Source organism: Mesorhizobium sp. LNHC221B00, from assembly GCF_000502935.1.
GTDB lineage: Bacteria > Pseudomonadota > Alphaproteobacteria > Rhizobiales > Rhizobiaceae > Mesorhizobium > Mesorhizobium opportunistum.
Genome location: NZ_AYWR01000007.1, coordinates 1 through 114841, shown reverse-complemented (window position 1 = coordinate 114841; position 114841 = coordinate 1). Strand labels below are relative to the sequence as shown.

At 63.6% G+C, this 114841-nt stretch carries 105 protein-coding genes, 2 tRNA genes and 2 pseudogenes; 45 read left to right on the top strand and 64 right to left on the bottom strand.

Features of this window, described 5'->3' with window-relative positions:
* Positions 1-103 precede the first annotated feature (103 nt).
* Both X741_RS154850 and X741_RS0134480 read left to right on the top strand, forming a co-directional pair.
* A tRNA-Ser gene (locus X741_RS154850) sits at positions 104-193 on the top strand.
* A 1275-nt stretch (positions 194-1468) separates the two neighbouring features.
* On the top strand, positions 1469-1669 hold the full coding sequence (locus X741_RS0134480; protein ID WP_031249984.1) for a hypothetical protein: 201 nt from the start codon (positions 1469-1471) through the stop codon (positions 1667-1669).
* A 1791-nt stretch (positions 1670-3460) separates the two neighbouring features.
* Here the strand turns inward: X741_RS0134480 and X741_RS154870 are convergent.
* The 5 genes from X741_RS154870 to recQ form a co-directional block, all read right to left on the bottom strand.
* Positions 3461-3676 carry a hypothetical protein gene (locus tag X741_RS154870; RefSeq protein ID WP_031249982.1) on the bottom strand — a complete coding sequence of 72 codons (216 nt, stop codon included), beginning with the start codon at positions 3674-3676 and terminating at the stop codon, positions 3461-3463.
* Positions 3673-4899 carry an integrase arm-type DNA-binding domain-containing protein gene (locus X741_RS154875; protein WP_023777592.1) on the bottom strand — a complete coding sequence of 409 codons (1227 nt, stop codon included), beginning with the start codon at positions 4897-4899 and terminating at the stop codon, positions 3673-3675. Before X741_RS154875 ends, X741_RS154870 begins: the two co-directional genes overlap by 4 nt.
* Positions 4900-5085: 186 nt before the next feature.
* Positions 5086-5712, bottom strand: coding sequence for a LysE family translocator (locus tag X741_RS154880; RefSeq protein WP_198023954.1), 627 nt, complete (start codon positions 5710-5712; stop codon positions 5086-5088).
* Between the two features lie 144 nt (positions 5713-5856).
* Positions 5857-6045 (bottom strand): hypothetical protein, encoded by a 189-nt coding sequence (locus X741_RS154885; protein WP_023777590.1) that lies wholly within the window; start codon positions 6043-6045, stop codon positions 5857-5859.
* Between the two features lie 742 nt (positions 6046-6787).
* On the bottom strand, positions 6788-8623 hold the full coding sequence (gene recQ / locus X741_RS154890; protein ID WP_023777589.1) for a DNA helicase RecQ: 1836 nt from the start codon (positions 8621-8623) through the stop codon (positions 6788-6790).
* A gap of 214 nt (positions 8624-8837) precedes the next feature.
* Between recQ and X741_RS1000000170845 the strand changes: the two genes are divergently transcribed.
* Both X741_RS1000000170845 and X741_RS1000000171450 read left to right on the top strand, forming a co-directional pair.
* Complete coding sequence (locus X741_RS1000000170845) at positions 8838-9122, top strand: hypothetical protein (protein WP_245272693.1); 285 nt, start codon at positions 8838-8840, stop codon at positions 9120-9122.
* 44 nt (positions 9123-9166) lie between these two features.
* The gene (locus X741_RS1000000171450) at positions 9167-9289 is read left to right on the top strand and encodes a hypothetical protein (protein ID WP_280940334.1); all 123 of its coding nucleotides are present in this window, start codon (positions 9167-9169) and stop codon (positions 9287-9289) included.
* 58 nt (positions 9290-9347) lie between these two features.
* Here the strand turns inward: X741_RS1000000171450 and X741_RS154895 are convergent, their stop codons facing one another.
* On the bottom strand, positions 9348-9791 hold the full coding sequence (locus tag X741_RS154895) for a hypothetical protein (protein WP_023777588.1): 444 nt from the start codon (positions 9789-9791) through the stop codon (positions 9348-9350).
* A gap of 269 nt (positions 9792-10060) precedes the next feature.
* On the opposite strand from X741_RS154895, the gene X741_RS154900 reads away from it, so the two are divergent.
* Positions 10061-11479 (top strand): coniferyl aldehyde dehydrogenase, encoded by a 1419-nt coding sequence (locus X741_RS154900; RefSeq protein ID WP_023777587.1) that lies wholly within the window; start codon positions 10061-10063, stop codon positions 11477-11479.
* A 231-nt stretch (positions 11480-11710) separates the two neighbouring features.
* On the opposite strand, the gene X741_RS154905 is transcribed toward X741_RS154900, so the two are convergent.
* Positions 11711-12745 (bottom strand): AraC family transcriptional regulator, encoded by a 1035-nt coding sequence (locus tag X741_RS154905; protein WP_023777586.1) that lies wholly within the window; start codon positions 12743-12745, stop codon positions 11711-11713.
* On the opposite strand from X741_RS154905, the gene X741_RS154910 reads away from it, so the two are divergent.
* Positions 12733-13335 (top strand): cupin domain-containing protein, encoded by a 603-nt coding sequence (locus X741_RS154910; protein ID WP_245272692.1) that lies wholly within the window; start codon positions 12733-12735, stop codon positions 13333-13335. The two genes, X741_RS154905 and X741_RS154910, sit on opposite strands and share 13 nt — an antisense overlap.
* A gap of 126 nt (positions 13336-13461) precedes the next feature.
* Here X741_RS154910 and X741_RS154915 read toward each other — a convergent pair whose 3' ends face one another.
* From X741_RS154915 to uxaC, 8 genes are all read right to left on the bottom strand, one after another.
* Complete coding sequence (locus tag X741_RS154915; protein WP_023777584.1) at positions 13462-13800, bottom strand: cupin domain-containing protein; 339 nt, start codon at positions 13798-13800, stop codon at positions 13462-13464.
* Between the two features lie 14 nt (positions 13801-13814).
* The gene (gene kduD / locus X741_RS154920; RefSeq protein WP_023777583.1) at positions 13815-14576 is read right to left on the bottom strand and encodes a 2-dehydro-3-deoxy-D-gluconate 5-dehydrogenase KduD; all 762 of its coding nucleotides are present in this window, start codon (positions 14574-14576) and stop codon (positions 13815-13817) included.
* The gene (kduI, locus tag X741_RS154925; protein ID WP_023777582.1) at positions 14573-15424 is read right to left on the bottom strand and encodes a 5-dehydro-4-deoxy-D-glucuronate isomerase; all 852 of its coding nucleotides are present in this window, start codon (positions 15422-15424) and stop codon (positions 14573-14575) included. The genes kduD and kduI overlap by 4 nt, the downstream gene beginning before the upstream one ends.
* A 22-nt stretch (positions 15425-15446) precedes the next feature.
* Entirely contained in the window at positions 15447-16217 is a 771-nt protein-coding gene (locus X741_RS154930) for a FadR/GntR family transcriptional regulator (RefSeq protein WP_023777581.1), read from the bottom strand.
* A gap of 79 nt (positions 16218-16296) precedes the next feature.
* Positions 16297-17577 carry a TRAP transporter large permease gene (locus tag X741_RS154935; protein WP_023766051.1) on the bottom strand — a complete coding sequence of 427 codons (1281 nt, stop codon included), beginning with the start codon at positions 17575-17577 and terminating at the stop codon, positions 16297-16299.
* Entirely contained in the window at positions 17578-18165 is a 588-nt protein-coding gene (locus X741_RS154940) for a TRAP transporter small permease (RefSeq protein WP_198023953.1), read from the bottom strand. It abuts the gene before it with no gap.
* Entirely contained in the window at positions 18165-19142 is a 978-nt protein-coding gene (locus tag X741_RS154945) for a TRAP transporter substrate-binding protein (RefSeq protein ID WP_023777580.1), read from the bottom strand. Before X741_RS154945 ends, X741_RS154940 begins: the two co-directional genes overlap by 1 nt.
* A gap of 33 nt (positions 19143-19175) precedes the next feature.
* Complete coding sequence (gene uxaC / locus X741_RS154950) at positions 19176-20585, bottom strand: glucuronate isomerase (RefSeq protein ID WP_023777579.1); 1410 nt, start codon at positions 20583-20585, stop codon at positions 19176-19178.
* Positions 20586-20731: 146 nt separating this feature from the next.
* On the opposite strand from uxaC, the gene X741_RS154955 reads away from it, so the two are divergent.
* A complete protein-coding gene (locus X741_RS154955; RefSeq protein WP_023777578.1) occupies positions 20732-22252 on the top strand; it encodes a mannitol dehydrogenase family protein in 1521 nt (506 codons plus the stop codon).
* A gap of 48 nt (positions 22253-22300) precedes the next feature.
* Here the strand turns inward: X741_RS154955 and X741_RS154960 are convergent, their stop codons facing one another.
* The 8 genes from X741_RS154960 to X741_RS155000 all read right to left on the bottom strand — a co-directional run bounded on the left by X741_RS154960 (position 22301) and on the right by X741_RS155000 (position 31271).
* Positions 22301-22708, bottom strand: coding sequence for a F0F1 ATP synthase subunit epsilon (locus tag X741_RS154960; protein WP_023777577.1), 408 nt, complete (start codon positions 22706-22708; stop codon positions 22301-22303).
* 244 nt (positions 22709-22952) lie between these two features.
* The gene (atpD, locus tag X741_RS154970; protein ID WP_023766045.1) at positions 22953-24527 is read right to left on the bottom strand and encodes a F0F1 ATP synthase subunit beta; all 1575 of its coding nucleotides are present in this window, start codon (positions 24525-24527) and stop codon (positions 22953-22955) included.
* Positions 24528-24597: 70 nt separating this feature from the next.
* Positions 24598-25482, bottom strand: coding sequence for a F0F1 ATP synthase subunit gamma (locus X741_RS154975; RefSeq protein WP_013892431.1), 885 nt, complete (start codon positions 25480-25482; stop codon positions 24598-24600).
* Between the two features lie 32 nt (positions 25483-25514).
* Positions 25515-27044 (bottom strand): F0F1 ATP synthase subunit alpha, encoded by a 1530-nt coding sequence (gene atpA, locus X741_RS154980; protein WP_013892430.1) that lies wholly within the window; start codon positions 27042-27044, stop codon positions 25515-25517.
* On the bottom strand, positions 27044-27604 hold the full coding sequence (locus tag X741_RS154985; RefSeq protein ID WP_023766042.1) for a F0F1 ATP synthase subunit delta: 561 nt from the start codon (positions 27602-27604) through the stop codon (positions 27044-27046). The genes atpA and X741_RS154985 overlap by 1 nt, the downstream gene beginning before the upstream one ends.
* Before the next feature lie 246 nt (positions 27605-27850).
* Complete coding sequence (locus X741_RS154990; protein WP_013892428.1) at positions 27851-28246, bottom strand: DUF4345 family protein; 396 nt, start codon at positions 28244-28246, stop codon at positions 27851-27853.
* Between the two features lie 96 nt (positions 28247-28342).
* Positions 28343-29038, bottom strand: coding sequence for an aspartate/glutamate racemase family protein (locus X741_RS154995; RefSeq protein WP_023777576.1), 696 nt, complete (start codon positions 29036-29038; stop codon positions 28343-28345).
* A 49-nt stretch (positions 29039-29087) separates the two neighbouring features.
* Positions 29088-31271 (bottom strand): primosomal protein N', encoded by a 2184-nt coding sequence (locus tag X741_RS155000; protein WP_023777575.1) that lies wholly within the window; start codon positions 31269-31271, stop codon positions 29088-29090.
* Positions 31272-31361: 90 nt separating this feature from the next.
* Between X741_RS155000 and fsa the strand changes: the two genes are divergently transcribed.
* Positions 31362-32018: a fructose-6-phosphate aldolase gene (gene fsa / locus X741_RS155005; RefSeq protein WP_013892425.1), complete on the top strand. Its 657-nt coding sequence runs from the start codon at positions 31362-31364 to the stop codon at positions 32016-32018.
* 72 nt (positions 32019-32090) lie between these two features.
* On the opposite strand, the gene X741_RS155010 is transcribed toward fsa, so the two are convergent.
* From X741_RS155010 to leuS, 3 genes are all read right to left on the bottom strand, one after another.
* Positions 32091-34655 (bottom strand): DNA translocase FtsK, encoded by a 2565-nt coding sequence (locus tag X741_RS155010; RefSeq protein WP_023777574.1) that lies wholly within the window; start codon positions 34653-34655, stop codon positions 32091-32093.
* A gap of 222 nt (positions 34656-34877) precedes the next feature.
* Positions 34878-35471 (bottom strand): LPS assembly lipoprotein LptE, encoded by a 594-nt coding sequence (gene lptE / locus X741_RS155015; RefSeq protein WP_023777573.1) that lies wholly within the window; start codon positions 35469-35471, stop codon positions 34878-34880.
* Positions 35458-38082, bottom strand: a complete 2625-nt coding sequence (gene leuS, locus X741_RS155020) for a leucine--tRNA ligase (RefSeq protein WP_023777572.1) — start codon at positions 38080-38082, stop codon at positions 35458-35460. The genes lptE and leuS overlap by 14 nt, the downstream gene beginning before the upstream one ends.
* 156 nt (positions 38083-38238) lie before the next feature.
* Here leuS and X741_RS01000000166475 point away from each other — a divergent pair.
* From X741_RS01000000166475 to X741_RS155035, 4 genes and pseudogenes are all read left to right on the top strand, one after another.
* A pseudogene (locus X741_RS01000000166475) lies at positions 38239-38906 on the top strand (YggS family pyridoxal phosphate-dependent enzyme).
* A gap of 79 nt (positions 38907-38985) precedes the next feature.
* Positions 38986-39240, top strand: a complete 255-nt coding sequence (locus X741_RS155025) for a type II toxin-antitoxin system Phd/YefM family antitoxin (RefSeq protein WP_013892420.1) — start codon at positions 38986-38988, stop codon at positions 39238-39240.
* Positions 39240-39641: a type II toxin-antitoxin system VapC family toxin gene (locus tag X741_RS155030; protein ID WP_023777571.1), complete on the top strand. Its 402-nt coding sequence runs from the start codon at positions 39240-39242 to the stop codon at positions 39639-39641. Before X741_RS155025 ends, X741_RS155030 begins: the two co-directional genes overlap by 1 nt.
* A 143-nt stretch (positions 39642-39784) precedes the next feature.
* Positions 39785-40834 (top strand): aldo/keto reductase, encoded by a 1050-nt coding sequence (locus X741_RS155035; RefSeq protein WP_023777570.1) that lies wholly within the window; start codon positions 39785-39787, stop codon positions 40832-40834.
* Between the two features lie 50 nt (positions 40835-40884).
* Here the strand turns inward: X741_RS155035 and X741_RS155040 are convergent, their stop codons facing one another.
* Positions 40885-41787 carry a LysR family transcriptional regulator gene (locus X741_RS155040; RefSeq protein ID WP_023777569.1) on the bottom strand — a complete coding sequence of 301 codons (903 nt, stop codon included), beginning with the start codon at positions 41785-41787 and terminating at the stop codon, positions 40885-40887.
* 125 nt (positions 41788-41912) lie between these two features.
* On the opposite strand from X741_RS155040, the gene X741_RS155045 reads away from it, so the two are divergent.
* Both X741_RS155045 and X741_RS155050 read left to right on the top strand, forming a co-directional pair.
* Complete coding sequence (locus tag X741_RS155045; protein WP_023777568.1) at positions 41913-43094, top strand: MFS transporter; 1182 nt, start codon at positions 41913-41915, stop codon at positions 43092-43094.
* A 43-nt stretch (positions 43095-43137) separates the two neighbouring features.
* Entirely contained in the window at positions 43138-44172 is a 1035-nt protein-coding gene (locus X741_RS155050; RefSeq protein WP_023777567.1) for an aldo/keto reductase, read from the top strand.
* A gap of 224 nt (positions 44173-44396) precedes the next feature.
* Here the strand turns inward: X741_RS155050 and X741_RS155055 are convergent, their stop codons facing one another.
* A complete protein-coding gene (locus tag X741_RS155055; RefSeq protein ID WP_023777566.1) occupies positions 44397-44669 on the bottom strand; it encodes an usg protein in 273 nt (90 codons plus the stop codon).
* A 316-nt stretch (positions 44670-44985) separates the two neighbouring features.
* Between X741_RS155055 and acs the strand changes: the two genes are divergently transcribed.
* Together acs and X741_RS155065 are read left to right on the top strand one after the other, a co-directional pair.
* Complete coding sequence (acs, locus tag X741_RS155060) at positions 44986-46941, top strand: acetate--CoA ligase (protein ID WP_023777565.1); 1956 nt, start codon at positions 44986-44988, stop codon at positions 46939-46941.
* A complete protein-coding gene (locus X741_RS155065) occupies positions 46941-47687 on the top strand; it encodes an MOSC domain-containing protein (RefSeq protein ID WP_023777564.1) in 747 nt (248 codons plus the stop codon). The genes acs and X741_RS155065 overlap by 1 nt, the downstream gene beginning before the upstream one ends.
* Here the strand turns inward: X741_RS155065 and X741_RS155070 are convergent, their stop codons facing one another.
* The 3 genes from X741_RS155070 to X741_RS155075 all read right to left on the bottom strand — a co-directional run bounded on the left by X741_RS155070 (position 47688) and on the right by X741_RS155075 (position 50334).
* The gene (locus X741_RS155070; protein ID WP_023777563.1) at positions 47688-48956 is read right to left on the bottom strand and encodes a cyclopropane-fatty-acyl-phospholipid synthase family protein; all 1269 of its coding nucleotides are present in this window, start codon (positions 48954-48956) and stop codon (positions 47688-47690) included.
* A 96-nt stretch (positions 48957-49052) separates the two neighbouring features.
* On the bottom strand, positions 49053-49388 hold the full coding sequence (locus X741_RS1000000169695; protein WP_156937873.1) for a hypothetical protein: 336 nt from the start codon (positions 49386-49388) through the stop codon (positions 49053-49055).
* 76 nt (positions 49389-49464) lie between these two features.
* Positions 49465-50334 carry a transglutaminase family protein gene (locus X741_RS155075; RefSeq protein ID WP_023777562.1) on the bottom strand — a complete coding sequence of 290 codons (870 nt, stop codon included), beginning with the start codon at positions 50332-50334 and terminating at the stop codon, positions 49465-49467.
* A 169-nt stretch (positions 50335-50503) separates the two neighbouring features.
* Here X741_RS155075 and X741_RS155080 point away from each other — a divergent pair, with 169 nt between their 5' ends.
* On the top strand, positions 50504-51169 hold the full coding sequence (locus tag X741_RS155080; RefSeq protein WP_023777561.1) for an HAD-IA family hydrolase: 666 nt from the start codon (positions 50504-50506) through the stop codon (positions 51167-51169).
* A gap of 84 nt (positions 51170-51253) precedes the next feature.
* Here X741_RS155080 and X741_RS155085 read toward each other — a convergent pair whose 3' ends face one another.
* Complete coding sequence (locus X741_RS155085; RefSeq protein ID WP_023777560.1) at positions 51254-51475, bottom strand: DUF1674 domain-containing protein; 222 nt, start codon at positions 51473-51475, stop codon at positions 51254-51256.
* 102 nt (positions 51476-51577) lie between these two features.
* Here X741_RS155085 and htpX point away from each other — a divergent pair, with 102 nt between their 5' ends.
* Complete coding sequence (gene htpX / locus X741_RS155090) at positions 51578-52597, top strand: zinc metalloprotease HtpX (RefSeq protein WP_023777559.1); 1020 nt, start codon at positions 51578-51580, stop codon at positions 52595-52597.
* Positions 52594-53982, top strand: a complete 1389-nt coding sequence (locus X741_RS155095; protein ID WP_023777558.1) for an RsmB/NOP family class I SAM-dependent RNA methyltransferase — start codon at positions 52594-52596, stop codon at positions 53980-53982. Before htpX ends, X741_RS155095 begins: the two co-directional genes overlap by 4 nt.
* Before the next feature lie 58 nt (positions 53983-54040).
* Here X741_RS155095 and X741_RS155100 read toward each other — a convergent pair whose 3' ends face one another.
* Entirely contained in the window at positions 54041-54973 is a 933-nt protein-coding gene (locus X741_RS155100) for a phytanoyl-CoA dioxygenase family protein (protein ID WP_023777557.1), read from the bottom strand.
* 310 nt (positions 54974-55283) lie between these two features.
* On the opposite strand from X741_RS155100, the gene X741_RS155105 reads away from it, so the two are divergent.
* Together X741_RS155105 and purH are read left to right on the top strand one after the other, a co-directional pair.
* Positions 55284-57008 (top strand): heparinase II/III family protein, encoded by a 1725-nt coding sequence (locus X741_RS155105; RefSeq protein ID WP_023777556.1) that lies wholly within the window; start codon positions 55284-55286, stop codon positions 57006-57008.
* A 154-nt stretch (positions 57009-57162) separates the two neighbouring features.
* Positions 57163-58779: a bifunctional phosphoribosylaminoimidazolecarboxamide formyltransferase/IMP cyclohydrolase gene (gene purH, locus X741_RS155110; RefSeq protein WP_023777555.1), complete on the top strand. Its 1617-nt coding sequence runs from the start codon at positions 57163-57165 to the stop codon at positions 58777-58779.
* A 168-nt stretch (positions 58780-58947) separates the two neighbouring features.
* Here the strand turns inward: purH and X741_RS155115 are convergent, their stop codons facing one another.
* Both X741_RS155115 and X741_RS155120 read right to left on the bottom strand, forming a co-directional pair.
* Positions 58948-60324, bottom strand: a complete 1377-nt coding sequence (locus X741_RS155115; protein WP_023777554.1) for an MFS transporter — start codon at positions 60322-60324, stop codon at positions 58948-58950.
* A gap of 399 nt (positions 60325-60723) precedes the next feature.
* Positions 60724-65514 carry an NAD-glutamate dehydrogenase gene (locus X741_RS155120; protein ID WP_023777553.1) on the bottom strand — a complete coding sequence of 1597 codons (4791 nt, stop codon included), beginning with the start codon at positions 65512-65514 and terminating at the stop codon, positions 60724-60726.
* Between the two features lie 152 nt (positions 65515-65666).
* On the opposite strand from X741_RS155120, the gene X741_RS155125 reads away from it, so the two are divergent.
* Together X741_RS155125 and X741_RS155130 are read left to right on the top strand one after the other, a co-directional pair.
* Positions 65667-66230 carry a peroxidase-related enzyme gene (locus tag X741_RS155125; protein WP_023777552.1) on the top strand — a complete coding sequence of 188 codons (564 nt, stop codon included), beginning with the start codon at positions 65667-65669 and terminating at the stop codon, positions 66228-66230.
* Between the two features lie 136 nt (positions 66231-66366).
* The gene (locus X741_RS155130) at positions 66367-66693 is read left to right on the top strand and encodes a hypothetical protein (RefSeq protein WP_023777551.1); all 327 of its coding nucleotides are present in this window, start codon (positions 66367-66369) and stop codon (positions 66691-66693) included.
* 9 nt (positions 66694-66702) lie between these two features.
* Here the strand turns inward: X741_RS155130 and X741_RS155135 are convergent, their stop codons facing one another.
* Complete coding sequence (locus X741_RS155135) at positions 66703-67317, bottom strand: LysE family translocator (RefSeq protein ID WP_023777550.1); 615 nt, start codon at positions 67315-67317, stop codon at positions 66703-66705.
* A 280-nt stretch (positions 67318-67597) separates the two neighbouring features.
* Here X741_RS155135 and X741_RS01000000166470 point away from each other — a divergent pair, with 280 nt between their 5' ends.
* A complete protein-coding gene (locus tag X741_RS01000000166470; RefSeq protein ID WP_348625678.1) occupies positions 67598-68365 on the top strand; it encodes a DUF1062 domain-containing protein in 768 nt (255 codons plus the stop codon).
* A 58-nt stretch (positions 68366-68423) separates the two neighbouring features.
* Here X741_RS01000000166470 and typA read toward each other — a convergent pair whose 3' ends face one another.
* On the bottom strand, positions 68424-70253 hold the full coding sequence (gene typA / locus X741_RS155140; RefSeq protein WP_023766014.1) for a translational GTPase TypA: 1830 nt from the start codon (positions 70251-70253) through the stop codon (positions 68424-68426).
* 196 nt (positions 70254-70449) lie between these two features.
* Between typA and X741_RS155145 the strand changes: the two genes are divergently transcribed.
* The gene (locus X741_RS155145) at positions 70450-70731 is read left to right on the top strand and encodes a hypothetical protein (protein ID WP_245264223.1); all 282 of its coding nucleotides are present in this window, start codon (positions 70450-70452) and stop codon (positions 70729-70731) included.
* A 14-nt stretch (positions 70732-70745) separates the two neighbouring features.
* Here the strand turns inward: X741_RS155145 and X741_RS01000000166465 are convergent.
* Together X741_RS01000000166465 and X741_RS155150 are read right to left on the bottom strand one after the other, a co-directional pair.
* Positions 70746-72393 (bottom strand): annotated as a pseudogene (locus X741_RS01000000166465) (alkaline phosphatase).
* A 168-nt stretch (positions 72394-72561) separates the two neighbouring features.
* Positions 72562-73845: an MFS transporter gene (locus X741_RS155150; RefSeq protein WP_031249976.1), complete on the bottom strand. Its 1284-nt coding sequence runs from the start codon at positions 73843-73845 to the stop codon at positions 72562-72564.
* 74 nt (positions 73846-73919) lie between these two features.
* On the opposite strand from X741_RS155150, the gene X741_RS155155 reads away from it, so the two are divergent.
* Positions 73920-74537 carry a TetR/AcrR family transcriptional regulator gene (locus tag X741_RS155155; RefSeq protein ID WP_013892389.1) on the top strand — a complete coding sequence of 206 codons (618 nt, stop codon included), beginning with the start codon at positions 73920-73922 and terminating at the stop codon, positions 74535-74537.
* Between the two features lie 44 nt (positions 74538-74581).
* Positions 74582-75175, top strand: coding sequence for a hypothetical protein (locus X741_RS155160; protein WP_023777548.1), 594 nt, complete (start codon positions 74582-74584; stop codon positions 75173-75175).
* 9 nt (positions 75176-75184) lie between these two features.
* Here X741_RS155160 and ppa read toward each other — a convergent pair whose 3' ends face one another.
* From ppa to X741_RS155190, 6 genes are all read right to left on the bottom strand, one after another.
* On the bottom strand, positions 75185-75718 hold the full coding sequence (ppa, locus tag X741_RS155165; RefSeq protein ID WP_023766008.1) for an inorganic diphosphatase: 534 nt from the start codon (positions 75716-75718) through the stop codon (positions 75185-75187).
* Positions 75719-75919: 201 nt separating this feature from the next.
* Complete coding sequence (locus X741_RS155170; RefSeq protein ID WP_023766007.1) at positions 75920-76426, bottom strand: GNAT family N-acetyltransferase; 507 nt, start codon at positions 76424-76426, stop codon at positions 75920-75922.
* Positions 76427-76575: 149 nt separating this feature from the next.
* A complete protein-coding gene (locus tag X741_RS155175) occupies positions 76576-77214 on the bottom strand; it encodes a TPM domain-containing protein (protein ID WP_023777547.1) in 639 nt (212 codons plus the stop codon).
* A gap of 4 nt (positions 77215-77218) precedes the next feature.
* Complete coding sequence (locus X741_RS155180; RefSeq protein WP_245272694.1) at positions 77219-78043, bottom strand: YgcG family protein; 825 nt, start codon at positions 78041-78043, stop codon at positions 77219-77221.
* Positions 78044-78113: 70 nt separating this feature from the next.
* Positions 78114-78926 carry a YgcG family protein gene (locus X741_RS155185; RefSeq protein WP_031249974.1) on the bottom strand — a complete coding sequence of 271 codons (813 nt, stop codon included), beginning with the start codon at positions 78924-78926 and terminating at the stop codon, positions 78114-78116.
* Positions 78927-79136: 210 nt separating this feature from the next.
* Positions 79137-79775: a LemA family protein gene (locus tag X741_RS155190; RefSeq protein WP_023777544.1), complete on the bottom strand. Its 639-nt coding sequence runs from the start codon at positions 79773-79775 to the stop codon at positions 79137-79139.
* A 198-nt stretch (positions 79776-79973) separates the two neighbouring features.
* On the opposite strand from X741_RS155190, the gene X741_RS155195 reads away from it, so the two are divergent.
* The 6 genes from X741_RS155195 to X741_RS155220 all read left to right on the top strand — a co-directional run bounded on the left by X741_RS155195 (position 79974) and on the right by X741_RS155220 (position 85266).
* A complete protein-coding gene (locus X741_RS155195) occupies positions 79974-80225 on the top strand; it encodes a hypothetical protein (RefSeq protein ID WP_013892381.1) in 252 nt (83 codons plus the stop codon).
* A 13-nt stretch (positions 80226-80238) separates the two neighbouring features.
* Positions 80239-81123 carry a pyridoxal kinase PdxY gene (gene pdxY / locus X741_RS155200; RefSeq protein ID WP_023766004.1) on the top strand — a complete coding sequence of 295 codons (885 nt, stop codon included), beginning with the start codon at positions 80239-80241 and terminating at the stop codon, positions 81121-81123.
* Positions 81120-81890, top strand: a complete 771-nt coding sequence (locus X741_RS155205; protein ID WP_023777543.1) for a DUF429 domain-containing protein — start codon at positions 81120-81122, stop codon at positions 81888-81890. The genes pdxY and X741_RS155205 overlap by 4 nt, the downstream gene beginning before the upstream one ends.
* 145 nt (positions 81891-82035) lie before the next feature.
* Complete coding sequence (locus tag X741_RS155210; protein ID WP_023766002.1) at positions 82036-82680, top strand: carbonic anhydrase; 645 nt, start codon at positions 82036-82038, stop codon at positions 82678-82680.
* Positions 82677-83111, top strand: coding sequence for a hypothetical protein (locus tag X741_RS155215; protein WP_023777542.1), 435 nt, complete (start codon positions 82677-82679; stop codon positions 83109-83111). The genes X741_RS155210 and X741_RS155215 overlap by 4 nt, the downstream gene beginning before the upstream one ends.
* A gap of 100 nt (positions 83112-83211) precedes the next feature.
* On the top strand, positions 83212-85266 hold the full coding sequence (locus X741_RS155220) for a M3 family metallopeptidase (protein ID WP_023777541.1): 2055 nt from the start codon (positions 83212-83214) through the stop codon (positions 85264-85266).
* Between the two features lie 153 nt (positions 85267-85419).
* On the opposite strand, the gene X741_RS155225 is transcribed toward X741_RS155220, so the two are convergent.
* The 4 genes from X741_RS155225 to X741_RS155240 all read right to left on the bottom strand — a co-directional run bounded on the left by X741_RS155225 (position 85420) and on the right by X741_RS155240 (position 90418).
* The gene (locus X741_RS155225) at positions 85420-86895 is read right to left on the bottom strand and encodes a M81 family metallopeptidase (protein WP_023777540.1); all 1476 of its coding nucleotides are present in this window, start codon (positions 86893-86895) and stop codon (positions 85420-85422) included.
* A gap of 83 nt (positions 86896-86978) precedes the next feature.
* Positions 86979-87803 (bottom strand): carbohydrate ABC transporter permease, encoded by an 825-nt coding sequence (locus X741_RS155230; protein ID WP_013892374.1) that lies wholly within the window; start codon positions 87801-87803, stop codon positions 86979-86981.
* Entirely contained in the window at positions 87800-88669 is an 870-nt protein-coding gene (locus tag X741_RS155235; RefSeq protein WP_023765997.1) for a sugar ABC transporter permease, read from the bottom strand. Before X741_RS155235 ends, X741_RS155230 begins: the two co-directional genes overlap by 4 nt.
* Before the next feature lie 516 nt (positions 88670-89185).
* The gene (locus tag X741_RS155240; RefSeq protein WP_023777539.1) at positions 89186-90418 is read right to left on the bottom strand and encodes a sugar ABC transporter substrate-binding protein; all 1233 of its coding nucleotides are present in this window, start codon (positions 90416-90418) and stop codon (positions 89186-89188) included.
* 183 nt (positions 90419-90601) lie between these two features.
* On the opposite strand from X741_RS155240, the gene X741_RS155245 reads away from it, so the two are divergent.
* The 3 genes from X741_RS155245 to X741_RS155255 are packed head-to-tail and all read left to right on the top strand — an operon-like array spanning position 90602 to position 93358.
* Complete coding sequence (locus X741_RS155245; protein ID WP_023777538.1) at positions 90602-91372, top strand: SDR family oxidoreductase; 771 nt, start codon at positions 90602-90604, stop codon at positions 91370-91372.
* A 2-nt stretch (positions 91373-91374) separates the two neighbouring features.
* Entirely contained in the window at positions 91375-92445 is a 1071-nt protein-coding gene (locus tag X741_RS155250; protein WP_023777537.1) for an ABC transporter ATP-binding protein, read from the top strand.
* 31 nt (positions 92446-92476) lie between these two features.
* Positions 92477-93358, top strand: a complete 882-nt coding sequence (locus tag X741_RS155255; RefSeq protein ID WP_023777536.1) for a MurR/RpiR family transcriptional regulator — start codon at positions 92477-92479, stop codon at positions 93356-93358.
* A gap of 108 nt (positions 93359-93466) precedes the next feature.
* Here the strand turns inward: X741_RS155255 and X741_RS155260 are convergent, their stop codons facing one another.
* Both X741_RS155260 and X741_RS155265 read right to left on the bottom strand, forming a co-directional pair.
* Entirely contained in the window at positions 93467-93778 is a 312-nt protein-coding gene (locus X741_RS155260) for a DUF167 family protein (protein WP_023777535.1), read from the bottom strand.
* 7 nt (positions 93779-93785) lie between these two features.
* A complete protein-coding gene (locus X741_RS155265) occupies positions 93786-94082 on the bottom strand; it encodes a YggT family protein (RefSeq protein ID WP_013892367.1) in 297 nt (98 codons plus the stop codon).
* Positions 94083-94325: 243 nt separating this feature from the next.
* On the opposite strand from X741_RS155265, the gene X741_RS155270 reads away from it, so the two are divergent.
* From X741_RS155270 to X741_RS155300, 6 genes are all read left to right on the top strand, one after another.
* Positions 94326-94745 carry a hypothetical protein gene (locus tag X741_RS155270; protein WP_023777534.1) on the top strand — a complete coding sequence of 140 codons (420 nt, stop codon included), beginning with the start codon at positions 94326-94328 and terminating at the stop codon, positions 94743-94745.
* 333 nt (positions 94746-95078) lie between these two features.
* A tRNA-Ala gene (locus tag X741_RS155275) sits at positions 95079-95154 on the top strand.
* A 1095-nt stretch (positions 95155-96249) separates the two neighbouring features.
* The gene (locus tag X741_RS155285) at positions 96250-97020 is read left to right on the top strand and encodes a helix-turn-helix transcriptional regulator (protein WP_023765990.1); all 771 of its coding nucleotides are present in this window, start codon (positions 96250-96252) and stop codon (positions 97018-97020) included.
* Positions 97021-97425: 405 nt separating this feature from the next.
* Positions 97426-98484, top strand: a complete 1059-nt coding sequence (locus tag X741_RS155290) for a SagB/ThcOx family dehydrogenase (protein ID WP_245272691.1) — start codon at positions 97426-97428, stop codon at positions 98482-98484.
* A gap of 26 nt (positions 98485-98510) precedes the next feature.
* Positions 98511-98762 (top strand): hypothetical protein, encoded by a 252-nt coding sequence (locus X741_RS155295; protein ID WP_023777530.1) that lies wholly within the window; start codon positions 98511-98513, stop codon positions 98760-98762.
* Positions 98763-98951: 189 nt separating this feature from the next.
* Positions 98952-99275 (top strand): hypothetical protein, encoded by a 324-nt coding sequence (locus X741_RS155300; RefSeq protein ID WP_023765987.1) that lies wholly within the window; start codon positions 98952-98954, stop codon positions 99273-99275.
* Positions 99276-99359: 84 nt separating this feature from the next.
* Here X741_RS155300 and X741_RS155305 read toward each other — a convergent pair whose 3' ends face one another.
* The 4 genes from X741_RS155305 to X741_RS155320 are packed head-to-tail and all read right to left on the bottom strand — an operon-like array spanning position 99360 to position 102571.
* Positions 99360-100295 (bottom strand): energy transducer TonB, encoded by a 936-nt coding sequence (locus X741_RS155305; protein WP_023777529.1) that lies wholly within the window; start codon positions 100293-100295, stop codon positions 99360-99362.
* Positions 100292-100759 (bottom strand): TonB system transport protein ExbD, encoded by a 468-nt coding sequence (exbD, locus tag X741_RS155310; RefSeq protein WP_023777528.1) that lies wholly within the window; start codon positions 100757-100759, stop codon positions 100292-100294. The genes X741_RS155305 and exbD overlap by 4 nt, the downstream gene beginning before the upstream one ends.
* A gap of 12 nt (positions 100760-100771) precedes the next feature.
* Positions 100772-101722, bottom strand: a complete 951-nt coding sequence (gene exbB, locus X741_RS155315; protein ID WP_023777527.1) for a tonB-system energizer ExbB — start codon at positions 101720-101722, stop codon at positions 100772-100774.
* Positions 101723-101779: 57 nt separating this feature from the next.
* Positions 101780-102571 carry an ATP-binding cassette domain-containing protein gene (locus X741_RS155320; RefSeq protein ID WP_023777526.1) on the bottom strand — a complete coding sequence of 264 codons (792 nt, stop codon included), beginning with the start codon at positions 102569-102571 and terminating at the stop codon, positions 101780-101782.
* Positions 102572-102847: 276 nt separating this feature from the next.
* Between X741_RS155320 and X741_RS155325 the strand changes: the two genes are divergently transcribed.
* Positions 102848-103534: an isochorismatase family cysteine hydrolase gene (locus X741_RS155325; RefSeq protein WP_023777525.1), complete on the top strand. Its 687-nt coding sequence runs from the start codon at positions 102848-102850 to the stop codon at positions 103532-103534.
* A gap of 6 nt (positions 103535-103540) precedes the next feature.
* On the opposite strand, the gene X741_RS155330 is transcribed toward X741_RS155325, so the two are convergent.
* Positions 103541-104482, bottom strand: coding sequence for an LLM class flavin-dependent oxidoreductase (locus X741_RS155330; protein ID WP_023777524.1), 942 nt, complete (start codon positions 104480-104482; stop codon positions 103541-103543).
* 154 nt (positions 104483-104636) lie between these two features.
* Entirely contained in the window at positions 104637-104792 is a 156-nt protein-coding gene (locus X741_RS1000000168190; RefSeq protein WP_023765981.1) for a hypothetical protein, read from the bottom strand.
* A gap of 288 nt (positions 104793-105080) precedes the next feature.
* On the opposite strand from X741_RS1000000168190, the gene X741_RS155335 reads away from it, so the two are divergent.
* Positions 105081-105848, top strand: coding sequence for an SDR family oxidoreductase (locus X741_RS155335; RefSeq protein ID WP_013892353.1), 768 nt, complete (start codon positions 105081-105083; stop codon positions 105846-105848).
* Between the two features lie 63 nt (positions 105849-105911).
* Here the strand turns inward: X741_RS155335 and X741_RS155340 are convergent, their stop codons facing one another.
* From X741_RS155340 to X741_RS155370, 7 genes are all read right to left on the bottom strand, one after another.
* Positions 105912-106856: an ABC transporter permease gene (locus tag X741_RS155340; protein ID WP_023777523.1), complete on the bottom strand. Its 945-nt coding sequence runs from the start codon at positions 106854-106856 to the stop codon at positions 105912-105914.
* Positions 106853-107908, bottom strand: a complete 1056-nt coding sequence (locus X741_RS155345) for an ABC transporter permease (RefSeq protein WP_023777522.1) — start codon at positions 107906-107908, stop codon at positions 106853-106855. Before X741_RS155345 ends, X741_RS155340 begins: the two co-directional genes overlap by 4 nt.
* Positions 107908-109419, bottom strand: coding sequence for an ABC transporter ATP-binding protein (locus X741_RS155350; RefSeq protein WP_084018517.1), 1512 nt, complete (start codon positions 109417-109419; stop codon positions 107908-107910). Before X741_RS155350 ends, X741_RS155345 begins: the two co-directional genes overlap by 1 nt.
* Positions 109420-109670: 251 nt before the next feature.
* On the bottom strand, positions 109671-110702 hold the full coding sequence (locus tag X741_RS155355; RefSeq protein ID WP_031249973.1) for a BMP family protein: 1032 nt from the start codon (positions 110700-110702) through the stop codon (positions 109671-109673).
* Between the two features lie 151 nt (positions 110703-110853).
* Positions 110854-112059 (bottom strand): 3-oxoadipyl-CoA thiolase, encoded by a 1206-nt coding sequence (gene pcaF, locus X741_RS155360; protein ID WP_023777519.1) that lies wholly within the window; start codon positions 112057-112059, stop codon positions 110854-110856.
* A gap of 1 nt (position 112060) precedes the next feature.
* Positions 112061-112867, bottom strand: coding sequence for a CoA-transferase subunit beta (locus X741_RS155365; protein WP_023777518.1), 807 nt, complete (start codon positions 112865-112867; stop codon positions 112061-112063).
* Positions 112864-113721, bottom strand: a complete 858-nt coding sequence (locus X741_RS155370) for a CoA transferase subunit A (RefSeq protein ID WP_023777517.1) — start codon at positions 113719-113721, stop codon at positions 112864-112866. The genes X741_RS155365 and X741_RS155370 overlap by 4 nt, the downstream gene beginning before the upstream one ends.
* A 119-nt stretch (positions 113722-113840) precedes the next feature.
* Here X741_RS155370 and X741_RS155375 point away from each other — a divergent pair, with 119 nt between their 5' ends.
* Positions 113841-114611 carry an IclR family transcriptional regulator gene (locus tag X741_RS155375; RefSeq protein WP_023777516.1) on the top strand — a complete coding sequence of 257 codons (771 nt, stop codon included), beginning with the start codon at positions 113841-113843 and terminating at the stop codon, positions 114609-114611.
* Positions 114612-114841: the final 230 nt, after the last annotated feature.

Here is a 114841-nt window from a genome sequence, read left to right as displayed (position 1 = left end):
GGACCCGGACGGCAAGCTGAATTTCCCCGCGGATTTGGCCTTGTAACCTGCCCGTTCAGCCGTTATCTAGTGCGCCGCGCCGGCAACGGCCGACCATGACCGCGGAGAGGTGGCAGAGTGGTCGAATGCACCGCACTCGAAATGCGGCATGGGTGCAAGCCCATCGGGGGTTCGAATCCCTCCCTCTCCGCCAGCAATTTGCGCTATCTAATTGATTCCGCATCGCAATCTTTGGGGGGTTTTGGCAAATCCCTAACTTAAACCCCAACACGGCACTCCGGAAGCTCCATCGGCGCACGGTGGCGGAGGGCGGTTCGGTGGCCGCGCACAAATGTGCTGGGGCGACAAGATATGAGGACTATCGGACTATATTCCCAGACCGAACTACACGTGGAACTCTCCTTTCCAGCCCCTCCCAGCCTTCGCATAACACATTGATCTGAATGGCAAACGCGAGCGGGCGGGCCGAAAAATAGCACAGACTAAAAACCTAAAATTCAGGGCGATTACATATCTGACAGACCCGGCCAGATTACAGGAATATGATCCTCGACAGGCCGGCCATTAGGACATAGGCAAAAAGACATGCTACATGGGGGATGAAATTTCCCCTTACCGATGCCTTCAACGAGATCGAGCTAGCGCGTGCCCTACGTGCCAGCCTAGCGCACCAGCGGGCCGTTATGCGTGCCTTGCTAGATGAACTTGCCCGCCTCCGTATGGAAGTCAGAGACGCCGCAGCTATGCGCTACCATGTGCGGGCCGATTTTCTCAACAGCCTCGCTTCACGTACCAGCGATGCCCAATTGTTCCCTAGGAACACTATCAGTTCGCGGGCTTGACCTTCGGTAATCCCGGCCTCTCTGACCAGCCGTGAGATCAGTGCAATCTCCGGCCCGGTCGTCCTCTTCTCGCTATCATCCATAGAGAACCCTCGCGAGTTACCGCGTAAGAACACGAAGGTAGGGGGGCGGTTGCATCCGTCGATGCTCGGTCTGAAAACGTACGGAGGCAGGCGCTACCCAGCCGTAGACCCAAAAGAATGGCCGGTGCGGTTGGGGGTTTGCTTTGGGGCGCAACCGCACCGGCCATTGCGGGATAGCTCTTTGGGATCGTCCCCCGCACTGCCTAAGTTATAGGCATATTAGCGGTTGCTCAATTGAGACTGAAGTCCCTACCCAGCCGTAGGGGAATGGCGTTTACCCCCGAAAAGAACGAAAACCGAACGAATTCATATGTGAAGCTGCCGAGTCTGCGTTGACTCCGCTGCGTCACTCCCAGAAGCTTGACCTGTTTATTTGGGGCGATTCGTCGTCGCAAATAGATAAGACCGGTTCAGTGATCAGACTGAACCGGCCTTGGATGTAACCGCCGGTGAGGGCGGAAATTTGTGGACCACGACGGGACAATTGTCGCGTTCGTGGCGCAAGTCAAGCCCTTGCCGGCTATTTCGAAAGGAATAGCCATCATGGCTATCAAAGCAGACGAGCCTTGCTACAGGCTCACGTTTGACGACGCTGTTGCAGTTCAGATTGAGCTGATTAACGGTGAGAAGCAGAGCCGCATCGCGGCTCGATACGACACCAACGGTGGCCGCATCTCGGAAGTCAACACCGGGAAACTCCACCCCGGTAGTCGCGCCGAAGCCCTTCGTCGGCTGAACTCGTAGTCTAGGGGGCGGCGGGCGGTTTCGACTTCCCGCCGCCTTTCTTTTCTGGCTTGTGATCCTTCAGCGGCGGCGTCTTTGCCACTTTCCTAATCGCCGCGTTCAAAGGCTCTTCGGAATCGACGGTGCCGATCTCGCGCGCCAGTTCACGGAACTTGGGCCGAAGTTCTGGTAGACGCGGGCCTCATGATACCGCGCGGTCGCTGACGCGAAATCTCCTCCCAATGATCCGCTAGTAGGCTGCGTCCCCGCCGCCATCCGTTAGGTAGTACATACATTTAAACAGTTAGAATTACGTGTGTCTGCGCCGCCGAGACCGATTTTTCCGCGTCTTCGACAACCCCTTGGCTTCCTTTAAGATTTCTGGCTGCCGGGTTACTGGCCCGGTCGCTCAAACGTCCGCGAGATTGGACGTTTTGTCCGGCAGGGCGGACGTGTTGTCCGTCCCCACGGACGTTGAGCCGTCGGTCTGATTGAAATTTTGGGCCCGACGCCTGAAATCAAACGATGGTTTCCGCCCATCATTTGTGGCTTGCCATGTCCGCCTATACACACTGCAACGCGTGCTCTTTGAGCCTTTAAGCGTGCCAGGCCGGTCAATTGCGAGGAAGCCGAGTTCAACCAACTCTCGTANACGCGTGCTCTTTGAGCCTTTAAGCGTGCCAGGCCGGTCAATTGCGAGGAAGCCGAGTTCAACCAACTCTCGTAGCGCGGTCGCGGCGGCCTGCCTCTTGCACCCAAGTCGATCCGCGAGTTGCCGGCAGGGGATCGCGACTGGGTTGATGCGGCCGCTTTCCCAGTAGCTAATGTCCAGCTCGAAGAAAGCCTTTACCGCGAGCAGCGAAAGGCTTTGGAACGCCTGCCCCCGGAAGTCGCGCTGTCCAATCCTGGCAAATAGCCCGTCAATGTGGTTGGAACGTCCCATGCTAGGCTGCCATGGGATCTAGATAGCATCTCTTCATGCCTGTCCGCCGGCCCAGTCGGGTAAGGTCTCGACCAAAGCGAGCCCGGCGACATCGACTGGACCGCAGCAGCTATGGACGAAGCGCAAGAGCGCTTGGCGGCTCCGGCAATAGCTCCGCCCCTCCCATCGCGGCTGTCCATGCCTCTTTCCCGCTAGCCGCTGCAAAATCCATTGGATGCCGTCCCTGCACTCAATGACACGCCAGCCGGAATTGAGCTTTGCAACAACGGCCGGATAATTTTCGCTTTCCTCGCGACGGCCATTCTTCACCGCAACGATCGAGGCGAGAGCAACTTCGGTGATCTGTGACTTATCAGGCTGCATGACTGCCCCCACGCGGCAGGCCATCGCGCCACATCAACAGGTCTTCCTTCCGGAAGACAGTCTTCCGCCCGATCTTCGTCGGACGAAGGCGGCCAGAGCTGATCTCTCCGTACAGCTTGGTCCGGCAAACACCGCCCCATCGTGCCGCCTCCTGGACGGTTAGCACGGCACGGTCTGCATAGGCTTCGAATAAGTTCACGTTTTACCCCATCAAGATTGCGTCGTTGAAGCGGGAATCGCGCCTTCGTGCACGATCGTCCGCAAATCACCGTCACAGTATATCGGGGTACATCACGACAAAAAGGTTGGTTCTATTTCTGTTCGGGAACAAAATATTTTGTCAGGGACATTTGCTAGATGTGCTGGGCTATATATAGGCCATTCTACTAGAAAAATCGGTTGAATTTCATACACGTAGGATTTCCGCTCCAGCGAATAGTCATGTCTGTGGACAAAAATATTGACGGCCGGAAAGCGAGTAAACGCTTGGTTTCGGAAGCATCTTGTCATCTTGCCGATCGACCCTCGGTCCGATCGAGTTCAGCAAGGGTAGCCTTCGCGCCCTCGACAGCACGCAAATCGCCTGGATCATTCTCTTCGATGACGATCTCACATGCGGCGCGCACGTTCGCCCGGCGCCGCGCGATAGCGGCTTGCACTTGTTCCTCTGTATTGAGGATATCCATCCGGCCGCCGCAATTCCCTTCGAACACCTGGATCATGCGCTCTTCTTGCTCTCTAACTTCACGACGTTCCCGCTCCGAACCACGGTGCAGTAACTGGCCCATGCATCCATGAGCTTTCGACGCTTTTCGAGCGCATCGCCCCGCCGGTAGGCCCGCTCCGTGGCGTCACCAACCCGGTGGGCCAACGCCTGTTCCGCAACGTCGCGAGGGAAGGCTGTCGCATCGCCGACCCAGTCGCGAAAGGCGGAGCGGAAACCGTGCGGCGTCACGTCATCGACTTTCATCCGCTCCATAAGTTTGGCGAATGCCATGTTGGAAAGCGGCCTGTCTTTGATATGGCCGGGGAAAACGTAGTCTGAAATGCGCACTTCCTTGAGCGCCTTCACAATTGCGAGCGCGGGCTTCGACAGGGGTACGCGGTGTTCCTTTCCTGCCTTCATGCGGTCGGCCGGGACGATCCAAAGACCAGCTTCGAGACTAAACTCGTTCCATGTGGCTTCCAGTACTTCGCCCGAGCGCGCAGCTGTAAGGATGAGAAACTCCAAAGCCCTCGCGGACATGGCGTCGAGACCCCGCAACCGCTGTACGAAGTGGGGAACATCGACATAACGCATCGCCTTATGATGGCCACGCGTGAGCTTGTTACGGACCGGCAGGACGCCGTCCAAGTGGCCGCGCCACGTGGCCGGGTTTTCTCCGGATCGCCATCCCTTGCCCTTTGCAAAGGTGAGTACGCGCTCAATCCGGCCGCGAAGGCGGCTCGCCGTCTCCGGCTTCGATTGCCATATGGGATTGAGAGCCTTCAACACGTCATCGGTTGTGATCGTTGAAACCTTCATGTCTGCGATCGACGCTGCATACTCGGTCAATGTCATTCGCCACTGGGCGCGGTGTTTCGTATTGCGCCACTGGCTTTCCATCGAGCCTAGGAACTTTTCGACGCACTCGCCGAACGTGGGCTCCGTTTCCTTCCGGCGTTCGGCGATCGGGTCGCGGCCATGGGCAACCGCCTCTCGATGTTCGGCCGCGAGCTTGCGCGCCGTAGCGAGTTTGACCGCCGGATAAGCGCCGAGCCCCATTTCCTTAAATCGTCGCGCGGACTTCCCGTCCTTCACTATGTTTGTCGTCCAGAGATACACCCACGACTTTGCGCCAGTCGATTTCACATCGAGATAAAGGCCGCCGCCGTCGCCGTGTCGGCCAGGCTTCGACACAGCCTTGCATTCGGTATCAGTCAGCTTATTTAGCGGTCGCGCCATTGCCGGTCCCTAACTTTATCCCCAACTCAAGTTGGGGATGCTAGCGAACTCTGGCGAACAATGGAAGACACGGATGCCGTCGAACATCTTGAAAAGACGGAACATATTGAACAAACGAAGTCAGTGGTGAACAGGGGTTTGGCGGTCTCCCTCTCCGCCATTCCACAGCGTCGCCTCGGAGCCACCTCAAAGATGACCCAAGGCCTGCAGGATGAGAACGCTCGAAAGAACGAGCAAGGCAAGACCATAGAATCGATCGATCCACACGGCGTTGGGGCCGGCCAGGAGCTTGACCGCCCGCGAGCCAAGGGTCGCGTAGAGCATCAGCACCAAGACATCCGCCACTGCGATGATGATGGCCAGAACGGCATATTGCATCGCAATCGGCTCATTGATGTCGACAAAGGGTGGCAGGATGGCGGGGAAAAACAGCCAGGCCTCGGGGTTCGTGACCGCCACCACGAAGCAACGCAGAATGAGGGCCTTGGTCGACTGGGTCTTTTGGAGAATGGCGGGATCGATTGCAGGTCGGGACGCGCCGGTGAGGCGGAGCGTGCGGACCGCGACGAAAAGCAGGTACCCGGCGCCAACCATCCTGAGCGCGGAGAGATAGAGTTCCGACGCCAGAAGAAGCGCGCCGAAGCCGAGCCCAACCATGCAGATGAGGACGAAGTCGGAAAGCACCACGCCGGCCATGGCAATGAAGGCGTTCCTGACGCCGTAACGTGAGCCGTTGGTGATGGCCAGCACGACATCCGGCCCTGGAACCGCCATGCCGAGCACTGATACGAAGGCGACCGTCACGAGCGGCATGTTCTCCATGCGGCTGTGTAGAGTGCCCGGTACCGGTCTTCCGTAACCGATTTCACATAGTCGCCGCTTGCCTGGCGATCACGCAAAATGGCGTGGCGCTTGTCACTGACGCGGATTTGCTGCCGTCGCTCGATCAATCCCGCACTAAAATCCGACGACAATCCAGGGATTGGTCTCGTATCCGAGGCGCGGTTTTTCCGGCGTTGCTGCATCCGGCAATTTGGCCGTACCAGTCAAACTGCAGTCCAGCTCCGGCACCGGCTTCTTGGCCGAATGCTTGGCAGAGCACAGGGCCGCGGCGTCACTGACCACCACCTTTTTCTCCTTGGCCACAGCGACACCAGTCGCAGCGATTACAATCGCAACGCAAAATATAGGCACTCGCATCGTACTTCCCCATGGTTGCGCATCCCCAAGATGCTGGGGCATGACGTTACGTCACTTTTATATTAGCGCAAGTGAATATTGTGGCTGCAAGCGATAACCATCGACACCGCCGCTTGCCCTCTCGACCGCCGTCCTGCTTTTGTTGGTCCTGGCTCTGCCAGCGAGCAGTCCGTGATCACGCCATAACGCTCGCTCTTTGAATCCGTCATGTCTGCAGGCGCGGAGGATCTGATTGTCCGCTTGGCCGGCGCCAAAACCCCATGGCTCCCACCCCTTGGCACCGGCCGCCTTTCTCCAGTCCGCCGGCTGTCTGCGACGCGTTGCCGGCCACCGCCCCATTAACGACCTTCATGGATTAGATCCTAAAGGCCAAGCTGGGGGTATAGCTTGCATGGAAAATCGCCCGCACAGATTCTACTGTCACATTGAATGCGACGGTTCGTGGAGGGTTGGGATTGCGCCGCCAATCGGGCGGCACGGTCAGGCGGTGGCGACCTTCTCGGGTGCACTGCCCAAAGGGCCGAAGCTGCCGAACACGTCCTGACGAGAATTTACGAGGGCGGACTTGATGCAGTCGCTATCCGCATCGCCGGGGTTGTCAGACCTTCCAGTTCGGCGTGATCGATTTGCTAGACTCACGGCGATGGCGGCCTGTCGGCATAGATGTAATGCCGGCATGGTAAGGTCCTCAGGCCGACCCATCGGACTGGTGCGCCGCGATTGCCGCGAGAAAAGCCTGGCCGAACTCCTTGAGCTTCGCCGCCCCCACGCCATTCACTTCGGCGAAGGCGTGGAGATCGCGCGGGCAACGTTCGGCCATGTCGATCAGCGTGCGATCGGAAAACACCACATAGGCCGGCACCTGGCGTTCCTTCGCCAATCGCAGCCGCACGGATTTGAGCGTGGCAAGCAACGAAGCATCGAGGCCTTCGGCTCCCGAACCCTCGGCCGCTCGCATCTTGCGCAAGGCTCGGACGCGCACCTCGACGCGGTAGTGGAACGCCACCTCGCCCCGGCCGAGCGCATGACCCTTCTCGGCGATGGCGAGGCCGCCATGGCCGCTCGGGTCCGGTTCCAGGAAACCGCCAGCGACAAGCTGGCGGATCAGCGACATCCAGAAATCCTTCTTGTGCGCCACGCCGCTGCCGAAGCTGGCAAGCCTCTCATGACCCCTGGCCAGCACCTTCTCGGTTTCATGTCCGGTCAGGATGTCGATGACATGGGCGGCGCCGAAGCGTTCGCCGCTCTGCGCGACCGCGGCCAGGATGATGCGCGCCTCGGCGGCGCCATCGGCGCGCGGCACCTGGTCGAGGCAATTGTCGCAATTGCCGCAAGGCTGGGCTTCCTCGCCGAAATAGCCGAGCAGCACCTGGCGGCGGCATTGCGCCGTCTCGCAATAGCCGATCAGCGTGTCGAGCCGGCGATGCGAGCGCCTCTTGTGCTCGGGCGACGCATCCTCGTCGTCGATGAACAGCCGGCGCATGCGGATGTCGCCAAGGCCGAACAGCATATGCGCCTCGGCCTCCCGCCCGTCGCGGCCGGCGCGGCCGATCTCCTGATAATAGGCTTCGAGGCTGCCCGGCATATCGGTGTGGAAGACATAGGCGACATCGGGCTTGTCGATGCCCATGCCGAAGGCGATGGTCGCCACCATGACGACACCCGAGAGCGTCATGAAGGCGTTTTGGTTCGCTTCGCGCGCATCCTTGCTCATGCCGGCATGATAGGCGAGCGCGGTGACGCCGTTCTTCTCCAGGAAAGCCGCCATTTCCTCCGTCTTCTTGCGCGACAGGCAATAGACGATGCCGCTGCGGCCGGGATGCCGCTCGATGAAGTTGAGCAGCTGGCGCTTGCTGTCCTGCTTGGCCGCGATGGCGAGCTTGATGTTGGGCCGGTCGAAACCCAGTACCAGCGTTTCGACACGCTCGGCGAACAGCCGGACGGCGATGTCGGTGCGCGTGCTCTCATCCGCGGTCGCCGTCACGGCGATGATCGGCACTTTCGCAAAAATGCCGCGCAGCCGCGACAAATCCTCATATTCGCGCCGGAACGCCGGGCCCCATTGCGAAATGCAATGCGCCTCGTCGATCGCGATCAGGCTGACATCGAGCCGCGAGAGCGCCTCGAGCATGCGCTCGGTCATCAGCCGCTCCGGCGCCAGGTAGAGCAGCCGCGTCTGGCCCGAAGCCACGCGGCGCCAGGCCGCGACATTGGCATCGCGGTCGAGCGAGGAATTGATCGTGTCGGCGGCGACGCCTGCCAGCCGCAAGGCGGCGACCTGATCCTGCATCAGCGCAACCAACGGCGAAACGACGATGGTGAGCCCGCCCAGGACCAGCGCCGGCACCTGGTAGCAAAGCGACTTGCCCGCCCCCGTCGGCATGACGGCCAGCACATGGCGCCCGCCGAGCAGCGCGTCCATGACATCGGCCTGGCCGGGCCGGAAATCGTCGAAGCCGAACACGTCCTTCAGGACACGCCGCTTGGGATCCTCGGCCCGCATGCTCGCTGCCTGTGCCGGCATCAGGCGGACACCGGGCGGGGAGCGATTTTTCGGGGATTGGAGAGGATGTGGAAACTGGTCAAGATGCTCTCCTTTCGATGCCCTGGAGTAGCGCAGCCGTCAGGCAACCACAACGCCCCTTCGCAGGAACCCGCGAGACCGCATGGCTGAGAAGCCGGCCTCGCCTTGTTTACAAGGGACGGAGACAGTCCGTGGAAAGCCGCCATAAGCCGTCATGACGTGCAAGGTTCGCGTTGCCCGGGAAAGCGATGCCGCCGACATCAGCGCGGTGATCTTGCGCTCTTTGCGGGAGAGCAATGCCAGGGATTATTCGCCTGGGATCATCGCGCGAGTGGAGCCGAGCTTCAGCCCGTCCGCCGTGCTGGAATTGATGGGCAAGCGTGACGTCTTTGTCGCCATGATCGCCAGCCGCATCGTCGGAACCGCCAGCCTCGATGGAGAGGTGATCAGAACTGTGTTCGTCGGTCCCGATGTCCAGGGACAAGGCGTTGGCAGGTGACTGATGGCCGAGATCGAACTGGCCCACGAAAAGGCGGGGTGAAAGTGCTGACCGTCCCTTCGTCCCTTACGGCCGAAGCCTTCTACGCCAGGCTGGGCTTCAGGGCCGTGCGCGACAGCTACCACGGCGAAGAGCGCACCATTATCATGCAACGCGCGCACACATAGGCCTGCAACGACAATTGCCTTGCGATGATAGTTTGCAGGCCGCCCGCAGCCGCTGGCATCATTCCCGGCTGCCGCCTTGCTCCAGCTCTTCATAGAAGCGCCGAGCCGCCTTTTCCTTCTTCAACCGATAAGCCTCGGATCGGCGATCGAACTCGGCATTGAGGGCTTTCGAGAACTGCAGCATGTAGAAGCAATAAGCGGTGAGTGCCGCCAGCAGCAGAATAAGCAGCCCGAACGCCATTTGGCCATAGGCGACGACAGCTATTCCAAGCACTCCCTCGAGCAGGGTCGCGAGGCCAGCCATCGCTGCAAGGAAAATTTTCGCGGGTCGCGATCCCTTCAGGAAGTAGTACGCGCCGATGACATAGGCCACACTCGAGATGGCGCTGACGATATTCGGTGACTGCCCAAACATCAGCAGAGCGATTGAGGAGATAATCCCGATCGCACCCGTCACAAAGAAAATGACGGCCACCGCCAGCATGTGATGTTTTGCGTTCATATCCGCCCCCTGGTCTGTCCGCAATCTTTGTCCGTTGCGCGCCCATGCAGCATATCGACTGAGGCGTCGTCCAAACGACTCATCTGCAGCTCATGGTAACCTCGCTTGTTCTCGCATAGGATGCATTAGATTGTATCTGCACGCAAGAGCTTCAGGGTTGTCCCCAGCAACGATCAGTCACGAACACCTTCCCCTGCGACACCTGCACCCCGCTGGATTCCTTCACGCGCTAGGATGTAAGCTTGGTCAGGCGAGCCAGGGAGGGCACGATGCTGCAGGTGAGACAGGACATCCTCGGCGAGCGGTTCCAGCTGCAGCGTGCCGCCTTCGAGAAGCAGCCCTTTCCCGACATCGACGTCCGCGAGGACCGCCTGAAACGCCTGCTGGCGCTGACCGAGCGGCATGAGGCCGACATCTGCGCGGCGATCGACATCGACTTTGGCGGCCGCTCGACGCATGAGACGCGCCTTGCCGAACTGTTTGTCGTGCGTGCCGGTATCCGCCACGCCCTGTCCCACCTGAAAGGCTGGATGCGGGAGCGCCGTGTCGCCACCACCTTGCCGTTCCTGCCGGGCAAGAACCGCCTCGTTGCGCAGCCGCTCGGTGTCGTCGGCATCGTCTCGCCCTGGAATTATCCTTTTCAACTTGCCGTCGCGCCAGTGACCGCAGCCCTTGCCGCCGGCAACCGCGTGCTGGTCAAGCCGTCCGAACTGACACCTGCTTTCTCGGAGCTGCTCGCCAAACTCGCCGGCGAGCATTTCGCACCCGATGAGCTCAGCGTCATCACCGGCGATGCCGAAATGGGCAAGGCATTCGTGTCGATGCCGTTCGATCATCTGCTGTTCACCGGCTCGACCGCGGTCGGCCGGCAGGTGGCGATCGCGGCCGCCGCCAACCTGACCCCGGTCACGCTCGAACTCGGCGGCAAGTCGCCGGCGATCTTCGATCCGTCCTGCGACCTCGACGCTGCGGCGTCCAGCATCGCCTACGGCAAGCTTTTGAATGCCGGACAGACCTGCATCGCGCCGGACTATCTGCTGGTGCCCAGGGGACAGGCGGGCACGGTCGCCGCCAGGCTCGCAACGGCGATCGCGCGGCTCTACCCCTCTTTGCGCGACAACCCCGACTACACCGCCATCATCAGCGACCGGCATTACCAGCGCCTGCGCGACATGATCGCCGAGGCCCGCGATGCCGGCGCCGATGTCACCGAAATCAACCCGGCCGGCGAAGATCTCGGCACCAGCCGCAAGCTTCTGCCGACACTGGTCAGCAACGCCAGCCCGGACCTGCGGCTGATGCGCGAGGAGATTTTCGGGCCGGTGCTGCCGATCGTCGAATACGCCACCATCGACGAGGCGATCGACCACGTGAACCGGGCCGACCGCCCGTTGGCGCTCTACTGGTTCGGGCGCGACAGCGGCAACCGCCAGCGCATCCTGCGCGAGACCGTCGCCGGTGGTGTCACCATCAACGACTGCATGCTGCATCTGGTGCAGGAGAACCAGCCCTTCGGCGGTGTCGGCGCCAGCGGCATGGGTGCTTATCACGGGCAATGGGGTTTCCGCACCTTCAGCAAGGAGAAACCGGTCTTCCTGCAGTCGCGCCTGAGCGCGGGCGCCCTGCTGCGCCCGCCCTACGGCAAGACGTTCGAACGACTTTTCGCCCTGCTTCGGCGGATCACCTGATCAAACGCCGTGATCTCCGCGCATTAAGTTTATATTCACCATCATTCGGCAGGTTCCCAATCCTGCGGTGATGTCTTGAGTACCGCGGCGCCACAAGCGCCCAGGCAACAAACCCGCGCTCCTTGGGGCGCGGGTTTTCATTTTTGAAAAACCGTCGCCAAGCCGGCCCGCTTCCGCCGCTGGCGGTCTCGAGGATTTCTGTCCTGCCATCGATGATCGCCTCGAAACGGCCTAAGGCGAAGCGGATTCTAAGGCAAGACCCGCACGGCGGCCGGTCCGTTCTCGCCATTTTCCTGGTGTGATCCCGGTGACGCGTTTGAAGGCGCGACTGAATGCGGCCTCGGATTGATACCCCACGCCGGCAGCGATACTTGCGAGACTTTCATGGCCGAAACGCAGGCGCTCGCCAGCCAGTTGAATCCTCCAACCCGTCAGGTATTCGATCGGCGGGCGGCCGAGCAGCGCGTTGAACCGCTCCGCAACGATCGTGCGCGATGAGCCAACCTTGTCGGCAATCTGACCGACGGTCCAATGGCGCGCTGGATCGGCGTGGAGAAGCTGCAACGTCCTCCCGACAATCGGATCGTTCAGCGCGGCGAACCAACCCTTTGAGCCGGGTGGAAGCCGGGCAACATGGCGCCTCAGCAGTTCGACGAACAGAAGCTCCATGAGTCTTCCAAGCATCGCCTGTGAACCCGGCGCCGCCGCCTCGACATGCAAATCGATTTCCCGCACCGTCGAAGCGATCAGGGCGCCTACCTTGTTCTCCGACACCTTCTCTACGATGAGCGCCGGAAGTGTGCGGAACACCGGCGCGAACAGGAATTCCGAAGACTCGAGGAAGCCGCAGATCATGCGCAATTCGTCACCGCCGCCGCCGTAGTTGACGGTCCACATTCCTTCGATCCGGCCAGGCTGCACAATTTCTCCGGCCGCAGCCATCACCAGCGGCTCACCCTTCCAAAACCTGTGATGGCCAGCGAATGGCAGGAACAGCAGATCGCCAGCAGTGACTTCTCGCCGCTCGCCATTTGCGGCCTCGAAAGTGCAGTTGCCCGCTACGATGAAATGGAAAATGCTTATGTGGCGCAGGCAGGCCATGGGGCTGACCGGGTCATAGTATTTCGGGGCCACGACGCCGAACGGCGCGCTGAAGCAGGCGTTCAGAAAGACGGAGCCGGTCAGCCTTACGGCTTTCAGCATTTCCGACAGCAGATCCGGCCCATGGTCCGGCGTCCCTGTATGTAAATCCGATGTTGCAGTCATTGCTGAACCTGAAGTCTGGCGGCTACACCTCCAGAACGCTGCAGCTCGACAGATTAATCCCGCATCACCCGATGCGCGATCTTATCAACCTCCAGCTTGGCAAAAAAGACTTTCTGCAAACCAATGGAGACACCAGGATGTTGAAATTAGCCTGCACACTTGCACTTCTGCTGGCTGGAACAGCGCCCCTGCTTGCTGATGATATGCCTATGAATGCCGACGGCATCAAATGGGGTCCTGCTCCTGCCGTCCTTCCAGCTGGCGCACAGTTCGCGGTTGTTGCCGGCGATCCGTCAAAGGACGGCATCTATGTGCTGCGGCTGAAGATGCCCGCAGGCTACAAAATTCCCGCGCACAACCACCCTACCTCGGAATATGTGACGGTGATTTCCGGCAACTTTCATATCGGAATGGGTGACAGGCTCGATGAGGCGAACGGCATCGAACTGACGGCTGGCGGTTTCGGCGTTGCCCCGGCTGGAATGAACCACTTCGCTTGGACGACGAGCGATACGATTGTCCAGGTTCATGGCGAGGGGCCCTTCGCGATCACCTACGTCAACCCGGCGGAAGATCCGAGTAAGAAGTGACGATTCACCGGCCACTTCCATCAATGGCGGGCCCGCGCCTCTCCGGAGGGGTGCGGGCTTTTCCTTTGCGAGATGGGCTGGAGCAAAGCGGCGCGGGCGCCTTTGGCACGTATTGATTCCGCTCGATCAGGCGAGGAAATCGGCCCTGTGCGGCGTGAAGCTGTCGACCAGCCGCCCTGCTTCCAGTGCCTTGACGCCGTGCATCAGACCGGATGGCACGATGAAACTGCCACCGACGTCGACGATCTCGGTTTGGCCATCTATCGTCACCTCGAAGCGACCTTCGGCGACATAGCTTGCCTGGACATGCGGGTGCGAATGCAGGGCGCCGATGCCGCCTTTGTCGAAGCCGAACTCAACCAACATCAGCTCGTCGGTATGGAGCAGAACGCGCCGCCTGTTGCCGTCCGGCGTCGGCGTCCACGCAGCTTCGCCGGCATGGGCGAAAATCTTCGGCTTGGTCATCGTTGTCTCCTTGGCTATCGCGCGAGCCAGCCGCCATCCACCGCCACCACCGCGCCATGCATGTAGCTCGACGCCGGTGCCAGCAGGAAGACGGCGGCGTCGCCGATGTCTCCCGGTTCGCCCCAGCGGCCGGCCGGGATGCGTCCCAGTATGGCGGCGCTGCGGTCGGCGTCGGCGCGCAGCGCTTGCGTGTTGTTGGTCTCGATATAGCCCGGCGCGATGGCGTTGACGTTGATGCCCTTCGATGCCCACTCGCAGGCAAGCAGCCGGGTGATGCCGAGCACGCCATGCTTCGAGGCCGTGTAGGACGCGACGCGGATGCCGCCCTGGAAACTCAGCACCGAGGCGATGTTGACGATCCTGCCCCGGCGCCCGTTGGCAAGGACACGCCGGGCAAAGGACTGGCAAAGCAGGAAGGCTGTCTTCAAATTGACGTCCATGACGTCGTCCCAATCGCTTTCGCTCAGATCGACGGCGTCGGCGCGCCGGATGATACCGGCATTATTGACCAGCCCGTCGAGCGGCCCGTTTTCTTCCCAGACCCGGTCGAGCAACGGCCCGGCCGCGGCCGTGTCGGCGAGATCCGCCTTCACAGCTTCGAACTGTCCGCCAAGGGCGGAGATCCTGGCTGCCGTATCATCTATCGACGAGCGGCCGACACCGACCACCGCGCCGCCGGCACGGGCAATCGAGATGGCGATGCCCTGGCCGATGCCGGTGTTGGCGCCGGTGACCGCGATACGCTTGCCGGCCAGGCTGAAGGCGGAATCGCTCACCGCAAATCGTCCATCGCCACCAGGTCGACGTCGGTATAGTCGACATTGTCGCCGGCCATCGCCCAGATGAAGGCGTAGTTGGAGGTTCCGGCGCCCGAGTGGATCGACCAGCCCGGCGACAGCACCGCCTCCTCGTTGCGCATGACGATGTGGCGTGTCTCGTCCGGCTCGCCCATGAAGTGGAAGACCCGCGCCGTCTCCGGCAGATCAAAATAGAGATACGCCTCCATGCGCCGGTCATGCACATGGCACGGCATGGTGTTCCAGATCGAGCCCGGCGCCAGCTGCGTCATGCCGACGACGAGCTGGCAGGTCTTTGTTCCCTCGGCATGGATGAACTGGAAGATCGAGCGTTCGTTGCAGGCCTCCTTGCTGCCGAGATCGAGGCGCTTGGCGTCGCCGAGGCGGATCAGCCGGCTGGGATGGGCCTGGTGCGCCGGCGCGCTGAGCAGATAGAATTTCGCCGGAGCGTCCTTGTCGGCAGAGGCGAACGACACGTCGTTGCTGCCCATGCCGAGATAAAGCATGTCGCGCGTTTGCAATTCGAAGGATTGGCCGCCTGCTTTCACGCTGCCGGCACCGCCGATGTTGACGACGATCAGCTCGCGGCGGTCGAGAAAGTTTTTCGTCCCGGTCGGCTTGATCGCTTCCAGCGGCAGCGGCGCCACCACCGGCACGGCGCCGCCGACGATCATGCGGTCGTAATGGGTGTAGGTCAGGCTGACCCGGCCAGGCCGGAACAGGTCTTCAATATGGAAATTGTGGCGCAATTCATCGGTTCCCATCGTCGCGGCGGCGGCCGGATCGATGGCGAAACGCGAAGTGAAGTCGGTATGGCTCTGGCTCATGGATGTCCTGACTTGCAATGGGTTATTCGCCGGCGGCCCTGACCGTATCGGCATAAAAAGCCTGCCTGGCGTGCAGGCGCTCGCGGTAGCGCTGCTGGCTGGCGGTGAGGTGCTTGCGCATCGCCTCGCGCGCGGCTTCGGCGTCGCCTGAGGTGATTGCGTTCAGGATCACCAGATGCTCGCGCTGCAGCCCGCGCTGGTAAGAGTCGGACTGCGCCAGTTCGGTCGACCAGGGCGAGGTCACGTCGCACGGAATGGCGCGCCGGCCGAGCACGTCGAGCATCTCGACATAGAACGGATTGTTGGTGGCGCTGGCGATGGCGCGGTGGAAGGCAAGGTCGGCCGGCCCGGTCGGCTCGCTGGCGAGCAGCAGCCGCTCGAACTCGAAGAAGGCCTCCTGGATCGCCGCCTCCTGTGCGGCGTTGCGGCGAATGGCGGCAAGCCCGGCCGATTCGATTTCGATCGCCAGGCGCACCTCAAGCACGTTGAGGGCGATGGAATCCTTGGCTCCCATGTCGGCGGCGAGCGCCCCGAACATCGTCGAGATATGCTCGGTGACGAAGACGCCGGCGCCCTGGCGCGGCTCGACAAGGCCATCGGCGGCAAGCTTGGCCAGAGCCTCGCGGATGACCGTGCGGCTGACGCCGAAGGTCTCGGTCAGCTGCCCTTCGGTCGGCAATTTGTGGCCGGGCAGGATCTCCCCCGCCTGCAACTGCTTGCGGATCGCCGCGATGACGGTCTCTGACAGTTTTGGTCTTCTTTCGACCCTGAGGTCGGCGACGGTATCGGACACGTGACCTCCTAATGGAACGGACCCGTTGGTGGAAAAGGCCCCTAGTGGAAAAGGCCCCCCTAGTGGAAAAGGCCCCCCCCTAGTGGAAAAGACTGGGCAGCCACAATGAGATTTCCGGAATGTAGGTGACCAGCATCAACACGGCGAAGGCCGCCCCGTAGAAGGGCCAGATCGAGCGCATCGCCGTCCAGATCGGAATGCGGCCGATGGCGCAACTGACGAACAGCACCGCGCCGACCGGTGGCGTGCACAGGCCAATGCCGAGATTGAGGATCAGGATGACGCCGAAATGCACGGGGTCGACGCCATAGGCCATGACAACCGGCAGGAAGATCGGCGTGGTGATGATGATGAGCGGCGACATGTCCATGAACGTGCCGAGGATAAGGAGCACCACATTGATCAGCAGCAGGATGACCAGCTTGTTGTCGGACACCGACTGCAGGAAGGCGACCAGCGCCGCCGGCACCCTGAGATAGGCGAGCAGCCAGCCGAAGGCCGCGGCGCAGCCGATGATCATCAGCACCATCGCCGTGGTGCGCACCGCGGCGCTGGTGGCGGCGACGAAGTCGTTCCAGCTCATCGAGCGGTAGATGATGAGCGTCACCAGGAAGGCGTAGACGATGGCGATGCAGGAACTTTCCGTGGCGGTGAAGATGCCGGAGCGCACGCCGCCGAAGATGATGCCGATCAGGACGAGGCCGGGAATGGCGGCGACGAGCAATTGCAGGGCTCGGCCGAAGCCGGCGAACGGCTCGGTCGGGTAGCCGCGGCGGCTCGCGACCCAATAGGCGGTGACCATCAGCGACAGTGCCAGCAGCAGGCCAGGTATGACGCCCGCGGTGAACAGGTCGGCGATCGAGATCCGGCCGCCGGCCGAAATCGAATAGATGATCATGTTGTGCGAGGGCGGAATCAGCAGCGCGATGATGGCGCCGACCGAGGTGATGTTGACGGCATAGTCGATGCCGTAGCCGCGCGCCTTCATCTGCGGGATCATCAGCCCGCCGACCGCCGATGCATCGGCCACCGCCGAGCCGGAAATGCCGCCGAACATGGTCGAGGCGGCGATGTTGACCTGGCCCAGGCCGCCACGCAAATGGCCGACCAGCGAACCGGCTAGCGCCACCAGCCTGGCGGCGATGCCGCCACGCACCATCAGGTCGCCGGCGAAGATGAAGAACGGGATCGCCATCAGCGAAAACACGCTGACCCCCGAGTTGAGGCGCTGGAACACCACCAGCGGCGGCAGGCCCAGCACCAGCACGGTGGCGAAGCTGGCGACACCGAGGCAGAACGCGATCGGCGTGCCGATGACGAGCAGGAAGACGAAGGTGCCGAACAGGACTGTCAGGGCCATCTAGAGATCCTCCTCGCCTGTGGCGTATTGGTCGGCATCGACGGGCAGGCCGGCAAAGCGCCCGGCCAGCCGCTCCAGGGAGAACAGGCAGACAAGTGCGCCGCCCAGGACGACCGGCAGGAAGCTGACGCCACCCGGGAGATCGAGCGACGGCATGACCGTGTTCCAGGTCAGCCTGGCGAGCTGGACACCATAGACGATCATGCCGAAGCCGAATGCGAGCACGACGACGTCCGAAATGCTGCGCAGCACCGCCTTGGCCGAAGGTGGCAGGAAATAGAGCAGCACGTCGAAGCCTAGATGCGTGCGCTCGCGAACGCCGACAGCGGCGCCGAGGAAGATGAACCAGCCCATCAACAGCACCGCTGAGGATTCGGTCCAGCTTGGCGAACTGTTCAGGACATAACGCGAGAAGACCTGCCAGAAGATGATCACCGTCATCAGGGTCAGTCCGGCGCCGCTGACCCAGAGTGCGAGCCTCGACAGCTGTGCCAACAGCCGTTCGGTGCCCAGCCAGAACGCCTTCAAGCCACCCTCCCTCGACGGCGGCGCGGAAGTCCGCGCCGCGCCCGGTCCGCCGGCTTCCATTATTTCGTCGCCTGGATGCGGGCGGCGAGGTCCTTCAGCGCCGGCGTTGACAGATACTTGTCATAGACCGGCTTCATCGCGTCGATCAGCGGCTGCTTGTCGATCTCGCTGACCTTGACGCCGGCGGCTTCGACGATGTCACGCGACTTCTTTTCCTGCGCGTCCCACAGTTCGCGCATCTTGACGACGCTGTCCTTGGCTGCCTGGCGCACGATCACCTGGTCCTCCGGCGATAGCTTGTCCCAACTTGCCTTGGCCATGACGAGCACTTCCGGGACGATCTGGTGCTGGTCCATCGTATAGTGCTTGGCGACCTCGTAGTGCTTGGCGGATTCGAAGCTCGGCCAGTTGTTCTCGGCGCCGTCGATGACGCCTGTCTGCAAGGCCGAATAGACCTCGCCATAAGCCATCGGCGTGGCGTTGGCGCCCAGCGCATTGACCATGTCGACGAACACGTCCGACTGGATGACGCGGAACTTCATGCCCTTCATGTCGGCCATCGAGGCGATGTCCTTCTTGGTGTTGTAGAAGGACCGCGCGCCGGAATCGTAGAAGGCCAGGCCGACGAGGTCATGCGCCTCGAACGCCTTGAGGATCTCGTCGCCGATCGGCCCGTCCATGACATGGCGCATGTGGTCGACCGAGCGGAAGATGTAAGGCAGCGACGGCACCGCCGTCTCCGGCACGATGCCGTTGAACGGTCCCATCGAGACGCGGTTGAGGTCGATGACGCCGGTCTGCGTCTGTTCGATCGTGTCCTTCTCCTCGCCGAGCTGCGCCGAATGATACACCTCGACCGAATAGCGGCCGTCGGTGCGCTGCTTGATCAGCTCGCCCATGTATTTCACCGCCTCGACGGTCGGATAGCCGTCGGGGTGCGTGTCGGCCGAGCGCAGCACGGTTTCGGCGTTGGCGATGCCTATCAGCAGCGAGCCGAAGGCGAATGTGACCGCCGTCAATTTCGAAAAATGCAACATGACTTCCTCCCTTAAAAAATCAAGGCGCCCGGCTCAGAGCCGGTACGCCTTCTTGGCAAGCGTGTAGGTAAGCTCCTTGGCCAGCTCATGCGCCTCGTCCTCGCGCAGCCGGTGCTCGGCGACGAGGCGCGCCAGGAACGCGCAGTCGACCCGACGCGCCAAATCGTGGCGGGCGGGTATAGATGGAAAGGCACGGGTGTCGTCGTTGAAGCCGACGGTGTTGTAGAAGCCGGCTGTCTCCGTCGTCATCTCGCGGAAGCGGCGCATGCCTTCCGGGCTGTCGTGGAACCACCAGGCCGGCCCGAGTTTCAGCGCCGGATAGACGCCGGCCAGCGGCGCCAGTTCGCGCGCGTAGCTGGTCTCGTCGAGCGTGAAGAGGATGATTGTCAGGTCGCGCTCCAGTCCGACGCAGTCGAGCAGCGGCTTCAGCGCCGTCACGTAGTCGGTCCGGGTCGGGATATCGAAGCCCTTGTCGCGGCCGAATTTCCGGAAAACATCGGGCGAGTGATTGCGCCAGGAGCCGGGATGGATCTGCATCACCAGCCCGTCGTCCCGGCTCATCTTGGCCATCTCGGTCAGCATCTGGGCACGGAACAGTTTTCGCTCGCGCTCGTCGTCGGAGCCGCGGCGGATGCGGCTGAACAGCTCCTGCGCCGCCGCGTCGGAAAGATTTGCGGTGTCGGCCGTCGGATGGCCATGATCGGACGAGGTCGCGCCAAAGCTTTTGAAGAAGGCGCGCCGCTGGCGATGGGCGTCGAGATAGCCGGCCCATGTTCCGGTGTCGCAACCGGTGATCTCGCCGAGCCGGTCGAGATTGGCCGAGAACCCCTCGAAATCGGGATCGACGACCGCATCCGGCCGGTAGGCGGTGACGACACGGCCCTCCCAGCCGCTGTCGCGGATCATCTGGTGCCATTTGAGATCGTCGAGCGCGCCTTCGGTCGTCGCGATGACCTCGATGTTGAAGCGCTCGAACAAAGCGCGCGGGCGGAAATTCTCCCACTGCAGCACGGTCGCGATGGTGTCGTAATGGCGGTCGGCCGTCTCCGCGCTCAATGGCTCTTCGATGCCGAACAGATGCGCCAGCACATGGTCGAACCACAGCCGGGTCGGCGTTCCGCGAAACAGATGATAGTGCTCGGCAAAGCGCCGCCAGATCGTCCTGCCGTCGGTTTCCACCGGCCCGCCGTCGAGGGTCGGCACGCCGAGATCCTCCAGCCGCACGCCCTGGCTGCACAGCATGCGGAAGATGTAGTGGTCGGGCACGATGAGCAGTTGCGCCGGATCCGGGAACGGCTCGTTCAGCGCATACCAGCGCGGATCGGTGTGGCCGTGCGGGCTGACCAGCGGCAGGTCCTTGATCCCGGCATAGAGATCGCGGGCGATCGAGCGCGGATGCGCCTCGGCGGGAAACAGCAAATCCGCATTGGTCAGTGCCACGATGATCCTCCCAAGGCTGCTATCGGTAGGGTTGGCAAGAAATAATGTCAACATACAAAAATTGGATTGTTGTATGATGACTTTTGAAGCCATTGTGTGGCAAGAGATCGGGTGTTACGCCGCTCGCCGACCCCATGCCGAGGCCATCTATGCCATCCGACCAGACCAGCCGCGCCGCGACGACCAAACGCCTCTCCGCCACAACGGTACAAGCGCTGCCGGCCCCGGTCGCGACACCCTCTTATGATCGCGGCCGCATCGCGCCTGGCATTGTGCATCTTGGCGTCGGCGCTTTCCATCGCGCCCATCAGGCAGCCTATGTCGACGACTGCCTGACGGCGGGCGAGACGGACTGGGGCATAGTCGGCGTTTCCTTGCGCAGCCCCGAAACGCGCGATGCGCTGGCGCCGCAGGACGGGCTCTACACGCTGGCGATCCGCAGCAGCGGCGAGGAGGAGCTCCGCGTCATCGGCTCGATCGGCTCGATGCTGGTGGCGCCGAAAGACCCCGGTGCGGTGCTGGCCGCGCTGTCCGATCCGCGCACCCGGATCGTCACGCTGACCATCACGGAAAAGGCGTATCTGAGGGCAGCGGGCGGCGGACTGGACGCCGCCCATCCCGACATCGTCCACGATCTGGCAAATCCGCAAGGACCCAGGACTGCGCATGGTTTTCTGACCGAGGCGCTCGCCCGGCGGCGTGCCGCTGGCACACCGCCTTTCACGGTGCTGTGCTGCGACAACCTGCCGGCCAATGGCGCAACGCTGCATCGCCTGCTGGTCGAATTCGCGGAATTGCGCGATGGCAGCCCGGACGCAAACAGCAGCACCAGGCTCGCCGGCCATATCGCCGACGAGGTCGCGTTCCCCTCCAGCATGGTCGACCGCATCGTGCCGGCGACCACCGACGCCGACCGGGCGCGGATTGCCGTCGAACTCGGCGCCGAGGATGCCTGGCCGGTCATGACTGAGCCCTTCCGCCAATGGGTCATCGAAGACAATTTTCCGGCGGGCCGGCCGTCCTGGGAAAAGTTCGGCGTCACCATGGTCGGCGATGTCGCCCCCTTCGAGGACATGAAGCTCAGGCTGCTCAACGGCGCGCACTCGGGCATCGCCTATCTCGGCCTGCTCAGCGGCCATGCCACCGTCGACCGCGCCTTTGCCGATCCGGCGATAAGGCAGTTCGTCGACGCGCTATGGGCCGAAGCCATCCCGACCCTGCCCGAGGATGCCGGGCTCGACACATCAGCCTACACGGCTGAGCTCACCGAGCGTTTTTCCAACACCGCGCTCGCCCACCGCACGGCGCAAATCGCCAATGACGGCAGCCAGAAACTGCCGCAGCGTATTGTTGCTTCGGCCGTGGAGTGCATGGAAGCCGGCACTGAATTTGTGCATCTCACGCTGGTGATTGCCGCCTGGATCGCCGCCTGCGCGGCGCGGGGTAAGACCTTGCCGGAAGGCCATTTCACCGATCCGCTCGATGCGTCGCTGACAGCCCTTTTGAGCCAGCAACTGCCGGCGAACGAAACCGTAACGGCGGTGTTCGACCTGGCTGGCTTCGCTGGGGATCACGCCGAACGCCAGACGCTGATTGAACTGGTGGCCGTGCATCTCGTCCACCTGCGGCGGGACGGTCCGACCCTGGCCTTCGCTGCCTTGGGAATATAGAAAAAGCGGGGCAGGCCCCGCTTTTCAGTCAGTCAATTGGTGTGGATTTCAGGCCGGCAGAATGGCGCCTTCCAGCGTCGTGAGCTGGCTGAGGAACTGTTCGGCCTTGCTGCGCGCCTGGTCGTCCTTGGCGTCTGCGGCATCTTCCTTGGCTTCCTGGATGCGGCGCGCGAGATCGGCCCGGTCGACATCCTTGACCGCGACAGCCGACTCTGCCAGCAGCGTGCAGCCGGCCGGAACGATGTCGGCAAAGCCGCCGAACACGACATAGCGCTCTTCGCTGCCCGAAGCGGTCTTCACCGTGACGACACCCGGCTGGATTGTGGTCATGACCGGCGCGTGATGCGCCATGACAGTCATCTCGCCTTCGGCGCCCGGAATGACGACGGATTCGACTTGCTCGGAAACGAGCAGGCGTTCCGGCGAAACCAGTTCGAATTTGAAAGCTTCAGCCATTATCGTATCCGTTCAACCCATTCTGGCGGCACCCACACAAAATGTATGGTTGTCGTTTCACTCAGAGAGCTGGTGATCTCCAACTGACCGAGTTTTTCGTGCCATTCCTCCACAGTCCACTCTCGACCGATGAGAGCGTTTAGCTCTGCGACGTCATCCTCGGGCATATCCGAAAGGAACTCATCGCTGAGCCGAAGTAGCCGGACCCGATCGCCTTGAGCGTATTCGGGTCCGTTATCTGTCATCAGGCCGCTTCAGCCGCGAGGCGCTGTGCCTTCTCGACTGCTTCCTCGATGCCGCCGACCATGTAGAAGGCGGCTTCCGGAAGGTGATCGTAGTCGCCGTTGCAGAGGCCCTTGAAGCCTTTGATGGTGTCGGCGAGGTCGACCAGCTTGCCCGGCGCGCCGGTGAACACTTCGGCGACGAAGAACGGCTGCGACAGGAAGCGCTCGATCTTGCGGGCGCGGGCCACGGTCTGCTTGTCCTCTTCCGACAGCTCGTCCATGCCCAGGATGGCGATGATGTCCTGCAGCGACTTGTAGCGCTGGAGGATCGACTGCACCTGGCGGGCGACACCGTAATGCTCTTCACCGACAACCATCGGGTCGAGCATGCGCGAGGTCGAATCCAGCGGATCGACCGCGGGGTAGATACCCTTCTCGGCGATGGCGCGGTTCAGCGTCGTCGTCGCGTCAAGGTGGGCGAACGAGGTCGCCGGCGCCGGATCGGTCAAGTCGTCGGCGGGCACGTAGATCGCCTGCACCGAGGTGATCGAGCCCTTGGTGGTGGTGGTGATGCGCTCCTGCAGCGCGCCCATGTCGGTGGCGAGCGTCGGCTGATAGCCCACCGCCGACGGAATGCGGCCGAGCAGAGCCGACACTTCCGAACCCGCCTGCGTGAAGCGGAAGATGTTGTCGACGAAGAACAGCACGTCCTGGCCTTGGTCGCGGAAATATTCGGCGACCGTCAGGCCGGTCAGGCCGACGCGGGCGCGCGCGCCCGGCGGCTCGTTCATCTGGCCATAGACGAGGGCCGCCTTGGAGCCTTCGCCGCCGCCCTTCTTGTTGACGCCGGATTCGATGAACTCGTGATAGAGATCGTTGCCCTCGCGGGTGCGCTCGCCGACGCCGGCGAACACCGAATAGCCGCCATGTGCCTTGGCGATGTTGTTGATCAGTTCCTGGATCAGCACGGTCTTGCCGACGCCGGCGCCGCCGAACAGGCCGATCTTGCCGCCCTTGGCGTAGGGCGCCAGGAGGTCGAGCACCTTGATGCCGGTGATCAGGATCTGGGCTTCCGTCGACTGCTCGACATAGGTCGGAGCCGGCTGGTGGATGGAGCGCATCTCGATCGCGTCGACCGGGCCCGCTTCGTCGACCGGCTCGCCGATGACGTTGATGATGCGGCCGAGCATGCCCGGGCCGACCGGAACGGTGATCGGCGCGCCGGTGTCGCGCACTTCCTGGCCACGCACCAAGCCTTCGGTGGAGTCCATGGCGATGCAGCGCACGGTGTTTTCACCGAGATGCTGGGCAACTTCGAGCACCAGGCGGTTGCCGACATTGGTGGTCTCGAGCGCATTCAGGATCGCCGGCAAATGTTCGCCGAACTGAACGTCGACGACAGCGCCGATGACCTGGCGGACCTGGCCGACAACGCCGGTTGCCTTGCTCGCCACTGCCGGTGTCTTGGCCGAAGCGGCCTTGGCCGGAGCCGCCTTCGCGGCCGCCGCCGGAGCCTTTGCAGCCTTCGCGGGGACTGCGGCCTTCGCGGCTGCCGTCTTGGGTGTTGCCTTCTGGGGGGTCGCTGCTTTCGCCATCGTCTTTACCCTTTTTCGTCCTTTGTTTCTCACGCGGTCCGGTCGCGGGCCAAATGGCCCCGGACCGCGCCTAGAGCGCCTCGGCGCCCGAAATGATTTCGATCAGTTCCTTGGTGATCTGCGCCTGCCGCTGACGGTTGTAGGTGATCGACAGCTTGTTGATCATGTCGCCGGCGTTGCGCGTCGCATTGTCCATGGCGCTCATCTTGGCGCCCATCTCGCCGGCCGCGTTTTCGAGCAGCGCCCGGAAAACCTGCACGGAAATGTTGCGCGGAATGAGGTCGGAAAGGATTTCGCCCGGCTCCGGCTCATATTCATAGACGGCATTGCCGCCATCATTTGCCTCGGCCGGAGCCGAAGCGACGCCTGCCGGGATGATCTGCTGCGCGGTCGGGATCTGGCTGATCACCGACTTGAACTGCGAATAGAACAGCGTGCAGATATCGAAGCCGCCCTCGTCGAAGAGGTGGATGACCTTCTTGGCGATCGCGTCGGCATTGACGAAGCCGAGCGTCTTGACCTCGCGCAGATCGATGCGCTCGAGGATCATGGAGGCATAGTCGCGGCGCAGGATATCGAAACCCTTCTTGCCGACGCAGATGATCTTGACCTGCTTGCCGTCGGCCAAAAGCCTGCGGATGTGGTCGCGGGCATGACGGGCGATCTGCGAGTTGAAGCCGCCGCACAGGCCGCGCTCCGCGGTGCAGACGACCAGCAGGTGCACGTCGTCCTTGCCGGTACCGGTCATCAGCGCCGGAGCATCGCCGCCGCCGCCGATCGCCTGGGTGATGTTGGCCAGCACGGAACCCATGCGCTCCGAATAGGGGCGCGCCGCTTCCGCGGCCTCTTGCGCACGGCGCAGCTTCGCCGCGGCGACCATCTGCATCGCCTTGGTGATCTTCTGCGTCGCCTTGACCGAGGCGATACGGTTACGAAGGTCTTTTAATGAAGGCATGCTTCAAACCTGATCCCGTCTTGTCGCTTCGCTCAGGCGAAGGTCTTGGCGAAAGCGTCGATCTCGGCCTTCAGCTTGGCGCGCAGATCGTCCGACAGTGCCTTTTCCTTGCGGATGGCGTCGAGAACGTCCTTGCCCGCCGCACGCATGTGGCTGAGCAGGCCATGCTCGAACTTGCCAACCTGGTTGACCGGCAGCTTGTCGAGATAGCCGTTGACGCCGGCGAAGATCACCGCGACCTGCTCTTCCGTCTTCAGCGGCGAGAACTGCGGCTGCTTCAGGAGTTCGGTCAGGCGCGATCCGCGGTTGAGCAGGCGCTGCGTGGCGGCGTCGAGATCGGAGCCGAACTGCGCGAAGGCCGCCATTTCGCGGTACTGGGCGAGCTCGCCCTTGATCGAGCCGGCAACCTGCTTCATCGCCTTGATCTGCGCCGACGAACCGACGCGCGACACCGACAGGCCGACGTTGACGGCCGGACGGATGCCCTGGAAGAACAGGTTGGTTTCAAGGAAGATCTGGCCGTCGGTGATCGAGATCACGTTGGTCGGGATGTAGGCCGACACGTCGTTGGCCTGCGTTTCGATGACCGGCAGGGCGGTCAGCGAGCCATTGCCCAGATCGTCATTGAGCTTCGCGGCGCGCTCGAGCAGGCGCGAGTGCAGGTAGAAGACGTCGCCCGGATAGGCTTCGCGGCCCGGCGGGCGGCGCAGCAGCAGCGACATCTGGCGATAGGCGACGGCCTGCTTCGACAGATCGTCGTAGCTGATCAGCGCATGCATGCCGTTGTCGCGGAAATATTCGCCCATGGTGCAGCCGGCGAACGGCGCCAGGAACTGCATTGGCGCCGGATCGGACGCGGTGGCGGCGACGATGATCGAGTATTCGAGCGCGCCGCGCTCTTCGAGCACCTTGACGAACTGCGCGACGGTCGAGCGCTTCTGGCCGACGGCGACGTAGACGCAGTAGAGCTTTTCCTTCTCGGGGCCGTTGTCGTGCACCGACTTCTGGTTGAGCATAGTGTCGAGGATGATGGCGGTCTTGCCGGTCTGACGGTCGCCGATGACCAGCTCGCGCTGGCCGCGGCCGACCGGGATCAGCGCATCGATGGCCTTGAGGCCGGTCGACATCGGCTCATGCACCGACTTGCGCGGAATGATGCCGGGCGCCTTGACGTCGACGCGCTTGCGTTCGACCGCCTTGATCGGACCCTTGCCGTCGATCGGGTTGCCGAGCGCGTCGACGACGCGGCCGAGCAGGCCAGGACCCACCGGAACGTCGACGATGGCGCCGGTGCGCTTGACGGTGTCGCCTTCCTTGATGTCACGGTCGGCGCCGAAGATGACGACGCCGACATTGTCGGCTTCGAGGTTGAGCGCCATGCCGCGGATGCCGCCGGGGAATTCGACCATTTCGCCGGCCTGGACATTGTCGAGGCCATAGACGCGGGCGATACCGTCACCGACGGACAGCACCTGTCCAACTTCGGAGACCTCGGCCTCCTTGCCGAAATTCTTGATCTGGTCTTTCAGAATTGCGGAAATTTCCGCGGCGCGGATGTCCATCAGCCGACCTCTTTCAGTGCAAGCTTGAGCGAATTGAGTTTGGTTTTGAGCGACGTGTCGATCTGGCGCGAGCCCATCTTGACCACCAGCCCGCCGAGCAGCGACGGATCGACGGTGACGGAAATGGCCACGTCCTTGCCGGCAACGCTCTTCAGCGCCGCCTTGAGTTCAGCCTGCTGGGCCGCGGTCAGCTCATGAGCCGACGTCACTTCGGCGGCGGTCTCGCCACGATGTTCGGCGGCGATCTGGCGGAATGCCCTGATCATGCCGGGGACGGCGAACAGGCGCCGGTTGCGGGCCACGACGCGCAGGAAATTGCCGGTGAGGCCGGTAATCCCGGCCTTGTCGGCGATTGCCGCTATGGCCTTGGCCTGGTCCTCGCTGGAGAACACCGGGCTGTTGATCAGCCGGGTCAGGTCGGCGCTGCCCGCGAGCATCGCCTCGAAACTGTTGAGGTCGGCTTCGACCTTGGTCACGGAATTTGCCTGCAGCGCGAGTTCGAACAGCGAACCCGCGTAGCGTTCTGCGACACCTGAGATTGGCGATGACGATTGAGCCACGGACCGTCTTTTCTCTTGTCTGACAGGCCGCAGATTGTTGGCGCGAGCAAAAACTCTGGCTAAATCTTTGACCTTACTGCATTTTTTCAAGCACGGAGGCGCGGCTTCCGCTATCCCCGGCCGAAAGTCGATTGCCGTCTAGCACAGGCATTTTAAGACCGCAATGCGTCGTTCCGCATGGTTTTCAGGCACTATTGTCGCATCTGGCGAAAGAGTCCCGCCTCGCGCCCCGGAATAGCTAAGGATTCAGGGCACAAAGCCGAAGGCAAAGGCGAGCGGCAATGCCGCCAAGGCCAATTCCACCACAATGGAAACCCAATTGAAAGGCGTGTTGGCGCCATCCGACATCATCGACAGCAGGCGGCCGAAGGCGGTGAACAGCCAGGAGAAGCCGAGCGCCATGTAAACCAGCGGCTGCGCCAGGAGGATGCAGCACAGGCCAACGCCGAGATAGAAGCCAGACATCCTGCCCCGCCCCTCGGCGATCGCCGCTGCCTTCTCCGGTTTGACCTGCAGGCGCAGGACACGGAAGGCCACGCCCGGCGCCAAGAAAAACAGAAGGCCGAGCAGCACGGTGACGACGGCGCTCGACCAGGCCAGCCATTCGCCCTGGCTCGTCGGCCATGGAAGCGCAAAATCCATCTTGTCCCCTCGAAATGCCGGTTTTGAAATTCCCGCGCATTCTAGCGGAGGAAAAACCCCACGCCAGATGGCTCCCCGAACTTTAGAAGAAGGCCATCAACCGAGCGCGAACTCGACCGCCGCCTCGGCGTGGATGCGTGTCGTGTCGAACACCGGAATGTCGAAATCCTGCTGCCCGATCAGCATGGTGATCTCGGTGCAGCCCATGATCAGGCTATCGGCGGCCTTTTCGCGGCGCAGGCGCTCGGTCTCGGCGATATAGGCCACCTTCGAGGTTTCGCTGACGATACCCTGGCAGAGCTCGTCATAGATGACGCGATGGATCATGTCGCGCCCGGCGGCGTCGGGCACTATCGGTTGCAGTCCGTATTTGTCGGCGAGCCGGCCCTTGTAGAAATCCTGCTCCATGGTGAAGCGCGTCGCCAGCAGCGCCGGGCGCTGCATGCCGGCGCGCTTGATCGCCACCGCGGTGGCGTCGGCGATGTGGATCAACGGGATCGACACCGAGGCCTGCACCTGGCCGGCCAGTTTGTGCATGGTGTTGGTGCACAGGAGCAGCCCTTCCGCGCCGCCTGCCTCCAGCTTGCGCGCCGCCTCGACGAGAAGCACGCCGGCGCTCTCCCAGTCGCCGTGATGCTGGCGCTCGGCGATCTCGGCGAAGTCGAACGACCACAGCAGCAGTTTGGCCGAATGCAGCCCGCCAAGACGCTCGCGCACGATCTCGTTGAGCAAGCGATAGTAGATGGCGGTCGATTCCCAGCTCATGCCGCCGAGCAGGCCAAGGGTTTTCATGTGATCTTCCATTTTTCGCTGGGGACAGCCTACCGCTGAAACCGCGACCTTACAAAAAACTCTGCGGGTCGATATCGACCTGCACCCGCACCGAGCCGCGCTGCTTCGGCCCGTTGGCCAGCATAGCCCTGATAAAACCTTGCATGTCGGCACGCCGCTCGCCCTGGATCAGCAGACGGAAGCGGTGGCGTCCGCCGAGCAGGGACAGCGGCGCCTCGGCCGGCCCGAGCACGAACAGATCGGAGGACTCGGGCGCGGCGCGGCGCAGACCACGCGCATGGCCTTCGGCTTCGGCTCGCGTCACCGCGCTGACGATGACGCCGGCCAACCGGCCAAAGGGCGGCAGCGCCGCGCGCTCCCGCTCGGCGATCTCGCGCTCATAAAATGCCTCGGCGTCACCCGAAACGATCGCCCGCATCACCGGATGATCGGGCTGGAAGGTCTGCAGCAGGCCAAGGCTCTTCTTGCCGGTGCGGCCGGCGCGGCCGGTCACCTGGCTGAGCAATTGGAACGTCCGCTCCGCTGCGCGCGGATCGCCATTGGCAAGGCCAAGGTCGGCATCGACAACGCCGACCAGCGTCATGTTGGGGAAATTGTGGCCCTTGGCGACCAACTGCGTACCGATGACGATGTCGGCCTCGCCATCGGCGATCGCCTCCAGTTCCAGCCGCAGCCGCCGCACGCCCCCCATCAGATCCGAGGACAAAACGATGGTGCGCGCATCGGGGAAATGCGCCACGACCTCCTCGGCGATGCGCTCGACGCCCGGCCCGCAGGCGACCAGGTGATCGAGCGTGCCGCATTCCGGGCAGGCTTCCGGCCGGCGCTCATTGTGCCCGCAATGGTGGCAGACCAGCTGGCCGCGAAAGCGATGCTCGACCAGCCAGGCCGAGCAGACCGGGCAGCCGAAGCGATGGCCGCAGACGCGGCACAGCGTCAGCGGCGCATAGCCGCGCCGGTTGAGGAACAAGAGCGATTGTTCCTTCCTCTCCAGCGTCTGGCGCATATGGTCGAGCAGCACCGGCGACAGGAAGCCGCCACGCGCCGGCGGCGCGCGCCGCATGTCGATCGACTTCAGCTGCGGCAGCGCCGCCTCGGCGAAACGAGCCGAGAGAATGGCTCGGTTGTATTTCCCCTGGCTCGCATTGACCCGGCTCTCGACCGATGGCGTCGCCGACGCCAGCACGACTGGGCAACCCCCGATGTGGCCGCGCACGACCGCCATGTCGCGGGCGTTGTAGAAAACGCGGTCTTCCTGCTTGTAGGCGGGGTCGTGCTCCTCATCGACGACGATCAGGCCGAGCTCCTTGAACGGCAGGAACAGCGCCGAGCGCGCGCCGGCGACGACGCGCACAGTGCCCTCCGCCACCTGCCGCCAGACCTTTTCGCGCATCCTTGGCGGCAGGTCCGAATGCCATTCGCCGGGCTTGGCGCCGAAGCGCTGCTGGAAGCGTTCGAGGAAAGCGTGGGTCAGCGCGATTTCCGGCAGCAGGATCAGCACCTGCTTGCCTTGGTCGAGGGCGGCCGCCACCGCCTCGAAATAAACCTCGGTCTTGCCCGACCCGGTGACGCCGTCGAGCAGCGCGACGTTGAAGGTGCCGGCCGCGACATTGGCGCGCAGCATCGATGCTGCGTCGTTCTGGTCCGGCATCAATTCGGGCGCGGCATACAGGGAATCAGGCGCGGCCACCACCGGGCGTGGCGGGATCATCACCGTCTCGAACACGCCTTGCGCCTTCAGTCCCTCGATCACCGTCGACGACACGCCGGCGGCATGGGCGAGGCCGGAGCGTGTCCAGGCAAGGCCGCCTTCGGCCACCTCCAGCACCCGCTCCCTGGCGCTCGTCATCCGGTCGGGTACGAGAAGCGTGCGCTGCAGCCCCTCGATCCATGGTTCCGGGTCGAAAGCTTCCGGCGCCCGAAGCAGCATGCGCGCCACCATGCCCGGCGCCGACAGCGTGTACTGCGCCACCCAGTCGACGAAGCGGCGCATCGAACGGTCGATCGGCGGGCAGTCGAAGACCTGTTCGATGGGGCGCAGTTTTTTCGCGTCGATATTCTCGACCACGCCATCCCAGACGATGCCGGCGACCTGCCGCGGCCCGAGCGGCACGCGCACGATCGAGCCCGGCACGACGCGCATGCCGGCGGGCACGGCATAGGTGTAAGGGCGTTCTGCAGGCATCGGCACCAGCACCGGTGCGGCTGCGACAAAGGGCGAATCTTCGATCATGAGGCGTGACCTTGCCCCGACTTTGGTCTAGATCAAAGAGCAACGCTGAACGTGCCTTCCCAAGCACGCCGAAATCTTCAGGAGACCGCCATGAAATTTTTTGCCGACACCGCCGACATCAAGGAAATCCGTGAGCTGATCGATCTGGGGCTGCTCGATGGCGTCACCACCAACCCCTCGCTGATCCTGAAATCGGGCGGCAAGATCTCCGAGGTCACCAAGCAGATCTGCGACATCGTCGAAGGCCCGGTTTCGGCCGAAGTCGTGGCCACCGAGTACAAGAACATGATGGCCGAGGCCGAGGTGCTGGCCAAAATCGCGCCGAATGTCACCATCAAGGTGCCGTTGACGCTCGATGGGCTGAAGGCCTGCAAGACGATCCGCACCGAAATGAACCGCATGGTCAATGTCACGCTGTGCTTCTCGGCCAACCAGGCGCTGCTCGCCGCCAAGGCCGGCGCTTCCTTCATCTCGCCCTTCGTCGGCCGCATCGACGACACCGGCTCGGACGGCATGGAGGTGATCCAGGAGATCCGTCAGATCTACGACAATTACGATTTCCAGACCGAGATCCTGACCGCCTCGGTGCGCACGGTGAACCACGTCAAGCAGGCGGCCCTGATTGGGGCCGATGTCGTCACCGCGCCGCCGGCCACGCTGAAGGCGCTGGTCAACCATCCGCTGACCGACAAAGGCCTCGCCGCCTTCCTCGCCGACTGGGCCAAGACCGGCCAGAAGATCAGCTGAGCGATCCGATATCCGCTACCAAAAAAGGCCGGGCAACCGGCCTTTTTTATTGACCCTTCGTCGACCTGCCGGTCAATCCGCGCCCTCTTCGTCGGGCGCGGCAACCGGCGGGCGCCGGCCCGTCATGATCTCGCGCTTGCCGACATGGTTGGGCGCGCCGACCAGCCCTTCCTTCTCCATGCGCTCGACCAGGGAAGCGGCGCGGTTGTAGCCGATGCCGAGGCGACGCTGGATGTAGGACGTCGAACATTTCTTGTCGCGCAACACCACCTTGACCGCCTCGTCATAACTGGAATCGCCGTCCTCGGCCGCAACGGATCCCTTGTCGAAGACGGCTCCCTGGTCGCCTTCGTATTCGTCTTCATCCGCGTCGGCCGTCACCGTTTCCAGATATTCGGGGCGGCCCTGCGCCTTCAGATGCGCCACGACGTGCTCGACCTCCGCGTCGGAGACAAAGGGGCCGTGCACGCGCGAAATGCGCCCGCCGCCCATCATGTGCAGCATGTCGCCCTGGCCAAGCAGCTGCTCGGCGCCCTGCTCGCCCAGGATGGTGCGGCTGTCGATCTTGGACGTGACCTGGAAGGAAATCCGGGTCGGGAAGTTGGCCTTGATCGTGCCGGTGATGACATCGACCGAGGGGCGTTGCGTCGCCATGATCAGATGGATGCCGGCCGCGCGCGCCATCTGTGCCAGGCGCTGGATCGCGCCTTCGATCTCCTTGCCGGCGACCATCATCAGGTCGGCCATCTCGTCGACGATGACCACGATATAAGGCATCGGCGCGAGGTCGATTTCCTGCTGTTCGAAGAGCGGCTCGCCGGTGCCCTTTTCAAAACCAGCCTGAACGGTCATGACGACCGTCTCGCCCTTGTCGCGGGCTTGGGCGGCGCGCTCGTTGTAGCCGTCGATGTTGCGCACGCCGAGCCGCGCCATCTTGCGGTAACGGTCCTCCATCTCGCGCACCGCCCATTTGAGCGCGGTGACGGCCTTCTTGGGATCGGTGACGACCGGGGTCAGAAGATGCGGGATGCCGTCATAGACGGAGAGTTCGAGCATCTTGGGATCGACCATGATCAGCCGGCATTCTTCCGGCTTCAATCGGTAGAGCAGCGACAGGATCATGGTGTTGATGGCGACCGACTTGCCGGAACCGGTGGTGCCGGCAACGAGCAGATGCGGCATCTTCGCCAGTTCGGCGATGACGGGCTCACCACCGATCGTCTTGCCTAGGCAAAGCGCCAGCTTGCAGCCGGTCTTGCGAAAGCCCTGCGATTCGATCAGTTCGCGGAAATAGACGGTCTCGCGGGTCTCGTTCGGAAGCTCGATGCCGATGACGTTGCGGCCGGGCACCACCGCGACGCGCGCCGAAATCGCCGACATGGAACGGGCGATATCGTCCGCGAGGCCGATGACGCGAGACGATTTGACGCCCGGCGCCGGCTCGAACTCATAGAGTGTCACGACCGGACCAGGGCGAACGTGGATGATCTCGCCGCGCACGCCGAAATCCTCCAGCACGCTTTCCAGGAGATCGGCATTCTGCTCGAGCCGCTCTTGCGACATGTAGAAGCCTTGCCCTTCCGGCGGCTGCTGCAGCAGCTCTTCGGAGGGAAGTTCGTATGCCTCGCCAGTCGTGGACGGCACGATCTTGCCGGCCTTGGGCAGCGGCGAAGATATGCGCCCGGCCGGAGCTTGCACGGTCTCCTCCAGGCTTTGCGCGACCTGGACCGGAACGGCTTTGCGCGCGACGGCGGAAGTTGCGATCGCGGGCCGGGCCTGTCGCGGCGCGCTGCTCGCCACCGGCTGGACCTCGGCCTCGTTCGAATTGGCCGGACGGACGTCCGGCAGTGCAGGCGGAGCTTGCAGGCCCGGAAGGCATTCGATGACGCGGAACAGCGAGGTGGGATCCGCCGTGGGCGCGGCGTGCCTGTCGGCCGGTTTGGCGACCACCGGCCCGGCCGGGCGCCGCGCAGGGACGGCTTGCGGCACCGGCGGAGCTTCGACCATATAGGGCGCCATGACCTCGAAAAAGGCGTGATCCGACAGATAGGGCCAGCGCACTCTTTCGCGGTTTGTCACCTTGCCCGGCGCCGCCGTTCCCTGGACCGGAGCCGATACGCGTGACGTTGCGGTCATCCTTGACCCCGCAGGTTCGCCGGTATGCCTTGGCGTAACGGATGTCGGGGCCGAACCCGCCGGCCTCTGCAGCACCGCGCCCCTGTTGCCGGCAGTCGAGCGGACGGCGTCCAAGACGGGGTTCCGGTTCTTCAGTAATGGTGAAGACGAGGCTGCATGGGATGGCGAGGCCGCGGCGGGCCGTGCGCTTGCTTGCTGCGCCGGTGGGACCGGCGGTTCGCTTTGCTCGGCGGCAATCTGGTCGCGCTGCGGATGGCGCGTCTTGGCTTCATAGTCCGGCGTGCGGGTAAACCGCACATTGGGCGCCAGGAAGAAATAGTCTTGCCAGGCTGGGCTTTCGTTGCCGCCAAGATCGACGAAATCACCGGAATTGCCGGCTCCGGCCGCGCCTGGCTGCCGGCCGTCCGCCTTGTCGTTGATGGTGTTGAAACGCTTTACCCCGGGGTCATCGGGCGAAGCTGCCTTCAATGAATTGACCCGGAGAAAACGCCTGGATTCCATGCTCAAGACTCACTCTGAAACTTCTGCTGAGCAATAGGGAGCGAGTGGTTAACAGTTGCTTCCCGTCGGCAGCGCCGGAGCGATAGAAAAGCTGAAAATAGAGATCGGCCCTGGCAGTCGTGAGGCGAGTCGAAGACCAGAATTCACATGCCGCTGGCAGCCCGAAGGCCGGTGCGTTTTGCCCGTCCGTGGCTCGGCTTTTGCGTGAAACGAAAAACAGCGTTAGCCAGCCGTCTTGCCGTGCCTGACCAGATCCTGGGCGATGGACAATTGCAGGGCTTCGGCCAGCTCGCGCGCGGCGCGATTCTCGGCGTCGATCTGCGCCCGATACGAGGCAAATTCCTGCCGGGGCCTGTCGAAGGACGAGGTGATCGCCCGCTTGCCGACCGCGATTACGGCGCCGGTTTTCGCATCGTTGAGCGTGTAGCTGGCGGTCAGCGTCACCGAACCGGCGGTCGGCTCGTCCTGATCGGTCTGGACCTGCACCAGCGCGGCCGAATCGACGGCTTCGGTCACGCTGAGACCCAGCGAATAAAGCGGCGAGGCCGGTTCGCCGGCGCCGCGCCCAAATCCGAAGATCAGATTGTTGCGCACCTGCTGGGCATAACGTGAGTTGACCGGCTTGACGGCGATCGACGCCAGTTCGGCGTTTGCGCTTGAGCCCGTGGTCAGCGGCGCGGTCGAATAGAGCGGCCGCACCTGACAGGCCGAAACCAGTGCCAGCGAGCCGACAAGGCCGGCAAGCGCGAGGCGGCGCAGCAAGCGGCTCAGCTCTGTCTTTTCCAGGTCAGGCAACTCAAGGTCAGGCAACGACATTGACGATCCTCTGCGGCACGATGATCACCTTGCGCGGGGCCTTACCTTCGAGCGCTTTCTGCACGAAGTCGAGAGCGAGCACAGCTTTTTCGACCGCACCTTGGTCCGCGTCGCGGGCAATTGTCAAATCCCCACGTTTCTTGCCGTTGACCTGCACCGGATAGGTGACCTCATTGTCGACGACCAGCGCCGGATCGAAGACCGGCCACGGGCGTTCGGCAACCAGATCGGTGCCGCCCAACGCCTCCCAGCACTCCTCGGACAAATGCGGCATCACAGGCGCGATCAGGTGCACCAGGATCTCCACCGCCTGGCGGCAGGCGCCTTGCATCGCCGGATCGGCCTTGCCTTCCGCCACGTCGTTGAGCGGTGCGGTCAGCACGTTGGCCAGTTCATAGATGCGGGCAATGGCGCGGTTGAAGGCGAGCTTCTCGATGTCCTCGCCGACCGCCTTGAGTATCTTGTGCGCGGCCTTGGAAACCGCTCCGGCTTCACCATTGTCGGCCGCCGCCGGCTTGACGCCAGCCAGCGTTTCGGCTGCCGTCGACACCAGCCGCCAGATGCGCTGCATGAAGCGATGCGCGCCGGCGGCGCCATCGTCGGTCCATTCGACATCGCGCTCGGGCGGTGAATCCGACAGCATGAACCAGCGCGCCGTATCGGCGCCGTAGCCGTCGGTGATGTCCTCCGGACTGACCGTGTTCTTCTTCGACTTCGACATCTTTTCGAGCGGGCCGATCGTCGCGTCCTCGCCGGTGACGATCTCGATGGCGCGGCGCTTGCCGTCGGCTTCCTCCAGCCGCACCTCGGTTGGCGCCAGCCAGCGACCGTTCGATGCCGACCCGACGCGATAGGTTTCGTGCACCACCATGCCTTGCGTGAACAGACCCTTGAACGGCTCGGCCAGATCGACATGGCCGGTCTCGCGCATGGCGCGGGTGAAGAAACGCGAATAGAGCAGGTGCAGGATCGCGTGCTCGATGCCACCGATATACTGGTCGACCGGCAGCCATTCGTTCGCCGCCTTGGGATCGGTCGGCTCGTGCGCCCAGGGCGCGGTGAAGCGGGCGAAATACCACGACGAATCGACGAACGTGTCCATCGTGTCGGTTTCGCGGCGCGCGTCCTTGCCGCATCGCGGGCACTTCACATGCCGCCAGGTCGGATGACGGTCGAGCGGGTTGCCCGGCCGGTCGAAATCGACGTCGTCGGGCAGCTTGACCGGCAGGTCCGCTTTCGGCACCGGCACCACGCCGCAATCCTCGCAATGGATCATCGGGATCGGGCAGCCCCAGTAGCGCTGGCGCGAAATGCCCCAGTCGCGCAGGCGGAAATTCACCTTGCGTTCGGCCATTGGCCGGTTGCCGATCGTCTTCTGCTCCAGGAGCTTCGCCACCTCGTCGAAAGCCTGGCCGGGCTTCATGCCGTCGAGGAAGCGCGAATTGATCATCGCGCCATCGTCGCCATAGGCCACGTCGACGATCTGGAAGGTCGCCTGATTCTCGCCTTCCGGCATCACCACCGGCACCACCGGCAGGCCATATTTGTTGGCGAAGTCGAGGTCACGCTGGTCGTGCGCCGGGCAACCGAAGATGGCGCCAGTGCCGTATTCCATCAGCACGAAATTGGCCACGTAGACAGGCAGCGTCCAGCTGTCGTCGAACGGGTGGGCAACGCGGATGCCGGTGTCGAAACCCTTTTTCTCGGCCGTCTCCAGCGCCGCCACCGACGTGCCCATATGGCGGACCTCGTCGATAAACTTCGCCAGCGCCGGATTGGTCTCGGCCGCCTTTTTGGCCAGCGGATGATCGGCGGCGATGGCCATGAAAGAGGCGCCGAAGATGGTGTCGGGCCGCGTCGTGTAGACTTCCAGCTCGTGTTCGCCGGCAATGTCGGAGGCCAAAGGCCAGCGGATCAGCAGGCCTTCCGAGCGGCCGATCCAGTTCTGCTGCATCAGCTTCACTTTTTCGGGCCACTCGTCGAGGCCGTCCAGCGAATCCAGCAGATCCTGAGCGAAGTCGGTGATCTTGAAGAACCATTGCGTCAGCTCGCGCTGTTCGACCAGCGCGCCCGAGCGCCAGCCGCGCCCGTCGATGACCTGCTCGTTGGCGAGCACGGTCATGTCCTCCGGATCCCAGTTGACCTTGGAGGATTTGCGCGTCACCAGGCCCTTCTCGACGAAGTCGAGGAACAGCATCTGCTGGCGGTGATAATAGTCGACATCGCAGGTGGCGAATTCGCGCGCCCAGTCCAGCGACAGGCCCATGACCTTGAGCTGCTCGCGCATGGTGGCGATGTTCTGGTAGGTCCATTCCTTGGGATGGACCTTGTTCTGCATCGCCGCGTTCTCGGCCGGCATGCCGAAGGCGTCCCAGCCCATCGGATGCAGGACGTTGAAGCCCTTGGCCCGCTTGTAGCGCGCCACCACGTCGCCCATCGTGTAGTTGCGGGTGTGGCCGATATGGATGCGCCCCGACGGATAGGGGAACATCTCCAGCACGTAGTATTTCGGGCGCGGATCGTCATTGTGCGCTTCGAAAAGCTTCTTGGCAGCCCAGGCCTTCTGCCATTTGGGTTCTGACGCGCGCGGATTGTATCGTTCGGTTGCCATGGGACGTTTTTCACTTAAAAGCATGCACGGACTGCGGGCGAGACGCTCGGCAGTTCAGGGAATGTGGTCCGGGTGTTCACCATGGTTTGGCAAACCCGTCAACCATATGGGCACCGCGTCGGCCAAAAACGCGGGTCAAAACAGCAGGATTTGCATATGGGCGACGCCGTTCAGCAGTTTTTTGCGGTTAAGGCGAAGATCGCCGGGGCCGAGCGCGAGGCTGGCCGCGAAGCCGGGACGGTGACGCTGGTCGCCGTCTCAAAGACCTTCGAGGCCGCCGACATCAGCCCGGTCATCGAGGCCGGCCAGCGCGTCTTCGGTGAGAATCGCGTGCAGGAGGCGCAAGGCAAGTGGCCGGCGCTGAAAGGAGCTTTCCCGGACATCGAGCTGCACCTGATCGGCCCGCTGCAATCGAACAAGGCCAGGGAGGCCGTCGCGCTGTTCGACGTCATCGAGACGGTCGACCGCGAAAAGATCGCCGCCGAACTCGCCAGGGAGATCGCCCGGCAAGGCCACGCGCCAAAGCTGTACGTCCAGGTCAACACCGGTTCGGAACCGCAGAAGGCCGGCATCGAACCGCGTGAGGCGGTGGCCTTCGTCGCGCGCTGCCGCGACGTCCACGGGCTCGCCATCGAAGGCCTGATGTGCATCCCGCCGGCCGACGAGAATCCCGGTCCGCACTTCGCGCTGCTGGAAAAGCTCGGCAAGGAAGCCGGCGTCGCCAAACTCTCGATGGGCATGTCCGGCGACTACGAGACGNGACGGCGATCGCTTTCGGCGCCACCAGCGTCCGGGTCGGTTCAGCGATCTTTGGCAGTCGTTAGTCCCGCACGGCACCAGCACATTCCTTGCTGCCTCACCATGCAAAATGCTAAATCTAGCCAAGCTAGCTAGGAGCATTTCATGAACTGGCACCTTCAGGACGCGAAGAACAATTTTTCCAAGGTGGTTCAGCGTGCGCGAAGCGAGGGACCGCAGACGGTGACGTTGCGCGGCGAGCGTGCCGCAGTGGTGCTCTCCGCCGAGGACTACGACCGTCTCGCTGGAAAGAAAAAATCGCTAGCGGAGTACCTTTTGACAGGTCCTGTCTGGGACGATGATTTCGCCGAAGAGGTCAACCGTCGCCCGAAGACGATGATCCGGGATGTCGATCTCTGATGTATCTGCTCGACACGAACATCGTTTCGGATGTGCAGAGGCGGCTGCCCAAGCCGACTGAATGGCTGGCATCGGTGGACCCGACATCGGTCAATCTCAGCGTCATTACGCTTGGAGACATCGAGCGTGGGATCATCAAGCTGCGCAAGGCCGAACCCGAAAGGGCAACACGCCTCGATCTGTGGCTGCGAGAGCTTCGGCGGGACAATGCCGACCGTATTCTTGCCGTTACCGAAGATGTCGCGTTGGCTTGGGGCCGTATCACGGCCGGCCGCACAAGAGGCAGCGCCGATACCCTCATCGCGGCAACCGCCCTTGTCCATGATCTTATTCTGGTGACGCGCAACACCGCCGACTTCGATGATACAGGCGTGACGGTGCTCGATCCCTGGGACGTCTAAGCTCGTTCGTCTGCTTTTCGAAGCGTTCCATCTACGCTCACGCGCATTGGGCCAATCTCAAGCGGTCGTTACGCCAACAGTGGAAACGAAACGTACCGTTCCTATTTGATTAGTGTCATCACAATTCTCCTGGAGCCTTTGCCATGCGTTACAATCAGCTTGGAAATACGGGGATGTTCGTCTCCGAACTGTGCCTCGGCACCATGACCTTCGGCGCCGCCGGCGAAAACGCCCAATGGGGCCTGATCGCCAGCCTCGACCAGAAGGGCGTCAACGAGATCGTCGGCCGCTCGATTGCCGCCGGTGTCAATTTCTTCGACACGGCCGATGTCTACTCCTTCGGTCAATCCGAGCGCCTGCTTGGCCAGTCGCTCAGGGACCTTGGCGTCAAACGCTCGGACGTGGTGATTGCCACCAAGGTCCATGGCGCCATGGGCGATGGGCCGAACCAGCGCGGCTCCTCGCGCGGCCACATCATGGATTCGGTCGATGCGAGCCTCGAACGGCTGCAACTCGACCACATCGATCTCTATCAGCTGCACGGGACCGACACGGTGACGCCGATCGACGAGACGCTGCGGGCGCTCGACGATCTCGTTGCCAGCGGCAAGGTCCGCTATGTCGGCGTTTCCAACTGGCAGGCCTGGCGCATCGCCAAGGCGCTCGGCATCGCCGACGCCAAGGGCTTTGCCGGCTTCGAGACCATCCAGTCCTATTATTCGATCGCCGGCCGCGACCTCGAACGCGAGATCGTGCCGCTCATCAACGAGGAGAAGCTCGGCCTGATGGTGTGGTCGCCGATGGCCGGTGGCCTGCTGTCCGGCAAATACGGCCCCGGCGCGCCCGGCAATGGCGAGGGCCGCCGTGCGTCCTTCAACTTCCCGCCGGTCAACGAGGACCGGGCCTGGGCGGCCGTCGCCGTCATGCGCGAGGTCGCCAGGAAGCATGATGTCAGCGTTGCCACAGTGGCGCTCGGCTATGTCCTGGCCAAGCCTTTCGTGATGAGCGTCATCATCGGCGCCAGCCGCATGGAGCAGCTCGAACAGAACCTTGCGGCGACTGAAGTGAAGCTCGACACCGACGATCTCGCCCGTCTCGACGAGGTCAGCGCGCTGCCAGCGGAATATCCCGGCTGGATGGTCGAACGCCAGGCGGCCGGCCGCCGGCCGGAGCCGTTCACGCCCAAAGCATAACGCGGCTGACGAAGGCTATCCCGGGAGTCGGACGGCTCCCGGGTATCACTTCAGGCCATCCGCACGGTCTCGACCAGAAAATCGAGAAAGGCCCGCACTCTGGCCGGCAGGTGCTTGCCGTGGCCGACATAGACGGCATGTGTCGGTTCGACATCGCCAGGGTTGAAGTCTTCCAGCAGCGGCATCAGCCGGCCGGTGGCAATATCGGGCTCGACATGCCAGCGCGCCAGCCGGGCAATGCCCGCGCCCGCAATCGTCATCAGCCGCATCGCTTCGCCGTCGCTGACCATCGCATTGCCGCTGACCGGAACCGTGAAGGACGTACCGTCCGCGAACGGCCAGCCGTCGCTGTACCGGGCGAAGCCGAAGGCAAGGCGATTGTGACGGTCGAGTTCGGCAGGCAGGCGCGGCGTCCCATGCGCTCCAAGATAGGACGGGGCGGCTACTACCACCATCGGGCTTTGGCCTAGCTTGCGCGCCACCAGCCGTGACTCGCCGAGCTGCCCGGCTCGGATGGCGACATCGGCACGCTCCGCCATCAGATCGATGACGCTGTCGGTCAGCACCAGGTCGACCGATATTTCGGGGTAGCGTTCGAGGAAGCGCGGCAAAAGCGGAATCAGCCGGTGCACGCCGAAGGGCACGTAGGTGTTGACCCGCAGCCGCCCGCGCGGCGCAGCACCCGCCGCCGCCTCGCGCTCGGCCGCCGCCATGTCGGCCAGGATGCGCAGGCCGCTCTCGTAGAAAGCGCTGCCTTCCGGCGTCAGCTGCAGCTTGCGCGTCGAGCGGCTGACCAGCCGGGCGCCGAGCCTAGCTTCCAGCCGCGCAATCAGCTTGCTGACCGCCGATGGTGTCATGCGCAGGTTGCGCGCCGCAGCCGAAAAGCTGCCCGCCTCGACGACGCGGACGAAGACTTCGATCTCGCCGGAGCGGTTGATGTCGGATCTGGCCATCTGTGAATCTATTTCACAGAAAATATGCCTGGAGCAAGTCTGGTTCACAATGCACGGCAACACGATCTTCCGGGTCGGGCGCGGGTTTGGACAAGGCGCTCGTCATCGCCGAAGTGGGAACCACCATGCCTCTTGCTCTCTACGCCCTCGCCGCCGGTGCCTTCGGCATCGGCGTCACCGAATTCGTCATCATGGGTCTGCTGCTCGATGTCAGCAAAGACCTTGGTGTCTCGATCTCGGCCGCCGGCCAGCTCATTTCGGGCTATGCGCTGGGCGTCGTCATCGGCGCCCCGCTGCTCACCATCGCCACCGGCAATTGGCCGCGCAAGACCGTGCTGCTGGCGCTGATGGCGATCTTCACGCTTGGCAATCTCGCCTGTGCGCTGGCGCCCGACTACTGGACGCTGATGGGCGCCCGCGTCATCACCGCCTTTGCCCATGGCACTTTCTTCGGCGTCGGCTCGGTGGTCGCCACCGGCCTTGTCGCACCCAACAGGAAGGCTTCGGCGATCGCGTTGATGTTCACCGGCTTGACCGTCGCCAACATCCTCGGCGTGCCCTTCGGCACCTGGCTTGGCCAGGCCTTCGGCTGGCGCGCGACCTTCTGGGCGGTAACCGCGGTCGGCCTGGCGGCCTTCGCCGTCATCCTGGCCCTGGTGCCGCGCAGCCGGACAGCACCCGAGAAGAGCGACCTGCGCGCCGATCTCGCCGTGCTGCGCCGCACGCCCGTCCTGCTTGGCCTTGCCACCACCGTGCTTGGCTATGCCGGCGTCTTCGCCGTCTTCACCTACATCGCCCCGCTGTTGACCGAGCTCTCGGGCTTCAAGGAAGCGGCGGTATCGCCGATCCTGCTCGTCTTCGGCGGCGGCCTCATCGCCGGCAATCTGCTTGGCGGCAAGATCGCCGACCGCTGGCTGGTGCCGTCCGTGCTCGGCAGCCTCGTCACGCTCGCTTTGGTGCTCGTAACCATGAGCTTCGCCATCCACAGCCAGGTGCTGGCCGTGATCTATGTCGGTCTGCTCGGTGCCGCCGCCTTCGCCACCGTCGCGCCGCTGCAGATGTGGGTGCTGGAAAAGGCCCAAGGGGCCGGCCAGAGCCTCGCCTCGTCCTTCAACATCGCCGCCTTCAATCTTGGCAATGCCGGCGGTGCATGGCTTGGCGGCGCGGTCATTGCCCACGGCCTCGGCCTTGGCGCGCTCACCTGGGTCGCCGCGTTGCTGCCGGTCGCGGCCCTCGGCGTCGCCGGGCTGGCGCTGCGCCTCGACCGCAGCGCCTCGCTCGGCACGCCTGTCTGCGCCAACTCGTAAGGCTCGCCCGCAATTCGTTTTCGATATCATCAGGAGTAGAAAAATGGACTATCGACCTCTCGGCGCATCGGGCCTGAAAGTGCCCGCACTTTCATTCGGCGCGGGAACCTTTGGCGGCTCTGGCCCGCTGTTCGGCGCCTGGGGCAACAGCGACGCCAGGGAAGCGCGCCGGCTGGTCGACATTTGCCTCGAGGCCGGCGTCAATCTGTTCGACACCGCCGACGTCTATTCGAACGGCGCCTCGGAAGAGGTGCTCGGCGAAGCCATAAAAGGCCGCCGCGACGCCGTGTTGATCTCGACCAAGACCTCGCTGCCGATGGGCGACGGACCGGCCGACTACGGCTCGTCGCGTTCGCGTCTGATAAAGGCCGTGGATGCCGCGCTGAACCGCCTCGGCACCGACTACATCGACCTGCTGCAGCTGCACGCCTTCGATGCCGGCACGCCGATCGACGAGGTTTTGTCGACGCTGGACGCGCTCGTGCGCGCCGGCAAGCTGCGCTATGTCGGGGTCTCCAACTTCTCCGGCTGGCAAGTGATGAAGTCGCTGGGGGAAGCGGATAAGCATGGCTACCCGCGTTATGTCGCGCACCAGGTCTACTATTCGCTTGTCGGGCGCGACTATGAATGGGAGCTGATGCCGCTCGGCCTCGACCAGGGCGTTGGCGCGCTGGTGTGGAGCCCGCTTGGCTGGGGCCGCCTCACCGGCAAGATCCGCCGTGGCCAGCCTCTGCCGGAAACGAGCCGGCTGCACGACACCGCGAGCTTCGGTCCGCCGGTCGAGGACGAGCATCTCTATCGGGTGATGGATGCGCTTGACGCGGTGGCGCAGGAAACCGGCAAGACCGTGCCGCAGATCGCCATCAACTGGCTGCTGCAGCGCCCGACCGTGTCATCGGTCATCATCGGCGCCCGAAACGAGGAGCAGCTGCGCCAGAACCTCGGCGCCGTCGGCTGGACGCTGACGCCGGAGCAGATGAAAAAGCTCGATGCCGCCAGCGAAGTCACCGCACCCTACCCGTACTTCCCCTATCGCCGCCAGGAAGGCTTTGCCCGGCTGAGCCCGCCGGCGGTGTGAGCTCCTGCAATTAACGAGAGATTCGCGGGACAGCGCCCCCCCTCTGCCCTGCCGGGCATCTCCCCCACTAGGGGGGAGATCGGCAGTTTCACCCACCGCGCCATCTCTTTACTCTCGATATTGGCGAAAGCCGTCACAACATCCGATCTCCCCACTTGAGGGGGAGATGTCCGGCAGGACAGAGGGGGGCGCCGTAGAGCGCCAACCTCAACAAACCAACTCGCCTAATGCAGCACGAACTCGCCGTCCACCTTGCGCCATTCGTTCGGCGCGATCAGCTTCTGGTGCGTATAGCTGACCGAGTGCAGCGGCCCGTCGAGCTTGGCTTTCCAGAACTCGATGAATTTGATCAGCACCGGAAACTTCGGCGCGATGTCGTAGTCCTGCCAGATAAAGCTCTGCAGCAGATGTGGGTGGTCGGGAAAGTGATACAGAATTTTGGCCGTGGTCAGGCCATAGCCTTTGAGCATCAGGTCCATTTCGGCATGATCGCGCATTGCGGTCCCCCTGGGCGGTCCCTTGGTTGATTCTCCTCTCCTCCCAAGGCCGATTGTGCGCGCCGTTGCTTAACCGTCTATTGATTTTTTCTTCATCGAAACCGGCTTTACCACGCGAAAACATGCAGTTAGCAGCGCGCTCGACCGAGTGCTGACAACCCTCCAAAGCCTACCTGCGGCATCCCGCCGCGCGAATCCAACGTCTAATATTGCCGTAACGGCGGAACTGGTAATAATGCCGCCGAATTCGCGGTCGTGTCACCGCGATCCCGCCGGCATTTCAAGCCGGCGGATTGGTTCGGGAGGAAAGTCAGGAATGTCCGAGGTTCATGTCCATCGCGTCCAGCCGGCGTGGAAGAAGAATGCGCTGATCGACAACGATACCTACCTGAAATGGTATGCCGACAGCATCAAGAACCCGGACAAATTCTGGGGCAAGCACGGCAAGCGCATCGACTGGTTCAAGCCCTACAGCAAGGTCAAGAACACCTCCTTCGACGGCAAGGTCTCGATCAAGTGGTTCGAGGACGGGCTGACCAACGTTTCCTACAATTGCATCGACCGCCACCTCAAGAAGCGCGGCAACCAGACCGCCATCATCTGGGAAGGCGACAATCCCTACGACGACAAGAAGATCACCTACAACGAGCTTTACGAGCATGTCTGCCGGCTCGCCAATGTGATGAAGAAGCACGGCGTCAAGAAGGGCGACCGCGTCACCATCTACATGCCGATGATCCCGGAGGCCGCCTATGCGATGCTGGCCTGCACCCGTATCGGCGCCATCCATTCGATCGTCTTCGGCGGCTTTTCGCCGGATGCGCTGGCCGGCCGCATTGTCGATTGCGAATCGACCTTCGTCATCACCGCAGATGAGGGCCTGCGCGGCGGCAAGCCGATCCCGCTGAAGGACAATACCGACAAGGCGATCGACATCGCCGCCAGACAGCATGTGATGGTCAAGAACGTCGTCGTCGTGCGCCGCACCGGCGGCAAGATCGGCTGGGCTCCGGGCCGCGACGTCTGGTACCACGACGAGGTCGCGACGGTGAAGGCCGAGTGCAAGCCGGAGAAGATGAAGGCCGAGGATCCGCTGTTCATCCTCTACACCTCGGGCTCGACCGGCAAGCCGAAGGGTGTGCTGCACACCACCGCCGGCTACCTCGTCTATGTCTCGATGACGCACCAATATGTCTTCGACTACCATGACGGCGACATCTACTGGTGCACCGCCGATGTCGGCTGGGTGACCGGCCACAGCTACATCGTCTATGGCCCGCTCGCCAACGGCGCCACCACGCTGATGTTCGAGGGCGTGCCGAATTACCCATCGCAGTCGCGCTTCTGGGAAGTCATCGACAAGCACAAGGTCAACATCTTCTACACCGCGCCGACGGCGCTGCGCGCGCTGATGGGCGCGGGCAATGACCCTGTGAAGAAGACCTCGCGCAAGTCGCTGCGCGTGCTGGGCTCGGTCGGCGAGCCGATCAACCCGGAAGCCTGGGAGTGGTATTTCAACGTCGTCGGCAACGGCAAGGTGCCGATCGTCGACACCTGGTGGCAGACCGAGACCGGCGGTATCCTGATCACGCCGCTGCCAGGTGCGACCGACCTCAAGGCGGGTTCGGCGACGCGGCCTTTCTTCGGCATCAAGCCGCAATTGGTCGACGGCGAAGGCAAGGTGCTGGAAGGGGCGGCCGACGGCAACCTCTGCATCACCGATTCCTGGCCGGGCCAGATGCGCACCGTCTATGGCGATCACGACCGTTTCGTGCAGACCTATTTTTCCACCTACAAGGGCAAGTACTTCACCGGCGACGGCTGCCGCCGCGACGCTGACGGCTACTACTGGATCACCGGCCGTGTCGACGACGTCATCAACGTCTCCGGCCATCGCATGGGCACGGCCGAAGTCGAATCGGCACTGGTCAGCCATGAGAAGGTCTCCGAGGCCGCCGTCGTCGGCTACCCGCACGACATCAAGGGTCAGGGCATCTACAGCTACGTCACCTTGATGAAGGGTGCCGAACCGACCGAAGAGCTGCGCAAGGAGCTTGTCGCCCATGTCCGCAAGGAGATCGGCGCCATCGCCTCGCCCGACAAGATCCAGTTCGCGCCCGGCCTGCCCAAGACGCGTTCCGGCAAGATCATGCGCCGCATCCTGCGCAAGATCGCCGAGGACGATTTTGCCGCCCTTGGCGACACCTCGACGCTCGCCGATCCAGCCGTGGTCGACGACCTGGTCGCAAACCGGCAGAACAAGAAGGGGTGATGCGGGACGCGGCCTTGCTCGGCACTGTCAGCGAACTCTGGCGCTATCCGGCGAGCTCGCTCGCCGGCGAACGCCTGGAGGCGATCTCCGTTGCACTCGAAAGCATCGAGGGCGACCGCATCTTCGGCCTGGTCGATGCATCCGACAACGAGATCGCCCGGCCGGACCGGGCCGAGAAATGGCACAAGGTGCCGTTGATCCGCACCCGGTTGAACCCCGCTCGCCAGCTTGAGGTCGCCGTCCCCGACGGCGAATGGCTGTCTGCTCCCGGCGTCGAGAGCGACCGCGCGGTGTCGGCCTATCTCGGCTTCGAAGCCTCGCTCCGGCCGTTCAGCCAGGAGAATGCGCCTGGCTATTCCGGCCCAATGACGGCGGAACGCTACCGCAAGGCGCCCATTCATCTCTTGACCACGGCTTCGCTGGCGCGCCTGAAGGCATTGCATCCGGAAGGCGCCGCCGACCCGCGCCGCTTCCGCCCCAACATCGTCGTCGACATGGCGGCGATCGAAGGCTCGTTTCCGGAGACGGAATGGATCGGCCGCAAGCTGGCGATCGGCGATCTCCTGCTGACCATCTCCGAACCATGCCGCCGCTGCGGCTTCACCATCATCGCCCAGGACGGCTTCGACAACGATCCCGGCATCCTGCGCAACCTGGTCCGCCACAACGCCCATAACCTCGGGGTGTATTGCACGGTCGACAGGCCAGCCAGCATCAAGCTCGGCGACGAGATGCAGTTCGTGTAGTCACCGATAAAGATCGGCCCGCGTCGGCGGCAGGCCGCTCGGGCCGCGTGCGCGCTTGGTGACGACGGTCTGGAAAATCTGCGCCGAGGCGCGCTCGAAGGTGATCGAACAGCCAGTCAGATAAAGCAGCCACAGCCGCGCCTTGGCCTCGCCGACCTCGGCGACCGCCTCGTCGAAGCGGGCCTGCAGCCGCTCGGCCCACAGCCTGCAGGTGCGGGCATAATGCTCGCGCAAATTCTCGACATCGTAGACGAGAAAACCGTGCGCCTCCAGATTGCCTGTTGTCATGCCGATCGTGTCGAGTTCACCGCCGGGGAAGATGTATTTGAGCAATGCCTTGTATTCCGGTCCCTTGCGCAGGGTCTTCTTCATGTCGCCCTTGCTGCGCCTGGTGATGGCGTGATGCAGATAGATACCGCCCGGCTTCAGCAGCCGGTGGACGGTGGAAAAGTAGGTGGCGTGGTTGGCGATACCCAGATGCTCGAACATGCCGATCGACGATATCTTGTCGAAAGAGCCGGTGAGCTCGGCATAGGATTTGATCTCGATGGTGATCTTGTCCTCCAGCCCCTCGGCGCGGATGCGCTCGCGGGCAAGATCGGTCTGGGCCTGCGACAGCGAGACGCCGTGGCCGACGACGCCGTAATTCTTCGCGGCATGGATCAGCATGGCGCCCCAGCCACAGCCGATGTCGAGCAGCCTTTCGCCCGGTTTCAGCCGGAGCTTGCGGCAGATGTGGTCGAGTTTGTCGGCCTGCGCCTGGTCGATGCCGTTGGCGAAATCCTTGAAGTAGCCGCAGCTGTAGACCATGCGCTCGTCGAGCAAGAGCCGGTAGAAGGCATTCGAAATGTCGTAATGATGCTGGATCGCTTCCTGGCTCGAACCGCTGACATAGGGATTGCGCCCGGACAGATCGGTCCGCGCGCTCATCTGCTTGCGTGACAAAAGCACGGAAGGCAGGTCGCGCAGGATCGCAAGCTTCGGCAGCGATTTGAGCTTGGTCCGCAGCTTGCCTTGCGACGGCAGGGCGTAGAAATCGAACAGCGTCCCGTCTTCGATGTCTATGGTCTTGGAAATCCACATCTCGATCAGCGTCGACAAAGACGGTCGCCTCACAACCTGCCAGACGATATCCTGGTCGTTGACGGTGAGCACCGGCCCGCCGGCGGGGCCGATCCGCTCGCCGGTCCACAGCCTGACGGCAAAACCGGGTTTCAGCGTTTCGATCACCGTTCGAACGACGCGCGCGGCTTTCTCGGTAGCGTCCATGCTCCCTCCCTGCGGCTCGATGACGCGATCTTGTCCATTTGGCGCGGAGATCGCAAGCGCCCTGAAATGCTCCGTGGTTCCGAGAAGGTGCCTTTTTCAGCATGGCATCTTGTCATTTGCTGCAACGCACCCCATCATGTCCACGTGTTCAACAAATCGAAAGGAGGTGATCCGATGTCGAGTGATTTCGTTTTCCAGAACGTGGCCTCGCAGGATTGCACTTTCGGGAAGCAGTCTTCCCGTTAAGGCGCGAGATGCGCGGAGGGTGACCCTCGGGTCGCCGCCACAGGCCGCGCCATGGACGGAAACACGGAAGGCCGCCGGCTTCGCAAGGAGCGGCGGCGTTTTCCTTTTTTGGGGCGAGCCTACTTTCTTCAGCGCCAGGGTTTCGATGTTGCGGGCGATCGTCAGGACCCAGGGATCGCGGCACACCGGCGACGTCCTGTTGCGGCACAGCGCTTGTGTGCCGAAGCGGACCAGATGTCCGCAACACCGAAATAGTGAGGGGCTAGGCCAGCATCCGTGCGCTGACCGTCTTGTCGATGCCATGGTAGGGCGGATTGAACAGCCTGCCTTCCTGTTCATAAGTCCATACCTTGAACAGGCTGAGCCGGTGCGGGCCGAAGCTGTGCAGCAGCGGCACGTCGGTGGCGTCGCGGCCGCGCGCGATGACGACGCGGCCGATCCTGGGCCGGTTGTGGCGCGGGTCGAACGTGTACCATTTGCCGTCCAGGAACACTTCCATCCAGGCCGAGAAATCCATCGGCGCCGGATCGGTCGGCACGCCGATGTCGCCGAGATAGCCGTTCACATAACGCGCCGGGATATTCATGCAGCGGCAGAGCGTGATCGCCAGATGGGCGAAGTCGCGGCAGACGCCCACCCGTTCCTCATGGGCTTGCGCCGCCGTGCGGGTTGAACGCGCATAGCCGTAGCCGAACGACAGGCGGTTGTGGACATAGTCGACGATCGCCTGCACCCGCGCCCAGCCGGATGGAAGATGACCGAACAGCTGCCAGGCAAGATTGCTGAGATGATCGGTCTCGCAGTAGCGGCTGCCGAGGAGATAACCGAGCACCTCGTCGGGCAGTTCGGCCACCGGTAGCTCCCTGGCCAGCATGTTGACTTCATCCGGCTCGCCGCTGTCCTCGACCACCGCGTCGTAGAGGATACGAAAGCCTCCAGCAGGCGCGGTGAAGCGGCGGCAGGCATTGCCATGCATGTCGTGGTAGAGCCTGGTCGGCACGGAAGGCGATGTCAGCACGCGCGTCTGCCGTTTGATGTCGGCCTGCCTGTCCTTGTGGATCTCGATCAGCGAAATCACCGGAGTGGCCTCGGCGCATTCAATGGCGATTTCATAGCCGAGCCGGATCAGCATCACACGTCCCCCCTTCAATCGTCATGGAAAGCAGTGTCGTTGAAACGCCGGAGGGGAGCCGTGGTTCCCTGGAGCGTCCGAAAAGACACCCTCGCGCCTTCCCATGTCGGTGCCTTGACGTTACGGTTGCGCCCTCCCTCGACACGCTCCCCGGACTTCAAGGAAAATCATGTTTGCAGGCAGAAAATTCGCCGCCTTCCTCTTCGATATGGACGGCACGCTGATCAATTCCATCGCCTCGGCGGAGCGGGTGTGGAGCGATTGGGCACGCCGCCATGGCCTCGACGTCGCCGCCTTCCTGCCGACGATCCACGGTGTGCGGGCGATCGAGACCATCACCGGCCTTGCCCTCCCAGGCGTCGATCCGGCGCATGAGGCCGACCTGTTGCTGAAAGCCGAGGCCGACGATCTCGATGGCATTATGCCAATCGCCGGCGCCGTGGCGTTTCTCGAGGCGCTGCCTCCCGAGAGCTGGGCGATCGTGACCTCCGCGCCACGCTCGTTGGCGCTTGCACGCATGAAGGTTGCCGGCATTCCGGTCCCCGCCGTTTTGGTATCGGCGGAAGACGTATCCCGCGGCAAGCCGGCGCCCGATTGCTTCCAGCTCGGCGCAAGACGCCTGGGCTTCGACGCGCGCGACTGCCTGGTATTCGAGGATGCTCTGGCCGGCATCGCGGCGGCCGAGGCAGCGGAAGCCGCGGTCATGGTGATCAACGCCACGCACCAGCACCCGGTGCAAACGCCGCACGCCGCGATTGCAGGCTATGACGCCATCGGCATCACCGTCGACGAACGCGGCTGGCTGGCGCTTGAGGCGCAACGCAGCGCCGCCTAGGTGTGGCGTTATCGGGTGTGTCGGGATTCAGGTCAGGCCGAGTCGAAAATGGTGGCCAGTCTCACCTGAATTTCAACACACACCCTAAAAATCGCTGGTCAGGCCTTTGACTTCCCAGTCGCCGTAGCGGCCGGGTTCCTTGCCGCCACGGCCACCGATTTCCTTCGGCAGGGCGGCCTCCTTCTCGCGATACTCAGCGCGTCGTGCCTCGGCTTCCGCCAGCGCGCGACGGGCGGCAGGCGTCAGCTCTTTTGGCGGCGTGTCGCCATCGGTTTCGGCCGGCGTTTTACTGGGTTCGTCGTTCATGCGATATTTCCAGCGGATTGAAACAGGGACAGGCGTTTCCCATCATATAGCGATGAGCCCAGGACTATCGACCCCCTTTCGCGATCTGGACAGGAGCAGACGATGAACACCATTCGCACCGCCATGCTTCTTGCCGCGATGACGGCGCTGTTCATGGGCGTCGGCTTCCTGATCGGCGGGTCAGGCGGCATGATGATCGCGCTGGTGATCGCCGCCGGCACCAATCTGTTCAGCTACTGGAACGCCGACAAGATGGTGCTGTCGATGAACCGCGCCGTCGAGGTCGACGAGAAGAACGCGCCGGAATATTACGCCATCGTCCAGGCGCTGGCCCAGCAGGCCGGCCTGCCGATGCCCAAAACCTATCTGATCGACAGTCCCCAGCCGAACGCCTTCGCCACCGGCCGCAATCCGCAGAACGCCGCGGTTGCCGCCTCCACCGGCTTGCTGCAGCGGCTGACCCATGAGGAAGTCGCGGCCGTCATGGCGCACGAACTCGCCCACGTCCAGCATCGCGACACGCTGACCATGACCATCGTCGCCACCTTTGCCGGCGCCATCTCGATGCTCGGCAACTTCGCCTTCTTCCTCGGCGGCAACCGCGACAACAACCCGTTCGGCTTTGTCGGCGTGCTGGCGGCGATGATCGTGGCGCCCTTCGCCGCGATGATCGTGCAGATGGCGGTCAGCCGCACCCGCGAATACGAGGCCGACCGGCGCGGCGCCGAAATCTGTGGACACCCGCTGTGGCTGGCATCGGCGCTTGACAAGATCGCCCGTGGCGCCGAACGCATTCCCAACCCCGATGCCGAGCGCAATCCGGCGATGGCGCATCTCTTCATCATCAATCCCCTACACGGCGAGCGCATGGACAGTCTGTTCTCTACCCACCCGGCCACCGAGAACCGCATCGCTGCGCTGCAGGAAATGGCGCGGCAGATGGGCGACAGTGCCCCCCGGACGGCGGAACGCAGGGCTCCCGAGCCGACGCGGGCCGACGAACCGCAATCGGCCGGGCCGTGGGGCAAGCCGGCCGCACCGGAACAGTCCGCCGAACCCGCCAAGCCGAACTCCAATCCGTGGGGTCGCAACCCGACTGGGCCCAAAGGCCGGTGGTCGTGAGCGTGGCGGATAGAGGATATCGACGCACGGTTTCAGGCGATCAGGAACACAAGGACGGTGGCGAATTCGTCGCTGGTCTCGCCGCCCGCAAGGCGGCGGCGCGCTTGCTTGCCGCCGTCATCGATGCCAGGACGCCGCTCGACGGCCTGACCGACCACGAGAACGGCCATCCGCAATACAAGGCGCTCGATCCGCGCGACCGTGGCCTGGTGCGCGCCATCCTGGTCACTGCGCTGCGCTATCGCATGACCATTACGGGGTTGCTGGCGCGGCGCCTGGAAAAGCCGCTGCCGCCCAACGCCACCGCTTTGTCCCACATCCTGCATGTCGCGGCCGCGCAGATCCTGTTCCTCGATATTCCCGACAGCGCCGCTGTCGACCTGGCGGTGACCCACGCCAAATCCGACCCGCGCACGCAGCGCTTCTCCGGCCTGGTCAACGGCGTGCTGCGCACCCTGGCGCGAGCCAAGGACACGGAACTGCCAGCTGCCCTTGCCACCACCGACGAAGCGCCAAAATGGTTCTCCGACCGGCTGAAGGCCGCCTATGGCGCCGACAAGACGAAGCAAATTCTCGCCGCCCACCGGCACGAGGCGCCGGTGGACTTCACGGTCAAGGCCGATCCCGAACTCTGGGCCGAAAAGCTCGGCGGCATCGTGCTGCCGACCGGGACGGTTCGAGTGGAAAATCTTGCCGGCCCCGTTATCGAACTGCCCGGTTTCGCGGAGGGCGCCTGGTGGGTGCAGGATGCGGCGGCCAGCTTTCCCGCCCGGCTGTTCGGCGATGTCAGGGGACTGCGCGTCGCCGATCTCTGCGCGGCGCCCGGCGGCAAGACCGCACAGCTGATCCTGGCCGGAGCCAGGGTTACCGCCGTCGACACCTCGAAGAACCGGCTGGCCCGGCTGGCGCAGAATCTCGACCGCCTCGGCCTTGCCGCGGACATCGTCCAGGCCGACCTCATCAAATACGAGCCGGCGGAACTGTTCGACGCCGTGCTTCTCGACGCGCCCTGCTCGTCGACCGGCACGGTGCGCCGGCATCCCGACGTACCCTGGACCAAGACGGCGGCCGATGTCGAAAAACTCGCCGATCTGCAGAACAGGCTGCTGGCCCGCGCCGTCACCCTGGTCAAGCCGGGCGGCCGGATCGTCTTTTCCAATTGTTCGCTCGACCCGATCGAAGGCGAGGATCTCCATCGCGCGTTCCTCAAGGCAACGCCGGCGGTCGCCGACGATCCCCTGCATCAGGGCGAGATCGCCGGCATCGATTCGTTCCTGACGGCGCAAGGCACGCTGCGCACCACGCCCGCTGACCTCGACCTCGGAGCGCCGGAGCGCTCGGGTCTGGACGGCTTCTTCGCCGCGCGCATGCGCCGAGCTCTTTAGAGCAATTCCAGGAAAAGTGTGAACGGTTTTCCGTCCGGAATTGCGTCAAAACAAAGAGTTAGAGCATGTCGTCCAGGCTCCAGTGGTTGCCCCAACGAGCATCGATTTCGTCGTCGACATTCTGGTAGCGGATGTCGGTCGACAGCCGGATCAGCCCGTTTTTGCTCTGGTTGGTGGTGGAGGCATGGATCATGTAGGGCGAGTGAAGGACGATGTCGCCCGCCTCGAAATCCGCCATCAGCCACCTTGTATCGAACTGTTCCGCCATGTGAGGCAGGTCCTTCGACACCCAGCCACCCTCTGTCATATTGCGGTTGTAGGCGCTGATGCGTTCCTCGGGACCGAGATCGGCATTGTCCCTGGCGAATTGTGCCTCCAGGGTAGCGCCAATGGCATGCGATCCCTCCAGGTAGATGAGACCTCCCATGTCGATCGAGGCATCGCCGATCGGTATCCAGGCCGTCACCACGCGGCTTGTGCCGCCACGCAGGTAGACGAGATCGTAATGCGCAGGCGTCGCGGTGGCGGTGCCGGGCAAGGTGAAGCGCATGATCTTTCGCTTGTGCAGGTAGGATAACCCGCCCGTGAAAGCGTCCATCAGGCGCGATAGGCGCGGCTGCGCGCAAAAGCCCTCATAGGCCGTCGAACGGACCACCGACATCAAGCGGCGATTGGCGAGCTGGTGATCGATAGCACTGTCGGAAGCGATACCGAGCGAAGGGTTGGTCGCCGGCTTCAAAAGTCCGCTATCGGCAAGATGGGAAAGCACCCAGCCGCGAAACTCGATCACCTCACCGCGCGGCAAGAGCCCTTTTAGCCAGACATAGCCTTGCGTTCCGTAAAGGCGGCGAATGGCCTCGACGCCAATGGAAGGGTCCGTTGGGGAAAGGTAGCCCAGCCTGTTCGGCATCGTCGACAGCACCTTGCCGTTGGCTGTCAAGGCAACCGGCGGGCTATCCCGCAACGCCTGTTCGTCGGCTGATGTCGACATTTCAATCACCTGGATGGCTTCGACCTTGGCAGAACAATAGCTTGGTATCTCGACTCTTCCCATGGGTGGAAAACCGACCGGGACTCTTTCGCTCATGACCAGCCGGCACTATGCCTTGTGCCGATCGCCACGCCACAAGAGGACCTAAGTCGCGGCATGAACCGGGTGTATGACCCGGAAAAGACCTGACTTTTTTAGGGACGACCCGGCCACGGCCGCGTGAAGTGGCTCGATCAGGCGAAATCGGCCTTCGCATAAGTTCTTGAATCGTATAAACTTGCACCGGGGTAGAGGACGTCCAGGAGGGCTTTTGGCACTGGTTGCCAGCAACACGACGCGTCTTTGGACGCTTGTCGCGAAGGAGTTCTGGCGCAAGACGCGCCGGCGCTTGCGCGCCGGGCCAGTCTATCGCTGGCGCTATTCCGGGCGCACGCCCGAACGCGTGCTGATCGCGCCGCCGGACTTGCGCCTCGCCGACCCGCAGATCGCGCTCGAGATCTATTACGGCCGCTATCCCTTGTCGGGGCATCTGGTCGAGACCGGCGGCAAGTCACCCTTCCAGATCAATGTTCCAAATCACGGCTGGCAAAAGACGCTGCATGGCTTTCGCTGGCTTCGCCACATGCGCGCAGCCGGCACCGAGCTTGCCGCCGCCAATGCCCGCGCCCTGGTTTCCGACTGGATCACCATGCATGGCAGCCATATTTCCGGCATCGCCTGGGAGCCTGGCATCACGGCCAAGCGCATCATCGCCTGGCTGCAGCATTCTTCCGTGGTGCTGCAAGGCGCGGAGTTTCCGTTCTATCGCGCCTTCCTGAAATCGCTGGCCGTCCAGATCCGCTACCTGAGGTCGATGGCCCGCGAAATGCCTGACGGCAAGGACCGGCTGCGGGCTCGCATCGCGCTGGCCTTCGCGGCGCTTTCCCTGCCGGCGCCGGCTTCGGCGCTGCGCGGCGCCACCCGCAACCTGGCCGAGGAGCTCAACCGCCAGATCCTCGCCGACGGCGGCCATATCTCACGCAATCCGATGACGGTGCTGGAAATCCTCGCCGACCTTTTGCCGCTGCGCCAGACCTACGCCAACCAGGCGGAGGCGCCGCCGCAGGCGCTGATCGGCGCGATCGACCGCATGCTGCCGGCGCTGCGCTTCTTCCGACACCAGGATGGCAGCCTGGCCCGCTTCAACGGCATGGGCGCCACGATCCACGATCGTATCGCCACCATCCTGCGCCACGACGACACCGCCGGAGCTCCGCTGCTGCATGCGCCGCATTCGGGCTATGAGCGGCTGTCGATGGGCGGCACCACCGTCATTGCCGATACCGGCCTGCCGCCGCCGGTCGACGTGTCCAACGCGGCCCACGCCGGCTGTCTCGCCTTCGAACTGTCGTCGGGCCGCCAGCATTATATCGTCAACGCCGGCATCGACACCTATGGCGCCGCCGAGTTCCGGCCGCTGGCCCGCGCCACCGCCGCGCACTCGACCGCCACCATCAACGACACCTCTTCGGCGCGGTTCACCCATTCGCTGCGGGTCAACGACCAGCTGGGTTCGCCCTTGATTGGCGGCCCGCAGCATGTCCAGTGCAAGCGCACCGACCAGAAGGGCGTTCACGGCTTCATCGCCCGTCATGACGGCTATCTCCAGCGCTTCGGCTTCCTGCATGAGCGCGACCTGAAACTGTCCTCGAACGGCAATGTGCTCGCCGGCAGGGACCGGTTCCAGCGGCCCGGCAATGCCGAGATCCGCAACAACGGCCGCGACTTCGTCACCGTGCGCTTCCATATCCATCCAGACATCAACCTTTTGCAGGACGAGCATGACCGCCTGGTGCTGACCGCCGACCAGGCCGACACCTGGGTGTTCACCTCCAGCGAAGTGGTGCCGGAGGTCGAGGAATCGATCTACTTCGCCGGTCTTGGCGGCCCGCGCCGCAACCGCCAGATCGTGCTTGCATTCAAGGCGTCCGATGTGGCCGAAGTCCATTGGCAGCTGACGCGCACCAGCATCGCCGGCTACCCGGAAAACAACTGAAGAAATTCCAGGAAAGTGTGAAGCGGTTTTTCCGGGAAAAGCGCGCAGCGCTTTCCCTTGTGAATTGCGTCAAAACCCGACCGCCGGTTTGATTTCCTGAAATCATGTGCTAGGGCGCGGGCTTGCCCCTCCAGCCGTGAAAGGCCGCCAGCCCATGGCCGTCGCCGCCAAGAACATTCCCGCACCGGACCTCGTTCCCGTCCGCCGTGCCCTGCTCTCCGTTTTCGACAAGACCGGCCTGATCGACTTCGCCAGGGGATTGGCTTCGGCCGGCGTCGAACTGGTTTCGACCGGCGGCACCGCCAAGGCGATCGCCGAGGCCGGCATGACGGTGCGCGACGTTTCCGAGCTCACCGGCTTTCCCGAGATCATGGATGGCCGTGTCAAGACGCTGCATCCATCGGTGCATGGCGCGCTGCTTGGCGTGCGCGACGACCCCGAACATTCGGCGGCGATGCACAAATACGGCATCGAGCCGATCGATCTCGTCGTCTCCAATCTCTATCCGTTCGAGGAGGTGCGCCGCTCCGGCGCCGACTATGCAGCGATCGTCGAGAACATCGACATCGGCGGCCCGGCGATGATTCGCGCCTCGGCCAAGAACCATGCCTACGTCGCCATCGTCACCGATCCTGGCGACTACGCCTCGGTGCTGAACGCGCTGGAGATGAACATCGGCTCGCTGTCGCTGGACTTCCGCAAGAAGCTGGCCGCCAAGGCCTTTGCCCGCACCGCCAGCTATGACGCGGCGATCTCCGGCTGGTTCGCCGAAGCGCTCGACATCGAGCATCCGACCTGGCGCGCCTTCGGCGGCAGGCTGACCGAGGTGATGCGCTATGGCGAAAACCCGCACCAGGGCGCCGGCTTCTACGTCAATGGCGACAAGCGGCCGGGCGTCGCCACGGCGCGCCAGCTGCAGGGCAAGCAGCTGTCCTACAACAACATCAACGACACCGATGCCGCCTTCGAACTGGCCGGCGAATTCGATCCCGGCCACTCCGCCGCCGTGGCGATCATCAAGCATGCCAACCCGTGCGGCGTCGCCGAGGGCGCCTCGCTGAAAGCCGCCTACGCCAAGGCGCTGGCCTGCGACCCGGTCTCGGCCTTCGGCGGCATCGTCGCTCTCAACCGCACCCTCGACGCCGAGGCGGCGGAAGAGATCGTGAAAACCTTCACCGAGGTGATCATTGCGCCCGACGCGACCGACGAGGCGGCGGCGATCGTCGCCGCGAAGAAGAACCTGCGCCTGCTGGTCACCGGCGGCCTGCCCGACCCGCGCTCGCCCGGCACGACGGTCAAGTCCGTCGCCGGCGGCATGCTGGTCCAGGGCCGCGACAATGCCGTGGTCGACGAGCTCGAGCTCAAGGTGGTGACCAAGCGCGCGCCGACGCCGGCCGAGATGGCCGACCTCAAATTCGCCTTCCGCGTCGCCAAGCACGTCAAGTCGAACGCTATCGTCTACGCCAAGGACGGCGCCACCGTCGGCATCGGCGCCGGCCAGATGAGTCGCGTCGATTCCTCACGCATCGCCGCCCGCAAGGCGCTCGACGCGGCCGAAGCGGCCGGCATGGCGGAGCCACTGACCAAGGGCTCGGTCGTCGCGTCCGACGCCTTCTTCCCCTTCGCCGACGGTTTGCTGTCGGCCATCGAAGCCGGCGCCACCGCGGTGATCCAGCCCGGCGGCTCGATGCGCGACGAAGATGTCATCGCCGCCGCCGATAAGCATGGCATCGCCATGGTGTTCACGGGCGTCAGGCACTTCAGGCATTGAAGCACCTTTTTCCTTCTCCCCTTGCGGGAGAAGGTGGATCGGCGCGACAGCGCCGAGACGGTTGAGGGGTGTTCCAGCGGAGTGAGGCATTGGCGTTCCCTGGCGCACCCCTCATCCGACCGAGCTTCGCTCGGCCACCTTCTCCCGCAAGGGGAGAAGGAAGAGGCGCTATTCCACCGGCCGATCCGCCGGATAAGGCGTCCTGAGCAGGATCGCCATGCCTATAGCCAGGAACAGGATGATCACCGCCATGCCGAGCCGGGCCGAGTCGCTCACCGCGGTGATCGTCGCCACCAGGAACGGCGCCAGGAAACTGGTCGCGCGGCCGGCCAGCGCGTAGATGCCGAAATAGCGGCCGGATTCGGCGGCCGTGACGCTGCGCGCCATATAGGAACGCGACGACGCCTGCACCGGCCCGAAAGCCAGTCCGATGAGCAGGCCGTACAGGATGTAGGCCTTCTCCGCCGCCGTGCCGAACAGCCCGCCGGAATCGGTGGTCGGCAGCTGGATCAGGCCGAGCAGCGTGAAGCCCGGACCGGTCGAGACGACACCGATGGTGGCGACCGACAGCATGACCAACGCGATCATCACCACGGCCTTTGAGCCGAGCGCGGTGTCCAGCCGTGCGGCGACCCAGCAGCCGAAGATGGCGACCACGTTGAGGATGATGCCGAACATGCCGATCTCGGTGATCGACCAGTGGAACATGCCTGCCGCGAACGTGCCGCCGAGCGCCAGCAGGGCGTTGACGCCGTCCTGATAGATCATGCGGGCGACGAGGAAGCGGAAGATGCCGCCGCGTTTGCGCACCTCGGCCAGGGTCGATTTCAGCTCCGACAGGCCTTCGCGAACCGCTGGCCCGATCGGGATGCCCTTGATGGCGTCCGGCGTGAAGAAAAACATCGGCAGGATGAACAGGAAATACCAGCCGGCCGATAGCGGCCCGGTGGCCCTGGCGTCTTCGCCGAGCTTCGGGTCGAGCCCGAACAGCGGGTCGATGCCGATGATCGTCTTGCCGGTCTCCGGCGAACCGGCCAGGCAGGTGACGACGAAGATCAGCGCGATCATGCCGCCGAGATAGCCGAGGCCCCAGGCGATGTTGGAGATGCGGCCGATCTCGCTCTTCGGCACCAGCCGCGGCATCATGGAATCGTTGAATACGGTCGAGAACTCGGCAGCCACGGAAGCCAGCGAGAACAGCGCCACGACCAGGAATAGGTTCGAGCCGGGCGCCGCGAACCACAGCAGGATGAGGCTGGTGATCTTGATCGCGGCGAAGAAGGCGATCCACGGCTTGCGCGGCCCGGTCTGGTCGGCGATCGAGCCGAGGATCGGCGACAGCACCGCGATGACCAGCCCGGCGGCGGCGATGCCGTAGCCCCAGACGGCCTGGCCGGTATTGGGATCACCAGCCATGCGCGAAACGAAATAGGGACCGAAGATGAAGGTGGTGACGACCGTGAAGAACGGCTGCGCCGCCCAGTCGAAGAACATCCATCCCCAGATGCCGCGTCCCGACGCACGCTGCACTGTTTCTACCGCCATGATGATTCCCCCGGCCGCGCCCGTGTCGGGCGCCATGTCTGCATGTTTTTCATGACCGCGCAAATGACAAGCGTCCAGCTGCCGTTCATTGCTCCTGGGTTCCGTACCCCCACGAAAGCTACGCTATGCGCACATCTTGTGTGATTAGCGTGACTGATCGGCCGAGGCTTGATTGCCACGTGGTTCCCCCAATCCGTCGCTGCTTCGCAGCGCCACCTTTCCCCCTCCGGAGGAAAAGGAAAGGAGCGTTGCTGGACGCGCGTTGACGGCAAAGAGCTTGGCGCCTTTCCTCTGCCCGTCGATCGGGGGAGAGGTGGCTCGGCGAAGCCGAGACGGAGTGGGGGTCGACCAGCGCGGCATAACAATGCATGCGCCAAGCTGCTATGCACGCTATCGACCTCACATCCCCGTCAGATCGCTCATCAGGCCTGACGCCACCGACAGCCGCGACACGGTGATGTCGCCGCCTTCGGTGAGCGCCTGCAACCGCTCGCGGATGCGCGCTACCCGCTCGCCGCCGGCTTCCAGCCAGGCCACCACCGGGTCCGCCGTATCGGCATGGCCGGTGAGCGCCGCCACCGCGATGCCGCGACGCGACGCGCCGATCGTGTCGGTGGCACGGGACAGAGCGAGTTGGTCATAATAGTCCGAAGGTGTGATCGAGCGTGCGGCGTCCTCGACGCGCGGGATGCGGAAGGCGTCGCTAACGGCGAAGAACGCCTTGGCAGCGGCGACGATGTCGGCACCGGCGGTGCGCGCCGTCAGGGCGATGTCGGGGATGAGTTCCGCCACCTCGCTTAGCGCCAGCTGCCCGGCCAATCGTTCCGGCGCGCCGGCCTTGAATAGCCCGTGCCGCTTCTCCTCGATCCGCTCGCGTGAAAACGCCGGCAGCAGCGAAACGAGTTTCGGCTCGAGCGCTTTGCGCGCTTCCTGCAGCTCGGCGATGCGCTGACCGAGCGGCGCCGTGCCGGCATCGTTCTTCAGATACCAGCCGCTGGTCACATAGATCAGCCGGCTAACCATCTGGTAGAGATCGAGTTGCACCTGGCCGTCGATCTGGCTGTCGAGCGCGTCGATCTCGCGATAGAGCGCCGGCAGCGCAAAGCCGTCGCGCACCACCGCGAAGGTGCGCACCACGTCGGCGGCGGTGCGGCCCGTCGCTTCCTGTAGCCGGTTGACGAAGGACGGGCCGCCGCGATTGACCAGGTCGTTGGCGACGACACGGGCAATGATCTCGCGGCGCAGCCTGTGGCCATGGATCTCGGCGGCGTATTTCTTGCCCATCCGGTCCGGGAAATACCCCATCAGGTCGCGGTCGAAATGCGCATCGTCAGGCACGTCGCTGGCGACGATGTCGGAAAACAGCACGATCTTGGCATAAGCGAGCAGCACGCCGAGTTCCGCCCGGGTCAGCGGCTCGCCGCGCGCCTCGCGCTCGGCAAGTGCTGCCGGCGACGGCAGCGTCTCGACGGCACGGTCGAGCAGGCCGCGCGCCTCGAGCGCGGTCATGAACCGCGCCTGATGCGCGATGTCGGCGAGCCCGCGCTTGCGCGCGATCGAAAGCGCCAGGGTCTGCTGGTAGTTGTTCGACAGCACCAGAGAGCCGACCTCGCCGGTCATCTCGGCCAGCAGCTTGTTGCGCGCCGGACGCGTCAGCGATCCTTTGCGCATGGCCGACGCCAACGCGATCTTGATGTTGACCTCGACGTCGGAGCAGTTGACGCCGCCCGAATTGTCGATGGCGTCGGAATTGCAGCGGCCGCCATTCATGCCGAACTCGATGCGCGCCCGCTGCGTGACGCCAAGATTGGCGCCCTCGCCGATCACCTTGGCGCGCACGTCGAGCGCGGTGATGCGGACGGCGTCGTTGGCACGATCCCCGACCTCGACATTGGTTTCGGTCGATGCCCTGAGATAGGTGCCGATGCCGCCGAACCACAACAGATCGACCGGCGCCTTGAGGATAGCGGTCATGATCTCGACCGGCGTCGCGGTCGTCTTGGCCAAGCCGATCGCCGCCGCCGATGCCGCCGGCAAGGTGATCGACTTCTGGTTGCGCGAGACGATGATGCCGCCTTCCGAAAGCTTGCTCTTGTCGTAGTCCTGCCAGGATGAGCGGGCGAGAGCGAACATGCGCTCGCGCTCGGCCATCGAGGCCGCCATGTCCGGGTCCGGATCGATGAAGATGTCGCGATGGTCGAAAGCGGCGATCAGCCTTGTCTTCGGCGATAGCAGCATGCCGTTGCCGAACACGTCGCCCGACATGTCGCCGACACCGACAACCGTGAAGGGCGACGTCTGGATATCGCGGTTGATCTCGCGGAAATGCCGCTTGACCGCTTCCCAGGCGCCTTTGGCGGTGATGCCCATCTTCTTGTGGTCATAGCCGGCCGAGCCGCCGCTGGCGAAGGCGTCGTCGAGCCAGAAGCCATGCTTCTCGGAGATCGCGTTGGCGGTGTCGGAGAAGGTCGCCGTGCCTTTGTCGGCGGCGACGACGAAGTACGGATCGTCCTGGTCGCGCCTGACGACGCCGGCCGGTGGAATGACGCCGTCCAGCCCGATATTGTCGGTGATCGACAACAGGCTGGAGACGAAATTCTTGTAGGCCGACGTGCCGGCCTCGAAGATCGCGTCACGCCCGGCGCTCATCGGCAGCTTCTTGGGATAGAAACCGCCCTTGGCGCCGACCGGCACGATGACGGCGTTCTTGACCTGCTGTGCCTTGACCAGGCCGAGCACCTCGGTGCGGTAGTCCTGGGCCCGGTCAGACCAGCGCAAGCCACCGCGCGCCACCGGGCCGAAGCGCAGATGCAGGCCCTCGACCTCGGAACCGTAGACGAAGATCTCCCGCCACGGCCGTGGCGCCGGCAGCCCCTCGACCGCCTGCGAGTCGAGCTTGATCGCCAGCGACTGGCCTTTCTCTTTCGTATCGGCAACGAAATGATTGGTGCGCAGCGAGGCTTCGATCAGATTGAGATAGCGGCGGATGATGGTGTCGTCATCGATGTTGGGCACATCTTCGAGCGCATCCTTGATCTTGGCCTTGAGATGCTTGGCCGCCACCACGCCTTCGCCCTCGGCGGTCGGGCCAAGCCGGGCGATGAACAGCGCATGCAGGCCGCGCGCGATGTCGGGATAGCGGTTCAGTGCCGCGGCGATGAAGTCCTGGCTTTGCGGAATGCCGACCTGCTGCAGATAGCGGCCATAGGCGCGCAGGATCGTGATTTCGCCGGACCACAGGCCGGCGGTCTGGGCAAGGCCGTTATAGCCGTCATTGTCGACATCGCCGCGCCAGACGGACAGGAACGCGTCCTCGAACAGCGCGCCGCCATCGCCGAGGTTGATCGGCTTGCCATAGCTGTTCTCCAACTCCATGTCGTGGATGAAGACCCTGCCGGACTGCTCGTCACCAACCTCGAAGGTGCGCTCGCTGATGACGCGAAAGCCGATGTTTTCCAGCAGCGGAACGCGCCGCGACAGCGCCACCGGGCTGGCATGGTGAAAAATCTTCAGCGCCGCCTGATGCGGCTTCTGCTCGGCATGGCGGTAGTAGTCGATGGCGATCGGATTGTCGGCGCCGATCTTGGCGATGCGCCCGGCATCGACCAATGCCTCCGCCGCGCTGAACGATTCGCGATAGCTCTCCGGCAGCCTCGCGGCGATTGTCTTCAGCGCCTGGTCCCCGCCATGGGCATCCGCCGCGTCGGAAAGGGCATCCTCCCAGGTCCGCACGATGTCTCGGATCGCCGCCTCGATCGTCGCCTGCTCGACTTTCGGCGTCTTGCCGCCGGAGCGGCCGATGATGAAATGCACGCGCGCTAGCCCGCCTTCCGGGAAGGCCGGGTAATAGGCCGACAGCCGGCCCTCGAAAACGGTTTTCAGATAGGCGCCGATCTTCTCGCGCACGACACTGTCGTAGCGGTCGCGCGGCACAAAGACGAGGATCGAGACGAAGCGGTCGAACTGGTCGGCACGCACCAGCGCCCGCACCCGCGGCCGCTCGACCAGGCCGAGAATGGCCGCGGCGTGCTTTCTCAGGATCGGCACCGGCACCTGGAACAGTTCGTCGCGCGGATAGCTCTCCAGCACGTTGATGAGTGCCTTGCCGGAATGATCGTGGCGGTCGAAGCCGGACTTGGCGATGATGGTTTCGGCCTTGGACCTGAGATAGGGAATCTTCATCACCGAGCGCGTGTAGGCGGTCGAGGTGAACAGGCCGACGATGCGCAGTTCGCCCGCCAACGCGCCCTTGGCGGTGTAGGTCTTGATGCCGATGTAATCGAGATAGATGCGGCGGTGCACCAACGACTTGGCATTGGCCTTGGTGACGATCAGCGGCTCCGGCCCGTGCAAGAAGGCGCGGATTTCCGGTGTCGTCGTCACCGCTTCGGTGCCGCGCCTGAGCACCAGCACGTCGGGATCCGTCAGGATGCCGAGGCCGGCCTTGTCGGCGCGCTCCAGCGTGCCGCTTTCCTCGCCGCCGGTGTATTTGAATTCGCGCATGCCGAGGAAGGTGAAATTGTCGTCGCGCAGCCACTCCAGGAAAGCGATCGCCTCGGCAACGCTCTTCTTGTCGAGCGGCACCGCCGAATAGCGGAACTCCGAGATCGCCTGGTCGAGCCGGGCCAGCATTGGCTTCCAGTCGTGGACGGCGGCGTGAACCTGGCCGAGCATCTTGCGCAGCCGCTCGGTCAAGCCGGTCGCAGCTTCGACCGTCACCCGTGGAATATGAACGTGGATGACGCTCAGCCGATCGTGGCTGCCGTCGTCCTTGGCGAAATTGCCGTCGCCGAGGATCTCTTCCACTCCGCCCTTGCCGTGGCGAACCGTGATGACCGGGTGGGTGACCAGGCTCGGCTCGCCGGCGGTTTCCGTGATCTCGCCGAGGATGGAATCGAACAGGAACGGCATGTTGTCGTTGACGACGGTGATCACCGTGACCGGCCGGCCTTCGCGGAACACACCCGAATCGGCTTCGACGGCGACGACGCATTCACCCTTCTTGTGGCCGGCGACCGCCTGACCGGCGAGGTCGGCGGCGCGTTCGAGGTCGGCCACTTCATAGGCGGCGATGTCTTCGGCCGGCGCTCGGGCAAGCAGGTAATCGGCAAGCCTGGCTGGCCTTTCCTCCGTTTTCGCCGCCGCTGTTGCCTTGTTTTTCGACTTAGCTGCGGTTTTCACGCTGGCCATGGTGCTTCTTGCCTCCCGTCGCATGCTTTTGAGACTATGGTAGCAGATGACCGCTGTTTGGCGACAAAGGTTTGACGGCTTGCCAAGAATTATCGGAATTCCAATTGTCGGAATTCGGCGGCAAGCCATCATCCAGGGTGGAGAGATGACCAATGAACGGCAAAATTTCGGCGCTCGATCTGGCTCCCGAAGAGTTGAGCGAGCCGACAAAAGCCTATTTCGCCAAATGCGAGGAGAAGCTCGGCCTCGTTCCCAACGTGCTCAAGGCCTACGCTTTCGACGACAAGAAACTGCGCGCCTTCACCGACATGTACAACGATCTGATGCTGGGTGAGTCCGGCCTGTCGAAGCTGGAGCGCGAGATGATCGCGGTCGCCGTCTCCTCCATCAACCATTGCTATTATTGCCTGACCGCGCATGGCGCGGCGGTGCGCCAGCTGTCCGGCGACCCGGCGCTCGGTGAGATGATGGCGATGAATTTCCGCGCCGCCGATCTTTCGCCCAAGCAGACCGCAATGCTCGAATTCGCCGTCAAGCTGACCGAACAGCCGGCCAAGATTGTCGAGGCCGATCGGGCCGCGCTGCGTCAGGCCGGCTTCACCGATCGCGACATATGGGACATCGCCTCGACCGCTGCCTTCTTCAACATGTCGAACCGCGTGGCGGCGGCGATCGACATGCGGCCGAACGACGAATACCACGCCATGGCAAGATGAGGCGCGGCGGCCGGAATCCTGCCCGCCTTATATCAGCTATCCCTCATCTTCGTTGATTGTTTGCCCGTTTGGTCCGATGATCGGCGCGCGGCGTGACCGCATGCCGGTTCGATGCCGCTGATGAAGGGAGGAGAACATGGCGAAATTTCTCTACGTCTATCACGGTTCCGGCAAGATGCCGGCGACCGAGGCCGATCTAAAGGCGTTGACGGACAGCTGGATGGGCTGGTTCGGGAAACTTGGCTCGGCTGTGGTCGACCGTGGCAATCCGGTTGGCATGTCGAAAACCGTTCTGCCCGGCGGCAAGGTCGAGAACAATGGCGGCAGTAACCCGACTGGCGGCTATTCGATCATCGAGGCGAAGGACATCGACGACGCCACCAGCAAGGCCAAGGATTGTCCGATCCTGATGGAGCCGAACTGCAACGTCGAGATCGCGCCGATCCTCAATATGATGGCTTGACGCCCCGGTTCAGGACCGCGCCGCGATGGCCGCGGCGGCGCCGGCCATCGTCGTGGCGCTGACGCGGTTGGCGATCTTCATGGCGCGCTTGCTCTTCAGCAGCTTGCGCGCCTGCGAGGCGGCGAGCACCCAGGCGAGATCGATGGCAATGAGCACCACGGCCATGGTCGCCGTCAGCTCGACCCAGCCGACGATGCTGACCGAGGCCAGGTCGATGATGGTCGGCAGCAGCGCCAGGTAGAACATCATGATCTTGGGGTTGCCGAGCGTCACCGCCATGCCGGCGAAGAACAGCTTCACCGGAGAATCCTCGCGCGGCATCTCGCCTTCCTTGGCGTCGACAGGTGCGGTCCACATTTTCCAGGCGAGGTACGCGAGATAGGCTACGCCGACCCACTTCACCACGACGAAGGCGAAATGGAAGGTCTGCGCCACGACGGCCAGCCCGAACACCGCCAGCGATAGCCAGATGCCCTCGCCGATCCACATGGCGAGCAGGAACGGGAACACGTCACGAAAGCCCTTCGAGATGACCCGCGCGACCAGAGCCGCGATCGAGGGGCCTGGTGAACCGGCAGCGACAAACAGGGCGGCGGCGAAAATGAGCAGCGAGGTGAGATGCATGGCAAGGATCTCGGATTGAGGTTTGACTGCCACACTAGCCAGCAACAGCAGCATTGGCAAAGACAAGGTAATCGGTCGGCAGCCCAGGCCTCCATGCTCGCGATCCCTTGCCGGCTCCGCGTCCCGCGGCTAGAAGAACCGCCGCGAAACAATTTTTGAGCTTCACTTTGCCTACGTAACCGCCGGTCTCGTCAACTCCCCCGACACACCTGCATGGCGCCGCATTCGTGGTGCCTGGTTTCATTTTCATGTGTTCCTCTGGCGGCGGTTCGAGACCGGTTTGGCACTGCTGAACCGCTTGCGCGCTTTCCGCCAGCGACACCTGACTCCACGATCTCCGCAGCCTACCGCCACGCCGCGCCCGCATGGGCATCTCGAGATTGCCGACCTGATGAACTTCCCGACGGGAAGGGCTTATCGGCATGTCCGGCATTGTGCGTATCCACTGGGCGATCGCGCCAGCAATCGCTCCTCAACCCCTGGTCAACTGCAATCGCTGCGGCGGCGTGAGGGCGTATCGCTGCAGCGAAAAGTTCCGCGTCAACGCCAACGGCAAGCGCATCGACGTGTGGCTGATCTATCGCTGCGTCGATTGCGACAATTCCTGGAACTTCGGCATTCTCGAACGCTGAACCGCCGCGACATCGAACCGGCGCTGCTCCAGGCGCTCGAAAGCAATGATCCGGGGCTGGCCCGGCGCCATGCCTTCAATGTCTCCGCGCTGCGCAATCAGGTAGGACGTGTCGAGGAGTTTCCCGATGTCGCCGTGCAAAGGCATCTGGTTGGGGAGACAAGCGAAAGCGCGACAGCGCTGGAACTCAGGCTTGGGCTGGAAATGCCGATATCGCTCCGCCTCGACCGCCTGCTTGCCAACGAACTCGGCATCTCGCGGTCGCGGCTTCAGGCCTTCGAAGAAAGACGATTGCTGGCCGTAAGGCCGGACGGGGCCAAAGCCCTGCGCAGAGCGGCTCGCGAGGGGACGATCGTGCTGATCGATCTGGAGGGTGAACCCGACCGCGAAGCCATCATCTCGGCAGCCGGCGGTTGAATGAAAAAGGAGCGGAGCACGCGGTGCTCCGCCCCTTTTTATACAAGGAATCAGAAGATTACGCCGCGCCGACCGCCTTGGCCGACTTCTCGAAGCGCTTGCGCTCGTTCGGGTCGAGATAGAGCTTGCGCAGGCGAATGGTCTTCGGCGTCACTTCGACCAGCTCGTCGTCCTGGATCCAGGCCAGCGCGCGTTCCAGCGTCATGCGGATCGGCGGGGTGAGCTTGACCGCCTCGTCCTTGCCGGCGGCGCGGATGTTGGTCAGCTTCTTGCCCTTCAGCACGTTGACTTCGAGGTCGTTGTCCCTGGAGTGGATGCCGATGATCATGCCCTGATAGACCTTGACGCCTGGATCGATGACCATCGGGCCGCGGTCTTCGAGGTTCCACATGGCGTAGGCCACGGACTCACCCTGCTCGTTGGAGATCAGCACGCCGTTGGTGCGGCCCGGCAGTTCGCCCTTGTAGGGCTCATAGGCATGGAACAGGCGGTTCATCACGGCGGTGCCGCGCGTATCGGTCAACAGTTCCGACTGGTAGCCGATCAGGCCGCGCGTCGGCGCGTGGAAGACGATGCGCTGGCGGTTGCCGCCGGACGGACGCAGCTCGACCATTTCGGCCTTGCGCTCCGACATCTTCTGCACCACGACGCCGGCATGTTCCTCGTCGACGTCGATGACGACTTCCTCGACCGGCTCCAGCAATTCGCCGTTCTCGCCCTTCTGCATGACGACGCGCGGACGCGACACGGCGATTTCAAAGCCTTCGCGGCGCATCGTCTCGATCAGCACGGCGAGCTGCAATTCGCCGCGGCCGGAGACGAAGAACGAATCCTTGTCGGGCGATTCCTCGATCTTCAGCGCGACATTGCCTTCGGCTTCGCGCAGCAGGCGGTCGCGGATGACGCGGCTGGTCACCTTGTCGCCTTCGGTGCCGGCGAGCGGGCTGTCATTGACCAGGAAGGACATGGTCACGGTCGGCGGATCGATCGGCTGCGCATGCAGCGCCTCGGTCACCGCCAGGTCGCAGAACGTGTCGGCGACGGTGCCCTTGGACAGGCCGGCGATGGCGACGATGTCGCCCGCCTGCGCTTCTTCGATCGGCTGGCGCTCGAGGCCACGGAAGGCAAGGATCTTGGAGATGCGGCCGGTCTCGATCTGCGTGCCGTCATTGTGCAGCACTTTGACCGCCTGGTTCGACTTCAGCGTGCCGCTCTCGATGCGGCCGGTGATGATGCGGCCAAGGAAGGGATTGGCTTCCAGGATGGTGCCGATCATGCGGAACGGTCCGGGATGAACGGTCGGCGCCGGCACATGTTTGATCACGAGATCGAACAGCGGCGCAAGCTGCTGGTCCTTGGGGCCTTCCGGATTTTCCGAGACCCAGCCGTCGCGGCCCGAACCATAGAGGATCGGGAAGTCGAGCTGCTCGTCGGTGGCGTCGAGGGCCGCGAACAGATCGAACACCTCGTTGACGACCTCGACATGGCGGGCGTCCGGCCGGTCGATCTTGTTGATGACGACGATCGGCTTCAAGCCGACCTTCAGCGCCTTGCCGACCACGAACTTGGTCTGCGGCATCGGGCCCTCGGCGGCGTCGACCAGCACGATGGCTGAATCCACCATCGACAGGATGCGCTCGACCTCACCGCCGAAATCGGCGTGTCCGGGCGTGTCGACGATGTTGATGCGCGTATCCTTCCAGTCGACCGAAGTCGCCTTGGCCAGGATGGTGATGCCGCGTTCCTTTTCGAGGTCGTTCGAATCCATGGCGCGTTCGGCGACGCGCTGGTTGTCGCGGAACGAGCCGGACTGCTTCAAAAGCTGGTCGACCAGGGTGGTCTTTCCATGGTCGACGTGCGCGATGATCGCGATATTACGGAGTTTCATGTTCTGATCTCGGAAGCGTTGCAGGCAGCAGGCCAAAGGCGCTGCCTCTTTCGGTTGCGCGGCTCATACAGGGTTTTTCGCAGTTGCGAAAGGGGAAGCGCAACACCAAATACTCATCAAATCTTAAGCATCTGCGTGTGAAATGATTTTGTTAACCAAGGCGGGAACCATTCAGGGCCCGGGCAGTTCGAACGTCATGACCGATAAACTCAACCGATTTTGGCCACTAATCGCCTCCGCGGCCTTTGCCGTTCTGCTGGCGGCCAACGCCGCGCAGTCGGCCGCGACGCTGAAGGAAGCACGGTCGTCCCTGCCGATCGATGCGCCTTCGGCCCAACAGGCTTTCGCCGACGCCCCCGACGGCGTCGATCCGATTGTGACTGGCCCGGTCAGCGCCGCCTTCAAGCAGCGCCAGGACGCAGCCAACTGCGACAGCGCCGTCTGGCCGAACATTCCAATGGTCTGCTACCCGGACTGACGACCTTCAGGTCTTTACGCCGACCGTACCGGGTCGAGCGTGATCTTGTAGAGTTCGTTGTCGTCGCGATCCATCAGCCGCACGGTCATCTGCTCGGTGGCGCCGGAAATGTCGACAAGGCCAAAGAATTGCAGGCCGGTTGACGGCGGCAGGTTCTGCCCCTGCTCGGCTGTCGGCGCCTTGATGAACTTCAGCTCCGGACCGAAGGTCATGTCGAAATCGTTCGGGCCGAACGTTCCGGCATGGATGGGGCCGGAGACGAATTCCCAGAACGGACTGAAGTCCTGGAACTGAGCCTTCTCGGGATTGTAGTAATGCGCGGCTGTGTAGTGCACGTCGGCAGTGAGCCAGACGGTGTTGCTGATGCCAGCATTCTTGATGTAGCGCAGCAGGTCGGCGATCTCCAGCTCACGTCCCTTTGGCAGGCCGTTGTCACCATTGCTGACAGCCTCCGCGCCTGCCTTTTTGACGCCATCGTCCCAGACGACGAGGCCGAGCGGCATGTCTGCGGCGATGATCTTCCATGTCGCCTTGGAGTTGGCTAGCTCCCGCTTCAGCCATTTCGTCTGCTGTTCGCCCAGCATGCGCGATTGCGGCGTCATCTCATCCTGCATGTCCGGACCGTTGGGGCCGCGATAGGAGCGCATGTCGAGGAAGAACATGTCGAGCAGCGGCCCGTAGGCTATCTTGCGGTAGACGCGGCCGGGCTCCGACGGCTCGTAACGGATCGTCGTCATCTCATGGAAGGCGCGGGCCGCGCGGGCCGCCAGCACATGGATGGATTTTTCCGTGTAGCGATTGTCGGCGCTCAGATTTTTCGAATCCGACCAGTTGTTCAGCACCTCGTGGTCGTCCCACTGATAAAAGGTCGGGCAGATGGCGCTGAGACCCAGGACGTGTCTGTCCATCATGTTGTATTTCCACTGGTCGCGGTATTCGTCCAGCGTCTCGGCGACCTTGCGCTTGCCATCGACTAGCACGACGTTCTTCCACTTGCCGCCGCCGGGCAGGTCGACCTCGTCCTTCATCGCGCNGCTTGCCATCGACTAGCACGACGTTCTTCCACTTGCCGCCGCCGGGCAGGTCGACCTCGTCCTTCATCGCGCCGTCGGCATAGATGGTGTCGCCCGAATGCAGGAAGAAATCGGGCGTGTGCTTGCCGATCGTGGCGTAGGTCTTCATGCCGGTCTCGTCGATGCCCCAGCCCTGGCCGGCGGTGTCGCCCGACCAAGCGAACTTGATGTCGCGCTTCGAGGCCGGCGCGGTGCGGAAGCGGCCGACGATCGGCTCGGAGACGGCGTTGATGTCAGCAAGGTCGGCTGCCGTCATGCGGTAGAAGATGTCCTGATCAGAAGCGAGATCGGTGAGCAGGCGTCTGACCGTATAATCGCTGGCCGGCGACGTATCGAGCGGCGCCAGCCGGATCGCGTTGGCGAAATTCTCGGTCGACGACACTTCGAACATGACACGCGACGGGCGATCCGTGCGCGTCCACACCATGCCGCTGGTGGAGTCGACATCCCCCGACTGGACGCCATGGGTGAAGGCCGGGCGCTGGTTGGCGCGAGAATAATAGGGCAGCGCCAGGCTGGAAACGCCGACCAGACCAACGGCGCTGGCGGAGGTGACAAAAGCGCGGCGAGTCATCGAGAGCTTGTTCATGGCTGTCTCCTGGATGGCGTTGAACGTTGCCACCAAGCTCCGGCCTCAATGTTTCAGGCGCATCTCGAAATCATGAACGTTTGATAACAATGAACAGGGCTGCCCTTTCTGTCTCCTCTCACGCCCAGTAACGCTACGGGCCCAAAAGGGGAGAAGGGAGGGCCGCGCCTATGCCGCTTGCGGTTCCGGATCGAAGGCCGGCCGGCTGGTGTTGATCAGCAGCGAGATGCAGGCGGCGGCGATAGCCGTCATTCCAGCGATCAGGAAGGCCAGTTCGTAATTGCCCTGCAGCTCGCGCATGGTGCCGCCGAAGGCGGCCGCCGTGGCGGCCCCCACCTGGTGGCCGGCGACGATCCAGCCGAACACGATCGGTCCGCTGCGGTCGCCGAAGGCCTCGTTGGCGAGCCTGAGCGTCGGCGGCACGGTGGCGATCCAGTCGAGGCCATAGAGCACCGCGAAGATGATCAGGCTGGTCGCCGAAAAGCCGGAATAGGGCAGGTAGATCAGCGACAGGCCACGGATGGCATAGTAGACGCCAAGCAGCTTGCGCGGGTCGAAACGGTCGGTAAGCCAGCCGGACAGCGTCGTGCCGATCAGGTCGAAAATGCCCATCATCGACAGCAGGCCGGCCGCCTGCACCTCGCCGATGCCCATGTCGCCGCAGAAGGCGATCAAATGCGTGCCGACCAGCCCGTTGGTGGTGAAGCCACAGACGAAGAAGGTGGCGAACAGATACCAGAACACACGCGTGCCGGCGGCGCGGCGCAGCGTGTTGAGCGTGTGCGCCAGGAAATTGCCTTGCGATGCCGGCGATGTCGGCGGCACGTCACCGGCCTCGGCGCCATAACGCACCATGCCGATCGAGGCCGGACGCTCCGGCACCAGCAGCCAGACCAGCGGCAGCAGACAGGCCGTGGCGATCGCGACCGCGATGGCGACCGGCTTCCAGCCACCGGACTGCGCAAGCGAGGCAAGCAGCGGCAGGAATACCAGAAGGCCAGTCGCGCTGGAGGCCGACATCAAGCCCATGACCAGTCCGCGATTGGTCTTGAACCAGCGGTTGACGATGGTGGCGCCGAGCACGCTGGCGACGGCGCCGGAGCCGATGCCGGAGAACACGCCCCAGGTGATGAAGAGATGCCAGGGCTCGGTCATCAGAAGGCTGAGCGCGGTCGAGCCCGACATGATCACCAGCGAGGCGATCAGCGTGCGGCGCAGTCCGATCCGCTCCATCAGCGCGGCGGCGAACGGACCGGTCAGGCCATAGAGCAGGATGCCGACACCGGCGGCCAGCGAGATGACGTCGCGCCGCCAGCCGAAGCTGTTTTCGAGCGGCAGCATCATGACGGCGGGAGCCGAACGCAGGCCGGCGGCGATCAGCAGGCAGAGGAAGATGACGCCGACCACGACGAAGGCGTAGCGCTGGCCAAACGGGCGGGATTGAGCTATCATGTTACTGACCGGTACGTTGCAGGATGGGAGCATGTATACGTACCGATCGGTAACATTGTCAACCGAGTCCCATGATGCCAACCGACAAAAATATTGAACTGACCATCAGCGATGGTCATGCATCGGCACCGCCGAAGGCCGCCAAAAAAATCCTCGACGTCGCCTACGACCTGTTCTACCGGCGCGGCATCCGGGCGATCGGGGTCGACGAGATCGTCAAGCGCGCCGGCGTCACCAAGCCCAGCCTCTATCGCAGCTTCCCTTCCAAGGACGAATTGGCCGCCTCGTATCTGCGGCAATACGACCTCGAATTCTGGGAGCGCTTCGACGAGGCTGTCGACGCCCATCCCGGCGATCCGCGCGCGCAGATCAAGGCTTTCCTGACCCGCGTCGGAAAGCGCACGCAAAAACCCGATTATCGCGGCTGCGGCATGACCAACGCAGCGGTCGAGTACCCCGAGCACGGCCATCCGGCCCGAATGGTCAGCGAAGACAACAAGCAGGAACTGCGCCGCCGGCTGCGCGCCATGGCTGCCGCGATGGGCGCCGGCGATGCCGACACGCTGGGCGACGGGCTGCTGCTGCTGCTCGAGGGTGCCTATATCAGCGGCCAGTTGTTCGGGCTCGGTGGGCCGGCGCAGTCGGTCGCCCGCAATGCCGACCTGCTGATTGAAGCCAGCTTGAAGAAATAGCGATTGGCGATACGTTGTGGCGAGCTCCAACGGAGATATCCGTCATGCGCAACCTGCTGATCCCGCTTGCCCTCGCCGGCCTCTGTCAGGCAGCCCATGCCGGTGACATATCGAGCGCCTATACCGATCTCGACTGGAAGAAGAACTGCGTGACCTACGCTCAGGCCGAACAAGGCGACGGCGACTGGGCCGACCTCGCCTGTTCGGGCTACCGCGGCTATCCCGTGCTGATCGCCTATGACGATGCCCGCGAATCGCTGTTTTATGGTTTTCCGCCCGGCGGCGACATGACATCCGCCTGGGAGAGTTTTTCCGCCTTCAATTCGTCCGGGGCCAAGGTCGAATGGCGCGTCGAGACCAATGGCGACAAAGCCGTACCCTTCGCGGTCATCCACCGCCGCACGATCAGCAATGGCGAGGATGAGAACAAGTCGACCGAAGTGTTGCTCGTCGCCAAGGTCGGCCAGATGGACGCCCGCGCCGGCTGCACCGTCGGCCTGGTACTGGCCACCGGCAACCCGCAAGCCAACGACCAGGCGCGCAAACTCGCCGACGAGAAGGCGCGAACCTTCGCCTGCGGCAAGGACCGGCACACCGTCATCGGCAATGTGCCGGCCTTCGGCCGGGTCGACAACTGATCAGAAGCGCTACTTGCTCTTCTTCGCCCGTTCGATCGCGTCCATGATCATCTTCTTGGCGTATTTGGAATCGTGCCAGCCTTCGATCTTGACCCATTTGCCGGGCTCGAGATCCTTGTAGTGCTCGAAGAAGTGCTGCACCTGCTGGCGGGTGATGTCGGGCAACTGCGTATACTCGGTGACGTTCTCGTAGCGCAGCGTCAGCTTGGGCGACGGCACGGCGATGATCTTTTCGTCCTGGCCGGCATTGTCTTCCATGATCAGCACGCCGATCGGCCTGACATTGATGACGCAGCCCGGCACCAGCGCGCGCGTGTTGCAGACCAGCACGTCGATCGGATCGCCATCGCCCGACAGTGTGTGCGGCACGAAGCCGTAATTGCCGGGGTAGCGCATCGAGGTGTGCAGGAAGCGGTCAACGAACAAGGTACCGGCTTCCTTGTCCATCTCGTACTTGATCGGCTCGCCGCCGATCGGCACCTCGATGATGACGTTGACGTCCTCAGGCGGGTTCTTTCCGCTGGCTATGGCTTCAATGCGCATGGCTTTTGTCCCTCTCTCGATGGGGAGGAGATAGCGGGCGGCGCAGAATGGCGCAATGCGGCGAATGGTGCTGACCGACGTCGGGCGAGACGCGATGGCATCCGGCACGTTCAATCATCGGAACAAGATGTTTCAGCGCCGTGATTTCGCGTTGGATTATCCCGCGAGCCGGCTTTGCTTTCCGCGATCAGCCCTCGGCGGTCATTCCCAGACGAAAGCCACCTTCTTCAGCGCCTTCTGCTCGAAGATCTCGACGCCTTCGGCGATGTCGCGGCCGCCGGCGCCGGCGTAGAAGGCGAGCGCGTTCTGGTTGTCTTCCAGCGCCCACACCACCATGCCTTTCAGGCCATGGTCGGCAAGCCGCGCCTTGGCGGCTGAAAACAGCCGCCGCCCGAGGCCGATGCCCTGATATTCCGGGCGCAAATAGAGTTCGTAGATCTCGCCCTGCTGCTTGAGTTCCCGGGCCCGGTTCTTGCCGATCGTCGCGTAGCCGGCGATCGTGCCGCCGATCTCGACCACAAGGACGGTCGCGGCGCGGCGAATCGCATTCGCCCACCAGTCGGCGCCACGGCGATTGATCATCGATGTCAGCGTGCGGTGCGGAATGATGCCGGAATAGGCGCCGCGCCAGGCTTCCAGATGCACCTCGGCGATAGCGCCAGCGTCGCGCGGCTCTGCCTTCCGGATGTCGATCGTCAGCGTATTCATGATTTGTTAACCATAAACCCGCACTGGCCGATTGCAAGAGTCCGGGCAGCCCGCCAACCGCTTTCTCACAGACGATCATGGTAGGTGACATCGTGCAAAGCCCGTCCGGAAACAGGCCGGACCGGCAAAGCAATCTCGACGGCAGGCGCTTAGATTTCGACCAGATGGTCGTCAAGTTCGTTGGTGTCGCCGGACGTGACCGGGAAATGCTCGGCCAGCACCGCGCCCACCTGCTCGATCGCCTTGACGAAACCGTCGGCAAGCCGGTCGTTGCCGGCATGCGCGGTCAAGTCGCGCACCACGCTGTCCCAGACATGCTGGCCGACCTTGGCGTCGATGCCCGAATCCGCGACCACCTCGGCATAGCGCTCGGCGATCGAGACGAAGACCAGCACGCCGGTGCGCGCCGCGGTGCGGTGGACGTTGCGGGCGAGGAACTGCTTGATCGCATTGGCGTGTGCCGCCTGATAGCGCAGCCGCCGTGGCACCATGTGGATGCGCAAGCCGGGCAGCGCCCACAGCAGGGCCAGCACGCAGGCCAGGGCCAAAAGCTGGGCGAGGACGAAATGCGGCAGCCGGATGGTGAGCCACCAGGCCTCCAGCCCATAGGCGACGGCGAGGCTGACGACCAGCATGCACAGCGTCGCCATCAAGGCGGCGGGGGCGAAATAGCCGTCGCTGGCATGCGCCACGACACAGTAGATCTCGCCGTCGGTCCTGGTTTCCGCGGCGCGGATCGCATCGGCGATGCGCTCATGATCCTGCGGGTTGATCGGTCGTGTTGCCATTGTCTCACCAGCTTCCTGAAGAACCGCCACCACCGGACGAGCCGCCACCGCCCGAAAATCCGCCGCTGCTCGATCCCGAGGACCAGCCGCCGCCGGAACTTCCCGACGACCAGCCGCCACCCGACGAGCCCGTTGTCCAGCCGCTGGTGCCCGAGGATCCGCTCGGGCCCCGGCCATAACGAAACGTCATGCCCAGCCATCTATACACGCCCGGCGACAGTTTCGTGCCGAACATCGGCGGCAGGAATGCCATCGCCAGGCCACCGAAGAACATCGTCGCCCATAGGATCAGGAACACCGCGGCAATCGGGTCGATGGATGTGCCGCTGTCGGCGGGATTGCGTTTTCCCCGCGCTTCCAGCTCCTCCGGATTGCCTTCGAGCACCATGACCATGTCGTCGACGGCCTTGGCTATGCCGCCGGAGAAGTCGCCGGCGCGGAAGGCCGGCACCATGTCGTTTTCGATGATCAGCTTGGTGTGCAGGTCGGTCAGCGTGCCTTCCAGCCCGTAGCCGACCTCGATGCGCATCTTGCGGTCGTTCGGCGCGACCAGCAAAAGCACGCCATTGTTTTCCTTTGCCTGGCCGAGCTTCCAGAAGCGGAACAGCCGGTTGGCATAGGGTTCGATCTCCTCGCCGCCGAGGCTGGGGATGGTGGCGACGACGATCTGGTCGGAGCCCTTGGTCTCGAAGTCGGCGAGCTTCTGCGTCAGCGCCGCCTTGGTACCGGCATCGATGATACCGGCATTGTCGACCACCCGCCCGGTCAGGGCTGGCAGTTCGGCGGCGAAGGCGCTGAGCAAGGCAAACAGAAGCGCCACCATGGACATCAGCGCAAGGCGCAACCCCTTGACGAAATGACCGGATATCGAAAAAGCGAGGGCGGGCCTTGTCATGGGCTCACCAGCTGCCGGATGAGCCGCCGCCGCCGGACGAACCGCCGCCGCCGGAAAAGCCACCGCCACCCGAAGACCAGCCACCGCCGGAACTACCCGAGGACCAGCCGCCGCTCGAGGATCGCCGGCCGGGCTCGAAGGTCATGCCGAGCCAGCGATAGCGTCCGGGCCCGAGCTTCTGGCCGAAGATCGGCGGCAGGATCGAGGCCGCGATGCTGCCGAAGAAGATGATTGCCCAGATGCTGATGAAGATGGCGAAGAACAGGTCGTCGGAATTGAACGGCGCCTGCTGGTTGCGTTTTCCCCGCGCTTCCAGTTCCTCCGGATTGCCTTCGAGTACCATGACCATGTCGTCGACGGCCCTGCTGATGCCGCCGGAAAAATCTCCGGCGCGGAAGGCCGGCACCATGTCGTTTTCGATGATCAACTTGGTGTGCAGGTCGGTCAGCGTGCCTTCCAGTCCGTAGCCGACCTCGATGCGCATCTTGCGGTCGTTCGGCGCGACCAGCAAAAGCACGCCGTTGTTTTCCTTTGCCTGGCCGAGCTTCCAGAAGCGGAACAGCCGGTTGGCATAGGGTTCGATCTCCTCGCCGTCGAGGCTGGGGATCGTCGCGACGACGATCTGGTCGGAGCCCTTGGTCTCGAAGTCGGCGAGCTTCTGCGTCAGCGCCGCCCTGGTCGCGGCATCGATGATACCGGCATTGTCGACCACCCGGCCGGTAAGGGCAGGCAGTTCGGCGGCGAAGGCGGTTGGCGGAAGGACAAAGAGAAGGAAGAAAACTAGGGCAAGAAAATTGAGGTTGGCGTTTCTTCGCACCCCCCTCTGGCCTGCCGGCCATCTCCCCCGCAAGGGGGGAGATTGGCAGCTTCGCTGTTGGCGCGAACCTTCAAACGCCGAAGATTGGCGAAAGCCTAAGCGACAACCGATCTCCCCCCTTGCGGGGGAGATGTCCGGCAGGACAGAGGGGGGTGTTTGCACGCCAGCGGTCCGTCTTGTGGTAAAGAGACGCTCAGCCGATTTCGCCTATCACCCGCCCTGCTTCGTGCCGAAATCGACCTTTGGTGGCTGCATCTTGTCTTCGTCCACCGTGAAATTGGCGAACGGCTCGTTGCCGCGGAACCAGAAGGTCGCCCACAGCACCGACGGGAAGGTCCTCAGCGTCAGATTGTAGTCCCTGACCGCCTGGATATAGTCGCGGCGCGACACCGCGATGCGGTTTTCCGTGCCTTCGAGCTGCGCCTGCAGCGCCAGGAAGTTCTGGTTGGCCTTGAGATCCGGATAGGCTTCCGACACCGCGATCAGCCGCGACAGGGCGCTGGTCAGCCCGGCCTGAGCATCCTGGAACTTCTTGAGCGCTTCGGGATCCTTGAGCGTTTCCGGCGTCACCGTGATCTGCGTCGCCTTGGCGCGCGCCTCGACCACCGCGTCGAGCGTGTCCTTCTCATGCGAGGCGTAGCCCTTGACCGTCTCGACCAGGTTGGGGATGAGATCGGCGCGGCGCTGGTACTGGTTCAGCACCTCGCTCCATGCCGCCCTGGCGTTTTCCTCCGCCGTCGGGATGGTGTTGTAGCCGCAGCCGGCAAGCAGCGGCAGCACGAAAGCCATCATCAGGAAGGCGGGAAGCGTGCGGAACACGGATGGTGAGGCAAGGCGCTGGGCAAGCATGATCGGTCCCTCGACAGAAGTTGCATGCGAAGCATTACCACAATCAGCGCGCAAGAAAACGACCTCGGCGGGAACGGGTTATCGGCACGTTCCCATCGGCCGCAAGGCACTGTAATAACTGGCAATATCCTATAATTGACAAGACGCTGTAATTGGCGAGGCGATCACGATAAGGTCGGCGGAAGGCAGGACACCATCATGGCCGGACGACAGGACAGCGACAACGAATCGCGCCGTATCCTCGAGCGCGTCGCGCAGGAGACCGATCCGTCCGGCACCTCGCTGGTGGCGCGGACCGCGAAAGGCGTGCGCGACCACGTCGCCGCCGCCGACGCCGACCGCGCGGACCCGGTCGAGGTCTGGGGTACGCGCATTGGCAGGATACTCGGCCTGCTTCTGGCGCTGGGCCTGATGGTCTGGCTCGTGCTTTTCCTCATCCGGGGCAGCTAGGAATCAAAAAACAATGAGCGCCGAAAAACCCGACGCGCCGCGCGCGGTCATCGTCATTTCGAGCCATGTCGCCCGTGGTTCGGTCGGCAACCGCGCCGCTGTCTTTGCCTTGGAGACGCTGGGGTTTCCGGTCTGGGCGGTGCCGACGGTCATCCTGCCCTGGCATCCCGGCCACGGGCGGGCGACACGCATCGTGCCGCCGCTCGACCAGTTCAAGGCGCTGATGGCCGACCTCGAGCGGGCGCCATGGCTGGGCGAGGTTGGCGCCGTGCTGTCAGGCTATCTCGGCGAGGCGGGCCAGGCCGAGGCCGTCGCCTCGCTGGTCGCCGCCGTCAAGGCCAGGACGCCTGACGCGGTCTATATCTGCGATCCGGTGATGGGCGATTCGGGCGGCCTCTATGTGCCCGAACCAACCGCGGCCGCCATGCGCGACCGGCTGATGCCGATCGCCGACATCGCCACCCCCAACCGCTACGAGCTGGAATGGATGGCCGGCGCGCCGCTTCCCGACCTCAAATCGGTGATCTCGGCCGCACTCCATGCCGGGCCGTCGACCATGCTGGTCACCTCGGCGCCGTCGATGATGACCGGTAGCACCGGCAATCTTCTGCTCGACGGCACCCAGGCGCTGCTTGCCGAGCACCGCTTGATCGACAAGCCGCCGAACGGTCTGGGTGACCTGACGGCGGCCGTCTACCTCGCCCGCATCCTCTCCGGCCAACCGGCGATCAAGGCCCTGCAGTCGACCACGGCGGCGGTCTACGAGATACTCGCGCGCACCGCCAAGCGCGGCGGCGACGAATTGCAGCTCGAAACCGACGCGCAGAGCCTGTCGCATCCGATGGCCATGGTGCAGCTGCGCCACCTCACGCATCCGGGGCGGGATCGCCTGGCGTGATCTCGACCGAGGTCGTTCTGGTCGGCGTAGACGGCTGCAAGGCCGGCTGGATCGCCGTGCGGTGCGCGCCGGGCGCGGTGCCTTCCGTCGAGGTCTTCGCCAGCTTCGCGGCGCTGCTCGCGGCCAATCCCGACAACGCCGTCGTCGCCGTCGACATGCCGATCGGCCTGCCAGAGGTTTCGGCCAAGGGCGGGCGCGGACCGGAAGCGCTGGTGCGGCCGCTGCTCGGGCCACGCCAGTCCAGCGTCTTTTCGATCCCGTCCCGATCGGCGCTTTATGCGGACACCAACGATTTCACCACGATCGAGGCCTGGTACGCCGCGCATATCAGGGCAAGCGAGGTGGCCAGGACCACATCCGATCCGCCGCGCGGCGTTTCGATCCAGGCCTTTGGCATCTTCTCGAAGATCCGCGAGATCGACGCCTTGCTGATCGCGCGGCCCGATCTGCGCGGCCGCGTCTTCGAATCGCATCCGGAAGTCGCCTTCTGCCGCCTGAACGACGACCAGGCGATGCAGCTGCCGAAGAAGATCAAGGGCAGCATCAATCCAGCCGGCATGGCCGAACGCAAGGCGCTGCTGTGCCGGCACGGCTATGACATGGCCTTTCTCGACCAAGTGCCGCCGCGCGGCGCGGCCGCCGACGATTTTCTTGATGCCGCCGCGATGATGCTGATTGCCGGTCGCATCGCCAACGGCAAGGCCAGGCCGTTTCCCAACCCGCCGCTCGTTGACGGTTTTGGCATACCGGTCGCCATCTGGGCGTGACAGTATCGGCCGACGCCCCGCTTTGACGCATGGCATTTATGACCAGCCCTCATAATTCTGCATTGCTCGCAACAGGCTTTTACCGTTAGAGCCTTTCTCGACCGCAACGAGCTTCCGCCTCCAACTGGAAAGGCCTTAGCCGCCCATGCCGCATCTTCCCGACCACCTTCTCGCCGGCTACCGCAATTTCATGAACGGCCGTTATCTCACCGAGAGCGGCCGTTACCGCGAACTCGCTCGGGAAGGGCAGGCTCCCGAGACCATGATCGTCGCCTGTTGCGACTCCCGCTCGGCCCCCGAAGCGATCTTCGACGCCGGACCCGGCGAGCTTTTCGTGCTGCGCAATGTCGGCAATCTCGTGCCGCCCTACGAGCCGGATGGCGAGTTCCACTCGACCTCGGCCGCGCTTGAATTCGCGGTGCAAAGCCTCAAGGTCAAGAACATCGTCGTCATGGGTCACGGTCGCTGCGGCGGCATCCGTGCCGCGCTCGATCCCAACTCGGCGCCGCTGTCGCCCGGCGACTTCATCGGCAAATGGATGAGCCTGATCGCGCCCGCCGCCGAGACCGTCTCGTCCAGCACCTTCATGACGACAACGGAGCGCCAGACCGCGCTCGAGCGCATCTCGATCCGCTATTCCATCGCCAATCTCAGGACCTTTCCTTGCGTCTCGATCCTGGAGGGCAAGGGCCGGCTGTCGCTGCATGGCGCCTGGTTCGACATTTCGACCGGCGAACTCTGGCTGATGAACAAGGACACCGGGGATTTCGAGCGGCCGGTGCTGGAATGAACGGGAAGGCGCGGCAGGTGGTAAACGTCCGGTCGGTCGTTTTCACGGCCGTCGCGCTGCTGATCGCCATCATGGCCGCCCGCGCCGATGACCGCGCCATCATCAGCCGCTGGTATTCAGCCCTACTGGTCGCCGACCGCACCGAACTCTCCGACCTGCTCGCCGACGACGTTCGCATCAAGCTCGACGACCTCGGCATCGTCCAGAACAAGCAGGAATTCATCGCCTCGATCGACGAATGGAGGGGCGCGGTCGCGGGTGCTGCGATCCGCCACCGGATCGAGAAGAGCGAGGCCGGCGTCACCACGGTCATCGCCTGCTACGACTTCCCCGGCAACGACATGCTGATGCATGAGACTTTCGCGGTCACCGACAACCGCATCACCGCCAGCTCACAAGCGGCGATCGCCGAAAACTGCGACGGCTTCTGAGGCGGCCGACTGCCATATTGCGGGGCCGAATGCCACGCCCTACATCGGTGACACCGACCCCTGCCACCCCCCACTTGCCACCACCAGCGAAAGACCCTCCATGCCCTCCACGAAAACCGTCGATCTCGCCGCTCATCCGCTGACCGCGTGGCAAGGGCCGCTTGGCCTGCCCGATTTTGCCCATATCGGTGACGGCGATTTTTCCCCGGTCTTCGACGCCGCGCTGAAGGCGCATGAGGCGGAGATCGAAGCGATCGCCGGCAACAAGGAGGCGCCGACCATCGAGAACACGCTTGCCGCGCTGGAACTCGGCGGCGAGGCGCTCGATCACGTCTCGTCGATCTTCTGGTGCCGGGCCGGCGCCCACACCAACGAGGCGATCCAGGCGCTGGAGCGCGACATCTCGCCGAAGATGTCCAGGCACTTCTCGGCGATCTCGATGAACGAGAGGCTGTTTGCCCGCATCGACGACCTCTACCAGCGCCGCGAGAGCCTCAAGCTCGACGCCGAAACCCTGCGGGTCCTGGAAAAGACCTGGAAAGGCTTCGTCCGCTCCGGCGCCAGGCTCGACGCCGAGGGCAAGAAGCGGCTGGCGGCGATCAGCGAGGAACTGTCCTCGCTCGGCACGACTTTCGGCCAGAACATGCTGGCCGACGAGCGTGACTGGGCGCTGTTCCTCGACGAGGCCGACCTTGCCGGCCTGCCGGATTTCCTGAAGAGCGCCATGGCGGAAGCCGCCGAGATGCGCGGCCAGAAAGGCCGCTACGCCGTCACCCTGTCGCGCTCGATCTATGAGCCGTTCACGACCTTCTCGGAACGCCGCGACCTGCGCGAGATCGCCTTCCGCGCCTTCACCATGCGCGGCCAGAACGGCGGCGCCACCGACAATACATCCGTGGTGCGCGACATGCTGAAGCTGCGCGCCGAAAAGGCCGGGCTACTCGGCTACGCCTCCTTCGCCGCGCTGAAGCTCGACGACACCATGGCCAAGACGCCGAAGGCGGTGCACGCGCTGCTCGATCCTGTCTGGGAGAAGGCGCTGGAAAAGGCCGCCGCCGACCAGACCGAGCTGCAGCGGCTGGCGGCGGAAGCCGGCAGCAACGAGAAATTCGCCGCCTGGGACTGGCGCTTCTACCAGGAGAAGCTGCGCGCCGAAAAGTTCGCTTTCGACGAGGCCGAACTGAAGCCTTATCTGCAGCTTGACCGCATCATCGACGCCTGCTTCGACGTGGCGAAAAGACTGTTCGGCATCACCTTCGAGGAGAAGAAGGGCATTGCCGCCTGGCACCCGGACGCGCGTGTCTTCGTGGTGAAGAATGCCGATGGCAGCGAGCGCGGCCTGTTCCTCGCCGATTATTTCGCGCGGCCCTCGAAGCGTTCCGGCGCCTGGATGAGCGCGCTGAAGTCCGGCTACCGGCTCGGCCACGGCTCGAAGCCGGTGATCTACAACATCATGAACTTCGCCAAGCCGCCAGCTGGCGAGGCGGCATTGCTGTCGGTCGACGAGGCGAAGACGCTGTTCCACGAATTCGGCCATGCGCTGCACGGTATGCTGACCGACGTCACCTGGCCGTCGGTATCCGGCACGTCGGTCAGCCGGGATTTCGTCGAACTGCCCTCGCAGCTTTACGAGCATTGGCTGACGGTGCCGGCGGTGCTGGAAAAGCACGCGCTGCATGTCAAGACCGGCAAGCCGATGCCGAAGGCGCTGCTCGACAAGATGCTGGCCGCGCGCACCTTCGGCGCCGGCTTCGCTACCGTCGAATTCACCGCCTCGGCCTTGATGGACATGGCCTATCACGCCCGGCCCGATGCCCCGGCGGAGCCGCTTCGTTTCGAAGCCGAAACGTTGGAGAAGCTTGACATGCCGGACACCATCGCGATGCGCCACCGCACCCCGCATTTCGGCCATGTCTTCGCCGGCGAAGGCTATTCGGCCGGCTACTATTCCTACATGTGGTCCGAGGTGCTCGACGCCGATGCTTTTGCCGCCTTCGAGGAGACTGGTGACCCTTTCAACCCGGCGCTCGCCGAGCGGCTGCGGAAAAACATCTACGCCGCCGGCGGCTCGAAGGACCCGGAAGAGCTTTACACGGCGTTCCGCGGCAAGATGCCTTCGCCTGAAGCGATGATGGTGAAGCGGGGTTTGGTGTAGCGTCTTTCCTTCTCCCCCTGTGGGAGAAGGTGGATCGGCGCGCAGCGCCGAGACGGATGAGGGGTGTTCCAGCGGAGTGAGGCGNGCTGGAACACCCCTCATCCGACCTCGCTTCGCGAGGCCACCTTCTCCCTCAAGGGGAGAAGGAAGAACCTATGCCTTCCAAGGATCAGCCACCCTTGGCCACACCGGCCGCGTCAGCTTCTTGTAATCGGTCACCGCCGGATTGCTGGGATACGAACTCGGCGCCGAGACATAGATGATCTCGGCGGCGATCGGCTCGAAGCCGGCGTAGAAATGGTTGGTCGACTTGATCAGCAGCACGTCCTTGCTCATCGGATCGACACCGATGTTGGAAAAAATGTCCGGCTCGAAGGTTTGCGTGCGGTTGGTGTTGAGGATGATGTCGACCTCGGTGCCTTCGATGCGGATGAGTGCGGCCGGTCCGAGCGTCACCCGGCTTGGGCCGAAACTCTGCCATCCCTCCGGAACCGCCTTCAGCACCTTGACGCGCGCGTCGATCGGCTCGCCCGCCAAGGGCCCAGCCTTGCCGCCGAAGCGCAGGTCGATGACGGCGCCTTCGCCCGCAGCCTGGCAGAAGGTCACCGCGATCGGATCCCAGATCGTCGCCACGCCGACATTCTTCAAGCCGCGTTCCAGCATGGTGCGCAGCACGACGGTGCCATCGCCGGCAACGCCGCCGCCGGGATTGTCCCAGATGTCGGCGATGACCACCGGCCTGTCCTGTCTTTCGGCCCGCACGGCCAAGGCGCGATCGATGCCGTCGGCCGTATCAAGCATCGTCATCGCCGTCTTCTCGCGCATGGCATAGAGTTCCCGCCCCAGCCGTTCCGCCAGCGCGTCGCCCTTTTCCTTGTCATTGTCGGTGACCACCAGGATGCGCGTGCCCATTTCGGGAACATCCGCCGCCATGAAACCGTGGATGACCGAGACCGACAGCACGCCATCCTTGCCGTGCAGCGCCTTGATGCGGTCGACGAAGGACCGCATCGGCTCGCGACTGGTCGGCAAAACCTGGATCATGCGGCAGTCGAAGGTCGAGATGACCGGCTCGATCTCGCCGCGCGCCGCCGCCAGCCCAAGCTCGACGACATGCTCGCCGCGCTCGTAAAAGTCTGTGTGCGGGAATTCGAGGAAATAGGCCATGATGTTGGAGGCCGCCACGCGCTTGGGCGTCAGATGGCTGTGCGGATCGAACTCGGAGGCGATCACCACGTCAGGCCCGACCATCGCCCGCACATTTTCCAGCAGATCGCCTTCGCAATCATCGTAACCTTGCGCCACCATGGCGCCGTGCAGTCCGAGGATGACCGCATCGACCGGCAGCGCCGCCTTGAGCTGACCGAGAATCTCGTCGCGCAATGCCTCATAGGTCTGCCGCTGCACCAAGCCGCCGGGCTCGGCCCAGGTGGCGGTGCCTTCGATCACGGTCAGCCCCTCGGAGGCCGCGCGCCGGCGCAAGGCGACGATCGGCGATGAGCACAGCGTCGGCGTCTCCGGATGCTTGCCCGGCCCGGCATAGAAGGCCATCTCGAACGAGGCCCGGTCTGTCGGCACCGGCGAGAAGGTGTTGGTTTCCGTCGCCAGCGAGGCGGTGAAGATGCGCATGGAAGCTCCAGGGATGGACTTTTTGTTTTTCGCAATTCCGGACGGAAAACCGCTGCACACTTTTCCTGGAATTGCTGGGATTGCTATTTAACGGCCCCGAGCGCCAGCCCACGAACCAGGTAGCGCTGCAGCCAGATGAACAGGATCGCCACCGGCAGGGTCGCCAGCAGCGTGGCGGCCATGACGTGATGCCACTCGATCGTGTAGCGGCCGGCGACCAGCGAGAACACCTGGATCGGCAGCGTGTAGCTTTCCTGGCTGCGCAGCATGGTGAGCGCGACGACGAACTCATTCCAGGCGTTGATGAAGGTGAAGATGGCGGTCACCGCGATTGCCGGCAGGCAGAGCGGCAGGAACACTTTGCGCAAGGTCAGCCAGCGGCCGGCACCCTCCATCCAGGCCGCCTCCTCGAGATCGCGCGGAATCGTGTCGAAATAGCTCTGCAGCATCCAGACCGTGAAGGCGACATTGAAGGCCATGTAGATGAAGCCGAGCGCCGTCGTCGATTCGACCAGCCCCCAGGCGGCCATCAGCCGGAACAGGCCGAGCACCAGCACGATCGGCGAGATCATCTGCGAGATCAGCAGGAACTGACGGAAGGCGCCGTAACCGGCAAAGCGGAAGCGCGACATGGCATAGGCCGCCGGCACCGAGATCAGGATCGCGCCGACCGTGGCGATGACCGAGACGTAGAGCGAATTGGCCAGCGCCTGGCCGAAGCCGGTCGCTACCCACATGTCGGAGAAATTCGACCAGCGGAACTCGCTCGGCCACCATGTCGGCGACAGCACCTCCTGCCGCGGCTTGACCGCGGTCAGGAACATCACCGCGAAGGGAAAGATCGTCACCACGATCAAGGGCGCCAGCAGCAGCCATGCAATGACGGTGCGTTTGAGTTTACTCGTCATGCGCGCTGCTCCCGCATGGCCAGCCGCACATAGATCATGGTGAAGATGAGCAATATGGCGAACATCACCAGCGACACGGCGGAGGCCTCGCCCAGCTTGCCGATGCGGAAGGCAAGTTTGTAGAGATGGGTGACCAGGATGTCGGTCGAGTTCGCCGGCCCGCCTTGCGTCATCACCCAGATGATCGGGAAGGAATTGAAGACGTAGATGGTGTTGAGCACGATGGCAATGTTGATGAACGGCTTCAACAGCGGAAAGGTGATCTCGCGGAACTGCTGCAGGGGTGTCGCTCCTTCGAGAGCCGCCGCCTCGTAGAGATCGTCTGATATCGACGACAACCCGCCGAGGAAGATCGTCGTCGTGAACGGCACCGTCACCAGTATGCCGATCAGCACCTGCATCGGAAAGGCGGTCTCGGCCTGCGCCAGCCACTGGATGTTGTGGTCGATCAGGCCGAGCCCTATCAGCGCCGAATTCAGCATGCCGCTTTCACCGCTCAGCGCCCAGCGCCAGACCACCGCCGTCATGGTCAACGATACCGCCCAGGGCAGCATGATGATGACGCGGGCGATGCCGCGGCCATAGAAATCGGTATTGAGGATCATCGCCACCGGAACCGACAGCAACAGCGCCCCGCCAACCACCAGCACGGTCCACAGCCCCGTGCGCCAGAGCGCGGCGATGAAATCGGGATCGGCGGTGAGCGCGGCAAAATTGGTCAGGCCCGAGAAATCGCGCAACTGGCCAAAGCGGCTGACGTCATGCGTCGAGATCTGGATCAGGTCCCAGACCGGCCAGAAGATGACGACCGCCGCCAGGAACAGGCTGGGCAAGGTCAGGAGATAGGGCAGGAAGCGATTTTGCATCGGCTGGTTTTTACCGCCTTGCGGGGAGATTGGATTTCGCTGGCTTAACAGATTGACTTGGTCCGGCCTCGTTCTTTCAGGACACCGCTTCGGGATTGCTTGCAACCGCAAGCGCCGCCCTCATCTGCTGCCCGTCCTCCGCGGCAGTTGCGGAAGGGAGCCCTTCCTCTCCCCGTCGACCGGGGGAGAGGTGTCGAGCGAAGCTCGACGGAGTGGGGGGCGACCCCTGGGCGCAAGGCAAGACGATGCTTGTGCCTGGTGCTCTTCCTATGTCCGTGACGGAGTGCAGGTGGTTTCCCCACTCCGTCTCGGCTTCGCCGAGCCACCTCTCCCCCCTCCGGAGGGAGAGGAAAGGAGCCTGGTTGGGGCGGCACCGACGTAGACGATTTTTCTGCTGAAGATTGAGTGGCGCGCCCCGCCTGAGTCTGGGGCGCGCCACGGGCGCAGGGAGATACGCCCTATTCCTTCAGCAGGCCCTATTTCTTCAGCACTGCCCCTACTTCTTCAGCACTGCCCCTACTTCTTCAACACTGCATTGGCCTTCGCCGCCGCGTCCTTCAGGCCTGCCTCGGGGTCGCCGCCGAGATAGATCTTCTGCATGGCGTCCGACGTGATCTGGGCGACTTCTTCCCAACCCGGGATGACCGGCGCGAAGCGGGCGTCGGGCAGGAGCGCGGTGAAGGCGGCCAGATCGGCGTTGTTGACGAAGTAATCCATCTTGGCCTCTTCCTTGTTCACCGGTAGGAAGCCCTCGCCTTGCGTGAACTTGGCGCGCTGCTCCGTGGTGAACAGGAAGTCCATCAGCTTCCAGGCCTCGTCCTTGTTCTTGGAGTTCTTGAACATGATCATGGAATCGGTGACGCCATAGGTGCCGCGTGCGCCGGTCGGACCAGCCGGAATGGCGGCGACGCCGTATTTCAGCGTCGGCGCCTCGTCCTTGATCTGGTTGGACAGGAAGGGCGCGGTGATCATCATGCCGACCTTGCCTTGCTTGAACAGGTTCTGCACGTCCTCGCGGTTGTTGGAGGTGACGCCCGGTTCCGTCAGCCCCTCGTCGATCATCGACTTGTAGAGCTTGGCGGCTTCGAGCGCGCCCGGCGTGCCAAGGCCCGACGTGCCGTCCTTGTTGAGGATCTCTGTGCCTTGCGACCACATCGCGTAGTAGTAATAGACGTCGGTCTCGATCTCCTTGCCCTGCAGCCCGAACCCGAAGGTGCCGGATCCCAGCGCCTTGATCTTGCGGGCGTCTTCCTGCAGCTCGGTCCAGGTTGCCGGCGGCTTGGCGATGCCGGCCTTCTCGAACAGTTCCTTGTTGTAATACATGGCGCGCGCCGAGGCTGCGATCGGCAGGCCGTAGGTCTTGCCGTTCATGATCGAGGGCGACAGGAACGTGTCGATGAAGCGGTCCTTGAATTCGGGCTTGATGTAGCCGTCGAGCGGCTCGGCGACGTCCTGCTGGACGAAGTCGATCAGCCAGCGCGTGCCGATGATCGACAGATCGGCGTTTGTGCCGGCGGTGATGTCGGTGGTCAGCTTCTGCAAGAGCACATCCCACGGCACGACCTCGAACTTGACGGTGATGCCGGGGTTCTTCGCCTCGAATTCCTTCTTCACTTCCTCGAAATAGGGGCCGGTCTTGGCGCTGTATTCGGCAACGGTGACCCGTACCTCGCCCGCATTCGCCTGCGCCGCGAAGGCCAGCATGCTCATTCCGGCCATCAGGCCGACAGTCCATTTCGCAAGGTTCATCTGATCTCTCCCATTTTGTCCGCGCCTATGCGCTCCTTGAGCCTGATCGCTGGCGCAAGATTTATGTGACTTTCCTACATTATCGATGAATTGGCCGCATGCAAGAGGATTAGTATGTTGCTTAATTACATTCCCTTCATTAGCCTGCCGGCATCTGCCTGACCTGCGGGAGGAGCAAGCGCCGTGGTTTCGAAAGCCGAATTCGAGGGCCGCACTGTCGTTGTCACGGGCGCCGGCGGTGGCCTTGGCTCGGCGATCGTCGCACTGCTGGCCGAGCGGGGCGCGCGGGTGGTCGGCTGCGACCAGTCCGACGAGGCGCTGGCCAGCCCGCACCTTGCCTCGCGCCATGTTTTCAATCTTCTCGACCGGGCGTCGGTGGAGAAGGCCATCGCTGCCTTGCTCGACAGGGATGGCGTACCTGACATCCTGATCAACAATGCCGGCTGGACACGTGCCGAAACGCTGAAAGCGCTGACGGCGGACAAGATCGAGCATGAGCTCGACCTGAACCTGACCGGGGTGATGATGTTCGCCGACCCCATTGCCAAGGCAATGGCCGCGCGCGGTTCGGGCAGTGTCGTCTTCATCTCCTCGGTCAACGCCATCGCGCATTTCGGCAATCCCGCCTACGCCGCCGCCAAAGCCGGCATCAACGCCTATGCCAAATCGATCGCGGTCGAGCTTGGCCGCAGCGGCGTGCGCGCCAATGTCGTCTGCCCGGGATCGATCCGTACCGCCGCCTGGGACCATCGCCTTGCCAAGGATCCGGAGATCCTCGGCAAATTGCAGCGGCTCTACCCGCTCGGCCGCATCGTCAACGCTTCGGAAGTGGCCGAAGCAGTGGCCTTCCTTGCCTCGGACCGCGCATCGGGCATAACAGGCGTGGTGATGCCCGTGGATGCCGGACTGACCGCCGGCTGCCTGCCCTTCATCGACGACATATTGGGAGCGTGACCATGACCGACGTCGAGTTTCGCGACCTGTCGAAGTCCTTCGGCCAGCACAAGATCCTCGAGAACATAAGCCTCGATATCAAGAGCGGCGAGTTCGTGGTGCTGGTCGGCCCATCCGGCTGCGGCAAGTCGACCTTGCTGCGCATGCTGGCCGGCCTGGAGACGATCACCTCCGGTGACCTTTTGATCGGCGGCGTGCGTGCCAACGACTTGCCGCCGCAGCAGCGCAACATCGCCATGGTGTTCCAGTCCTACGCGCTGTTTCCGCATCTCAAGGCCTCCGACAACATCGGCTTCGGCCCGAAGATCCGCGGCGAGACGCGCACGGCCATCGACGACAAGGTCAAGAAGGCCTCCGGCGTCCTCAACCTGTTCTCTTACCTCGACCGCTACCCCCGGCAATTGTCGGGCGGCCAGCGCCAGCGCGTCGCCATGGGCCGCGCCATCGTGCGCGAGCCGTCGGTGTTTCTGTTCGACGAACCGCTGTCCAATCTCGATGCGCAGTTGCGCGTGCAGATGCGCGTCGAGATCAAGGCGCTGCACCAGCGGCTGAAATCGACCATCGTCTACGTCACCCACGACCAGATCGAGGCCATGACCATGGCCGACCGCATCGTCGTGATGGACCGCGGCCGGATCCAGCAGGTCGGGGCGCCGCTCGAACTCTACGACAGGCCGGCCAACAAGTTCGTCGCCGGCTTCCTTGGCTCCCCGTCGATGAGCTTTGTCTCCGGGGCCCTCAAGACGACGCCTGAGAGGACCTGGTTCGAGTCGATCGGCGGCGGCCGGCTTGCGCTTGCCGGCAACCCGCTGCCGGCCGGCAGCGCGGTCGAGGCTGGCATCCGGCCCGAGCACTTCATGATCGGTGAAACGGCGGACGCCATGGCGCTGAAGGTGGATGTCGTCGAGCCGACCGGCTCCGAGACCCATGTCTATGGTTCCATAGGTGTCGACGCGGTGCGTGCCGTGTTCCGCGACCGGGTGCCGGTCAGGCCTGGCGATCTGCTGCCGGTCTCCGTCGATCCCGGCAAAATTCATCTGTTCGACACCGCGACCGGCCTGCCGCTGAGATGACGACGGAAGCGCCAATGACGAATACACGCGCATGAAGACGCCGGCCGACATCATCACGCGGCTGCAGCTGATATCGCAGGACGGCACCAAGTCGGACCGCCGGCTGGCCGGCCTGGTACTGTCCGATCTCGACTTCGCCTCCAAGGCGGCGATTTCGGAGATCGCCGGACGCGTCGGCGTCAGCGAACCGACGGTGACCCGCTTCTGCCGCAATCTCGGCTGCGAGGGCCTGCGCGATTTCAAGTTCTACCTGGCGCAGGCGATCGCCATCGGCGGCCAGTATCTTTCGCCCGAGCCGCTGAGCCGCGACGCGCGCGAGCAGCGCATCGCTTCCGCCATCACCGAAGCGGCGATTTCTGCCATCCAGCGCGCCAGCGAGAACCTCGACATGACGACTCTGGTCGCCGTCGCCGAGCGGCTTGCGACGTCGGGCAACGTTCTGTGCATCGGCTCCGGCGGCATCTCCTCGATGATGGCGACCGAGATGCAGAACCGGCTGTTCCGGCTCGGCCTGCCAGTGCTGGCGCAGATCGACGGCCAGCTGCAGCGCATGTACGCCGCCGTTGCCACGCCCGAAACCACGCTGGTCGCCTTTTCCGTCTCAGGCTATGCGCGTTCGGTCATCGAAGCGGTACAGGTCGCCCAGCAATATGGCGCCACCACCATCGCCATCACCGCGCCGGACTCTGCCCTGTCCAACGTCGCCGACACGGTCATCCATCTGCAGCCGCTCGAGGACGGCAACATCTACAAGCCGACATCATCGCGCTATGCGCTGCTGGCGATCGTCGACATGCTCGTGACATCGGTGGCCGAGACGCGCGGCCCGAAGGTGCTGGAGAATTTGCGCCGCATCAAGCAGAGCGTGAACACGCTGAAGGTCGACGACCCGCGTTTGCCGCTCGGCGATTGAGAGCCTGCCGATCTCCTCCCTCGTGGGGGAATGTCCGGCAGGACAGAGGGGGCGCTGTCCCGCAGACAGATCAAGGGTCTCCATGCCGCGCAAGCGGTGGATCCTGGATCAGCCGCCGAGCGCTTCAATGCTCCGTGACAGCGCCTCGGGATCGCCTGAGATTCGCAGCGTCTTCAGCCTGGCCGTGCCGCCAGCGACAACCGAAACGGCCGAAACAGGCACTCCCAGCGTCTTGGCGGCCAGTCTTTCCAGTGCTTGATTGGCGGCGCCGTTTTCCGGCACGGCGCGGACCCGCGCCTTCAGGTGGCTTCGCCCGTCCGCCGCCGTTTCGACGCCTTCGAGCCTGTCCACGGAAGATTTCGGCGTCAGCCGCACGAACAGATCGATGCCGTTGTCGCGGATGCGGAACGGCGCGCTCATGCGGTCGTCAGGCGCCAAGCAGCAGCGGCGCCACCGTGGTGAGGATGAACTGCCTGAGGAAGAACAAGATCAAAAGCAGGATGATCGGCGAGATGTCGATGCCGCCAAGGTCCGGCATGAAGCGGCGGATCGGCCGCAGCGCCGGCTCGGTCAGCCGGTAGAGCATGTTGCCGATGCTGCCGACGAACTGGTTGCGCGAGTTGACGACGTTGAAGGCGTAGAGCCAGGAAAAGATCGCCGAGGCGATGATGACCCACCAGTAGAGGTCGAGCGCCATGACGATTGTTTGAATGAGGGCGAGCATGCCGGTCTCCAATTGTTGCCGACATGTAGCCATTGCATGCGATACGGGCAAGGGCTGGCTTTGCATGGGCGCCAATGCCGAACCATGACCGTTTTTCGCTCGGCTCGATGCCGGTGTGTCAAAAATGGTCCGGTCACGGCACCGAGGCTTCATGGACAAAGCCAATCCCCAAGCTCTACAAACCGGCCGCGGGCACGCGCGACGTGAGTCGGCTAGACCCCGATTTGTTTCAAAGGAAAATGCATGCACATTCGGTCGATGATTGTACGGTTGGGAACAGTCGCCTTGGTGGCGGTTGGGGCATTCGCCTTGCCGGCCCAGGCCGAAGGATTCCAAAACATCGTGCTTTCGGCCACCGAGCATGCGGAGCAGACGCAGGCGACATTTTCACCGGACACGGCGAAGATTTTCCTCTCCGCCGACCTGACGGACGAGGTGGCTTCGGGATCGAAGCTCACCGTGAGCTGGATTTCGGTCGATTCCGGCGGTGTTGCGCCGGCGAACTACAAGATCGACGAGGTCAACTTCGAAATCGGCGCGATCGACAACCACGTCGACTCCTCGATGACCAAGCCGGATGCCGGCTGGCCGGTCGGTACCTATCAGGTGCAGATCGCTGTCGACGGCACTGTGAAGGAAACGGTCGATTTTTCCGTGAAGTGACCGGCGGCGCCAATTGGCTTCTCCTCCACAAACTGTCGGTCAAGCGGTGCAGCGCCGTCATCATCGGGTGGCAGGAGGGGAACAGCCCTGGCGTCGTGATGCGACTGTCGAGACGCACCGCTTGATTCACGCCGCCGCGCGAGGATGATCGGCAAAAGGCTGATGCCCGCTCGATCAGCCCGTAGAGCGTGATGCCGACGAATGGGCGAATATGCGAATCCGGCGAGGCCACTTTCCATCGGCGGCGACCTGACACCCAGCGGCCGATAATTTCGGCAAAACGCCGCCTTGACAGAAAACCGCCACGCCCGATAAATGCGCCATCCGTTGGACGGGGCTGTAGCTCAGCTGGGAGAGCGCGTCGTTCGCAATGACGAGGTCAGGAGTTCGATCCTCCTCAGCTCCACCAGCGGAATTTTGAAGGAATATCTTCAAGTAAAATCAATAAGATAGCCGAAAGAGCCAATTTAATTTGGCTCACGCGTTTGACCCACGTTTCAGGCCATCGCCGGTGCCATGTCGCCGGTGTGCGCCCATAGCCTTTGTTCCAATCATGCCGAGACGACCCAGTTCGGCGGCCATCCGAACTGTCCGCCCGCTTAACCCTGATGCAACCAGCGCGGGCTATGATAAGCGATGGATTGCATGCGAGCCGCTCCAAAGGCGACCTGATTTGAACTACCATCGGACGCCAGTCGTTGGCGCCACCTATGCAATTGCGATAGCAAGCATAGGCGCTGACAGGGGGGACACCTATATGGCCGGAAGCAGTCGGCACTCACCAATCAGCAAGGTCATTCTCATCGCAGAGATACTGATTGGTGGTATTGCCGTGGCAGCCTCCCTTTGGACGGGGAAAGGCATCGCGGCAATCTATGGCAGTGGCATCTATCTCATAGATCGGATCCAACACCCGCTCATTTATTGGGGTGGATTAATCGCAATCCTGCTCGGTCTTGTAGCGTATCCGCTTTGGTGTCTCTACAAGGGACCACCGAAGTACTAAGAGTGGCCTGTTCGCCCGTCTGCGCCGGCCTCAATGAACCTGACGGGCAACCCTGCGGCGATCTCCTCAGCCATCCCCGGCAACAGCCATTCAAGGGCCTGACGGGTTCGACAATAGGACTAAGGTCGCCACGCCGGGCGACCCCCGCGTGTTCCTGACCTGTACTGGCTCACAGGCCTTCTCTGTTGTGCTGGAGCCAAGGCGTCTTGGCATGGGCCCTGGCAGTTCCGAAGCGGAAGAGGTGGTCGAGCGCCGATGCCCCCAAAAAAGGCCATGGGCAATTTGCCGCGGTTTCCAAGGCAAGACGATTGTCAATTGGACTTATGGCGATGGCCGCTGCGGGATCGGCGCTATTTTTTTTGCAAGCCGCCCCATTAGACTGACGTTTTCAAATCAGTTTTTTCTGTGTGTTGTGAGAAGGCGTTTCGGTGGTGGCGACCCGAAGACGCTATATGGAATCCGAATCGAAATGAAGAATTCGCCTGCGAAAGCAAAGACGTGTCCATTCGCGAGAATCTCGCTGCAAATCTCAGACGGCTCTGCAAGGATCATGCCTCCGTTAGCGCGGTATGCCGTGAGTTAGGTATCAACCGCACGCAGTTCGAACGTTACCTGCAGGGGCAGACCGTTCCGAACAAGGCCACTGCCAAGCTGATTTGCGACTACTTCCGCATCAACGAACCCGAACTGTACCGGGATCCGGGTACGCCCGAACCCACGGTAGCCGGCCTGCCGCCGATTTCCGAAATCCTGTTCAAACAGATGATCCGCCCGCCCGCCCCATCGATCGCGGGAGGCACCTATTTCACCTATTTTTCGATTCCGGCCCGTCCCGATCTGTTGATGCGGTCGGTGACCTTCGTACGCCGCGAGGCCGAACTGGTCACGTTCCGCAGGGTCACCGGATGGTCGGAGCGCCGTGGCTCGACTTGGGCGCGGGCGCGCGGCAACCACTATGGCGTGGCCATCTCGCGCCTGAACTGGATCTATTTCAGCGGCGTCAACCGCCGCCAGACCGGCGAACCGTCGCTGATCTCCGTGCAATGGGCTCCCATCTCCGAACCGGTGCTGATCGGCAAGGCCATGCTTCTGACCGAGGCCGGACCGGCGTTCGTATCGGTCATCATGCGGCAGGATTTGTCCGGCATCCCGGCACGGCATGCGATCCGCATGGCGCATGTCGTCGGGTTTGACGATCCGGCCATCGATCAGCTGGTCGTCAGCCTTGCCCGCGACTGGCAAGACCAGTCTCCTGGTTACGCTAAATAAGAATAAGGATACCCCGAAAAAGCGTATGTTGCCGGCAGGCTACTCCATATCCGAGAAAAATCGATTTTTTAGACTTTACGGGCAAGAAAGATATTTCAGACAACATTGGCTTTACTATAATTTTAACAAACTGTTAACTCTTTCGACCTTACCTTTCTTCTCGCGGATCCCGTCGTGGGGATCTCTCATCAGATCCCATTGGGGTCGGGAAAGGGACGAAAATGGCCAAGAAAGTGAACAATGCGAAGCTGACGGTCGCCGCAGGCACGCAGACGGTCTTCTTCTCGCAGGGCATGCACTACAACAAGCGCTGAAGTCGCTCGGTGTCCGACAGGCCGTCGGCCTGTCGGTGCCTTGCTTCCACAAAGTGCCTCGCCTCCACAAACGGCATTCAGCATCATGAAAATGCGCTCTTCAAAAACGCTTGTCTTCTACCCCGGGACCAACAAGGTCACGGCCTGCAATTTCCTGACCAGAAGTGTCTTCGAATGCAGCCCCGAGGTGATCGGCCTCCTCGCGTCCTGGGACGAATGGGCCTCCACGGCGGAGATCGCGCGTGCCTACGGATGGTCGAAGGCCGAGCTGAATGCCGTCGTCCCGCAACTGCTTGATTTTTCCGCCCTGGTCTCCGCCGGCTCGCCGCTGGCCGAGCAGGAGACACAATTCTCCGGGCAATGGAACTGGGGGCTCCCGACCGCGCTGATGCATTTCTGCGTCCAGGACTCGGAGTTCATGACCATCGAACAGGCCGAGGCTCGGCAGATCGAACGCGCCGGTCACGTCGCGCAGCCCGATCTCCTGCTCAAGAACGCCGCGGGCGCCATTGCGCTGCCAAGCGCACTGGATGACAATGAACTCCTCGCCTTGATGGCGCAGCGCCGCACCAATCGCACGGCGGCCGCGCCCACCATCACTGCAAAACAGCTTTCCGACTGCCTGTTCGCGGGCATGGGCATCACCGGCGAAACCAGCAATTGCGTTGGCGCCCTGCCGCTGGGCATGACCCCTTCTGGCGGCGCGCGAAACCCCTATGAAGCCTATGTGATCGCGCTGGGCGTCGAGGGCCTGGAGCCTGGCGTCTATCACTATTCCGCCGCTGATCACGATCTCGGCAGGATCTCGGCCAATCATCTGCCGAAGATCTCCGAACTGGTCGGCGGGCAGGAATGGGCGGATGCCATGCCTTGCCTCATCCTGCTTTGCGCCAGCCTCGAGCGCACCATGTGGAAATATGAGGATGCCAACGCCTATCGCGTCGTGCTGATCGAAGCCGGCCATATCGGCCAGAACATGATGTTGGCGGCAACCAGGCACGGTTTGTCGGCCTGCCCCACGGCCGCGCTCAGCCATACGGCGATCAAGCGTCTTCTTGGCCTCGACCGCCTCACCGACGCACCGATCTATGCCTTGACCCTCTCGACCCCGGAACCAGGCCCGCATTCGGCGGGCCAGTCAATTAATTAGCCGCCTCAATATGACAGGAGCACCACGTGGCAAATCAGTCCCTACGTCAGTCGGAGATCGATAGCCTGCAATATATCGCGTCGATGACCAATGAGCTGGTGCAGATGGCCGAAGCAAGCCGTTTTCCCATGATCTCTTATCTGTTGGGCATGGCCTATGCCGAGGCCTTCGATGTTCTGCGCGGCGCGCGGCCGGCAAGGCATGCGCAACTCAGCGGCAACCCGATGCATCCCCCGTCGCGTGCAAAGGAAAACCACGCGCAGCCAAGGAGAGCGTAGCGGATGCACTCGCCAGCCCTGTGCGCACCGGCGGGCTCGTCGCCGAACCGGTGGGAGACACTTTGTGCGCTACAAGGCCTGCTGCCGCTCCTGAGACGGCCGCCGCCGACCATGCCGGAATGGTCTACTGGTTCGAGCGGGCCGAAGCCGAGATTGCCAACATACGCAGACAATTGAGGGGACCCGCAAATGAACATGATCGCCGCCATCAGGGCCGCCGACGCCAGCGAAAGCGTCTTTGGCCGGCTCCATGCGCTGATTTCCAGCCGGCCGGCATCGCCGGATGCCGCGCGCGGCGAAGCCCGTCAACTGATTTCCATGGCAGTGGCCGACACCTGGCAAGCTGACAGCCTCTGGGGCGCGGCGGATGCTTTCCATGCCCATTTCGACTTCATGATGCAGACCGTCGAGATCAATGGTCCCGGCGATCCGAACCTCGCGACCCTGCGCACGAAATGCCGCTTCTACCTGGAGCAGGTCGAAGCGCTGTGCCGGTCGATGAGCCTTCGGTAGAGAGCCGGCTCCGGTTTTTCCCGGAATTGCATCAGTTTCCCGGAATTGCTTCAGTTCCCGGATTGCTTCAGTTCCCGGATTGCTTCAGTTCCGAAGACTGAACACGAAAGGCGCCGTGCGGCTGACGCGCGATCCGAGTTCCGGTGGTGGCGCCGGGACGGTGGCCCCCTGCAGTACGGCAAGCGCGGCCCGATCGAGTTCGGCGTCGCCGGATGAGCGCACGACACGTGCCGATATCACCCGCCCGGATCCGTCCACCGTGAAGGTTACGTTGGTATTGCCTTGCGAGCCCCTCGATTTCGCGGCGCTCGGATAGCGCTTGTGCCGATTGATCCATGCCTTCAGCCGCGACTCCCACTTGGCCGGGCTGATACCTGAAAACCCGGCCGACGACTTCGGCGCGGCTGCCTTGGCCGCCGGCCTGCTGTTCGCGCTTGCGGCGGCCACCGTCCTTGCCGGCTCCGCCTTTTCCTTTCTTGGCCGTGGCTTGGGCTTTTCGACCGGCTTTTTCGCTTTGACTGAGACCGGTTTCTTTTCCTTGGGCTGCTCGAGCGGCTTTGGCTGCGGCAGCGGAACGACGACCTCCGGCGCGACCGTCTCGACGACGTCGGGAACGACCTCTCCCAACGGCGGCCGGTCGACTGGTTCCGCTTCGCTTGTCTCTGTCGGCTCGATCTCGTCGGGAGGCGCCGTTTCCGCCTGCTCGGTCGGCTGCGGCCGCTCTACCACTTTCTCGGGCTCGGCTTTGGTCTCCTCGATCGGCTCGGTCCGGTCGGGTGTCGCCGCATCCAGCATCGCGGCCTGTTCCGGCACCGCGGGCGTGATCACCATCGGCGACATCTCTATCATCAGCGCCGGCGGCGGCCCGCCATCCGTCTCGATCGGACTGAAGCTCTGCACCGCATAGGCGACCGCGACATGAGCGCCGAGCACCAGCGCGGCTGCGCCTGCCCACAAGCCAAGGTCGCGCCAACGAAGGCGCGACAGCTCAGCCGTGGGCATGGCGGCCGCTTGTGTCATGGCGCTGCCGCTCCGGTGGCGGCGGGTGCCGGCGCATCGGCCGCGGGCACGGTCTCCAGGCCGACCAGCGCGATCTTCAGATAACCGGCGCCGCGCAACAGGTTCATCGCTTCCATCAGGTCGCCATAGGCGACCGCCTTGTCGGCGCGCAGGAAGATGCGCCTCTGCTTGTCGCCCTTGGTCTTGCCGTCCAGCGTCGCGGCGAAGACCGGGCGTGGCACGGTGTCGTTGCCGATCGCCAGCGTCAGGTCATCCTTCAACGTCAGGAACAGCGGCGTTTCCGGCCGTGGTGCGGGCGTTGCGGTCGATCCCGGCAGATCGACATTGACATCCACGGTCGCCAGCGGTGCGGCGACCATGAAGATGATCAGGAGCACCAGGATGACATCGATGAACGGCGTGACGTTGATCTCATGGCTTTCCTCGAGATCGTCATCCATGGTCTGGCGGATTCTGCTTCCCATACTATGCTCCCGCTACTCCGCCGCCATCGCCGTCGCGGGCGCGACAGTGCGGAAATCCAGGTCGCGGCTGACCAGCCGTTCGACGCCGGCCGACGCATCGGCCAGTATCTGCCGGTAGCCGGCTATCGAGCGCGCGAAGACGTTGTAGATGACGACCGCCGGTATCGCCGCGACGAGCCCCATCGCGGTGGCCAGCAGCGCTTCGGCGATGCCGGGTGCGACCACGGCGAGATTGGTGGTCTGCGCCTGCGATATGCCGATGAAGGCATTCATGATGCCCCAGACGGTCCCGAACAGGCCCACGAAAGGCGCGGTCGAGCCGATCGTCGCCAGCACGCCGGTACCGCGCGACATGCGCCGCGATGCCGCCGCCTCGATGCGCGACAGGCGCGAGGTGACCCGCTCCTTCAGCCCGTCGCCCGAGACATGGTCGAGCGCGCCGGCCGAGAGCGCGGCCTCTTCCTCCGCCGCCCGCACCAGGAGCGCGCCGGGACCGCCACTGCGATCGAGCGCGCGGCTCGCCTGCTTCAACGTTGCGGCATCGCCGATCGCGCGGACGGCGCGGCTGATGCGCAGCTTGCCGCCAAGAATCTCCAGCGATTTCGCCAGCCATATCGTCCAGGTGACGAGGGACGCGAAGGCCAGTCCGATCATCACCCCTTTCACGATAATGTCGGCGGCCATGAACATGCCCCATGGCGACAGGTCGTGCGGCAAGGTCAACTCCATTGCCGCCGAAGATCCGGCTGTCGCATTCGGCGCGCCAGCTGGCTGCTGTTGCGCGGGTGCCATCGTGGCCGGTGCGACAGCCGCCGGTGAGGCGGGCGCGGCTGGTGCAACGGGCGCCGCGACAGCAGGGGCGGCATCGGGGGCGGTGCCGGCCGGTTGCTCCTGGGCCGTTGCACTGGCAGCCGACAGGATCACCGATGCGGCCAACGCCGCCAACAAACCATTTCTCGACAAGAGCCTCTTCCTTGTTTTCACAGCGGCGAGCCGCTTCCTGTTTCCCGCCGCCTCGGCCTACTGCACGTAGCCGACGGGTTGGCCGGTGACGGGGTGCGCGAACACGCCCATCTCCACGCCAAAAATGCCTTTCAGCACGTCGCCCCGCATGATTTCGCCGGGCGTGCCGCGCGTCAGCAGCTTGCCGTCCTTCAAGGCGATCAGTTCGTCGCAATAGCGCGCCGCCATATTGGGATCGTGCAGCACTACGACGACGCAGAGGTCGCGCTTGCGGCTGAGCTCCCGGACCAGCCCCAGCACCTCGACCTGATGGGCGATGTCGAGCGCCGAGATCGGCTCGTCGAGCAGCATGACGCCGGCATTCTGCGCCACCAGCATGGCAAGCCAGGCGCGCTGGCGCTCGCCGCCCGACAATTCATCCACCAGCCGGTCGGCGAAACCGTCCATGTCGGTCAGGCCAAGCGCTTCCTCGACATGCCGCCTGTCCTCGGAACCGAAGCGGCCGAGCGCGCCATGCCAGGGATAGCGCCCCAGCGTCGCCAGCTCGCGCACGGTGAGGCCGGTCGCCGCCGGCGTCGTCTGCGGCAGGTAGGCAAGTGCACGGGCGAACTCACGCGCGCCCCATTGCGGCAGCGGCCGTTTGGCGAAGGTGATGGCGCCGGAACTTGCCGGCTGCTGGCGTGCCAGAAGCTTGATCAGCGTCGATTTGCCAGAGCCGTTGTGGCCGATCAGCCCATAGACGCGCGAGCGCTGCAGTTCGAGCGAAACCGGGCCGAGCAACGTCCGCTCGCCGACGGCAAAACGCACCGCGTCGATCTGAAAGGCAGTCTCGGTTCCAGCCACCGTCATGGCTCTTCTCCAGTGCGGCCGCCGGATTTGGCCCCGGCAGGCAGGTGCCCGGTGGTATGAAACATGACCTTACTAGTCAACATTGAAGATGACTGCAACAGTCAACAATTCGTCGTGACAGCCGATATCGCGACCGGATCCTGAGAAAACAGGAGGTGCACCGGATGATCAGCGGACGCGGGCCAAGCGGGAGAGGCGCAAACACGCGTAATGAAGCCCAGCGTCTGGTGTCGGCGCATTGAACCATTATGGTTGGTCGAAAACAGGGAGCCACCGATGATCAAGGCAACGCCCTTCGACTTCCCCTATGACGGCATGCTGGTCGCCGAAAACACCGCGCTCGTCGTCATCGACCTGCAGCAGGATTTCCTGTCGACAACGGGCTATTTCGCCAAGCAGGGATATGACCCTTCACCGCTGCGGGCGATCCTGCCGACCGTGAACCGGCTGATATCAGCCGCGCGCAGAGCCGGCATCACCATCATCCACACCAGGCAAGGATACCGCGCCGACATGGCCGACATGACGCCCTACGAGAAATGGCGACGCAAGCGCTCCGGTCTCGACGGCACCGACATCCTGCTGCGCTCGGGTCCGGGGTTCCAGATCGTTCCGGAGATCGATGTCGCGCCTGACGACATCATCGTCGACAAGACCTGCAACAGCGCCTTCACCTACACGGATTTCGAGCTCGTGCTGCGCGCGCAAGGCATCACGCATCTGATGTTTTCCGGATGCACGACCGATGTCTGCGTCCACACCACGCTGCGCGAGGCCTGCGACCGCAATTTTCAGTGTCTGACGATCTCGGACGCCTGCGCTAGTGGTGACCGGCAAGCGCACGAGGCGGCGCTTCACATGGTGACGGTCGAGGATGGCGTCTTCGGCGCGCTGGCCGATTCAGCCGCCGTCATCGACGGCCTGTCGCGGCTTGGCGACAGGCCTGCAACAACAAAGGGCTGATGAACCTCAACCTGCGGCGCGAGTCTCCGGCCCTGTGCGAGACGCATACGCCCCGGGCTGGAATGCGTCATCTTCGCGACGCGCCAACGAATTGCGCAGCAAGGCGAGCGTTTCCCGGCCGACCGTCGCGATCTCGCGCGGCGTGTCCACGCCCACGATCATGAACTCGTCGATCCCGAGAGCCGCATAGGCAAGCAGCGACAGCGCGACCTGAGCCGGTGGCCCGGACAGGTCGACCGCCTTGTGGCCCGTGGCGGACGCACCCCGGTGAATCCGGACCGGAAGCGCGAAGCGCAGCTTGCCGGCGCGGCCATGTTCGGCGGCAGCACCGCGCGCCCGCTCCATCAATTGCTTGATTTCATCGATCGAGCCCGGCGCCAGTTCGAAGACATCGGCATGCCGGCCGGCCACCTTGAGCGCCGTTCCGGATTGTCCGCCCATGCGGATGACGAGGTCGGCGCCGTGAGGGCCCTTGCGCGGCACATAGCCGCCCTTGATGCTGTAGAAGGCGCCTTCGTGGTCGATGGGCCGGTCGTTCGACCACAGCCGCTTCAAGAGCACCAAATATTCGTCGATGCGCTGCCAGACGACGCCATGTCCGACCGGACGTGCCTCGGCATCGTCATCGTTCAACGGCTCGCTGATCATCCTGAGCGCCAGCCGTCCGCCGCTTTCCCTGTCGATCGACGCCAGCTGGCGGGCCGCCACCGTCGGTTCGATCACGCCGGCCCAGTGGGTGAGCACCACTTCCAGCGAAGCGGTGCGGTTAAGCACTTGGGAAGCGAGATCCATATTGGTCAGCAGCCCTGCCGAATCGTCGACGACGATCTTGCGGAAGCCGCTATCCTCGATCAGCCCGAGCTTGGTCGCCGTCTCGGCGAAATCATAGAAGAAGGGCGCCGTGGCATCGGCGGTCTTGCCGGGTACATGCGTGAATTCGATCGGCATTTCATCTCCTCCATCTCTGGAATCATGGATGCGGTGAAGTTCGAATCCCGGCCGCGCGCAAGCGCGCCGGGAATCCGGTTCATTCAACTCCGATTGCCTGAAAATATGGGGCAACTAGCCCCGTCAGTCTAATGTCTCGGGGCCAGCCTGAAGCTCAGGGAATAAGGCCGAGAACGACCGCCCCGGTGAACACGAACGCAAGGGCAAAGACGAGATAGGCGAAAGCGCCGGCATAGGCCGGGCGAAAGGTCTGGGCATTGGCCACTCTCTGGCCGCTGCTGTCAGTCTGAGCGTTCTGGATATAGGACATATCGACCTCCGTCTCGCCGGTTAATCTATAAAACTTGTAGACTTTGTCGATTGCTATTTTTTGGCCAAAAGCAGAATTATTTTCCTATTTCGGACGACAGATTGGTTGCGGATTGCTGAGAGCGCTCGTCAGCGCGATGGATCGGCGGGGCGTTCGCATTGCCGCGAAGCGACCGAACGGACCTATGTCCTTGTTCCCGCTGTGCCCAATTCGTCCATTGGCCGCCCGCTGCGCGCACGGTAGCATCGCCCGAGCACACGAAGACCATCAACCATGGGGAACTGAAAAATGGGCACGAGACTGGCCGGCAAGGTCGCCATCATTTCGGGCGGCGCCACGGGAATGGGCGGAGCGGCCTCGGAACTATTTGCCGCCGAAGGCGCCAAGGTCGCGATCATCGACCGCAATCGCGAGGCGGCAGCCGCCACAGCGGCCGCGATACGTGCGCGGGGACACATAGCCGAGCATTTCGTCGCCGACGTGTCCGACGAAGCGCAGGTCGAGGCCGCGGTGAAAGGGGCGACCGAAAAGCTCGGCCCCGTCACCGTGCTGTTCAACCACGCCGGCACCATCGTCATCAAACCCTTCCTGGAGACAACGGTCCAGGAATGGGACTGGCTGCACGCCGTCAATGTCCGCTCGATGTTCCTGATGACGCGCGCTGTGCTGCCCGGCATGATCGCGGCCGGCGGCGGCTCGATTGTCTGCACCTCGTCGATCTCGGCGGTGGCCGCGACGCCGATGGAGGTGCTCTACGACACCACCAAGGGCGCCTGCCACATGTTCGCCCGCGCCATCGCCGTCGAATTCCGCGACCGCAACATCCGCTGCAACGCCGTCTGCCCCGGCTTCATCCGCACGCCGCACGGCCTGCGCGAGGTCGCCGATCTCGGCAGGCTCGGCATCGATGTCTCCGATGCGGCGCTAGCCGCGCAGCAGGGCCGGATCGGCGAGCCGGAAGAGGTCGCCAAGGCAGCGCTGTACCTCGCCAGCGACGAATCGAGCTTCGTCAACGGCACGCATCTGTTCGTCGACAATGGTTTTACGGCGATGTGAGGCGACAGCCTGGCGCCCTTCCTCTCCCCCCTCCGGAGGGAGAGGAAAGGACCCCCTACTCGTCTAACGCTCCTCCCTGCGAAACGGCTTCAACAGCGCCGATGGCGCCACCGCGTTGCGTGACATCACGGCCATCGCAACGATGGTGAAGATGAAGGGCAGCATCAAGAACGCCTCGTAGGGGATGTGCCCGAGGCCGCTCGCCTGCATGCGCAGCTGCAAGGCATCGACGAAGGCGAACAGCAGTGCCGCGCCCGCCGAGCGCCACGGATCCCAGCGGCCGAAGACGACCAACGCGATCGCAACCCAGCCGCGTCCTGACACCACGCCGAAGGTGAAGGCGTTGAACTGCGCCATCGACAGGAAAGCGCCGGCCAACCCCATCAGCGCCCCGCCGAGGATGACCGCCTGGAAGCGGGTGGCAATGACACTGACGCCGGCCGAATCGGCGGCGCGCGGGTTCTCGCCGACCATGCGCACCGACAGGCCCCATGGCGTACGGTAGAGCACGAAGGCGGCGAGCGGGATGGCAAGGATCGCCATGTAGACGAGCGCAAACTGGTTGAACACCGCCGGGCCAAGAACCGGTACATCCGACAGCAGCGGGATCGGCAGCGTCTGGAAACCCTTGATGCTGGGCGGTACCGATTGCTGGCCGAAGATCAGCCGGTAGAGGAAATAGGCAAGGCCGGACGAGAACAGCGTGACGCCGATGCCACAGACATGCTGGCTCAAGCCCAGCGCCACGGTGAACAGCGCGTGCAGCGCGCCCATCAGCATGCCGGTCAGCACCGCCACCAGCACGCCGAGCCACAGGCTGCCGCTGAGGCTGGTGGCGGTGAAGCCGGTCATCGCGCAGAGCAGCATGATGCCCTCGATGCCGAGATTGAGCACGCCGGACCGCTCGGAGAACATTTCGCCGAGCGTGGCAAAGGCCAAAGGCGTGGCGATGCGGATGATCGCGGCCAGGAAGCCGACCTGAAAAATCTGTTCGAACACCGCGCTCATCGGACAACTCCGACGCGGCGGATGCGGTAGGCGGTGAACAGCAGCGCCACCAGCATGGCCAGCAGCGCGGTGCCCTGGATGACATCGCTGAGGAAGGCCGGCACGCCGGTCGCGCGCGACATCGCCTCGGCCCCGGTCATCACGGCGGCCAGGAAGATCGCCGCCGGCACAACGCCGAGCGGGTTGAGCCGCGCCAGCATGGCAACGACAATGCCGGAATAGCCGTAGCCCGGCGAGATGTCGCTCATCACCTGGAAATGCACGCCGCCAACCTCGCCGACGCCGGCGAGCCCGGCCAGTGCGCCCGACAGCAGCGCTGTCGAGATCAGTACCCGCTCGACATGGATGCCGCCATAGCGGGCCGCTTCGGGGTTTTCGCCGGTGACCCGGATGCGGAAGCCGAGCGTCGTGCGCACGATCAGGAACCAGATCAAAGGCGCGGCGATCAGCGCCACGATGACGCCGAGATGCAGCCGCGTGCCCTCGATCAGCACCGGAAAGTTAGCCGAATCCTCGATCGGCGGCGAGATCGGATAGCCGCTGAAACTATCCTTCCACGGCCCTTCGATCAGCGCCATCAGCGCGTAATAGATGACCGAGTTGAGCAGCAGCGAGGAAACGACATCATCGACCTTGAATTTGACCCGCAGCGTCGCCGGCACCAGCGCGACAGCGGCACCTGCGGCGGCGCCCGCCACCGCCATCAAGACCATGGCGAGCGGTCCCGGCATCGGGATCGCGCCGACGAAGCAGCTGGCGACCGCGCCGGCGAGCAATTGTCCCTCGGCGCCGATGTTCCAGAATTTGGCCCGGAAGGCGACGGCCACGGCCAGCCCGGTGAAGATCATCGGTGCCGCGCGCACCATGGTTTCGGTGATCGCATAGCTGTCGCCGAGCGAGGCGGTGAACATCACGCCATAGGCCTCGATCACGCCGGCGCCGGCCAGCGCGATCAGGCCGCTGCACAGGACGAGCGTCGCGCCGATCGCCAGCAGCGGCAAAGCGAGGTTGAACCATGCGGGCGTCGAGGTGCGGACTTCCAGGCGAAACATCAGGCGTGTCCCTCCGCTCCGGTCATCATCAGCCCAAGCCGCGAGATCGTTGCATCGGCGCTGTTGAGCGTGCCGGCGATGCGGCCCTCATACATCACCGCGATGCGGTCGCAGAGCACCAGCAGTTCCTCGAGATCCTCGCCGATGACGATGATGCCGCAGCCCTTGGCCCGCATGTCGAGGAACTTTTCGTGGATGAAACGAGCCGCACCGATGTCGAGGCCGCGTGTCGGCTGCGAAACGATCAAGACCTTCGGGTCGAAGGCGAGCTCGCGTGCCAGCAGCGCCTTCTGCAGATTGCCGCCGGACAGAGCCCCCGCGCGCGTCATCGGCCCAGGACACCTGATATCATAGGCCTTGATCTGCGCCTCGGCGAAGGCGCGGATCGCATCAGGCTTGAGCAGGCCCTTGCTGCTGAACGCCGCCGTGCCGATGCGCGGCAGCACCATGGAATCCGCGAGCGGCAAATTGGTGACCAGCCCGGTGGTCATGCGGTCTTCCGGGATGCGGCCGAGACCGAGAGCCTGCACCTCGCGCGGCGAGAACCGCGTGACCTTGCTGCCGGCGATCGTCATCCGGCCGGCGTCGGGCGCGCGCACGCCCGAAATCACCTCAGCCAGCGCCCGCTGGCCATTGCCCGACACGCCGGCGATGCCGAGGATCTCGCCGCCGCGCACGGCAAGCGATACGTCGCGCAGCGCCGTGCCCGAATGCCGCGAGGTGGAAATGCCGTCGAGCGTCAGCACCGCCGCACCAGGCGTCGATGGTCCCCGCGCCGGCGGCACGATCTCGTGGCCGCACATCAGTTGCGCCATGGCGGCCGACGTCGTGTTGGCGGGATCGTCGACGCGCCCGGCGACACGGCCATGCCGCAGCACCGTGCAGCGATGGGTGAGCGCGCGCACCTCGTTGAGCTTGTGCGAGATGAAGATGATGCCGAGACCTTGCGCCGCCATCGAGCGCAGCGCCGAAAACAGCCCGTCGACCTCGCTGGGCGCCAGCACCGCCGTCGGTTCGTCGAGGATCAAAAGCTTGGCGCCGCGAAACAGCGCCTTGACGATTTCGAGCCGCTGCTGCTCGCCGACCGACAGCGCCGAGACCGGCAGGTCGGGATTGAGCGTCAGCCCATGTTGGCGGCCGATTTCGGCGAGCCGCGCCAGCCCGCCGGCGCGGTCGGTCCGCCCCGCCTTGCCGGGAATGCCGATCAGCAGGTTTTCCAGCACCGTCAGCCTTGGCGCGAGGTGAAAGTGCTGATGCACCATGCCGATGCCGGCAGCCAGCGCATCGGCCGAACTGGTGATGCGCACCGGCCGGCCCTGGATCAGGATCTCGCCGGCATCCGGCGCATAGGCGCCGAACAGCACATTCATCAGCGTCGTCTTGCCGGCGCCGTTCTCGCCCAGCAGCCCAAGGATCTCACCGGGCGCCACGCTGAGGTCGACAGCCTCGTTCGCCTTGACGGCGCCGAAGCTCTTGGTGATGCCGCGCATTTCGATGAGTGGGGCGGGCAAGGACAAGGATGCTCCTGATCGGAATTGGCTTTGTGATCCAGCTTTGATTGATGGGGATGCGCGAGGCGCCCCCCTCTGTCCTGCCGGCCATCTCCCCCTCAAGGGGGGAGATCGGATGTCACTTTCGGCTTTCGCCAATTTTCCACGCCGAATAAGGGTGCCGCCGACGAAGCTGCCAATCTCCCCCCTTGAGGGGGAGATGGCCGGCAGGACAGAGGGGGGGCCTAGCACCAACCCCTAAAGACCAGAACTCAATCCGAAACCGGCGTGTTCTCGTCCACATCCACCCGGAAATTGCCTTCGAGTATCTCGGCCTTCTTCTTCTCGACCAGATCCTTCACGTCGGCCGGCAGCGTCTTGTCGAACTTGTGATACGGCGCCAGGAACGATCCGCCCTTGGCCATGCGCGAGAAGTCGCCATAGTCCTGCGCGGTGAAGACGCCGGCCTTGACCAGCTTGATCGCCTGTTCGACCGTCGGATACATGTCCCAGACCGGGCCGGTGATGACCGTGTCCGGGCCGAGGCTCGACTGGTCGGACATGTTGGAGATGGCGAACACCTTCTTTTCCACCGCCGCTTCGATGACGCCGAAGCGCTCGGCATAGATGACGTCGGCGCCGGCGTCGATCTGCGCGACAGCCGCTTCCTTGGCCTTCGGCGGGTCGAAGAAGGAACCGATGAAGGCGACCTTCTTCTTGATGTTCGGATTGACCTCCTTGGCGCCGGCGAAGAAGGCGTTGACCAGCCGGTTCACCTCCGGGATGCCCATCGCCGCGACGGCGCCGATGGTACCCGACTTCGACATCTTGCCGGCGATCATGCCTGACAGATAGGCCGGCTCGTGGATCCAGTTGTCGAAGACGCCGAAATTGGGATCGGCGGGGCCGGCGCCCGAGCCGAACAGCCAGGCGGTCTTCGGGAACTGCTTGGCCGTGCGGCGCGATTCACGCTCGGCGGCGAAGGCATCGCCCAGCACCAGCTGATAGCCGCCTTGCGCATATTCGCGCATGACGCGGCTGAAATCGGCGGTCTGCACCTTCTCGGACCATTTGTATTCGATGCCGAGTTCCTTCTCGGCCTTCTGCAAGGCGACATGGATCTGGTTGTCCCATGGCTCCTCGATCGGCGTGGCGAAGATCGCCGCCACCTTCAGCTTCTTGTCCTTGGCGAAGGCAGCACCCGGCAGCATGGCAGCGGCCAGGCCAAGCGCGCCGAGCTCAAGCACATTGCGTCGCGACAGACCTTCGCAGGCGAAATGAGATTTGTTCTTCCGGTTATCCATTGCAGTCCCCTCTGTTCGACAGCCGTGTCGAGCCGGCCGTTCTAAAAATCAGACGGGGAACTATGGAACGGGTCCGGACTTTTGTCCACATGGTCAAATTTGATGGCGTGCCCAATCCGGTCTTGATCCTGGCCAGCCGAGAAACCTGCGGTCAAGCCCGTTCGAGCGCGATGGCGATGCCCTGGCCGACGCCGATGCACATGGTGGCCAGGCCATAGCGGCCGCCGCGTTCCCGCAGCTCCAGCGCCGCGGTACCGGAGATGCGGGCGCCGGACATGCCCAGGGGATGGCCAAGCGCGATGGCGCCGCCATTCGGGTTGACATGCGAGGCATCCTCGGCGATGCCGAGCTGGCGCAATACGGCGATGCCTTGCGAGGCAAAAGCTTCGTTGAGCTCGATGACATCGAACTGTTTTGGCGTCAGGCCGAGCCGCGCGCAGAGCTTCTGCGTCGCCGGCGCCGGTCCGATACCCATGATGCGCGGCGCGACACCGGCGGCGGCCCCGCCAAGGATGCGAGCGATCGGCGTCAGGCCGTATTTCTTCACGGCGGCCTCGGAGGCGACGATCAGCGCCGCTGCCCCGTCATTGACGCCGGAAGCATTGCCGGCCGTCACCGTGCCGCCTTGCCGGAACGGCGTCGGCAATTTGGCCAGCGCCTCCACCGTGGTGCCGGCGCGGGGATGCTCATCCTTCGAGACGACCACCGCGTCGCCCTTGCGCTGCGGGATCGTCACCTCCGTGATCTCCTTCGCCAATCGGCCATTGGCCTGTGCGGCGACTGCCTTGTCCTGGCTGCGCACGGCAAAGGCGTCCTGGTCGGCGCGGGAGACGGCGAAGTCTTCCGCCACGTTCTCGCCGGTCTCCGGCATGGAATCGACACCATACTGCTTCTTCATCACCGGGTTGACGAAGCGCCAGCCGATCGTGGTGTCGTAAATCTCGGCATTGCGCGAAAACGCCGTGTCGGCCTTTGGCATGACGAAGGGTGCGCGGCTCATCGATTCGACACCGCCGGCAATCATCAGCTCCGCCTCGCCGGCCTTGATCGCGCGTGCGGCGATGGTCAGCGCATCCATGCCGGAGCCGCACAGCCGGTTGACGGTCGAGCCCGGGATTTCCTTCGGCAGGCCGGCCAAGAGCAGCGCCATGCGCGCCACGTTGCGGTTGTCCTCGCCGGCCTGGTTGGCACAGCCATAGACGACGTCGTCGACTGCCTGCCAATCGATGCCGGCATTGCGCTCGACCAGCGCCTTCAGCGGAATGGCGCCGAGATCGTCTGATCGCACCGAGGACAGCGAACCGCCGAAGCGGCCGATCGGCGTGCGGATGTAATCGCAGATATAGGCCTCGGCCATGTCATGCAGTCCTTGTTTTTCCGGTTCCTTCATGCGCCGCCTTGGTGCGGGCCTGCAGGTCGCGCAATGTCTTGAGTTCGAGTTCACTTGGCGGTGGCGTTTCGTCAAGCGCCTCGGCGAACTTAACCACCCAGCCACAGCTCTCCTGCACCTGCTGGCGCGAGACACCCGGATGCAGCGAAACGACGGTGAACTCCTTGGTCACCGGATCGGGCTTCCAGATCGCGAGATCGGTGATCAGCAAGGTTGGCCCAGCCGTGTCGATGCCGAGACGCCTGCGATGATCGCCGCCCTCGCCATGGCCGAAGGAGGTGAAGAAGTCGATCTTTTCGACCATGCCGCGCTTGCTCTGCGCCATGGTGATGTAGATCTCCTTCGACGAGGTCGCGATCTCCGGTGCCCCGCCGCCGCCAGGCAGCCGGGTCTTCGGGTGGAAATAATCGCCGATGACGGTGGTGTTGATGTTGCCGAACTTGTCGAGCTGCGCCGCACCGAGGAAGCCGATCGAGATGCGGCCGCCCTGCAGCCAGTAGCGGAACATTTCCGGCACCGCGACGGTAGTGACCGCGGTCTCGCACAACTCGCCATCGCCGATCGACAGCGGCAGCACATCGGGCGCGGTGCCGATCGTGCCGCTTTCGTAGATCAGCGTGATGTCGGGCGCATGCGTCAGCCGCGCCACATTGCAGGCGGCGGACGGCGCACCGATGCCGACGAAGCAGACATCGTCATTTGTGAGCGCACGGCTGGCGACAATGGTCATCATCTCGTTGGGGGTGAAGCCCAAGCCCAATGGAGCGTCGCTCATGCCGCTTTCCTCAGATGCTCGACACGACCAGCAAAATCGTCGGCGCTCTTTTCGATGACGTTCGCCTGCATCCAGGCCTGGAACTTTTCCCGATCGGCGGCGATCTCGTCCCATTCGAGATAGGCGGCATTGTCGCGCCCATAATAGCCATGCGCGTAGGACGGATGCGAGCCGCCCGGCACGACCGATATCGCCGCGATGGTCCAGCGCGGCAGCACGGTCAGATTGGGGTGCAGGTCGTCGAAATTGTCGACCACCTCCTCCACCGTTACAACCGCACGCCTGGCTGCCAGCACGGCTTCCTTCTGGATGCCGATGATGCCTTCGACCAGCACATTGCCTTTCCGGTCGGCCTTCTGCGCATGGATGAAGGTGACGTCGGGCCGGATCGAGGGAACGGCGGCCAGCACCTCACCTGTGAACGGGCACGTGACGGATTTGATGTTCGGGTTGACCTCCGCAAGGCCCGCGCCGCGATAGCCGCGGAACATCGCGCAGGGCAGACCGGCAGCACCCGCCTCATAGGCATTGGCCATGCCGGCATGACTGTGCTCCTCGACCTCGATGGGTCTCGGAAAACCATTCTCGATGGCATCGCGTACGCGCCGCAGCAGGCCGACGCCGGGATTGCCGACATAGGAGAAGATGATCTTCTTGGCCATGCCCATGCCGATCATCTGGTCGTAGATCAGGTCCGGCGTCATGCGGATCAGGGTCAGGTCGGAAAAACCCTGGCGGATCGCCTCATGCGCCGCAGCCGTCGGGATCAGATGAGTGAAGCCCTCGAAGGCGACGGAGTTGCCATTGTTGAGGTTCTCCGCAACGGCCTGTTCGAGCGGCAGGAACTTGACCATCGCATCGGCTCCGCGTACACAAAGTTCGTATTGCGAACATATGTTTAATATGCGATACTTTCTAAGCTGATTGAAGATGCGGAGTCAAGCTCGGCAACGGTACCTTCCGTGGAGGCCCGATGGACGAAGAAGCCGTTTCCCGTGACCATGTCGGCTCGCTCGAGCGCGGCCTTGCCGTCATGGAGATCCTGGCGCGTCACCCCCAGGGCATGACGCTGACCGAAATGGCGGAGGAGGCCGGTTTGACCCGTGCCGGCGCCCGCCGGTTCCTGCTGACGCTGGTTGCGACCGGCTACGCCACCCAGGATGGCCGCGTGTTCTCGCTGTCGCCGCGCCTGCTGACCATCGCCCGCACCTGGCTCGATGGCGGCTCGCTGTGGAGCTTCGCCGCGCCCATCATGCGTGCTGTTGCGACACAGCTGAACGAGGCCTGCTCAGCGGCGATCCTGTCGGGCCCGGATGTCGTCTATGTCGCCCGCATTCCCGGCCGCCGCATCCTCAGCGTGTCGCTCGATGTCGGCACCAGGCTGCCGGCCTATTGCACCTCGATGGGACGCATCCTGCTGGGCGGCCTGACACCAGGGGAATTGGACGCGTTCCTCCGCCAGGCAACCGTCGAGAGACGCACGCCGAAGACGATCACCGACAAAAAATTGCTGGCCGAGGCCATCGGCAAGGCGAAGGCCGACGGCTTTGCCATCGTCGACGAGGAACTGGAACTCGGCCTGCGCTCGATAGCCGTGCCGATCCGCGACCGCTCAGGGAGCACGGTCGCGGCCATCAACGTCTCGACGCAATCGGCGCGGTTCACCATTGCGGAAATGGAACGGGAGATACTGCCAGCGCTGCTTGAGGCCAGGCAGCGCATCGAGGATTTTTTCGTCGTTTAAGAGGACTTGCCAACCTTCAACGTCGACGGGACAGCACCCCCCTCTGGCCTGCCGGCCATCTCCCCCGCAAGGAGGGAGATCAGCTGTTATCTCGGGTTTCGCCAATCTATACTGTTGTAAGGTGAGCGCAGCGCCGAACCTGCCAATCTCCCCCCTCGCGGGTAGGGCTATCGCATATGAGTAAAGAGGCTGAGCAGGTCTTGATCGGCCCATCGTGCTTTGAGTCGTTT

Bases quoted from the DNA above. Each gene is read 5' to 3' on its own strand.
- X741_RS155325 (WP_023777525.1), top strand. From the start codon at position 102,848: ATGATCAAGGCAACGCCCTTCGACTTCCCCTATGACGGCATGCTGGTC.
- X741_RS155145 (WP_245264223.1), top strand. From the start codon at position 70,450: ATGACCGATAAACTCAACCGATTTTGGCCACTAATCGCCTCCGCGGCC.
- purH (WP_023777555.1), top strand. From the start codon at position 57,163: ATGGCCGTCGCCGCCAAGAACATTCCCGCACCGGACCTCGTTCCCGTC.
- X741_RS1000000170845 (WP_245272693.1), top strand. From the start codon at position 8,838: ATGACGTGCAAGGTTCGCGTTGCCCGGGAAAGCGATGCCGCCGACATC.
- X741_RS155100 (WP_023777557.1), bottom strand. From the start codon at position 54,973: ATGTCGACATCAGCCGACGAACAGGCGTTGCGGGATAGCCCGCCGGTT.
- X741_RS155010 (WP_023777574.1), bottom strand. From the start codon at position 34,655: ATGGAATCCAGGCGTTTTCTCCGGGTCAATTCATTGAAGGCAGCTTCG.
- X741_RS155075 (WP_023777562.1), bottom strand. From the start codon at position 50,334: ATGCTGATCCGGCTCGGCTATGAAATCGCCATTGAATGCGCCGAGGCC.
- X741_RS155045 (WP_023777568.1), top strand. From the start codon at position 41,913: ATGCCTCTTGCTCTCTACGCCCTCGCCGCCGGTGCCTTCGGCATCGGC.
- X741_RS155255 (WP_023777536.1), top strand. From the start codon at position 92,477: ATGAAGACGCCGGCCGACATCATCACGCGGCTGCAGCTGATATCGCAG.
- X741_RS154955 (WP_023777578.1), top strand. From the start codon at position 20,732: ATGCCATCCGACCAGACCAGCCGCGCCGCGACGACCAAACGCCTCTCC.
- X741_RS155085 (WP_023777560.1), bottom strand. From the start codon at position 51,475: ATGAACGACGAACCCAGTAAAACGCCGGCCGAAACCGATGGCGACACG.
- fsa (WP_013892425.1), top strand. From the start codon at position 31,362: ATGAAATTTTTTGCCGACACCGCCGACATCAAGGAAATCCGTGAGCTG.
- X741_RS155195 (WP_013892381.1), top strand. From the start codon at position 79,974: ATGGCCGGACGACAGGACAGCGACAACGAATCGCGCCGTATCCTCGAG.
- X741_RS154935 (WP_023766051.1), bottom strand. From the start codon at position 17,577: ATGGCCCTGACAGTCCTGTTCGGCACCTTCGTCTTCCTGCTCGTCATC.
- X741_RS155220 (WP_023777541.1), top strand. From the start codon at position 83,212: ATGCCCTCCACGAAAACCGTCGATCTCGCCGCTCATCCGCTGACCGCG.
- X741_RS155180 (WP_245272694.1), bottom strand. From the start codon at position 78,043: ATGTCCATGGTGGCGCTTCTGTTTGCCTTGCTCAGCGCCTTCGCCGCC.
- X741_RS155065 (WP_023777564.1), top strand. From the start codon at position 46,941: ATGCGGGACGCGGCCTTGCTCGGCACTGTCAGCGAACTCTGGCGCTAT.
- X741_RS155125 (WP_023777552.1), top strand. From the start codon at position 65,667: ATGAACGGCAAAATTTCGGCGCTCGATCTGGCTCCCGAAGAGTTGAGC.
- X741_RS155150 (WP_031249976.1), bottom strand. From the start codon at position 73,845: ATGATAGCTCAATCCCGCCCGTTTGGCCAGCGCTACGCCTTCGTCGTG.
- X741_RS155025 (WP_013892420.1), top strand. From the start codon at position 38,986: ATGAACTGGCACCTTCAGGACGCGAAGAACAATTTTTCCAAGGTGGTT.
- X741_RS154975 (WP_013892431.1), bottom strand. From the start codon at position 25,482: ATGCCTTCATTAAAAGACCTTCGTAACCGTATCGCCTCGGTCAAGGCG.
- X741_RS155370 (WP_023777517.1), bottom strand. From the start codon at position 113,721: ATGGTCAAGTTCCTGCCGCTCGAACAGGCCGTTGCGGAGAACCTCAAC.
- X741_RS155160 (WP_023777548.1), top strand. From the start codon at position 74,582: ATGCGCAACCTGCTGATCCCGCTTGCCCTCGCCGGCCTCTGTCAGGCA.
- X741_RS155030 (WP_023777571.1), top strand. From the start codon at position 39,240: ATGTATCTGCTCGACACGAACATCGTTTCGGATGTGCAGAGGCGGCTG.
- X741_RS154880 (WP_198023954.1), bottom strand. From the start codon at position 5,712: ATGCCGCTCGTGACGGTCGCCTTCGTATCAGTGCTCGGCATGGCGGTT.
- X741_RS155225 (WP_023777540.1), bottom strand. From the start codon at position 86,895: ATGCGCATCTTCACCGCCTCGCTGGCGACGGAAACCAACACCTTCTCG.
- X741_RS154990 (WP_013892428.1), bottom strand. From the start codon at position 28,246: ATGGATTTTGCGCTTCCATGGCCGACGAGCCAGGGCGAATGGCTGGCC.
- X741_RS155240 (WP_023777539.1), bottom strand. From the start codon at position 90,418: ATGAACCTTGCGAAATGGACTGTCGGCCTGATGGCCGGAATGAGCATG.
- X741_RS155135 (WP_023777550.1), bottom strand. From the start codon at position 67,317: ATGCATCTCACCTCGCTGCTCATTTTCGCCGCCGCCCTGTTTGTCGCT.
- X741_RS155375 (WP_023777516.1), top strand. From the start codon at position 113,841: ATGGACGAAGAAGCCGTTTCCCGTGACCATGTCGGCTCGCTCGAGCGC.
- X741_RS155345 (WP_023777522.1), bottom strand. From the start codon at position 107,908: ATGTTTCGCCTGGAAGTCCGCACCTCGACGCCCGCATGGTTCAACCTC.
- X741_RS155305 (WP_023777529.1), bottom strand. From the start codon at position 100,295: ATGACACAAGCGGCCGCCATGCCCACGGCTGAGCTGTCGCGCCTTCGT.
- leuS (WP_023777572.1), bottom strand. From the start codon at position 38,082: ATGGCAACCGAACGATACAATCCGCGCGCGTCAGAACCCAAATGGCAG.
- X741_RS1000000168190 (WP_023765981.1), bottom strand. From the start codon at position 104,792: ATGTCCTATATCCAGAACGCTCAGACTGACAGCAGCGGCCAGAGAGTG.
- X741_RS155235 (WP_023765997.1), bottom strand. From the start codon at position 88,669: ATGCAAAATCGCTTCCTGCCCTATCTCCTGACCTTGCCCAGCCTGTTC.
- X741_RS155340 (WP_023777523.1), bottom strand. From the start codon at position 106,856: ATGAGCGCGGTGTTCGAACAGATTTTTCAGGTCGGCTTCCTGGCCGCG.
- X741_RS154960 (WP_023777577.1), bottom strand. From the start codon at position 22,708: ATGGCTGAAGCTTTCAAATTCGAACTGGTTTCGCCGGAACGCCTGCTC.
- X741_RS155250 (WP_023777537.1), top strand. From the start codon at position 91,375: ATGACCGACGTCGAGTTTCGCGACCTGTCGAAGTCCTTCGGCCAGCAC.
- X741_RS155215 (WP_023777542.1), top strand. From the start codon at position 82,677: ATGAACGGGAAGGCGCGGCAGGTGGTAAACGTCCGGTCGGTCGTTTTC.
- X741_RS155355 (WP_031249973.1), bottom strand. From the start codon at position 110,702: ATGGATAACCGGAAGAACAAATCTCATTTCGCCTGCGAAGGTCTGTCG.
- X741_RS155270 (WP_023777534.1), top strand. From the start codon at position 94,326: ATGCACATTCGGTCGATGATTGTACGGTTGGGAACAGTCGCCTTGGTG.
- X741_RS155335 (WP_013892353.1), top strand. From the start codon at position 105,081: ATGGGCACGAGACTGGCCGGCAAGGTCGCCATCATTTCGGGCGGCGCC.
- X741_RS155190 (WP_023777544.1), bottom strand. From the start codon at position 79,775: ATGCTTGCCCAGCGCCTTGCCTCACCATCCGTGTTCCGCACGCTTCCC.
- ppa (WP_023766008.1), bottom strand. From the start codon at position 75,718: ATGCGCATTGAAGCCATAGCCAGCGGAAAGAACCCGCCTGAGGACGTC.
- X741_RS155130 (WP_023777551.1), top strand. From the start codon at position 66,367: ATGGCGAAATTTCTCTACGTCTATCACGGTTCCGGCAAGATGCCGGCG.
- X741_RS155055 (WP_023777566.1), bottom strand. From the start codon at position 44,669: ATGCGCGATCATGCCGAAATGGACCTGATGCTCAAAGGCTATGGCCTG.
- kduI (WP_023777582.1), bottom strand. From the start codon at position 15,424: ATGAGCCAGAGCCATACCGACTTCACTTCGCGTTTCGCCATCGATCCG.
- X741_RS155290 (WP_245272691.1), top strand. From the start codon at position 97,426: ATGCGCTCTTCAAAAACGCTTGTCTTCTACCCCGGGACCAACAAGGTC.
- X741_RS155300 (WP_023765987.1), top strand. From the start codon at position 98,952: ATGAACATGATCGCCGCCATCAGGGCCGCCGACGCCAGCGAAAGCGTC.
- X741_RS0134480 (WP_031249984.1), top strand. From the start codon at position 1,469: ATGGCTATCAAAGCAGACGAGCCTTGCTACAGGCTCACGTTTGACGAC.
- X741_RS155320 (WP_023777526.1), bottom strand. From the start codon at position 102,571: ATGACGGTGGCTGGAACCGAGACTGCCTTTCAGATCGACGCGGTGCGT.
- atpA (WP_013892430.1), bottom strand. From the start codon at position 27,044: ATGGACATCCGCGCCGCGGAAATTTCCGCAATTCTGAAAGACCAGATC.
- X741_RS155330 (WP_023777524.1), bottom strand. From the start codon at position 104,482: ATGCCGATCGAATTCACGCATGTACCCGGCAAGACCGCCGATGCCACG.
- X741_RS154870 (WP_031249982.1), bottom strand. From the start codon at position 3,676: ATGATCCAGGTGTTCGAAGGGAATTGCGGCGGCCGGATGGATATCCTC.
- X741_RS155175 (WP_023777547.1), bottom strand. From the start codon at position 77,214: ATGGCAACACGACCGATCAACCCGCAGGATCATGAGCGCATCGCCGAT.
- X741_RS155230 (WP_013892374.1), bottom strand. From the start codon at position 87,803: ATGACGAGTAAACTCAAACGCACCGTCATTGCATGGCTGCTGCTGGCG.
- X741_RS154900 (WP_023777587.1), top strand. From the start codon at position 10,061: ATGCTGCAGGTGAGACAGGACATCCTCGGCGAGCGGTTCCAGCTGCAG.
- X741_RS155050 (WP_023777567.1), top strand. From the start codon at position 43,138: ATGGACTATCGACCTCTCGGCGCATCGGGCCTGAAAGTGCCCGCACTT.
- exbD (WP_023777528.1), bottom strand. From the start codon at position 100,759: ATGGGAAGCAGAATCCGCCAGACCATGGATGACGATCTCGAGGAAAGC.
- X741_RS154995 (WP_023777576.1), bottom strand. From the start codon at position 29,038: ATGAAAACCCTTGGCCTGCTCGGCGGCATGAGCTGGGAATCGACCGCC.
- X741_RS154905 (WP_023777586.1), bottom strand. From the start codon at position 12,745: ATGACTGCAACATCGGATTTACATACAGGGACGCCGGACCATGGGCCG.
- pcaF (WP_023777519.1), bottom strand. From the start codon at position 112,059: ATGGCCGAGGCCTATATCTGCGATTACATCCGCACGCCGATCGGCCGC.
- X741_RS155155 (WP_013892389.1), top strand. From the start codon at position 73,920: ATGCCAACCGACAAAAATATTGAACTGACCATCAGCGATGGTCATGCA.
- acs (WP_023777565.1), top strand. From the start codon at position 44,986: ATGTCCGAGGTTCATGTCCATCGCGTCCAGCCGGCGTGGAAGAAGAAT.
- recQ (WP_023777589.1), bottom strand. From the start codon at position 8,623: ATGCCGGCACAGGCAGCGAGCATGCGGGCCGAGGATCCCAAGCGGCGT.
- X741_RS155170 (WP_023766007.1), bottom strand. From the start codon at position 76,426: ATGAATACGCTGACGATCGACATCCGGAAGGCAGAGCCGCGCGACGCT.
- X741_RS155115 (WP_023777554.1), bottom strand. From the start codon at position 60,324: ATGGCGGTAGAAACAGTGCAGCGTGCGTCGGGACGCGGCATCTGGGGA.
- X741_RS155040 (WP_023777569.1), bottom strand. From the start codon at position 41,787: ATGGCCAGATCCGACATCAACCGCTCCGGCGAGATCGAAGTCTTCGTC.
- lptE (WP_023777573.1), bottom strand. From the start codon at position 35,471: ATGTCGTTGCCTGACCTTGAGTTGCCTGACCTGGAAAAGACAGAGCTG.
- X741_RS155265 (WP_013892367.1), bottom strand. From the start codon at position 94,082: ATGCTCGCCCTCATTCAAACAATCGTCATGGCGCTCGACCTCTACTGG.
- X741_RS155365 (WP_023777518.1), bottom strand. From the start codon at position 112,867: ATGAGCGACGCTCCATTGGGCTTGGGCTTCACCCCCAACGAGATGATG.
- X741_RS154895 (WP_023777588.1), bottom strand. From the start codon at position 9,791: ATGAACGCAAAACATCACATGCTGGCGGTGGCCGTCATTTTCTTTGTG.
- X741_RS155210 (WP_023766002.1), top strand. From the start codon at position 82,036: ATGCCGCATCTTCCCGACCACCTTCTCGCCGGCTACCGCAATTTCATG.
- X741_RS155000 (WP_023777575.1), bottom strand. From the start codon at position 31,271: ATGATCGAAGATTCGCCCTTTGTCGCAGCCGCACCGGTGCTGGTGCCG.
- X741_RS154940 (WP_198023953.1), bottom strand. From the start codon at position 18,165: ATGGAAGCCGGCGGACCGGGCGCGGCGCGGACTTCCGCGCCGCCGTCG.
- htpX (WP_023777559.1), top strand. From the start codon at position 51,578: ATGAACACCATTCGCACCGCCATGCTTCTTGCCGCGATGACGGCGCTG.
- atpD (WP_023766045.1), bottom strand. From the start codon at position 24,527: ATGGCGAAAGCAGCGACCCCCCAGAAGGCAACACCCAAGACGGCAGCC.
- X741_RS155120 (WP_023777553.1), bottom strand. From the start codon at position 65,514: ATGGCCAGCGTGAAAACCGCAGCTAAGTCGAAAAACAAGGCAACAGCG.
- X741_RS154910 (WP_245272692.1), top strand. From the start codon at position 12,733: ATGTTGCAGTCATTGCTGAACCTGAAGTCTGGCGGCTACACCTCCAGA.
- X741_RS154945 (WP_023777580.1), bottom strand. From the start codon at position 19,142: ATGTTGCATTTTTCGAAATTGACGGCGGTCACATTCGCCTTCGGCTCG.
- X741_RS154915 (WP_023777584.1), bottom strand. From the start codon at position 13,800: ATGACCAAGCCGAAGATTTTCGCCCATGCCGGCGAAGCTGCGTGGACG.
- X741_RS155035 (WP_023777570.1), top strand. From the start codon at position 39,785: ATGCGTTACAATCAGCTTGGAAATACGGGGATGTTCGTCTCCGAACTG.
- X741_RS155070 (WP_023777563.1), bottom strand. From the start codon at position 48,956: ATGGACGCTACCGAGAAAGCCGCGCGCGTCGTTCGAACGGTGATCGAA.
- pdxY (WP_023766004.1), top strand. From the start codon at position 80,239: ATGAGCGCCGAAAAACCCGACGCGCCGCGCGCGGTCATCGTCATTTCG.
- X741_RS155080 (WP_023777561.1), top strand. From the start codon at position 50,504: ATGTTTGCAGGCAGAAAATTCGCCGCCTTCCTCTTCGATATGGACGGC.
- X741_RS154875 (WP_023777592.1), bottom strand. From the start codon at position 4,899: ATGGCGCGACCGCTAAATAAGCTGACTGATACCGAATGCAAGGCTGTG.
- typA (WP_023766014.1), bottom strand. From the start codon at position 70,253: ATGAAACTCCGTAATATCGCGATCATCGCGCACGTCGACCATGGAAAG.
- X741_RS155260 (WP_023777535.1), bottom strand. From the start codon at position 93,778: ATGAGCGCGCCGTTCCGCATCCGCGACAACGGCATCGATCTGTTCGTG.